The sequence below is a fragment of the Phragmitibacter flavus genome, assembly GCF_005780165.1.
GTDB lineage: Bacteria > Verrucomicrobiota > Verrucomicrobiia > Verrucomicrobiales > Verrucomicrobiaceae > Phragmitibacter > Phragmitibacter flavus.
In genome coordinates, this window is the sequence record NZ_VAUV01000011.1 from 57672 (window position 1) to 173014 (window position 115343).

The 115343-nt window shown below is 57.2% G+C and carries 96 protein-coding genes, 1 tRNA gene and 1 pseudogene (2 of these 98 cut by a window edge); 51 read left to right on the forward strand and 47 right to left on the reverse strand.

The window, feature by feature from the left end; all coding sequences use genetic code 11:
* The 3 genes in view from FEM03_RS15525 to FEM03_RS15535 are tightly spaced (at most 11 nt apart) and all read right to left on the reverse strand, a layout consistent with a single transcriptional unit that may run on beyond the window.
* Positions 1-632 carry the 5' portion of a ribonuclease HII gene (locus FEM03_RS15525; RefSeq protein ID WP_240772801.1) on the reverse strand. The gene continues 19 nt to the left of window position 1, outside the view, so only the first 632 of its 651 coding nucleotides appear in the window; its start codon is at positions 630-632; the stop codon falls past the left edge of the window.
* Positions 633-643: 11 nt separating this feature from the next.
* Positions 644-1486 carry an MBL fold metallo-hydrolase gene (locus tag FEM03_RS15530; RefSeq protein ID WP_138087199.1) on the reverse strand — a complete coding sequence of 281 codons (843 nt, stop codon included), beginning with the start codon at positions 1484-1486 and terminating at the stop codon, positions 644-646.
* Positions 1483-1875 (reverse strand): PAS domain-containing protein, encoded by a 393-nt coding sequence (locus tag FEM03_RS15535; RefSeq protein ID WP_138087200.1) that lies wholly within the window; start codon positions 1873-1875, stop codon positions 1483-1485. Before FEM03_RS15535 ends, FEM03_RS15530 begins: the two co-directional genes overlap by 4 nt.
* 198 nt (positions 1876-2073) lie before the next feature.
* Between FEM03_RS15535 and FEM03_RS15540 the strand changes: the two genes are divergently transcribed.
* Positions 2074-3447, forward strand: coding sequence for an alkaline phosphatase family protein (locus tag FEM03_RS15540; RefSeq protein WP_138087201.1), 1374 nt, complete (start codon positions 2074-2076; stop codon positions 3445-3447).
* A gap of 125 nt (positions 3448-3572) precedes the next feature.
* On the opposite strand, the gene FEM03_RS15545 is transcribed toward FEM03_RS15540, so the two are convergent.
* Positions 3573-3839 (reverse strand): hypothetical protein, encoded by a 267-nt coding sequence (locus FEM03_RS15545; RefSeq protein ID WP_138087202.1) that lies wholly within the window; start codon positions 3837-3839, stop codon positions 3573-3575.
* A 190-nt stretch (positions 3840-4029) separates the two neighbouring features.
* On the opposite strand from FEM03_RS15545, the gene FEM03_RS15550 reads away from it, so the two are divergent.
* Positions 4030-4971 (forward strand): HTTM domain-containing protein, encoded by a 942-nt coding sequence (locus FEM03_RS15550; RefSeq protein ID WP_138087203.1) that lies wholly within the window; start codon positions 4030-4032, stop codon positions 4969-4971.
* A gap of 136 nt (positions 4972-5107) precedes the next feature.
* On the opposite strand, the gene FEM03_RS15555 is transcribed toward FEM03_RS15550, so the two are convergent.
* The 4 genes from FEM03_RS15555 to FEM03_RS25630 all read right to left on the reverse strand — a co-directional run bounded on the left by FEM03_RS15555 (position 5108) and on the right by FEM03_RS25630 (position 13485).
* Positions 5108-6130 (reverse strand): phosphodiester glycosidase family protein, encoded by a 1023-nt coding sequence (locus FEM03_RS15555; RefSeq protein WP_138087204.1) that lies wholly within the window; start codon positions 6128-6130, stop codon positions 5108-5110.
* Positions 6127-8169: an ATP-dependent helicase gene (locus FEM03_RS15560; protein ID WP_138087205.1), complete on the reverse strand. Its 2043-nt coding sequence runs from the start codon at positions 8167-8169 to the stop codon at positions 6127-6129. The genes FEM03_RS15555 and FEM03_RS15560 overlap by 4 nt, the downstream gene beginning before the upstream one ends.
* Positions 8170-8465: 296 nt before the next feature.
* Positions 8466-10292, reverse strand: a complete 1827-nt coding sequence (locus FEM03_RS15565) for an SLC13 family permease (RefSeq protein WP_138087206.1) — start codon at positions 10290-10292, stop codon at positions 8466-8468.
* Positions 10293-10407: 115 nt separating this feature from the next.
* Entirely contained in the window at positions 10408-13485 is a 3078-nt protein-coding gene (locus FEM03_RS25630) for a DEAD/DEAH box helicase (protein WP_138087207.1), read from the reverse strand.
* A 60-nt stretch (positions 13486-13545) separates the two neighbouring features.
* Here FEM03_RS25630 and FEM03_RS15575 point away from each other — a divergent pair, with 60 nt between their 5' ends.
* The 9 genes from FEM03_RS15575 (at position 13546) to FEM03_RS15610 (ending at position 24690) form a co-directional block, all read left to right on the forward strand.
* On the forward strand, positions 13546-14319 hold the full coding sequence (locus tag FEM03_RS15575) for a ParA family protein (protein WP_138087208.1): 774 nt from the start codon (positions 13546-13548) through the stop codon (positions 14317-14319).
* A gap of 67 nt (positions 14320-14386) precedes the next feature.
* Positions 14387-15193: a ParA family protein gene (locus FEM03_RS15580; protein ID WP_138087209.1), complete on the forward strand. Its 807-nt coding sequence runs from the start codon at positions 14387-14389 to the stop codon at positions 15191-15193.
* A complete protein-coding gene (locus FEM03_RS25635; RefSeq protein ID WP_138087210.1) occupies positions 15174-15941 on the forward strand; it encodes a hypothetical protein in 768 nt (255 codons plus the stop codon). The genes FEM03_RS15580 and FEM03_RS25635 overlap by 20 nt, the downstream gene beginning before the upstream one ends.
* 524 nt (positions 15942-16465) lie before the next feature.
* Complete coding sequence (locus FEM03_RS15590; RefSeq protein ID WP_166442896.1) at positions 16466-18247, forward strand: glycosyltransferase family 4 protein; 1782 nt, start codon at positions 16466-16468, stop codon at positions 18245-18247.
* A 14-nt stretch (positions 18248-18261) separates the two neighbouring features.
* Positions 18262-19449: a class I SAM-dependent methyltransferase gene (locus FEM03_RS15595; RefSeq protein WP_138087212.1), complete on the forward strand. Its 1188-nt coding sequence runs from the start codon at positions 18262-18264 to the stop codon at positions 19447-19449.
* Between the two features lie 177 nt (positions 19450-19626).
* Positions 19627-19848 carry a hypothetical protein gene (locus FEM03_RS15600; protein ID WP_138087213.1) on the forward strand — a complete coding sequence of 74 codons (222 nt, stop codon included), beginning with the start codon at positions 19627-19629 and terminating at the stop codon, positions 19846-19848.
* Positions 19849-20528: 680 nt separating this feature from the next.
* Positions 20529-20660 (forward strand): hypothetical protein, encoded by a 132-nt coding sequence (locus FEM03_RS25640; protein WP_276609658.1) that lies wholly within the window; start codon positions 20529-20531, stop codon positions 20658-20660.
* Positions 20661-20759: 99 nt separating this feature from the next.
* Positions 20760-23372, forward strand: a complete 2613-nt coding sequence (locus tag FEM03_RS15605) for a DUF3857 domain-containing protein (protein ID WP_138087214.1) — start codon at positions 20760-20762, stop codon at positions 23370-23372.
* A 163-nt stretch (positions 23373-23535) separates the two neighbouring features.
* The gene (locus FEM03_RS15610) at positions 23536-24690 is read left to right on the forward strand and encodes a diflavin oxidoreductase (RefSeq protein WP_138087215.1); all 1155 of its coding nucleotides are present in this window, start codon (positions 23536-23538) and stop codon (positions 24688-24690) included.
* Positions 24691-24919: 229 nt separating this feature from the next.
* Here the strand turns inward: FEM03_RS15610 and FEM03_RS15615 are convergent, their stop codons facing one another.
* The 13 genes from FEM03_RS15615 to FEM03_RS15675 all read right to left on the reverse strand — a co-directional run bounded on the left by FEM03_RS15615 (position 24920) and on the right by FEM03_RS15675 (position 38838).
* Positions 24920-26413 carry an NADH-quinone oxidoreductase subunit N gene (locus tag FEM03_RS15615; protein ID WP_138087216.1) on the reverse strand — a complete coding sequence of 498 codons (1494 nt, stop codon included), beginning with the start codon at positions 26411-26413 and terminating at the stop codon, positions 24920-24922.
* A 28-nt stretch (positions 26414-26441) separates the two neighbouring features.
* Entirely contained in the window at positions 26442-27920 is a 1479-nt protein-coding gene (locus FEM03_RS15620; protein WP_138087217.1) for a complex I subunit 4 family protein, read from the reverse strand.
* 12 nt (positions 27921-27932) lie between these two features.
* Positions 27933-29792 carry an NADH-quinone oxidoreductase subunit L gene (nuoL, locus tag FEM03_RS15625; protein ID WP_138087218.1) on the reverse strand — a complete coding sequence of 620 codons (1860 nt, stop codon included), beginning with the start codon at positions 29790-29792 and terminating at the stop codon, positions 27933-27935.
* A gap of 13 nt (positions 29793-29805) precedes the next feature.
* Positions 29806-30123 carry an NADH-quinone oxidoreductase subunit NuoK gene (gene nuoK / locus FEM03_RS15630; RefSeq protein WP_138087219.1) on the reverse strand — a complete coding sequence of 106 codons (318 nt, stop codon included), beginning with the start codon at positions 30121-30123 and terminating at the stop codon, positions 29806-29808.
* A 25-nt stretch (positions 30124-30148) separates the two neighbouring features.
* Complete coding sequence (locus tag FEM03_RS15635; protein ID WP_138087220.1) at positions 30149-30712, reverse strand: NADH-quinone oxidoreductase subunit J family protein; 564 nt, start codon at positions 30710-30712, stop codon at positions 30149-30151.
* A gap of 126 nt (positions 30713-30838) precedes the next feature.
* Entirely contained in the window at positions 30839-31384 is a 546-nt protein-coding gene (locus FEM03_RS15640) for a NuoI/complex I 23 kDa subunit family protein (protein WP_138087221.1), read from the reverse strand.
* A gap of 9 nt (positions 31385-31393) precedes the next feature.
* The gene (locus FEM03_RS15645; protein ID WP_138087339.1) at positions 31394-32596 is read right to left on the reverse strand and encodes a complex I subunit 1/NuoH family protein; all 1203 of its coding nucleotides are present in this window, start codon (positions 32594-32596) and stop codon (positions 31394-31396) included.
* A 231-nt stretch (positions 32597-32827) separates the two neighbouring features.
* Positions 32828-33493 carry a hypothetical protein gene (locus tag FEM03_RS15650; RefSeq protein ID WP_138087222.1) on the reverse strand — a complete coding sequence of 222 codons (666 nt, stop codon included), beginning with the start codon at positions 33491-33493 and terminating at the stop codon, positions 32828-32830.
* A gap of 125 nt (positions 33494-33618) precedes the next feature.
* A complete protein-coding gene (locus tag FEM03_RS15655) occupies positions 33619-35358 on the reverse strand; it encodes an NADH-quinone oxidoreductase subunit G (RefSeq protein WP_166442897.1) in 1740 nt (579 codons plus the stop codon).
* 186 nt (positions 35359-35544) lie between these two features.
* A complete protein-coding gene (locus FEM03_RS15660) occupies positions 35545-35844 on the reverse strand; it encodes a type II toxin-antitoxin system RelE/ParE family toxin (protein ID WP_138087223.1) in 300 nt (99 codons plus the stop codon).
* Positions 35841-36050 (reverse strand): addiction module protein, encoded by a 210-nt coding sequence (locus tag FEM03_RS15665; protein ID WP_166442898.1) that lies wholly within the window; start codon positions 36048-36050, stop codon positions 35841-35843. The genes FEM03_RS15660 and FEM03_RS15665 overlap by 4 nt, the downstream gene beginning before the upstream one ends.
* A gap of 55 nt (positions 36051-36105) precedes the next feature.
* Complete coding sequence (locus FEM03_RS15670) at positions 36106-38286, reverse strand: excinuclease ABC subunit UvrB (protein WP_343162113.1); 2181 nt, start codon at positions 38284-38286, stop codon at positions 36106-36108.
* A 96-nt stretch (positions 38287-38382) separates the two neighbouring features.
* Positions 38383-38838, reverse strand: a complete 456-nt coding sequence (locus FEM03_RS15675) for a tRNA (cytidine(34)-2'-O)-methyltransferase (RefSeq protein ID WP_138087226.1) — start codon at positions 38836-38838, stop codon at positions 38383-38385.
* Positions 38839-39027: 189 nt separating this feature from the next.
* Here FEM03_RS15675 and FEM03_RS15680 point away from each other — a divergent pair, with 189 nt between their 5' ends.
* The 8 genes from FEM03_RS15680 (at position 39028) to FEM03_RS15715 (ending at position 52159) form a co-directional block, all read left to right on the forward strand.
* Positions 39028-40914: a DEAD/DEAH box helicase gene (locus tag FEM03_RS15680; protein ID WP_138087227.1), complete on the forward strand. Its 1887-nt coding sequence runs from the start codon at positions 39028-39030 to the stop codon at positions 40912-40914.
* 174 nt (positions 40915-41088) lie between these two features.
* Positions 41089-41994, forward strand: coding sequence for a PEP-CTERM sorting domain-containing protein (locus FEM03_RS15685; RefSeq protein WP_166442899.1), 906 nt, complete (start codon positions 41089-41091; stop codon positions 41992-41994).
* 42 nt (positions 41995-42036) lie between these two features.
* Positions 42037-45546 (forward strand): PSD1 and planctomycete cytochrome C domain-containing protein, encoded by a 3510-nt coding sequence (locus FEM03_RS15690; protein WP_138087229.1) that lies wholly within the window; start codon positions 42037-42039, stop codon positions 45544-45546.
* A gap of 164 nt (positions 45547-45710) precedes the next feature.
* Complete coding sequence (locus FEM03_RS15695; protein ID WP_138087230.1) at positions 45711-47135, forward strand: DUF1501 domain-containing protein; 1425 nt, start codon at positions 45711-45713, stop codon at positions 47133-47135.
* Between the two features lie 76 nt (positions 47136-47211).
* The gene (locus tag FEM03_RS15700) at positions 47212-47538 is read left to right on the forward strand and encodes a hypothetical protein (RefSeq protein ID WP_138087231.1); all 327 of its coding nucleotides are present in this window, start codon (positions 47212-47214) and stop codon (positions 47536-47538) included.
* A 37-nt stretch (positions 47539-47575) separates the two neighbouring features.
* A complete protein-coding gene (locus FEM03_RS15705; protein ID WP_138087232.1) occupies positions 47576-49822 on the forward strand; it encodes a glycoside hydrolase family 88 protein in 2247 nt (748 codons plus the stop codon).
* A gap of 90 nt (positions 49823-49912) precedes the next feature.
* The gene (locus tag FEM03_RS15710) at positions 49913-51361 is read left to right on the forward strand and encodes an AsmA family protein (protein ID WP_138087233.1); all 1449 of its coding nucleotides are present in this window, start codon (positions 49913-49915) and stop codon (positions 51359-51361) included.
* Positions 51362-51433: 72 nt separating this feature from the next.
* Positions 51434-52159 carry a tetratricopeptide repeat protein gene (locus FEM03_RS15715; protein ID WP_138087234.1) on the forward strand — a complete coding sequence of 242 codons (726 nt, stop codon included), beginning with the start codon at positions 51434-51436 and terminating at the stop codon, positions 52157-52159.
* A gap of 39 nt (positions 52160-52198) precedes the next feature.
* Here FEM03_RS15715 and FEM03_RS15720 read toward each other — a convergent pair whose 3' ends face one another.
* The 6 genes from FEM03_RS15720 to FEM03_RS15745 all read right to left on the reverse strand — a co-directional run bounded on the left by FEM03_RS15720 (position 52199) and on the right by FEM03_RS15745 (position 56198).
* Positions 52199-52978, reverse strand: a complete 780-nt coding sequence (locus FEM03_RS15720; protein WP_138087235.1) for a DUF3379 domain-containing protein — start codon at positions 52976-52978, stop codon at positions 52199-52201.
* Between the two features lie 14 nt (positions 52979-52992).
* Complete coding sequence (locus tag FEM03_RS15725; RefSeq protein WP_240772805.1) at positions 52993-53568, reverse strand: RNA polymerase sigma factor; 576 nt, start codon at positions 53566-53568, stop codon at positions 52993-52995.
* A gap of 40 nt (positions 53569-53608) precedes the next feature.
* A complete protein-coding gene (locus FEM03_RS15730; RefSeq protein ID WP_138087236.1) occupies positions 53609-54088 on the reverse strand; it encodes a DoxX family protein in 480 nt (159 codons plus the stop codon).
* A 38-nt stretch (positions 54089-54126) separates the two neighbouring features.
* A complete protein-coding gene (locus FEM03_RS15735) occupies positions 54127-55041 on the reverse strand; it encodes an HvfC/BufC N-terminal domain-containing protein (RefSeq protein ID WP_138087237.1) in 915 nt (304 codons plus the stop codon).
* On the reverse strand, positions 55016-55864 hold the full coding sequence (bufB, locus tag FEM03_RS15740) for an MNIO family bufferin maturase (RefSeq protein ID WP_138087238.1): 849 nt from the start codon (positions 55862-55864) through the stop codon (positions 55016-55018). Before bufB ends, FEM03_RS15735 begins: the two co-directional genes overlap by 26 nt.
* 79 nt (positions 55865-55943) lie before the next feature.
* The gene (locus FEM03_RS15745) at positions 55944-56198 is read right to left on the reverse strand and encodes a hypothetical protein (protein WP_138087239.1); all 255 of its coding nucleotides are present in this window, start codon (positions 56196-56198) and stop codon (positions 55944-55946) included.
* 133 nt (positions 56199-56331) lie between these two features.
* Between FEM03_RS15745 and FEM03_RS15750 the strand changes: the two genes are divergently transcribed.
* The 4 genes and pseudogenes from FEM03_RS15750 to FEM03_RS15765 form a co-directional block, all read left to right on the forward strand.
* Entirely contained in the window at positions 56332-60003 is a 3672-nt protein-coding gene (locus FEM03_RS15750; RefSeq protein ID WP_138087240.1) for a hydantoinase B/oxoprolinase family protein, read from the forward strand.
* 149 nt (positions 60004-60152) lie between these two features.
* On the forward strand, positions 60153-61370 hold the full coding sequence (locus tag FEM03_RS15755; protein WP_138087241.1) for an ABC transporter permease: 1218 nt from the start codon (positions 60153-60155) through the stop codon (positions 61368-61370).
* A 48-nt stretch (positions 61371-61418) separates the two neighbouring features.
* Entirely contained in the window at positions 61419-61646 is a 228-nt protein-coding gene (locus FEM03_RS15760; protein WP_138087242.1) for a DUF433 domain-containing protein, read from the forward strand.
* Positions 61647-61680: 34 nt separating this feature from the next.
* A pseudogene (locus FEM03_RS15765) lies at positions 61681-61971 on the forward strand (DUF5615 family PIN-like protein); the annotation flags it as partial.
* On the opposite strand, the gene polA reads toward FEM03_RS15765, so the two are convergent.
* Both polA and hisD read right to left on the reverse strand, forming a co-directional pair.
* Positions 61968-64808, reverse strand: coding sequence for a DNA polymerase I (gene polA / locus FEM03_RS15770; RefSeq protein ID WP_138087244.1), 2841 nt, complete (start codon positions 64806-64808; stop codon positions 61968-61970). The pseudogene FEM03_RS15765 and the gene polA sit on opposite strands and share 4 nt — an antisense overlap.
* A 313-nt stretch (positions 64809-65121) precedes the next feature.
* Positions 65122-66414, reverse strand: a complete 1293-nt coding sequence (hisD, locus tag FEM03_RS15775; protein WP_138087245.1) for a histidinol dehydrogenase — start codon at positions 66412-66414, stop codon at positions 65122-65124.
* A gap of 121 nt (positions 66415-66535) precedes the next feature.
* Here hisD and FEM03_RS15780 point away from each other — a divergent pair, with 121 nt between their 5' ends.
* A complete protein-coding gene (locus tag FEM03_RS15780; protein ID WP_138087246.1) occupies positions 66536-67120 on the forward strand; it encodes a hypothetical protein in 585 nt (194 codons plus the stop codon).
* Positions 67121-67194: 74 nt separating this feature from the next.
* On the forward strand, positions 67195-69747 hold the full coding sequence (locus FEM03_RS15785; protein WP_138087247.1) for a DNA topoisomerase 3: 2553 nt from the start codon (positions 67195-67197) through the stop codon (positions 69745-69747).
* A gap of 2 nt (positions 69748-69749) precedes the next feature.
* Here FEM03_RS15785 and FEM03_RS15790 read toward each other — a convergent pair whose 3' ends face one another.
* Positions 69750-70310, reverse strand: coding sequence for a P-loop NTPase family protein (locus FEM03_RS15790; protein ID WP_206171037.1), 561 nt, complete (start codon positions 70308-70310; stop codon positions 69750-69752).
* Positions 70307-71230: a PEP-CTERM sorting domain-containing protein gene (locus FEM03_RS15795; protein WP_166442900.1), complete on the reverse strand. Its 924-nt coding sequence runs from the start codon at positions 71228-71230 to the stop codon at positions 70307-70309. Before FEM03_RS15795 ends, FEM03_RS15790 begins: the two co-directional genes overlap by 4 nt.
* A gap of 110 nt (positions 71231-71340) precedes the next feature.
* Between FEM03_RS15795 and FEM03_RS15800 the strand changes: the two genes are divergently transcribed.
* From FEM03_RS15800 to FEM03_RS15815, 4 genes are all read left to right on the forward strand, one after another.
* Entirely contained in the window at positions 71341-72615 is a 1275-nt protein-coding gene (locus FEM03_RS15800) for a dihydroorotase (protein WP_138087249.1), read from the forward strand.
* A gap of 39 nt (positions 72616-72654) precedes the next feature.
* Positions 72655-73410, forward strand: a complete 756-nt coding sequence (gene pyrF, locus FEM03_RS15805; RefSeq protein ID WP_138087250.1) for an orotidine-5'-phosphate decarboxylase — start codon at positions 72655-72657, stop codon at positions 73408-73410.
* Between the two features lie 74 nt (positions 73411-73484).
* The gene (locus tag FEM03_RS15810) at positions 73485-75077 is read left to right on the forward strand and encodes a hypothetical protein (protein ID WP_138087251.1); all 1593 of its coding nucleotides are present in this window, start codon (positions 73485-73487) and stop codon (positions 75075-75077) included.
* A 66-nt stretch (positions 75078-75143) separates the two neighbouring features.
* Positions 75144-76133, forward strand: coding sequence for a malate dehydrogenase (locus FEM03_RS15815; protein WP_138087252.1), 990 nt, complete (start codon positions 75144-75146; stop codon positions 76131-76133).
* 68 nt (positions 76134-76201) lie between these two features.
* On the opposite strand, the gene FEM03_RS15820 is transcribed toward FEM03_RS15815, so the two are convergent.
* The gene (locus FEM03_RS15820) at positions 76202-76654 is read right to left on the reverse strand and encodes a cupin domain-containing protein (protein ID WP_138087253.1); all 453 of its coding nucleotides are present in this window, start codon (positions 76652-76654) and stop codon (positions 76202-76204) included.
* 71 nt (positions 76655-76725) lie between these two features.
* On the reverse strand, positions 76726-77337 hold the full coding sequence (locus FEM03_RS15825; RefSeq protein ID WP_138087254.1) for a methyltransferase domain-containing protein: 612 nt from the start codon (positions 77335-77337) through the stop codon (positions 76726-76728).
* A 312-nt stretch (positions 77338-77649) separates the two neighbouring features.
* Here FEM03_RS15825 and FEM03_RS15830 point away from each other — a divergent pair, with 312 nt between their 5' ends.
* From FEM03_RS15830 to FEM03_RS15840, 3 genes are all read left to right on the forward strand, one after another.
* Positions 77650-78381, forward strand: coding sequence for a hypothetical protein (locus tag FEM03_RS15830; protein ID WP_138087255.1), 732 nt, complete (start codon positions 77650-77652; stop codon positions 78379-78381).
* Positions 78382-78509: 128 nt separating this feature from the next.
* Complete coding sequence (locus FEM03_RS15835; protein ID WP_206171038.1) at positions 78510-79067, forward strand: dTDP-4-dehydrorhamnose 3,5-epimerase family protein; 558 nt, start codon at positions 78510-78512, stop codon at positions 79065-79067.
* A 60-nt stretch (positions 79068-79127) separates the two neighbouring features.
* On the forward strand, positions 79128-80318 hold the full coding sequence (locus FEM03_RS15840) for a glycosyltransferase (protein ID WP_138087256.1): 1191 nt from the start codon (positions 79128-79130) through the stop codon (positions 80316-80318).
* Between the two features lie 90 nt (positions 80319-80408).
* On the opposite strand, the gene FEM03_RS15845 is transcribed toward FEM03_RS15840, so the two are convergent.
* The gene (locus FEM03_RS15845) at positions 80409-81431 is read right to left on the reverse strand and encodes a Gfo/Idh/MocA family protein (protein ID WP_138087257.1); all 1023 of its coding nucleotides are present in this window, start codon (positions 81429-81431) and stop codon (positions 80409-80411) included.
* Positions 81432-81535: 104 nt separating this feature from the next.
* Between FEM03_RS15845 and rpmB the strand changes: the two genes are divergently transcribed.
* The 9 genes from rpmB to ychF all read left to right on the forward strand — a co-directional run bounded on the left by rpmB (position 81536) and on the right by ychF (position 88169).
* Positions 81536-81799 carry a 50S ribosomal protein L28 gene (gene rpmB / locus FEM03_RS15850; RefSeq protein WP_138087258.1) on the forward strand — a complete coding sequence of 88 codons (264 nt, stop codon included), beginning with the start codon at positions 81536-81538 and terminating at the stop codon, positions 81797-81799.
* Between the two features lie 9 nt (positions 81800-81808).
* Positions 81809-82087: a hypothetical protein gene (locus FEM03_RS15855; protein WP_138087259.1), complete on the forward strand. Its 279-nt coding sequence runs from the start codon at positions 81809-81811 to the stop codon at positions 82085-82087.
* A gap of 65 nt (positions 82088-82152) precedes the next feature.
* On the forward strand, positions 82153-83448 hold the full coding sequence (gene lysA, locus FEM03_RS15860; RefSeq protein WP_138087260.1) for a diaminopimelate decarboxylase: 1296 nt from the start codon (positions 82153-82155) through the stop codon (positions 83446-83448).
* An 82-nt stretch (positions 83449-83530) separates the two neighbouring features.
* A complete protein-coding gene (locus FEM03_RS15865; protein ID WP_138087261.1) occupies positions 83531-84253 on the forward strand; it encodes a hypothetical protein in 723 nt (240 codons plus the stop codon).
* A 65-nt stretch (positions 84254-84318) separates the two neighbouring features.
* Positions 84319-85416, forward strand: coding sequence for a biotin synthase BioB (bioB, locus tag FEM03_RS15870; RefSeq protein ID WP_138087262.1), 1098 nt, complete (start codon positions 84319-84321; stop codon positions 85414-85416).
* A 26-nt stretch (positions 85417-85442) separates the two neighbouring features.
* On the forward strand, positions 85443-86327 hold the full coding sequence (locus tag FEM03_RS15875) for a phosphotransferase family protein (RefSeq protein WP_138087263.1): 885 nt from the start codon (positions 85443-85445) through the stop codon (positions 86325-86327).
* A 39-nt stretch (positions 86328-86366) separates the two neighbouring features.
* Positions 86367-86609, forward strand: a complete 243-nt coding sequence (locus FEM03_RS15880; RefSeq protein ID WP_138087264.1) for a type II toxin-antitoxin system Phd/YefM family antitoxin — start codon at positions 86367-86369, stop codon at positions 86607-86609.
* Complete coding sequence (locus FEM03_RS15885) at positions 86597-86992, forward strand: type II toxin-antitoxin system VapC family toxin (protein ID WP_138087265.1); 396 nt, start codon at positions 86597-86599, stop codon at positions 86990-86992. Before FEM03_RS15880 ends, FEM03_RS15885 begins: the two co-directional genes overlap by 13 nt.
* 61 nt (positions 86993-87053) lie before the next feature.
* Positions 87054-88169 (forward strand): redox-regulated ATPase YchF, encoded by a 1116-nt coding sequence (gene ychF, locus FEM03_RS15890; protein WP_138087266.1) that lies wholly within the window; start codon positions 87054-87056, stop codon positions 88167-88169.
* A 39-nt stretch (positions 88170-88208) separates the two neighbouring features.
* Here the strand turns inward: ychF and FEM03_RS15895 are convergent, their stop codons facing one another.
* The 6 genes from FEM03_RS15895 to FEM03_RS15920 all read right to left on the reverse strand — a co-directional run bounded on the left by FEM03_RS15895 (position 88209) and on the right by FEM03_RS15920 (position 99165).
* Positions 88209-90761, reverse strand: coding sequence for a beta strand repeat-containing protein (locus FEM03_RS15895; protein ID WP_166442902.1), 2553 nt, complete (start codon positions 90759-90761; stop codon positions 88209-88211).
* Positions 90762-90878: 117 nt separating this feature from the next.
* Complete coding sequence (locus FEM03_RS15900; protein ID WP_138087268.1) at positions 90879-92180, reverse strand: type II toxin-antitoxin system HipA family toxin; 1302 nt, start codon at positions 92178-92180, stop codon at positions 90879-90881.
* Positions 92177-92551, reverse strand: a complete 375-nt coding sequence (locus FEM03_RS15905) for a helix-turn-helix domain-containing protein (protein WP_138087344.1) — start codon at positions 92549-92551, stop codon at positions 92177-92179. The genes FEM03_RS15900 and FEM03_RS15905 overlap by 4 nt, the downstream gene beginning before the upstream one ends.
* A 149-nt stretch (positions 92552-92700) precedes the next feature.
* Positions 92701-97815 (reverse strand): PVC-type heme-binding CxxCH protein, encoded by a 5115-nt coding sequence (locus FEM03_RS15910; protein ID WP_138087269.1) that lies wholly within the window; start codon positions 97813-97815, stop codon positions 92701-92703.
* Positions 97816-97847: 32 nt separating this feature from the next.
* A complete protein-coding gene (locus tag FEM03_RS15915) occupies positions 97848-98297 on the reverse strand; it encodes a cupin domain-containing protein (protein ID WP_138087270.1) in 450 nt (149 codons plus the stop codon).
* A gap of 10 nt (positions 98298-98307) precedes the next feature.
* Positions 98308-99165, reverse strand: a complete 858-nt coding sequence (locus FEM03_RS15920) for a phosphoenolpyruvate hydrolase family protein (RefSeq protein WP_138087271.1) — start codon at positions 99163-99165, stop codon at positions 98308-98310.
* Positions 99166-99247: 82 nt separating this feature from the next.
* Between FEM03_RS15920 and FEM03_RS15925 the strand changes: the two genes are divergently transcribed.
* Entirely contained in the window at positions 99248-100114 is an 867-nt protein-coding gene (locus tag FEM03_RS15925; protein ID WP_240772807.1) for an AraC family transcriptional regulator, read from the forward strand.
* 37 nt (positions 100115-100151) lie between these two features.
* Here the strand turns inward: FEM03_RS15925 and FEM03_RS15930 are convergent, their stop codons facing one another.
* Positions 100152-101327 (reverse strand): alpha/beta hydrolase family protein, encoded by a 1176-nt coding sequence (locus FEM03_RS15930; protein WP_138087273.1) that lies wholly within the window; start codon positions 101325-101327, stop codon positions 100152-100154.
* Between the two features lie 189 nt (positions 101328-101516).
* Here FEM03_RS15930 and FEM03_RS15935 point away from each other — a divergent pair, with 189 nt between their 5' ends.
* Together FEM03_RS15935 and FEM03_RS15940 are read left to right on the forward strand one after the other, a co-directional pair.
* Positions 101517-102512, forward strand: coding sequence for a BPSS1187 family protein (locus FEM03_RS15935; RefSeq protein WP_138087274.1), 996 nt, complete (start codon positions 101517-101519; stop codon positions 102510-102512).
* A 72-nt stretch (positions 102513-102584) separates the two neighbouring features.
* Positions 102585-103550, forward strand: a complete 966-nt coding sequence (locus FEM03_RS15940) for a sll0787 family AIR synthase-like protein (RefSeq protein WP_240772808.1) — start codon at positions 102585-102587, stop codon at positions 103548-103550.
* Here FEM03_RS15940 and FEM03_RS15945 read toward each other — a convergent pair.
* Positions 103483-104565 (reverse strand): LacI family DNA-binding transcriptional regulator, encoded by a 1083-nt coding sequence (locus FEM03_RS15945; protein ID WP_138087275.1) that lies wholly within the window; start codon positions 104563-104565, stop codon positions 103483-103485. The genes FEM03_RS15940 and FEM03_RS15945 overlap by 68 nt on opposite strands.
* 254 nt (positions 104566-104819) lie before the next feature.
* Here FEM03_RS15945 and FEM03_RS15950 point away from each other — a divergent pair, with 254 nt between their 5' ends.
* The 3 genes from FEM03_RS15950 (at position 104820) to FEM03_RS15960 (ending at position 108164) form a co-directional block, all read left to right on the forward strand.
* Positions 104820-105398, forward strand: a complete 579-nt coding sequence (locus tag FEM03_RS15950; RefSeq protein ID WP_138087276.1) for a hypothetical protein — start codon at positions 104820-104822, stop codon at positions 105396-105398.
* 192 nt (positions 105399-105590) lie between these two features.
* Entirely contained in the window at positions 105591-106013 is a 423-nt protein-coding gene (locus FEM03_RS15955; RefSeq protein WP_138087277.1) for a hypothetical protein, read from the forward strand.
* A 138-nt stretch (positions 106014-106151) separates the two neighbouring features.
* The gene (locus FEM03_RS15960; RefSeq protein ID WP_138087278.1) at positions 106152-108164 is read left to right on the forward strand and encodes a DNA gyrase/topoisomerase IV subunit A; all 2013 of its coding nucleotides are present in this window, start codon (positions 106152-106154) and stop codon (positions 108162-108164) included.
* Here the strand turns inward: FEM03_RS15960 and FEM03_RS15965 are convergent.
* The 3 genes from FEM03_RS15965 to FEM03_RS15975 form a co-directional block, all read right to left on the reverse strand.
* A complete protein-coding gene (locus tag FEM03_RS15965) occupies positions 108161-108817 on the reverse strand; it encodes a sigma-70 family RNA polymerase sigma factor (protein WP_166442903.1) in 657 nt (218 codons plus the stop codon). The two genes, FEM03_RS15960 and FEM03_RS15965, sit on opposite strands and share 4 nt — an antisense overlap.
* A 608-nt stretch (positions 108818-109425) precedes the next feature.
* Positions 109426-110559: a beta/alpha barrel domain-containing protein gene (locus FEM03_RS15970; RefSeq protein WP_138087280.1), complete on the reverse strand. Its 1134-nt coding sequence runs from the start codon at positions 110557-110559 to the stop codon at positions 109426-109428.
* A 124-nt stretch (positions 110560-110683) separates the two neighbouring features.
* A complete protein-coding gene (locus FEM03_RS15975; RefSeq protein WP_138087281.1) occupies positions 110684-111865 on the reverse strand; it encodes a XylR family transcriptional regulator in 1182 nt (393 codons plus the stop codon).
* 332 nt (positions 111866-112197) lie between these two features.
* Here FEM03_RS15975 and FEM03_RS15980 point away from each other — a divergent pair, with 332 nt between their 5' ends.
* From FEM03_RS15980 to FEM03_RS25645, 4 genes are all read left to right on the forward strand, one after another.
* Positions 112198-113190: an AraC family transcriptional regulator gene (locus FEM03_RS15980; protein ID WP_166442904.1), complete on the forward strand. Its 993-nt coding sequence runs from the start codon at positions 112198-112200 to the stop codon at positions 113188-113190.
* 98 nt (positions 113191-113288) lie between these two features.
* Positions 113289-113361 (forward strand) — tRNA-Ile (locus FEM03_RS15985).
* A gap of 258 nt (positions 113362-113619) precedes the next feature.
* Positions 113620-114021, forward strand: coding sequence for a hypothetical protein (locus FEM03_RS15990; RefSeq protein ID WP_138087283.1), 402 nt, complete (start codon positions 113620-113622; stop codon positions 114019-114021).
* A 165-nt stretch (positions 114022-114186) separates the two neighbouring features.
* A complete protein-coding gene (locus tag FEM03_RS25645) occupies positions 114187-114318 on the forward strand; it encodes a hypothetical protein (protein ID WP_276609659.1) in 132 nt (43 codons plus the stop codon).
* A 30-nt stretch (positions 114319-114348) separates the two neighbouring features.
* Here FEM03_RS25645 and FEM03_RS15995 read toward each other — a convergent pair whose 3' ends face one another.
* Positions 114349-114993, reverse strand: a complete 645-nt coding sequence (locus FEM03_RS15995) for an SOS response-associated peptidase (RefSeq protein ID WP_138087284.1) — start codon at positions 114991-114993, stop codon at positions 114349-114351.
* 150 nt (positions 114994-115143) lie between these two features.
* Positions 115144-115343 carry the 3' portion of a hypothetical protein gene (locus FEM03_RS16000; RefSeq protein ID WP_138087285.1) on the reverse strand. Its footprint extends 127 nt past the window's final position, so 200 of the gene's 327 nt are visible here — the last part of the coding sequence; its start codon lies beyond the right edge, outside the window; its stop codon occupies positions 115144-115146.

A 115343-nucleotide genomic window follows, 5' to 3' on the forward strand; every position in this document is an offset into this window, starting at 1 on the left:
AAAGTGAGTTGAGCGACGGGCGAAAACGAAATCCGGTGATGAACGCACGGACCATGCTCCTGCAACGCCGCCAGATGCGCCGCAGTGCCGTATCCTTTGTGCCGTTCGAAGCCATATTCAGGAAACTCCTTCGCCAACTCCCGCATATACCGGTCGCGCGAAACTTTTGCAATCACACTCGCCGCCGCAATCGACAAACTACGCGCATCCCCCTTCACCAAAGCCTCCTGTCGAAACGGAAAATCCGGCACCTCCAGCCCATCCACCAACACCACCTCCGGCACCGGCTGCAACGCCAGCACTGCCCTTCGCATCCCCACCCGCGCCGCCTGCAAAACATTGATCCGATCCACCTCCAACACCTCCACCACCACCAGCGACCACGCCACATCCGCCCGACCCGTCAACTCCTCAAAAATTCGCTCTCGTGCCGCTTCGCTCAGCTGCTTCGAATCATGCAAATCCGCATGCTCAAACCCATCCGGCAACACCACCGCCGCCACATGCACCGGACCCGCCAACGGCCCACGGCCCGCTTCATCCACCCCTGCCACACGAGCAAAACCCCGTTCCCGCCAGCTTCGTTCATGCGCCATGTCAGGCCGCTCCGGCAGCTCGAAAATTTGCTTCACCCGACCCCGGCTCACCCCCGCACCTCCATCGTTTCCCCTTCACGCGCTGGCGTCACCGGATACGCCGGATTCACCGCCGCAATGTTCTCCTTCAGCATCGTCTCCAACACCTCATCCCCATGCGTCGGATCATAATGAAAGGGCACCAAATGCCGCACCTCCGTCATCCGCGCGAACTCCATCGCCTGCTTCATCGACGAATGCCCCCAGCCCACCCGCGCCGCATACTCCTCATCGGTATACTGCGCATCATGAATCAATAAATCCACCTCCTTCGCCACCGCCGCCCCCGACACCCAGTCCCGATCCGGCAACAACCTCGTCGCCCCAATCGCCGGCTCATGATCCGGCATATACGCCAGCGAACCCTTCGGACCCACCAGCCGGTAACCCACCGTCGGACCCGGATGACAAATCATCCGCGACGACACCCTAAACTCCCCGATCTGCACATCCGCATCCGACGCATCATGCACAAAAAGCCGGCACTCCAAATCGCGCAAATGCACCGGAAACAATGGCGGCGAAAGATACCGCATCAATCTCCCTCGCAGATCCTGAGTCGTGCTCCTTGGACCCCACAAATGCACCTCCATGTCCCGATTGTAAAACGGCGAAAAGAATCCCAACCCCTGGATATGATCCATGTGCAAATGCGTCAGCAACACATCCACCCGCTTCAATCCCGGCGGAAAATTCAGCGACATCTCACGCATCCCTGTCCCTGCATCCAACACCACCATTGTCCCCTGATCTCCAATCACCTGCACACAAGACGTGTTCCCCCCATACTTCAGCGTCGCCTTCCCCGGCGTCGCCAGCGAACCACGCGTCCCCCAAAAACGCACCTTCATCCCTTCACCTCCTGGATCATCGTCACCGCCCCCACCAGCCGCCCCGTCTGCCCCATCAATGGAAACGCCGTCGCCTCCACCTGCTTCTTCGAGCCATCCAGACTCTTGATCCAGAACCGCTTCTGCGCCGGCACCTTTTTGCGCAGCGCAATCACCAGCGGCAACGCCTCCGGCAGAATCTCCCGACCTCGACCATCGCGCGGTGAAAAAATCGTCGACCACAACCCCACCGGCATCGACCCCGTCTCCTCAAACCGCCGACCCAAAATCGCCTCCGCATGCTCGTTGTAAAACACCAGATTCCCTTGTGGATCGACCAAAAAAACCGGCGTCGCCAGACAACTCGCCAGCTGGCGCATCAGAATCAGTTCGATGTCTTTTTGAGGCATTCAGAAAAGGAAATTTGATTAATCAACAAGCCTCCGACTGCCCGGAAAACATCGGCAACCCATGTTCCTCCCATTAAGCAGCCTCCCCCCTGTTAAGAAAGCAGAAAATGCATCTGTCCCACACTTTTCGCACCTTTTGATAAGCCCTTGTTGCTACTGGAAAAAAATTCCTATTGCCGCCGTAAGGATCATCTCCCTATGCACCCTCTCCTTCTCGCCTTCTTCATCATCACCTCCTCTCTCGTCTGTTCTGCGCAGACTCAAATTACCAACCCTGCCAAGCGTCCTCGCGTCATCCTCATCAGCATCGATGGATTTCCCGCCTGGATCTGGAAAGACCCCAGCCTCCCGGCCCCCAACCTTCGCCAACTCGCCGCCAACGGAGCCTCCACCGAGGCCATGACCGTCTCCAATCCTTCCATCACCTGGATCAACCACACCACCCTCATCACGGGAGTCAGCCCGCGCAAACACGGTGTCCTCTTCAACGGTCTCCTCGTCCGCCAAGGTCCCGGCAAACATCCGAAAGTCGAACAATGGGTCGACAAAGACCAAATGGTTTTCGCCCCCACCCTCTACGATCTCGCCCACGCCAAAGGCCTCACCACCGGCGAAGTCAACTGGGTCGCCGTCACCAATGCCAAAACCATCGCCCACTCCTTTCCCGAACGCCCCCGTCTCGAAGGCCCCATCGAAAAAGCCATGATCGACAAAGGCATCCTCACCACCGACGACATTCTCGGCTACCAATCCGGCCCCACCTCCCGCAACATCGCCTGGCGCGACGAAACCTGGACCAAAGCCGCCATCCACATCCTTCGCGAACACCAGCCCGACCTGCTCCTCTACCATACCCTCAATACCGACGCCATCCATCACCGCCACGGTCCCGCCACCTGGGCCAGCTACACCGCGCTCGCTTATGCTGACCGACTCGTCGGCGACCTCGTCGATGCCGTCGATGAGGCAGGCCTCGCCGATCAAACCACCTTCATCATCACCACCGATCACGGCTTCAAAAAAGTCACCCACTACGTCTATCCGAACATCGCCCTCAAACAAGCCAGATACCTCAAAGCCCTCGGACCCACGATCACCAGCGCCGACGTCTCCGCCGTCACCCAAGGCGGCATGGCTTTCGTCTACATCAACCGTCCCGAACGCCGGACCGAACTCCTCCCTCAGATCAAAGCACTTCTCCAACAAACCGAAGGCATCGACCAAGTCATTGAAGGCAAGGACGCCAACTCGCTTGGCATGCCTACTCCCGAAGAGAACCAGGGCACCGGCGACCTCATCCTCTACGCCAAACCCGGCTACGCCTTCAATGCCAACGCCGCCGGCGACGCCATCACCGGCCCCGCCGAGAACTACGGCGGCACCCATGGCTACCCCGCCAGCGATCCCGAACTCGACGGCATCTTCATCGCCTCCGGCCCCGCCATCAAAAAAGGCATCCTCCTCCCCCGCATGGCCAACCTGGATGTCGCCCCCACCATCGCCAAAATCCTCAACCTCGAAATCCCCAATCCCGAAGGAAAAGTCCTCACCGAGGTCCTCACCGGCCAATAACCTGGAGCAACAGCGCTTGATCGGAAAAAAATCAAGCCTATAACCCAAGACCAAATTGTAGCTGGGAAACTTCCTCGGCCCTCTTTTCTGCCATGCATGCGCCCAAGCCATCATTCACGCTCTTGCTACTGGCACTCTTGATTGTTCCATTCCTTTGCCGAATCTTCCTGGCTGAGCCCTAACCTGCCATCATCCTTCCAGACGGCGCAACGACGATCAAACGAACTGAACAGCAGGTCTCGTTCGAAATTCGCCAGATCCTCGCAACCAATTTTCAAGGGGCCGAGGTAACCCTCAAACCCAGCGAACTCCTCTCTCCGGCGCCCCCGGTCTATTTCCACGCCATCATGAACAATGATTTCGGCCTTAATCCCATCAACCGACAACGGCACGGTTTCGCAAACCTTCTATTTCGGTAAACCCGCACGCCCGAAGAGATTTTGTTTGCCAAACAGTGGTATGCCCGTCGGCTCCAAACCCTGCGCCTCCAGAATCAATCATTTTCTACTAGGGTGAAATACGTCACGTTCGATCCATCAACCCGTCAACCCATTGCGGAACAATTGGTGCGAACCAAAGCCTATGAGCTTCGCTAAACGCTGGCACGATGGGGTCTGGAACCGGCTCATCGCTTCCACCATCACCGATGATCTCACCCTATCCAAGGTGCGCATCGCAACTGCCATTTTGACGCTGTTGTTCTTCGATCTTCACTTCGCTTGGATCACCGATCTGCCACCATCCCTCTTTGCCCCGCATAAGCTCTCTTTAGCCATTCTCTTCAAAGACATGCCCGGAAAATTGTGCTTCCAGATCGGCGAAATTTTGTTGGTTTTTTCAGTGTTCTGCGTCGCGATCGGCCTCAAGTCCCGCATCAATTGCCTGCTCTTTGCCTTCACATACATTTGTCTGTGCTCGTTCAAATACAGTTTCGGAAAAATTGATCATACCATCATGCTTCCGGCTGCTTTCTTCTGTCTTGCATTGACTAATGCCGGCTGTCGATGGGCGATCATTCCCGACCGCGAAAAGTCATTCGTCCCCCGAGGTGAAACCTTGCTCTCCATCACGCTTGCTTTTGGGATGTTCACAGCGGGATTACCGAAAGCCATCCACTGGCTTGACTTCGATTTAACTCACAATGGTTTCCTCTCATGGTTCTATCGGGGTTACTTCTCGATGGAGCGGCAGCCTTTCGGTGCTTCATTGGTGTTTCAAATGCCAGCATGGCTCACCGAGGTCTTTGACTACTGCGCGGTGGCCTTCGAGCTCTCCCCGTTCTTCTGCCTTCTGCTTGGTCGCACCTACTGGCGCACTTGGATCGTGGTAGCCTGCCTGTTTCATACATTCAACACCATCTTGTTGGGCATTCCATTTTTCATCAACATCGTTGCTTATCTTCCGTTCATCTTGTTGGATCGTCAGGCTATCGCTGCCCCACGCAAAAACCCTTTTGTAAGTCTTGTCGTCGTTTCTTTTGCACTCGCGGCTCTAACCATGCATTTCGCGCAAACCTTCAAATGAATGGAGTTTCATTCGATTGCTCAATACTGCGTCAACCCCGACTACATCGCGCCACTCCTCGCGACGCTCTGGGCTTTGTGCGGACTTTTTGCCGCCAGAAACCTATGGCTCTCACATATGAACCCGTCCCCAGAGGCTAATTTTCCCCCCTCTCCTTCCGCTTCACCGCGATGAACACCGGCGACCTCTCCGGCTGCAACGGCTCTTTCTCGATGTCCAGCCAAGTATTAAACGCATGAAAATGATGCGGCAAACCCGTGAACCGCATCGAATACTGCAACGCCTTTCCCCCATCCAGCAGCGTCGCATGCTGCACGTTTAACTTCCGCGCCAGTTCCGCCGCCTCGCCAATGTTCATCAATCCCCCATTGCCCGACAATACCATTACCACCCGTCCATCCTGCCTCACCCCCGCCAGCGCACGATACGTCAGCCGGTCGCCATTAAAATACTTGTTTGGCGCCAGATCCACGTAGGAAAACACCGTGTGATTTTTTAACACCGACGGATACCCCTGCGAAGCCTCCGTCAATACCCCCGGCGTCTCTTCAAACAACGACTTCGGCCCAAACCATGGTCGCCCGTCCTTCACAAAAAAATAACCGGTCCATGCCGTGAAAGGACGGCTCACCTGCTGACCCTTGCTCACCACCAGCCCCAATGGTTTGCCTTCAGGATCGCGAAAATTCGCCGTGATCGCAAACACCGCCTCTTCGGCCCCCAATCTTTCCCGCGCCGTCGTCAACTCAAACTTCTCCCGGAAACTCGTCACGAACTCATACTGCGCCGGATCAAACTCCACCACGTGGACCTCCGCCCCGATCACCGCCTGCGTCACATGCTGCCACAATCTCTGCGCCGGCCTGCGCACCTCCAGCGTTTTCCAAGTCGCCCCCGGCGTCCGTGCCTGATCATGCAACGCGCCGAAAAGCTCACTCATCCCCACCGACGCCACGTCCTTCCACTCGCCCGAATCCAATCTCACCTGCAACGCCTTCTTCGAATCCCGAAACGCCACAAACGTCAGGTTCCCCCGCAAGTTGAACACATAATCCACCGCCACCAGCGCCAGCACCCCGGCCAGCACCGCCAGCAATACCAGTTTGGTCAAACAGCCGAAACGAAACCGTCTGCGTTTGGATTTCCGGGGTTTTGTCACGACGAGAAACTACGCACGTTCCACACCTCCATCAACTCCTCAGGCAACTCTTCCACAAATCGCGACAACCGCACCATGATGTTCCCATCCCGCGCCTGAAAATTCACCATCGGACACAGCAAATACAACTCATCCTTCGCCCTGGTCAAGGTCACAAAAAACACCCGCCGCTCCTCCTCAATCGCCTCCAGACCGCCACTGTCCACCACCCGCGAATTCGGAAACATCCCATCCGCCAGCCAGATCGCAAACACCGCATGCCACTCCAATCCCTTGGCCTGATGCACCGTTGTCAAAGTCACCGCATCTTCCACCTCCTTCACCTCCGCCTGCTTCGGCGACTCATCCGTGTCCAGTCCGCTCAACAACGCCAGCTGACTCAAAAACTCCTCGGTGCTCTCAAAGCGCCCGCTGTATTCCTCCAGCTGCTCAATGTCCTGACCACGTTGATCCGCATTCTTGAACTTCGCCTTCATGTAATCCTCATAAACCCCCTCCACCACACTGCGAATCATCCGACCCGGCAACACCGGCACCCCATCTTTCCCCAACAACTCATCCAGCGTCCACGCCGTCTGCTCCCAAACCTTTTGCGCCTTCTTCGGCACCTTCAATTTCAACAACAATTCCGCAAAACCTTCCCCATCCATCACGATCCCCTTCGACGTCGACGTCACGTCCCCCATCCCCACCCACGCCGACCACATCTTCATTGCCGACGTCCCCCCAATCCCCGGCACCAACCTCACCATCCGCATGAACGAAACCTCATCGCGCGGATTGATCGCAAACTTCATAAAAGCTGAAACATCCTTTACATGCGCCTGCTCAAAAAACCTGAGCCCACTCGTAATCACAAACGGAATCCCCCGGTTCGTCAGCTCCAGCTGAATGTTCAACGAATGGAAATGCGCCCGGTAAATCACCGCCATCTCCGCCAGCGGCACCCCCTCCTCATGCAACTCCAATATCCGCTGCGCCACGAACGACGCCTGTGCATCCGGATTGTCCACCTTCACCAACCCCGGCAACATCCCCCGCCCCTCACGCGCCGAAACCAACGCCTTGCGAAACTGACCCGCATTGTGATTGATCGACTCGTTCGCCAGTTCCAGCACCTCCGGCACACTCCGATAGTTCGTCTCAATCTTGTAAATCCGCGCCCCCGCATGCCGCTCCCCGAACCTCAAAATGTTGTTCACGTCCGCCCCCCGCCACGAATAAATGCTCTGCGCATCATCTCCCACCACCATCAAATTTCCCTTCTCACCCGTCAATAAATCAATCATCCGACACTGCAACGCATTCGTGTCCTGATACTCATCCACCAGCACAAACTGAAACACCCGCCGATACCGCTCCAGCAAATCCTCATTCTCCTCCAGCAACTTCACTGTCAAGGCCAGCAGATCATCAAAATCCACATTGTTCGTCTCCAGCTTCTTCGCCACATAGGCGTCGCGAACCTTGTTGATCCCCTCCATCACCGGCTCAAACCAGTCATACTTCTCCTTCACCACCTCCTCCACCGACACCAGCATGTTGTCTGCGAGCGAACAAATGTCCCCGATCACCTCCGACTTCGGAAACCGATACGACGTCACGTCCACCCCGCTCGACCCCACCACCGTCTCCATCAGATCCTTCTGGTCTTCCCGATCCATGATCGAAAACCCCTGCCGCAACCCCAACCTCTCGCCATGCAGCCTTAGCAGCCGATTCCCAATCGAGTGAAACGTCCCGCCCCACAGGCGCCTTGTCTCCACCGGCAAAAGCGACTGCACCCTCTCCAGCATCTCCCTCGCCGCCTTGTTCGTGAACGTTAGCAATAGAATATTTTCCGGCGCGATTCCATTCTGCAAAAGGTAAGCCACCCGAAAAGTCAGCGTCCGCGTCTTGCCACTTCCCGCCCCCGCAATCACCAGCGACTTCCCCGGCGGCGAAGTCACCGCCAAAAACTGCTGCTCATTCAGCTCCGCCTTAAAATCAATCCCCGTCCCCTGCGGCGAAGCCGAATGCAAAGTATAATCACGCGCCATGTGTCCGCAAAGGATTGCAATGGTTTGCCACCCTTTGCAATCCCGAACGTGACACAGGCTTGCAGCCTGTGGGTGTGACAGGCATTTTGCCTGTCCCGAACGTCTCCTCGCACCTCCTCCATCCCACCTCCCCAAACCACCCCAAAAATTTGGACTGCGGTGGCAAGCCCTAAAGCGCGACACCGCTTTCGCCGAAGCCCAAATCGCCCTCACCTCCTCACCCCTCCCCAACCGCACTTCATCTCACCCTTCATTCCTCATTCCTCATCCCTCATCCTTCCAACATCCCCTCCCCCTCACAGCGGAAACAACCACGGCACCACCAACACCGTCACCACCAGCACCAACAAGGTAAACGGCACCCCCACCTTCACAAAATCCATGAACCGGTAATTCCCCGGCCCCATCACCAGCGTATTCACCGGCGAAGAAACCGGCGTCATGAACGCCGCCGATGCCGCAATCGCCACCACCATCGCAAAAGGCACCGGCGAAACCTCCAGATGCTTCGCCACGCTCAAAGCAATCGGTGCCATCAATACCGCCGTCGCCGTGTTCGAAATGAACAAACTCGTCAGCGCCGTCATAACAAAAACCCCGCCCAGCAACCACCTCACCCCCGCCCCTTCCATCAAACCCAAAAACCCCTCCACCGCCAAACCCACCCCGCCCGTGCTCTCCAACGCCTGCGCAAACGGAATCATACCCGCAATCAAAATCAAACTCTGCCAGTGAATCGACTTGTAAGCACCCGCCAGATCCACACACCGAAACAGCCCCATCAACAAACACGCCATCAACCCGGCAATCACATTCGGCACCCAGCCCCCCACCATCAGCACCACCATCAAAGCCAAAACCCCCAGCGCATGCGGCAGCCGGTCTCTCGCCGGAGCCACGTCCTCCACCTCAGGCGGCAACCCCAACACAATAAAATCTCCCGCCATCCCCTGCAACTGGCGGATCGACTTCCACGGCCCCGCCACCAGCAAAACATCCCCCATCTTCAACTTCTCCTCCAACAACTGACCCTCAAACACCTTACCCTGCCTGCGCAATCCCACCACACTTAATCCATATCGCGACCGAAACCCCTGCTCCTGCACACTCTTCCCAATCGGCGGCGACTCTGGAGCAATCATCACCTCCACCATCCCCGCCTCATTCCAACTCTCCCGGAAATACCCGCCCTTCATCGGCAACAACTCCCACCCCATCTCCTCACAAAAACCCCCGATCTTCACCTCCTGCGAAAAATCCACCAGCAACACATCCCCCACCCGCAATTCCATCCCCGCCCGCGGATTCAACAACACATGCCCAAACCTCCCCGCCCGCTCCACCGCCACCACATTCGCTCCATGCTCGCGCCGCAAATTCAGCGCATCCAAGCGCTTCCCATCCAGCCCGCATCCGGCCCCAATTCTCAAACGAAACCCCCGATTCTCCAACCGGTATTCCTTGATGAAATGCGATAATCCACGACGCACCGGCACCACCGCCCCCCCATCCGCCGCCCCCTTCAACCAACGCTGTGCCACCACCATATACCCAATCCCGAACGCCAAAATCAACAACCCCAGCGGCGTAAAACTAAAAAACGCAAAACCCTCAAACCCCTCCTGCCTCAACGCCCCATCCAATACCATGTTTGGCGGCGTCGCCACCAGCGTCAGCATGCCACCAATCAAACCCGCAAAGCTCAACGGCATCATCAACCTCCCCGGACTCACCTTCAAGCGCCGCGCCACTCCCAACGCCACCGGAATAAAAATCCCCACCACCCCGGTCGAACTCATCACCGACCCCAACCCCGCCACCACCAGCATTAACAAAACCACCAGTTTCATTTCGCTCTTCCCCGCCCGGCGAACCAGCCAGTCCCCCACTTCAAACGTCACCCCCGTTCGCACCAGCGCCTCCCCAATCACGAACAACAGCGCAATCAAAATCACATTCGGATCACTAAACCCCACCAACGCCTCTTGCACCGAAATCACCCCGCTCAAAGGCAGCAACACAATCACCATCAGCGCCACCACATCCATCCGCGGTTTGTTCACCACAAACAACACCATGCAAACCCCCAGCAACATCAGCACCATCAGCAAATCCCAACTCATCAACCACCCCTCGCCACAATAATAACAACCGCAACCACGAACTAAGCACCAAGAACCAAGAACCAAGAACCAAGAACCAAGAACCAAGAACCAAGAACTAAGAATCAGGAACCCTTCACCCCATCAACATCGCCTCCAACTCCTCATCACTCACCCCCGCCATCACCGTCGCGTCCTCCTCCATCGCCATGTCCATCACCGCCCGCTTCTTGGCCTGAAGCGCCAAGATCTTCTCCTCCACCGTCCCCCGCATCACAAACCGCTCCGCCGTCACCGGCCGACCCTGCCCAATCCGGTGCGCCCGGTCAATCGCCTGCGCCTCCACCGCCGGATTCCACCACGGATCCATCAACAACACATGATCCGCCGCCGTCAGGTTCAATCCATAGCCACCCGCCTTCAAACTGATCAGGAAAAACCTCTTCCTGCTTCCCTCCGACTGAAACTCCGCCACCTGCCCCGCCCGATCCCGCGTCGACCCATCCAGATAACAGTATTCAATCCCCCCCTTGTCCAACCGCTCCCTCACCAGCTTCAGCATCCCCACAAACTGACTGAACACCAGCGCCCGATGGTCCCCCTCGATCAACTCCTGCAGCATCTCATCAAACCGATCCCACTTGCCACCCGTCGCCCCGTCCTCCGATTTCAATCCCACCAACCTCACATCATTACAAATCTGCCGCAGCCGCAACAACACCGTAAACATCGTCATCCGCGCCGACCCCTTGCCCGCCTTCTTCCGTGCCTGGCGAATCTCCTCACGACCTTCTTCCAAAATTCGCGTGTAAACCTCCCTCTGCATCGGAGTCAAATCACACCAAACCACCTGCTCCATCTTCTCAGGCAAGTCCTTCACCACCTCACGCTTGGTCCTCCTCAACAAATAGGGCTTCACCAATCGCCGCAGCCTCTCCATCGCCGCGCGAGCCTGACGCGAATCCGCCTGCGCCATGTTTTTCACGTATCGCTCATGAAAAGCCTCCTTGCCCGGCAAATGCCCCGGCATCACAAACTCAAAAATCGACCACAGATCCTTCACCGAGTTTTCCACCGGTGTCCCTGTTAGCGCGAAACAAGCCCTCGACCGCAACTGCCTCACCGCCTTGGAAGTCACCGTTTCCGCGTTCCTGATGTAACTCGCCTCATCCAGCACCACGACCTCAAACATCACCTTGGAAAGAAACTCCAAATCCCTCGCCACCAACTGATACGAAGTGAATATCACATCGTAATCCTTCAAACGATCCCAATGTTCATGACGTCCGCCTTCGTGCGACACATGAATCCGTAGATCCGGCACAAACTTGCGCGCCTCGTCCGCCCAGTTGCCCAACAACGATGTTGGACAAACCACCAGAGCCGGACCCACCTTTTCACTTCCAGAAAGCAATAAACGAAGCAGCCCCAAAGTCTGCACCGTCTTGCCCAATCCCATCTCATCCGCCAGCAATCCCCCCAAGCCAGCGCGACCCAAGCGTTCCATCCAGCGAACGCCTTCGCGCTGATAATCCCGCAATCGATCCCCCAAGTTCCCCATTCTTTCCGCAAACACTCCACCACTCAAAACGCTCCCGACCTCACCAAAGCCAGCTCCTTTTTCCGTGAAATCCGTCAAAACGCCCACCTGGCGACGACGGATTGCCAATTGCTCGCCACCGCGCTCCAGCTTGGCCGACAAATCATGCAAGGTTTCCTCAAGATCTTCACAGCCCTCCACATCCAGCACAAAACGTTTGCCACTTGCCGTCCGCCCCTGCCTCTGCCCGCTTCGAATCAATCTCAGCACCTCATTCCGCGACACCTGCACCCCATCCACCGACTCATAAGCCACTTCAAGATTCAGCCAATCCATCCCCGATCCCTCCTGCGACTCCGCCCCTTTTACCTCTCGAACATTCGGACGAATCACCGCCAAACTTCTCGACAACGATTTCCACTGATCTCCCTCCTGAATTTCGAAATCACGTCGTAAACGTGGTAATTCGGTCGACATGAAGCGTAACACTTCCGCCTCTCCAGAGATCTCCAACACTCCCACAGCAGCTTCCTTCAATCCCGACGCTTTGAGCCGATTCCAAGCCGACAGCTCTGCTGCTTCATTCCTTACATAATAAACCAATTCATTAGTCTCGTCTTCAACAGGATAAATATGGTTGTCAATATTTTCTCCATACCAATAAGATGCGTTAGAGAGCTTCATCTCCAATCGAGCCAGCAACCGCTTCAAATTGCCATCCAAGTGCAACGTGAAAACAGGCACAACTGGCATCAATCTCAAGTCCGGCAACCAATCATCCAACAATCCAAACATTTTTACATATTCGGGCAATTTTGTGATCACCTCCCTCAACGGTAGCTGCAAACGTCCAGTCTCAAAAAAACGTGAAAACTCCACAGCTTGATCCTTGTCCGCCCGCACCAACACTGCCTGATCCCCCAGTTCAACCACCCCGATATTCGCCACGTTACTTTTGTATAATACCCTTTTTAAAAGACTAACAATGAGTGTTTTGTCAGATTTAATATGCGATATTTCTGTTAATCCGATCAACTCATTCTTAATCAACAATTTTTGAGCGCTTTTTATGTCGTTGCCACCATTAAAGACATGATTGGCACCCTCCAACACCCCCAGCAACTCACCAAGTTCTCTTGCACCAAGCCGCAATGCCTGAGTCCCCAAGCCCAATCCCACTCCACGCATCCAATTCCACAACTCCGGCGACACCTCCTCCTCACCATGTTCGTGACGAAAAAATACCGGAACTGTCCCTTTAGATTCTAGTCGATCCAACTGCGATAACATGATCGAAACATAAAAACGTCCACTTGGTGGTTTCTCCACTTTCACCATTCCTGAATCCACCTTGGCCGCAGGCGTCGCCGCCACCTTCACCGGAGCCGGTGCCGGAGCCATCGGCCCCTTGATCACCTGCAGAGCCACCGCCAGCACATGGGAACAAATCACCCCACGACGTCCTTCAACACATCCACACCTCCCCTCCACTTGGCCACGACCGTCCACCAACAAACTCGCTCTATACGCCCCCTTCCCAAGTCCAACAACTCCGTGGAAACCCTTCTCATCCTGCTTGGCATCAGCGACTTGCCCAAGCTTTACATGTTCTTTTGCCGCTTTGATTGCCTGCCAGCCACCAAAGTCGCTTAATCGTTGTTCCGTGATCTCCATGGGATTTTCTTGTTGCTGCGCCCCCGGTTTGTGATGGAATGGCAGCGCCAGTTACCCAATATGAGGATCGTCGCAATTGCCAACCAAAAAGGAGGTGTGGGGAAAACCACCACCGCCTTGAACCTATCCGCCTGCCTTGCCGCTGAAGGCGCCCGGATTCTCTTGATCGATCTCGATCCCCAAGCCAACGCCACCAGCGGTCTCGGCATCGCGCAGGAGGATGGCGGCAGCCTCTACCCCTGCCTCATTGGACAATATTCCGTTACTGACGTCATCCGCAGCACCCGCATCCCCAATCTCTCCATCATTCGTTCCCACCAAGAACTGGCAGGCTGCGAAATCGAACTCGCCCAGGCCGGTGATCACCTCACCCGCATCCGCGATGTCCTCGCCCCGCTTAAAACCAGCGGCCATTTCGACTACGCCATTCTCGACTGCCCCCCTTCTCTCGGAGTGCTCATGACCGGAGCCCTCGCCGCGTCTGACGAACTGCTCATCCCCATCCAGTGCGAATATTTCGGACTCGAAGGCCTCTCCAAAATCGTTCAGATCGTCCCCCAAATCTGCGAAAGCGGTGCCAACCCCAACCTCACCATTGAGGGCATCGTCATGACCATGTTCGACTCCCGCATGAACCTCACCCAGCAGGTGGTCAATGACGTGCGAACCGTCTTCACCGATGTGGTTTATCAAACCGTCATCCCGCGCAGCATCCGGCTTGGCGAAGCCCCCAGCTTTGGCAAAACCATCGTCGAATACGATCCCGGCGGCCGCGGCTCACTTGCTTACCAGGCCCTCGCCACCGAATTCCTCACCCGACATCGAAACAGCTAATTGCCTCTGCCCATTAGTCTCGGCCCTTTTCCCTTTTCTCTTATCTAAACTGGTATAACCTCCGCCCGTGATCGTATTCGCCACCGCCAGTCAAAAGGGAGGAGTCGGTAAAACCACCGTCTGCATCAATCTCGGCCACGCCCTCGCGCGCCGCGGCTGGAACACTCTTCTGGTCGACACCGACCCTCAAGGCGGCATCGGACTCTCCCTCTCCAAAAACACCCGCAAAAAACGCGGCTTCTACGACTTCATGGCCAAGGGCGGCGAAGCCCGACGCCTCATCATCCCCACCCGCCTGCCCGAGTTCAGCATCCTCCCGAGCGGCAGTGCCGATGAGTTCATGCGCGGCACCGATTTCGAAAACGCCCCCGAAAAATTGCGCGACTTCCTCCGCCAGATTGACCTCCTCGGTTATGACTGCGTCATCCTCGACACCGCCGCCGGCATGACCAGCATGACCGAAACCGTCGTGCGCGGTGCCGACTGGATCGTCGTCCCCCAACAGGCCGAACCCCTCGCCGTGCGCAGCATCCCCCTCCTCATGGAAACGCTCTCGCGATTCCGCAAGGAAGGCTCCCCCGTCCGCATCGCCGGCATCCTCCTGACGATGGTGCTCAACACCCACGAGGCCAGCCTCAAAGTCGTGCGCGAACTCCGCCAGATGCTTCCGCCGCAGCTCCTGTTCCAACAGGACATTCCTCGCGACAACCTCTTTTTGGAAGCCAGTGCCATGGGATTACCGATCGCCCTCATGCGCAAAAACCCACCCGCCACCGCCCTCATCTTCGATCAGCTTGCTGCCGAGCTCGAAGAACGCACCGGACTCGGCGACCGCAAAGAACAAGACCACAGCCATGCAAGTCTCCTGGATTGACCCCGAAGAAATCAGCGCCCTCGCCAAGGAGTTGCTAGATCCCCTCCCCAATGACCGCCACCGCGAACCGACGGTGGAACGCTTACCGGACGCCGCGACCCTCGCCTCCGCGCAACTGATCGACGACTCAACCGAAGAAGGAGCCTTCAGCCGCGCTCCCGATCACTCCCCTGAACTGGAGCAGATCCGCGCCAAACTCCGCCACATTCGCGACCGCGCCAAAGATGCCGGCCTGCTTCCCAATCCCTCCATACCGACTCCCGCTCCAACGCCCACACCAGCACCTACCCCCGTCGCTGCCAGCAATCCAACACCGGAATTTCAAGCCGCCCCAGAACCTGAATCCGCGACCACTCCCGTTGAACCAAGCCCCAACTTCCAACCTCAGCCAGGTTCCATCTCCGATCGTCTCGACAGCTTCGCCAAATGGGCCATCACCCAATCCAAAAGCGACAACCTTCTCATCCTCGACCATCACGGTGACATCCTCTGGGGCGTCCCCACCCGCGAAGATCTCGTTGTCCAAACGATGCTGCTCATCAACACCGCCACCATCAACGGCACCCCCGTCGAGCACGCCCTGAGCACCACCACCAGTTCGGAAAAACAGCTCACCGTCTTGCGCAGCCCTACCCGTTACGGCAGCGTCACCATCAGCATCCTAGCCCCTTATTCCCCCAACGAGGACACCCTCACCAGCCTCCGCGAGTCCCTCACCCTCGCCATCGACGAAGCAATCGTTGGCTGATTTAAAGGGTCAAGTAAGTAGAGTAGCTCCATCATGGAAGCACTCTCCATAACTCGGTAAGGCCGTGGAAACCTTCGCTTCGGGCTCAGTAGGCACGGGCACTCTGGGCATACATACGGGAGAGCTGGAAATAGACGTCAGCCGACATAGTTACCGGCGGGATATTGGGAAGAGATGGTGAATGTATGAACAACCCGATCTTCACACGGAAAAATGACCGGGCAAAAGAAGGGCTCGCTCTCAAAGATTGCACCTGATGAACGGTCACGAATACGTCAGCAGGAAAGCCTGGATGACCACTAGAGGTGAATTTTCTTCCTACTCATCGTCACCGACATTTTTTCGACAAGTGGACGATTAACAGTAAATTTCCCGAACGACTCTCAGCGGCTACTCCGATGAATTCTTCCAACACCAATCCCCTTTCTCCGAGAAATATCCCGAATGTTGCACCCGTTCATTTCTTCGGCTTTTTGGGTGCCTCCACAGGCCTCGGCGAGACCGGAAGATTAATCATCAAGTCCATGCAAACTGCAGGCATTGACGTGCAGATTCACACCGTCCCGCTGCCGGGTCGTGATCATATAGCGCCACCCGCCAATGCCCACACCATATCCAAACTCACCCTCCCTCCAGAAGGAAGTCTCATCATCCTGTGTTTGGATCCTCAGAATGTCGCCAACCTCACTGATCGAGTGCATCCAGACTTTTTCACCGGCAGACGCTACCATGTCGCCGTGTGGTTTTGGGAACTGAATGCCATTCCACTCTCGACCATCCGTGCCAGCCAGAATGTGGATGAAGTCTGGGTGGTCACCCCGTTCATTCGGGATGCGTTTGCACGCGAACTCACGATCCCCGTGCGCACGTTCCCGCATCCCATTGATCCTGCCATCCTGGATTCCATCAACCCGATCAAGGCCCCGGCGGTGGACGGTCGGTTTGTATTCCTTTTTTCTTTTGCTTACGACAGCTACGGCCCCAGAAAAAATCCAGAGGCCATTTGTCGTGCATTTGCATCGGCATTTCCAGAACCTACGGAAGACGGTCCGGTGCTGATCATCAAATCCTCCAAGTCGAATGAAACCTGGGTGATGAACCATACCCGCATGGTCACTGAATGGAGCCATCGCCCGGACATCTATTTTATCGATGGGGTCATGACCGACCAGGCCCGCCTGGAGCTGGTCAAACGCTGCGATTGTTATGTTTCCCTGCATCGATCTGAGGGGCTTGGGCTAACCATCATGGAGGCCATGGCACTCGGCAAACCCTGCATCGCCACCGGCTTCTCGGGAAACCTGTCTTTCATGAACGACGAAAACAGTGCCCTTGTCCCATGGGTTCCCACGCGCGACGGCCTGCACGCTCCCCCCTACAACGAACTTCCAGAAGCCGAATGGGCGGAACCCGACATCACGGCCGCCGCAGCGGCCATGCATCGCATCTTTCGTGATCCAGCCTATGCTCAAGCCATCGGACGACAAGCCGCCAGCGACATCCGCTCCATCTACAGCCTTCAAGCCGTGGGCGAGAAACTGCGGTCTCTTATCGACAGCTCTCCCGTTCCAGCGGCTCCTGGGGATGAACCGCACCCTGGTCATCGATTCTCTTCGCCAATCTCCGACGCCGTTTCAATCCCCACGCTAACTGGCAATTCCATCGAGTCCTGTTACGCTCAAGCCACCAGAGCTTTGAAAGCCATCAAACTCGAAATCCAGAATCGCCCCCCTGCATCTCCCCTGTCATCCCCCAGCGGCAGCAACCACCAGGAGCTTGCAACGTTCCTCACCCAACTCGTCGACGTTTGCCAGCTTTCCCTCACCGCTCTCAAGGAGAAGGAGAAAAGTTTGGTGACCATTGTTCGCGATCTTAACAGTCTGTTTGGCTCCATCCAGATCCCCGCCCTCTCGGACCTTGATGCGGAAACGACCGAGATGCTTCTCACCACCTCCTCATCACGCCCGTCCACTGAAACGTTTCACACCAAAGCCGTCCGGTCTTTGAATGCATTCAAGAGTGATCTCAAGCAGCGCAAAAACGGTCAAAGCTCCAACAGCAAGATCTCAACCGAGGAAGCTGCCGCCTTTCTCTCACAGCTAACCGACTCCTGTCATCTCGCCTTGAAGGCCGTCAAGGAAAAGGAGGAGAGCATCATGTCTGCGGTGCGTGGGATTGATGCACGCCTGATTCTGATGGAGGATCAAGTCTCCAAACTCTTCCCTCTCGTCGCCGCCCTTTCGAAAGCGCAGCACTCCAAAAGCTCAGACTGGGAACGTCTCGGCATTGAGGCTCCCAGTTATTAACCTTTTTTCCCAGCATGCCTTTCCCCCACCAAGATCGTTGCTGGCATGAGGTGGCCACGTTTGTCCAAAGACACGCTACCCCCAATGCCGCTCTGCTCGCTCCAGACGAGTTTGTCGAAATTTTCGACAACGTCTATTCCTACGAAGCGCCAGGACTCGATCCCACCATCAAATACGACTGGATCATTATCCACAAAGGCCTTTGCGACAGACTCGATCAGGTCTTCATCAATTCCGTGGTCGCCGCTGTTCCCCCACTGCTCGCCAACGATGTCTTTGTGGTTTTCTCCAAAACGGCCGGCCTGAACCCCCTGCCCCCAAACTCCGTCCATATCAACGCCCTGCGCCATGCTTTGCGCAGTCTCCCCAAACAAGCGCACGCTCCCGTCCACCCTTCGGCACGCATCCGACCCGTCAACTTTACCAAGCTCGACGTCGAAGGCGTTCGCGAAGCCATGAACTCGCGTTACCGCCAGGACGAACACGATGAATTCGGCGGATACGAGCATCCTCATCTGTGGGATCAGGTTCGATATCACGAGGTCGACCGGCTGTTCCACCAACTCATCGGCGATGTTCGTGAACTCGATGTGTTGGAGATCGGCTGCGGCATTGGACGCAACACCAAATTTTTTGAACATGCGGCCAGCTATCTCGGAACCGATCTCTCCGACGTCGCCATTGCCAAAGCGCAGCAGCGGGGGTTCGATCCCACCCATTTCAAATTTCAGCCCATGGACGCCATGGACCTCCAACTTCCCGACGCACAATTCGATCTGGTGTTAGGGGCTGAAATCATCGAACACGTTCAGGACTCCGACCAGATGCTCCGCGAAGTTCACCGTGTCCTCAAACCCGGGGGGCGCTTCCTCTTCAACTCGGCCAATCGCGACAGTCTTCATTTGCGCATCATCCGTGGCATGGGTCATCCCGAAGTCCGCAGCACCTATGAACATTTTCGGGAATACGGTTACATTGAGATCCAGGGGATACTCGATCAAATTGGCTTTGCGGTCACCGCCAGCGAAGGCGTTTTCATCCACCCCTATCTCAGCATTCCCGGAATCGATGAAAGCGTAAAAAACATCATCCTCGACGATCCCCACATCGTGGAAAGCCTGCGTGAAATCGGCAACCGTGCCGGCCCCGAGTTTTGTTTTGAATTCATGATCGCAGCGACCAAAATTCCGAACCCTGCCTGAAGCGCCCCTCGGTTTGCCGACAATGCCCGGATGATCGGGATCATCGATGGGGAATTCGAGCACTCGCAATCGCCCGTCTCAAAGCCGGGATGAGTGTCCCCGTTTTGTGCCACACCATCCGTCCCGGAATCGCATCCATCCATCCATCCATACGACTCAACCAGCGCGCCAAGCACCTTGGGAACCCCCTCCGCGCAACTCACATTGGCGATTCCACCGAGGAAGGCGTCCCCGCCCGCGAAGATCTCGCTGTCCAAACAGCTCACCGTGTTGCGCAGCCCCACCCGCTACGGCAGCGTCACCATCAGCATCCTAGCCCCTTATTCCCCCAGCGAGGACACCCTCACCAGCCGCCGCGAGTCCCTCACCCTCGCCATCGACGAAGCCCTTATCAGTTAACGAAGCGCGACATCTTCGGCCAATTCTCACGAGCACCAAACGTGCGCCCCAGGAAGCTTGTAATGAACGACAAGGCTAACCACTGAGCACAACCAGCAGAAGCGTCGCAGTATCCACATCCATAAATTCACTTTTTAGCTTGATTGCACGTAGAGAAAACAATCCTTATGATGCAATTCATCGGTTGTTTGCGGGCATTCAACACAAATCACCCACCCCAAAGCCCCATCCCTTTTTTAGCGACTTAGTTGTGCTTATTTGCGGACACGGTTATGCAGCGAATTTTGCCTTGTTCAAAATCATCGATCGCGACATCAAAAGCAGCAGCAACGGCTACAACGTTCCGGAGAATAGGATATCTTCAACGCCACAACCGGCCTCGCCTGAGTTCGCTAGGGCTTCACCCCTGACGGTCAAAACGACATCGAAGTCAAAGTCACCTCATTCGGCACCGGCCCCGTAAGCGGCGTCCCCTACAAAGTAAGCGTCGACGACTCCACCGCCACAGGTCTGGTCAGCAGCTTGTCAAACAAGACCAGCCCATCCACCAACAACAATGGCCACAGTTGGGGCAACAGCATCGACATCCTTTTTCTCTCAAACACCACCATTACCCCAAATCAGATCAGCGACTACCCCTTCTCCAGAGGAATACCGCAGCCACAACGTGGGAGGATTGCTTGACTGCCGCCACCATTACCGATATGGCCCTCAATAACTTCACCCTCATCACCGTCACGGAACCCTCTCGTTTCTCCCTGCTCCTCGGTGCATTGACACCGCCCCTTCTTCATCGCGCCCTTCTGATCTAGAAGCTTTATCTCCACCCGCCCTATTTTGTCGAAACGAACCCAAGACAAATCGATGGACTTCAGATAAAAAGGATTCCCTCCTTTCACAAGTCCTCATCAATGTCTTCGTTTAACGCTACTACCACCCACCCCTTCCGCCTTCACAGCTTTAGCACCCCCCTCCTCAGCCTACTGCTCACCACATTCTTCCTCGTTTACCCGGCCCAAGCCAACGAGCCTGTCAGCTTTGAAATAGCCGCCGCCCCGTCCTGGGTCCTCCCTATCACCCCTCCAACAGGCAACCAAAACAGCCCCGACACCATTGAGGGCGGCATCGACTTCCTGCTTCTCGACAACCAGGAAAACTTCGCCACCAAATCCGTCTACTACCATCAGGCACGCCAGATCCTCACCGATCAAGGCGTGCAAGACGGTTCCGACATCTCCGTGTCATTCGACCCCACCTACCAAAAACTTACCTTCCACTACATTCGCGTCAGTCGCGCAGGCACCCCCGCCCCCACCGACCACCTTGATCGCAAACACTTCCAAATCCTGCGCCGCGAAACCGAAATGGAATACTTCCTCCTTGATGGCCGCTACACCGCCCAGTGTGTCCTCGAAGACGTTCGCGTCGGCGACATTATCGAATACGCCTACACCATCGACGGCGCCAATCCCGTCATGGCAGGCAAAAACTCCGCCATCTACTACACCACATGGCGCGTGCCAGTCGGCCACATCGTTGTCCGTTTCCTCTACCCGCAAAATCATCCCATCCACTTCCAGGCCACCAATAAGAACATCACCCCAAAAATCACCTCGACCAACGGCCTCACCGAATGGTTTTGGGAAGAGCACAACGTCGCCCCCAGACAACAGGACCCCTCAACTCCCGCCGATTACGATCCCTACAGTAGAATCGAAGCCAGCGATTTTCTCAGTTGGAATGAAGTCGTTGAATGGGCCCTGCCGTTCTACACCCCCATAAAAACACTCTCCCCAAACCTCAACGCCGAAGTCCAAAAACTCCGCGACATTATCGATGCCGACAGGCGCATCCTCGCCGCCATGGCTTTTGTCCAAGACGAGATCCGCTACCTGTCAGTCTCCTCAAGCATCCACTCCCACCAGCCCAGCGCACCCGAAGAAGTGCTGCGCCGTCGATTTGGCGACTGCAAAGACAAAACCCTGCTATGCGCCACCCTGCTGGAACACTGCGGCATCTCCGTCTCCCCCGTCCTCGTCAGCAGCAGCAACCGCAGCACCGTCATCGACATGTTGCCCTCCCCTTACGCCTTCGACCACGTCATCCTTCAAGTCGAGACCCCACGCAACACCTACTGGCTTGACGTCACTGGCTCCAACCAACGCGGCCCGCTCGACCAAGTTTACATCTCCAACTTCGGCCAGGGACTGGTCATTACCCCAGGAAAAAGCCTCCTCACCGCCTTTAAAGCCCCCGCCACATCCATCCCAAAAACCACCATCCAGGAAAACTACATCATCCGCGAACCCGGCCAAAACAGCCTCCTCGACGTCACCACCATCTATCACGGTGCCGCCGCCGACAGCACACGTTCCAACTTCAAAAACGAAAGCCGCGCCACCCTCCAAAAAAACTACCTCAAATACTACTTCCCCAAATTCCCCGAAATCACCGCGCGCCAGCCTCTCAAAATCACCGAACTACCCGACCAAAACGCCTGCAAAGTCGAAGAGCAATACACCCTCACCAACATCTGGAAACTCAACGAAAAAGAAAACACCTACACCCTCTCCATCAGCTCCTCTGAACTGCTCTCCCAACTTGGCGACCCCATCGCCCTCCCACGCGAAGATCCCGTCGCCTGGCATCACCCCGCCAAACTCAGCCACGAAATCAACCTCCAATTCTTCCAACCTTGGGAAATTGAAGGAGAATCCACGCACGCCACCAGCGACGCTTTTCAATTCGATCACTCCACCAAAGTCAAGGCCTCCACCATCACCCTCAACTACCAATACCAAACCCTGGCAGATCGAGTTCTCGCCAACAAAATTCCCGCCCATAACCAAGCCGTGGAAAAAGCCACCGGTGCCCTCGGCTACACCTTCACCTACCGGACTCCCGAACAGCAAACCCTCACCCTGGCCAATCAACCAAACAACCCCAATTGGCTCATCCTGCTCTGCTCAGCCCTCATCTTCGTCGCTTCAATCATCGGCTGCATTGTCATCTACAAGTGCACCGCCAAAGTTCCACCACTGCTCCCCTCAATCGAAAACGCCGCTTACGAAGGCCTCAGTGGCTGGCTCGTCATCGTCGGATTACAAACCATCGCCCGCCCCATTTCATTGATCGCCTACATGGTCCCCCTCTTCGCCATCTTCGATCAAACCCGCTGGAACGCTCTCACCCATCCATCCTCCACTCAATACCACCCCATGTGGATGCCCGTCCTGCTCTTCGAATGGACTTTCAACCTTCTCGCACTGGTCTTCAGCACCATGCTCATCATCATGTATTTCAAAAAACGTGCCTTCTTTCGCACCGGCACCATCATCATTCTAGCGGCCTCCGTATTGGGGCTCAGCATCGATTACCTCATCTCCGAAGACCTGCTCTCCGTCGTCTCTCCAGAGACCCCCGACGATGTCATGTCAGACATCATGCGAACCATCGTTGCCTCCTCCATCTGGATCCCCTACATGCTCATCTCCAAACGAGCCAAAGCAACTTTTCGCCATTAATCACCCCACCTCCTCTCGCGACCTCAAATAAACTTCTTCACTTGACCCAATACCCACGCCAGCCTGACTCTTTCCCTTGACTGGCCTTTAACCTGCTCACCCATCGGTTGACACCCAGCCATCCCCTTTTAAGCTGCACCCCCTTTTTCAACATCGACCATCCATGAGCACTGAGGCCACCAACAAGCCGGTTTACAATCTTAAGAATCCGTTTTTCGCCAACCTGATTCGCGCCCATGACCTGACCGGCCCCGGTGCTGCCAAAAACACCCGTCATTACGAAATCGACCTCAGCGGCTCCGGCATGGAGTTCATCCCCGGCGACTCCCTCGCCATCCTGCCCACCAACGATCCGAATCTCATCGACAGCCTTCTCACCGCCCTCAATTTCAGCGGTGATGAAATGGTTGAAAACCCCAAAGGCGAGCAAGTCTCCATTCGTCAGGCGCTGTTCGAAAGCTACTCCATCACCGAAGTCGACACCAAACTGCTGCGTGCCCTCGCCGAAAAGACCGGCCACAGCTCCCTCGCCACCCTGGTTCTGCCTGATCAAAAAATTCGTCTCAAAGAATACCTCTGGGGCAAAGACGTGTTCGACATCATCCAGGAAAATCCCGGCACCCACTTCGAAGCCGCCGAATTCGTCACGCTGTTGCGCCGACTCAACATTCGTCTCTATTCGATCTCCTCCAGCCTCGCGGCCTACCCGGAGCAGGTGCATCTGACCGTCGCCACCGTCCGCTACGAAAGCCAGGGCCGCGCCCGTGGCGGGGTCTGCTCCACCTTCCTGTCCGATCGCATTGACGAAACCACCAAGTTCCCCACCTTCATCAAAGCCGGTGCAGGATTCCGCCTCCCGGCTCCAGAAGACGAAACCCCCGTCATTTTCTGCGGACCCGGCACCGGCATCGCCCCGTTCCGCGCTTTTCTTCAGGAACGCAAAGCCACCGCCGCCAAAGGCAAAGCCTGGCTTTTCTTCGGCGAAATCAACCGCTCGACCTGCTTCTTCTACGAAGACGAATTCAACGGTTATCTCGCCGATGGCACCCTGGCCAAACTCGACGTCGCCTTCTCCCGCGATCAGGAGCAAAAACTCTACGTTCAACACAAGATGCTGGAGAACAGCAAAGAGCTGTTCGAATGGCTCGAAGCCGGCGCCATCTTCTACATCTGCGGCGATGCCTCACGCATGGCCGTCGATGTCGACAACGCCCTTCGCGACATCGTTGCCAAAGAAGGCGGCAAATCCCCCGAAGAAGTCGACGCCTACATGGAAAATCTCAAGAAGTCCAAGCGCTACCGCAAAGACGTCTATTGATTTGATCCAAATGGGAGAAGGGACATTCCTGTCCCTTTCCTCTCGTTGATCCAAACAAGGCTCGAGACGAGCCTTCTACTTTCGGGGCCTTGCGCGACGCGGCGAACCAGGGCAACATCCATTTGCCAGCCATGCCAAATGGGCAGTTCTCTCCCATTACGCAAATCTGTCTGCGGCGTGGTCTAATTCGACTCTTACCATCCCACCGTCAAGACGTCTGCTCGGGCTCTCACTTCACCACCGCCACCGCCTCAACCTTCTTCGTCCCTTTCAGCATGCCCTGAACTGATTTCGGATAAACCCCGATCACCACAATCGCCGCCGTCAACACCGCCAACGTCACCCGTGACAAACGGCTCAACTTGATCGTCGGCGTCGCTCCATCCGGCTTCGCATACAACACCAGGATCACCTTGAAATAATAATAGAATCCCGTGATCGCGCCGATCACCGCCAAAGCCAATACCAAATAACTGCCATCATACGCCGCTGAAAAAATCACCAGCATCTTGCCCATGAACCCCGCCGTCAACGGCAACCCCGCCAGCGACGCCAGCGCCAGCATCAAAGCCCCCGCCAACACCGGACACTTCTTCGCCAATCCCGTCAAGCTCACGATCTCATCACTCAATCCCTGCGCACGAGCGGCACTCAACACCAGGAAGCACACAAAGGTCATCGGCACATAAGTCGCCAGATAGAACGCCGCAATCTCTGCCGGGCTGAACCCACTCACCGAATGCCGGCTTCCCAGCGCCAGCAACAAAAAGCCCGCATGTGCGATGCTCGAATACGCCAGCAACCGTTTGAAATTGGTCTGCCTGATCGCCGCAAAGTTCCCCACCAAAATCGTCACCCCCGCGAGGATCAACACAAACTGGGTCAGAGGTTGCCCGACCACCGATCCACCCACCACCAGGCTCTCAAACACCCGCGTTAAAACAATCACCCCGCTCGCCTTCGAGCCCACCGAAAGAAAGGCCGTCACCGGCGTTGGTGCGCCCTGATAAACATCCGGAACCCAAATTTGAAACGGCACGGCCGCCACCTTGAACCCGAGCCCCGCCAGCACCAGAACCGACGCAAACAAAGGGGCCGTCACGCCACCTTCCCAATTCACCAGTTTTTCACTGATCCCCGCCAGCGTCGTTTGTCCCGTCAACCCATACAACCAGGCCATTCCGTAAACCAGCAATCCCGTGCTCAGCGCCCCTAGAATGAGATATTTCACGCCCGCCTCGAGCGACAACGCATTGCGCCGCATGAACGACACCAGCACATAAAAGCTGATCGTCACCAGCTCCAGCGCCACAAAAATCGTGATCATGTCCACCGCTGACGCCATCACCATCATGCCCACACAAACAAACAACGGCAGACAGAAGAACTCCCCCAATCCCGCCTCCTTCGTCTGCTCCGGCTTGGCCGAAACGAACTGGTTGATCACCGATGCATATTCCAGCGACAACACGATCACCACCAACGTGCTCACCAACGCCAAACCCTTGTAAAACAACGCCAGCCGGTCCACCACATAAAACTCCTGCATCCCCGCAGGCACCGCACCTCCCGCCAGACCCGTCACCAACAAAACCAAAGCCGCCGCGACGCCAGCGATCGCGATGTAGGCGATGCTTTTACGCGGGATAAACGAAAACGACTCCGCCACCAGCAGCAGCAGGCCGAGAACGCCAAGTCCTAGTTCTAAAGAAAGTGTATTCATCAAAGAAAAGACAACGACAGCCAAAGGTTCACTTAAAGCCCAACGCACCGAGCGAGAACTGCATCAAATTCAACAACAAGCCAGGCTGACATCCCACCACCAACAGCACCCCAGCCAGCACCACCAATGGAATCCGCTGCGAGATCCCTGGATCACTCACAAAAATCCCGCTCACTGCCTTGCCAAAGAAAATCTTGCGATACGCCCGCAACATATACACCGCACTGATCACCACACCCCAAAGAGACAAGATGGTCGCCACCTGCAAAAAGGTAAATCCTTCAGCCGCATCGAAATCCTTGAACGCCCCCAGAAACACCAGCACCTCGCCCGCGAAGTTCGCCAGTCCCGGCAACCCGATGGAAGCAAACGCTGCAATCCCAAAGACCAAGCTCAAGAACGGCGCATTGCCTGCCAACCCGCCCAACTTCTCAAACTCCAAAGTCCCGGCCTGACTGCGCAACTTCCCACAAAGCAGGAACAGCAAGGCAATCGAGATCCCGTGTGCAAACATCAGCAACAACGCCCCATTCACGCCCAGCGCATTTCCCGCCGCAAGGCCGAGGAAAATGTAGCCCATGTGCATGACGCTCGAATTGGCCAGCAATCCGTCCAACCGGCGCTGATGAATGGTCACCAATCCCATCACCAAAATGTTGCCCAGCAACATGTAAAGCAGCGCATGCTGAATCCAGGTCGCCTGCGCCGCTTCCGGCAGCAAGGGCATCGCGATCCGGATCAATCCATACAAACCAAACTTCTTCAACACCCCAGCATGCAACATCGCCACCGGCGTCGGAGCCGCCGCATAAGCCGGAGCTGCCCAACTATGAAACGGGAACAAACTCACCAACGTTCCAAAGCCTATCAACAAGGTGAAATAGGTCGCCTCCACCCACCACTTCGCATAACCCGAATCCGCCGTCACCGGCTCAAGCGCCAGCAAATCAAACGTGATCTTGTTGTCTGGACTGCACAACCACACCAACCCCGCCAATCCCGCCAGCAGAATCAGACTTCCCGCCCCCAGATACAAAGTGATCTTCCACGCCACCGCCTTACGATCCCCGTAGCCATACAGTGCGATCATCAAGAACGTCGGAATCAACGCCAGCTCATGAAACGCGTAGATGAAAAACAGATCCGTGCAAAGAAACGCTCCGAAAGCCCCGCCCGCAATCAGCAGCGAAGCGATGTAATAAATCGCATCCTTGCCCACCGTGCTCCACACCGCCGCCATCGTCACCAGCGCGGTCAAAAGCGCCAACGTCAAACTGATCCCGTCCGCTCCCACCGCAAACTGAATGTGCGGCTGATCCAAAACGGTAAACGCACTCTTGAATGCCATCCCTCCTTCAAGACCCATCCCTTGATACTGCCAGATCAAACCCAGCACCAGCAGCAGGTTCACCCCCGACGCCAGAATGGAGGTGATACGTCCGGGCGCACCCAGCCACACCGCAAGGGCGGCCAGCAGAGGAAGCAGAATGATGATTTGCAGAATCACAAGGAAACAACGCTATGACTTCGCCGCGAAAAACACGGCCAGATAAACCGCCACGACAATGCCGAGGCCCAACAAAAAGGTGTAAGTCTGCAAACTGCCCGACTGCATCCTACGAAATCCTCCGCCCAACACATTCACCAATGCCGTTGGCAGTCGAACCGTCACTCCATCCACAAAAATATGCTCAAACGCATTCACCAGCCAGGCCAGCCGATCCTGCCCATACTTAACGATCCCGGCATACAGTTCATCAAAGTAAAACTTGTTCGCCAGCAACGGCAGATTCACCGGGTCTTTGTCCTTCCCGACATAAGTGCGCATCCCCAACAAAAACCCAATGATCAACACCACAATCGAGGCCACCATCACCACATAATACCCTTCACCATGCCCATGCGGAGCCAAAGCCTGCAAAGGCCCGGTGAACAAATGCGAAGCAGATGCCAGCGATGGAATTGCCAGTAACACCAGCGGAATGATCATCAACACGGGAGCCTCATGCGCATGATCCGCATCCTTACTCCGAGCCTTGCCACAAAATGCCACCACCACCAGACGCGTCATGTAAAACGCCGTGAGCAACGCCGTAAACAGCCCAATCAAAAACAACACCTTGTTCTGACCATAGGCCGCCACCAAGATCGCCTCCTTGCTGTAAAATCCACTGGTGATGAACGGCACGCCCATCAACGCCGCCGTCCCAATCACAAACGTGATGAACGTCACCGGCATCTTCTTGCGCAATCCCCCCATCTTCCACATGTCCTGCTCATGATGGCAGGCATGAATCACCGCTCCAGCCCCGAGGAACAACAGCGCCTTGAAAAACGCATGGGTATACAGATGGAACATGCTCTCCTCCGGCGACCTCAAGCCCACCGCCATCACCATGTAACCCAGCTGCGACAAGGTCGAATACGCCAGCACCTTCTTGATGTCGTTCTGCTGCAACGCGATCAATGCCGCCATCAACGCCGTGATGCCACCAATCCACGCAATCGTGATCGTTGCCACCCCGCCCGGCAGGAAAAGAAAATCGACCCGCACCAGCATGTAAACCCCGGCCGCCACCATCGTCGCCGCGTGAATCAAAGCCGAAACCGGCGTCGGACCTTCCATCGCATCCGGCAACCACACATGCAGCGGAGCCTGCGCACTCTTGCCCACTGCCCCGAGGAAAATTCCCAATGCTGCCAGCGTAAAAATCGCCGAAGAGTTTTCCGAAGCATGCTTCAACGGACTGGACGCCACCTCCATGGAATCCTTCAACCCTTCAAAGGACAAATCCCCACTGCCCAACGCAAACAAAATCAAAATGCCCGTCATGAACCCAAAGTCACCAATGCGGTTCGTCAAGAACGCCTTCTTCGCCGCATCGCTCGCCTCAGGTTTTTTGAACCAATGTCCAATCAACAAATAACTGCTCACCCCAACCAGTTCCCAGAACAGGAACATCATCAAAAGGTTGTCAGCAAACACGATCCCGATCATCGAGAACATGAACAACGACAACGCCCCGAAAAACCGCGCCTTTGCATCGTCGTCCTTCATGTAGGCCATCGAATACAAATGCACCAGGAAACCGACGAAGGTGACGATGAACAACATCCCGCGGCTCTGACGATCCACCGTAATCCCAATGTGCGCCTGAAAATCCCCCACGTTTAAAAAGGGCAGCAAGGGAAACGTTGCATCATCCGCACCCAGCAACATGCACGAGGCCACCAAGATGATCAGCGCCACCCCGGTGCTGATCACGTGCGCCACATTTTTCAGCAAGCCGTGGGCCAGCATGATCGTCAGCGCCGACATCAACGGCAGCAGCAGGATGGTGCCTGTTAACGATTGAAGTTTTGATAAATCCGGGTCCATGCAATCAACAACCTTAGCCTTTCATCTTCTCCACCGCGCCGATATCGACACTCTGTTTCGCACGATACAGCGCCACGATGATCGCAAGTCCAACGGCGACTTCTGCGGCTGCCACCGTGATGGTGAAAAACACCAGCGCCTGCGCACTGTAGTCGGGCAATCCATCCACCAGATTGAATCGGGAAAATGCCACCAAGGTCAGATTCGCCGCGCTCAACATCATCTCCAGACACATGAAGATGGTCAAGATGTTGCGCCGCGCCACCACCCCTGTTAGCCCGATGGCAAACAGAAGACCGCTGACAAACAAGTAGTGGTTAAGGGTGATCATGTCTTCAATGTTCGCTCATCTCGATTCAGCTAACTTCCTTCTTGCTCATGATCACCACCCCGACGGTGCTGACCAGCAACAGAACTCCAACCAACTGAATCTGAAAGTAATAGCGGTGGAACAACTCCTCACCCACCAGCTTCGCATCCGGCAATGTCCGCTCCTGCAAATCCGTCTTGATCGTCTCAATCTTCGCCTTCTCAGCCGCCACCACGTAGTCAATCGGCACATCCGCCAGAGTCTTCTCACCCGCCTTGTGCTCATTCAAGATCACCGCCAGTTGCACTCCAAAAACCAACGCCAGTCCAATCCCGCCCACCACCGCTGCCACATTCGGCTTGCGACCTTCTTCAGCCTTGATGTCCAGCAACATGATGATGAACAAAAACAGCACCATCACCGCCCCGGCATAAACCAGGATCTGAATGATCCCAATGAAGTAGGCGTCCAGACTGATGAACAACGCCGCCAATCCCACAAAGCTCATCACCAGCGACAGCGCACTCGCCACCGGGTTCCTGCAAATCACCACCATCGCCCCAAAGCCGAGCGTGACGATTGCAAAAAGATAAAACAGGGCAGCAGGCATAGGTTAAAAGTCGGAAGTCGGAAGTCGGAAGTCGGAAGTGCCAGAAAGCCAGATGACGTCATCATGCCGTCCAGTGATCAACACCAAACAACTTCCGACTTCCGCTTTCCGACTTCCGACTTTCATCTATTTCAGTTCGTTCCACTTGTTGACCAATCCGGTGCGCACGCCGCCGATTTGGTAAAGTTTCGTTTTGTCGTGCACCATCTCCGCACGGGTCTCACCGGTAATCGCATAATCCTTGCGCAGGAAAATGGCCTGCTCTGGACAAACTTCTTCACACATGCCGCAGTAAATGCAGCGGATCATATCAATCGTAAACTGACGCGGCCTCTTCTCCACCTTCGCCCATGGATCATTGGAGGGAATCTCCTCTGGCACGATGGTGATTGCCCGTGGCGGACAAATGAACTCGCACAACTGACATGACACACAGCGCTCCCGGCCATGCTCGTCCGTCACCAATGCAGGAGCCCCGCGATAATGTTCTGGAAGCTGGGAATCCCACTTCTCCTCCGGGTATTGCATTGTCACTTCCGTCCTGCCGCCCACGATGGAGCGAAAGGTGCGCACCGCGTGACCAAAAGTAATCGCCATGCCTCTGGCGAACGTGGAGATAAACCAGCGTTCATGCCATTTCAGCTTGGGGCGTTGAACAACAACAGTAGCCATGACAACAAGTTAGATTTTGAAAAACAACATCAGCACCGCCGTGAGAATCACATTGGCCAGCGCCAGTTCGAAAAACACCAACCAGCCCAGTTTCATCAACTGGTCATATCGGAAACGCGGCAAGGTCCAGCGCACCCAGATGAAAACAATGATGCAAACCACCACCTTGGTCAGGAAGCTCGCAATGTGCAGCAGGCCCAGCCAGAACGGCGTCACCCCGGCCTCATGACTCAATCCCAAATAAGGTGCAAAAGGAATGCTCCAACCGCCGAAAAACAAGGTCACTGCCAATCCCGAACCAATGATCATGGCTGCATACTCACCCATGAAGAACAGCGCAAACTTCATCGAACTGTATTCCGTGTGATAACCCGCCACCAACTCCGTCTCGCACTCCGGCAAGTCAAATGGTGCCCGGTTGGTCTCCGCAAACATCGAGATCATGAAAATCACGAACGAAATCGCAATCGGCACCAGCAGCACCCAGCGTCCTACCGACAAACCATCCCCCCACAATGGCAACAGCAACCAGCCATGCGCATCTTGATACTCCGTCATCTTCGACAGGTTCAGCTCTCCGAAAATCATCAACAATGGCACAATCGAAAGCCCCAGCGAGATCTCATACGAAATCATCTGCGACGAACTGCGCACGCCACCAAGAAACGGATACTTTGAATTGGACGACCACCCCGCCAGCACAATCCCGTAAACCCCCAAGGACGAGATCGCAAAAATAAACAGCGGCCCCACATTCAGATCCGCAATCACCAACGGCACCGGCTCGTAAATCCATGAACTCGTCACCCCGAAATTTGCCAGCCAGCTAAAGTTCAACTCACTGCCGAAAGGAACCACCGCCGCCGTCACCATGGCCGGCACCATCACCAGAGCCGGAGCCAGCCAGAAATAAAACTTGTTCACGTGCGCCGGAGTGAAATCCTCCTTCAGGAAAAACTTCAATCCATCCGCCAACGGTTGAATCAATCCACCGATCCCAAAAATTCCCACGTCCTTCTTGAATCCAAACAGCGTCAACGGAATCCCCGTGCGGTTCGGCCCCACCCGATCCTGAATGATCGCGCTCACCCGACGTTCGGCATACACCGAATAGGCCACCATGGGCAAAATGACCATGAACGCAAAAAACACGATCTTCAACACCGAGGCGATGAGGAAAACGAAGTCGATGGTGGCGAGGGTGAGAGTCATGCCAAACGGACGGCCAAAAAATTGGATACCCCCCATCATGCGATTGAAGCGCCAACCAGCAACCCGAATTTGTGAAAAATTTCACAAGCGCCCGTTTTCAGCCGCTATTCCTGCTGAAAACTTGAGGTTCGACACCGGAATTCCATGATCATCAGGACACATCGCCACTCCGGCAATGAGCGCGACAAACCCACCCCGACCGTTGGTTGACTCCTCCACCCCTGTTCGAGCTTAAAATCGGCCCTTGCGACGCCCACCAAACAAAACCGCACACCCCACCATCGCTAGCAACGCCCGGGATGGTTCTGGGACCGCCACCAACGAAAGATAATCCACATTGATCCATCCCGCATTGCCTCCAGTGCGCACCCACGACAACACGTGCTCCCCCTCACTCAAGGTGCTCACATCAATGCCATTGACCACCATGAGCTGGCCCGCAGCCGTCATTCCTGTCACCGTATGAAACTTCACATCGTTCAAGTAAAAATCGATATCGTGCGTCGTTCCAGGCAACCCCGCACCCTGTCCACCCCCATAAAAATCGACGGTAAATGTCAAACTCTTATCGGTCCCCACCTCATCCGCCCCAAGCTGGAAATAGATATGGTGGGTCGTTGCACCGGAAGTGATCGCACGGGCAAACCCCAAAATGGATGAAGCATCCAGCCACGGCTCCATCCCCGAGGTCCAAAGCTCACCCACCGAGCCACTGATGCCATCCACCGTGGTGTAATCACCGTTCTCCCAATAATACTTGTTATCGACTCGACCTCCCCCCTCCTGCTCAAACTCTCCAGTCCCAGTGTTATCGATCCCGATATAAAAAACCGTCGATGCAGGACTCACCACCACCAACAACGCAAGCGCGATAAAAACGGTCAGTAAACTCTTCATAACAACAACCCCGGCAACGCCAACCTTACAAAAGTCGGCCAAAACGAGTCAACAGTATTCTGCACAGCCCAGCCTCACGCCGAATTCACACCCGTGGGGAAAATGGCCAAAACCACCGCTCATCCTCACCCAACAATCAAACCCTTGGCGATGCGATCCTTCTCGCGTTCCAAGAGCGGAATCGTCTCGCCGGTTTCCATTACCTGAACCCCAAGCTCACCAATTCGCGTCAGCGTCAAACCGGCAAAGATATCCACCTCCGCCGCCAGCCGCTTGAACACATCATCCACCGAATGCAGCCCATTCGACCCACTCACTGCCAGCACCAGATCCCGCAGAATCTCCCAGTCCTCACGCGCATCGCCCGGCGACTCAATCGCCTTGGCAAGCCGCTGCAAACGACCGGTCACGTTGATCATGCTGCCACGCTTCTCCGCATAGGTCGCTCCCGCCAGCACCACATCCGACAACTCCGCCACGGCATTGGCCAGCACATGACTCGAAGCCAGAAACTCCAGCTTCTCCAAATGCGCTTTCTCCAAGCCGATCTTCAGCAGGTTCTCACCCAGGCTCAACACCACACGGATCTTCCCACCAATGATGTCGGCAACGATCCCCTCCAGCCTCGCCCCTGGCTCAATGCCGAGCACCTTGCGAACGCCGTTGCTGTTCGGATTCATGTCCGCTGCGCGCAGGTAGTTGTCCGGCTCCCGCATCCGCGGCACCACATCCACATGCGGCGTTTTCACCGATGCCACCAGCGACTTGAGCAAATACAACTCCTCATTGGTCATGCGGGCGGAGGCAATGATCGCCACCTGATCCGCTGGAACGCTCTTCAGCCCCTCCGCAATCCGCTCAACTGCCTGCTTCCAAGTCGCCGCCTGGTGACGGCCATCCACCTTGATCATCGGCTGCGTCAGACGGAACTCGCTGTTCACATAGTGAAAATCCAAACGCCCGCGATCGCACATCCAGGTGCTGTTCACCTCATTGTTTTCACGCGGCGTCTGACGGTAAATCGTTTCCTGACGTGAACTCACCGTCATGTTGCAACCCCGACCACACTGCGTGCAGATCGTGTTGGTCTCCTTCAAGAACCACACGCGCTGTTGAAAGCGGAAATCGTTCGAAGTCAGCGCCCCCACCGGACAAATGTCCACCGTGTTGAGCGAATAGTTGTTCTCCAAGCGCTTGCCCGGATGCACCGTCAGCGTCGTAAAGCTGCCCCGCTCAGTAAATCCGAGCACCGGATCATCCACAATCTCCGAACAGAACCGGATACAACGCGAACACATGATGCAGCGCTCATCATCCAGTCGGATGCGCGGCCCAATGTCCACATTCTTCGGTTTTTTGACCTTCTCCTCACGGAAATCACTGCCGCCCTTGCCGTGCTCCACACTGTATTCCTGAAGACGACACTCCCCCGCCTGATCACAAATCGGACAATCCAAAGGGTGATTAATCAACAAAAACTCCATCACTCCACGGCGGCATTCCTCGCTCAACTTGCCTTCCGTGCGAATCCCCATGCCGTCCGCCACCGTGTTCGCACAAGCGATCACTGGTCTCGGCATCCAGCCAATCTTGGCAAATCCAGATTCATCCTTTTCCACCTCCTGACCCGGCGTCGGACGCGGCGGCATGCCCATCTCCACCAAACACATCCGGCAATTGCCCGGAGAGGTCAGCTTCGGATGGTAGCAGTAATGCGGCACCAGCGCCTCAACCTGGCGACACGCTTCAATCATGCGTGTGCCCTTGGGGAACTTGTGCCAGCTACCGTTGATTTGCACATTTACCATGTCCACCGGAGGTGGAGTGGCCGGTGCAGCTGGTGCAGGCGTCGCAGTAGTGCTCATAAATAGGAAACAAAGAGGGCAACCCCACTATTTCGCCAGCCACCCAACCATCAAGCTCAATTTGTGAAAAATTTCACAAGCAAAACGTTGAAGGCTCGTCCCGAGCCTTTCATTCCCATTCCCCACCCAAAGCCCGGGACGGACCTTCTACTCTCCACTTTCCACTTTCCACTACCCCGATCCTTTTTACTCGCCCAAATGTCGACGAATCCACTCTGGATCGCGCCGACCATCGATCACAGCCCAAACAACCACCTCATCATCTTCGAACGTGTAAAAAATCGAGAAGGGGAATACCCGCGCGAGAAGTCGATGATAGTCCAGATAAACTCGACGGTGAATTCCCGCTGAAATCCTCAAGCCCTCAATTTCTGCCCTCAAACTGACGGCGAAATAATCTCCAAGCCCGACCTCCTGAGCCTCATAAAACCAAAACCCTTCATCCAAATCGGCGAACGCTTCCTCAGAAATGCGGAGCTTGATCATTTTTTGCCAATCATGAGTTTCGCCTCATCCCAATCAAGTAGGCGCGAATTTCCAGCCGTCACACGCTCACGCCTCGCATCAAGCAACCTTCTCTGCTCCAAAGGAACATCCACTTCATCCGCACGTTCCCTTAAATCCTGCCAGATCGCCTCCATGATCTGAAGCTTCTCACGAAGAGGGAGTTTTGAAACTTCGGCCACACTCATTGTCTTCCATCTTAATTCAGTCGATCGGCCGTGCCAATTCATTCTTGTTGCGTTATCACCCTTTGCCCTTTTTCCCCTTCTTAAATCCATATTTCACCGGCTTCCGATTCATCATCGTCGCATCTTCCGGCAGCCCGGCCTGCTTCTTCAACTCTCGAATCTGATCCCGCAGCAACGCCGCCTTCTCATACTCGAGTTTGCCCGCCGCCTCCGCCATCTCCTGCTCCAGCTCGCGCAACACCTCCGTCACCTCAAATCCACCCGCCTCTTCCTTCACCACCGACTCCTCCACCTGCCGACCCGCCTCCCAACCGTGCAAACTCTCCTGCACCGCCCGCTTCACCGTCTGCGGCGTGATCCCATGTTTTGTATTGTGCCGCTCCTGCCGATCCCGACGATAGGCACTGATGTTCAACAACGCCTGAATGCTGTCCGTCACCTGATCCGCAAACAACACCACTTCGCCATTGATGTGCCGTGCCGCCCGACCCGCCGTCTGCAGCAACGAGGTCTCGCTCCGCAAAAACCCTTCCTTATCCGCATCAAGAATACAAACCAGACTCACCTCCGGCAAATCCAGCCCCTCCCTCAGCAAGTTGATCCCCACCAACACATCAAAACTTCCCGCCCTCAGCGCCCGCAAAATCTCCACCCGCTCGATCGCATCAATATCGCTGTGCAAATAGCGCACCTTGAAATCCAGATTGCGCAAATAATCCGTCAAATCCTCCGCCGTCCGCTTCGTCAATGTCGTCACCAACACCCGTTCGCCCTTCTCAATCCGTGCCCGGCAAAGCTCCATCGTTTCATCGATCTGCCCCTTCAACGGCTTCATCGTCACGACCGGATCCAGCAACCCTGTCGGACGGATGATCTGCTCCACAATCAGCGCCCGGCCCTTCGTCGCTACATCAAACTTCTCCAACGGCTCCGCGCTCCCCGACACCCGCACCGTCGGCTTCGGCAACGCCGCTGAAATCCCACTGTCCTTGTGCTCCTTTTTCGTGTCCCGAAACCCCACGTTCCCCACCACGCTGTTCTCGATCTCAAACCTCCCCGGCGTCGCGCTCACATACAACACCTGCTCCACCTTGTCCATGAACTCAGGAAACCTCAACGGCCGGTTGTCCAACGCACTCGGCAACCGAAACCCATGCTCCACCAGCACCGTTTTCCGCGACCGATCCCCCTCATACATCCCCCCGATCTGTGGCACCGTCGCATGACTCTCATCCAAAAACACCTGCAGCTTCCCTGGAAAAAAATCCAGCAACGTCCCCGGCGTGCCGCCTGTTGGCCGCCCCGTCAAATGCCGCGAGTAGTTCTCGATCCCCTGACAAAACCCCATCTCCTGCATCATCTCGATGTCATACTCCGTGCGCATCCGAATTCGCTGCGCCTCCAGCAACCGCCCTTCCCGTTCAAACAACGCCACCCGCTCATCCAGTTCCGCCCGGATGCTCACAATCGCCCGCTTCAGCTTCTCCATCGGCGTCACAAACTGCTTCGCCGGATTCAAAGTGTAGTTTTGCAACTGATGCATCGCTGCCCCCGTCAGCGGATCGAAAACCGAAATCCGATCGATCTCATCACCAAAAAACTCCACCCGGATCGCCTCATTGTCCAGATACGCCGGAAAAACCTCCACCACGTCCCCCCTTGCCCGGAACTTCCCGCGTGTAAACGCGATGTCATTGCGCTCATACAGCATGTCCACCAGCTTCGTCAAAAACACCTCCCGCTGCATCTGCATCCCCACATGCACCGGCACCATCATCCCTTCATAATCTTCCGGCGACCCCAAACCATAAATGCACGACACACTCGCCACCACAATCACGTCTTGTCTCGATAAAAGCGCCCCCATCGACGACAACCGCAGACGCTCAATCTCATCATTCACATTCGAATCCTTCTCAATGTAAGTATCCGTCCGCGGAATGTAGGCCTCCGGTTGGTAATAATCGAAATAGCTCACAAAATACTCCACCGCATTGTTCGGAAAGAAATTCTTGAACTCCGAATACAACTGCGCCGCCAGTGTCTTGTTGTGCGACATGATCAGCGTCGGTTTCCCCACATTGGCGATAATGTTCGCCATCGTAAATGTCTTCCCCGACCCCGTCACCCCCAGCAACGTCTGATGCATGTTCCCCGCCAGCATCGACTTCGTCAATTTCGCAATCGCCTGCGCCTGATCGCCCTGCGGCGAATACTCCGAATTCAGTTCAAACACCTTGCTCACAAAAGCAGATAACGTTTCGCAGCCCATTCGCAACCGCACAAAGCTCCGATGAAGCTTTCAGGATCTTTATCCCTTATCCTTTATCCTTTATCCTTTCCTGATCTGCCTCTGCCCCTCATAAAGCACAATCCCCACCGACGTCGCCAGATTCAAACTCCGTGTCCCTTCCATCGGAATCCGCAAACAACCCTCCTCAAACTCCTTCAACATCCCCTCCGGCAACCCGCGCGACTCCGGACCAAACACCAGATAACTCCCGTCCGCGAACTCCGCGTCCCAAAACCCCCGCGTCGTTTTTGTCGTCAAAAAAAACATCTTCGCCCCCTCCCTCTCCGCCACCGCCCGCAATTCTTCAAACGACTCCCAAACCACAACCTTCACCTCCTTCCAATAATCCAACCCCGCCCGCTTCAACTGCTTGTCATCAATGCTGAACCCCAACGGCTTCACCAGATGCAACACCGCCCCCGTCGCCAGACACAAACGTCCCACCGCCCCCGTATTGTGCGGAATTTCCGGTTGATAAAGCACCACGTTAAACATCGGTAAATAACCCGCTCCACCCCTTGCACGCCCGGGCGTCCAGCGCCATTAAAATGAAACATCACTTGCCATTCTGCCAGGTTGTGGAACTCTGCTTGCCGCCAATTCCAAACCTTAGTATCCCTGCAATCAAGCAGGCCCAAGTGAAATCATCGAATCCAATCTTGGAATAGCGCGGGAACTAAAGTTATGGAAAAGAAACTCTTCACTGAACTCGGCCTGTCTACCGAAGTTCTCCAGGCCGTCGCCGCGCTCGGCTTCGAACAACCCTCCCCAGTTCAGGCCCAATGCATCCCGCCCGCCCTTGAAGGCCGCGACGTCGTCGGCCAGTCCCAAACCGGCTCGGGCAAGACCATGGCCTTCGCCATCCCCATCATCCAGCGCCTCGACGCACGCGAACGTGGCGTTCGCGCCCTCATCATGTGCCCCACCCGCGAACTTGCCATGCAGGTCTGCGAAGAGGTCGCCAAACTCACCATCCACAAACCCGGCCTCAAAGCTCTCCCCATTTACGGCGGTGCCACCTACACCCGTCAGATTCGCGGCCTACAGGACGGCGCTCAAATCGTCGTCGGCACCCCAGGTCGTATCCTCGACTTCATCAACAAAGGCTTGCTCAAGCTCGACAAACTGCAGATGCTCGTCTTCGATGAAGCCGACGAAATGCTCGACATGGGCTTCCGTGAAGACATCGAATCCCTCATCGAGATCGTCCCGCCCACGCGCCAGACCCTGTTCTTTTCTGCCACCCTCGACGGCCCCATTCGTCACCTGGTCGAAAGCTTCACCAAAGATCCCGTCCTCGTCTCCATCGAGCACAAGGCCCTCACGGTTCCGACCATCGAACAACGCTACTACGAGGTCAACAGCCGCTCCAAAATCGAGGTCCTCTGCCGCCTTCTCGACCTCGAGAACCCACGTCTTGCCATCGTTTTCGCCAACACCAAACGCGCTGTCGATGACATCACCGATGCCCTCAACGCCCGCGGTTACGCGATCGACCGACTCCATGGCGACCTTAACCAGACCATGCGCGACCGCGTCATGAAAAACTTCCGTGCCGGCACCGTCGAAATCCTCGCCGCCACCGATGTCGCCGCCCGTGGACTCGACGTTGATGACGTCGATCTCGTCTTCAACTACGACCTCCCCTACGACGAAGAAGACTATGTCCACCGCATCGGCCGCACCGGTCGTGCCGGACGCTCCGGAAAAGCCTTCGCCCTCGCCAGCGGACGCGACATCTTCCTCCTCCAGCGCATCCAACGCTACGCCAAAGTCAAAATCGAACGCCACAAAGTCCCCACCCGCGAAGAAGTCGAAGGCAAACGCGTCGACAGCCACTTCGCCAAAGTGCAGGCCCTCCTCGAAGGCGGCAGCTTCACCAACCACGAAAGCACCATTCAACGCCTCCTCGACGCCGGCCACTCCAGCACCGACATCGCCAGCGCCTTGATCCACATCATCCTCGCCGACGACGGACGCGAATCCCAGGAAATCCTCGAAGACCGCCCACGTCCCGAGCGTCCCGAACGCCGCGACCCACGTGACCGCGAACGCGGCCCCCGTCCTGACTACCAGGACAACCGCGACAACTCCAACTCCGCGCCGCGCGAAGCCCGTCCCCCACGCGTTGATCCTCCTGGCGGTTACACCCGCATGTTCATCAACGTGGGTTCCATCGACGAAGTCACCCCACGCGAAATCTCCGGTGCCATCTACAGCACCGCCAGCCTCCCCCCCGGCAGCCTCGGCAAAATCGAAATTTTCGCCAAGTGCAGCTACGTCGGCATCAAACCCGAACACGTCCAGCAAGTCCTCAGCGGCATCGAAGGCGCCAGCCTCCGCAATCGCGCCCTCCGCATGGACGTCGCCGAAGAACAACAATTTCAAGCCCGCCCTCCTCGCCCCAACTATGGTGGTGGCGGCGATGACCGTGGCAACGACCGACGCCCCCCCTTCCGCCCCCACGGCGGTGGTGGCGGCACCAGTCGCCCCCCCGGCGGCCCCGGCGGCTTCAAAAAGTTCGGTGGCTTCAAAAAGAACCGCCCGCCTACCGAGAGCTGGGACGAATAGCCGTTCGTTCCTTTTCCGGCGACCGCCGCCCAGACCAAAGTCCACGACCGACGACAAGTCGGTCAAGCCATCGCGCCTGCCCCTTTGTAGTCCGCTCTCCTTTCTCTATTGACGATTTCCAACTCTCTGGTCATCATGGAGTTAGCCATCGGAAGAACCCCGAGATCCAGCTGCATGCACCGAATTCTTCCCATCGTTAAAGCATCAATCATGGTGTGGTTGATTGTTTTCACCGGCGTCGTCCCCCTACATGCCCTTACCGTATTCGACGGCTACGATCCCGACCTGCACAACCGCTTCGCCGACTGGGAAAATTCCAATTACGCCGTCAACAACAACGTCTCAGTTGCCTCCATGACCGGCCTCGGCTGGAGCTCCGGCTTCGGTTCATCCAACGACCTCACCTACGCCGCCATCACCAATCAACACATCGTCGGTGGACACGTTGATCTCGCCGTCGGCACGGTCGTTTATTTTCACGGCGACAACGGCAGCATCATCAGCCGCACCGTTGCCTCTTCCACTTTCATTGGCGGCACCATGCGCATTTACACCTTGAACCAGCCCATCACCGACGCCTCATTCGCTCCAATCCCCATCATCATCGGAGGCAACGCCGCCGACTACGCCAACATGACCGTCGCCATGTTCGGACAAGACGGACGGGTGGTCACCGACCAGCTCGCCCCCCTCAATCAAATTGGACAAAATGTCCTCAACTCGCCGCTCGGTTCGTTTAACGGCACCAACATCACTCCCACCACTTCATTCGTTCCCCCGGACGGAAGCACCATGGTCGGCAAAATCCTCGGGAACGAAGGAAAATATGTGAGCGGCGACTCCAATGATTCCGTTCTCGGCTACTACAACGGCCAGTGGGGCCTTCTCGGCACCGCCTATCTCACTGATTCCGGTGCTGTTGGGTCAAGCTACTTCGACCTCCTCGCTTCTTACTATCAGAACATCCCCGGTGCCATCTCCGCGACGTTCATCGTCATTCCCGAACCTTCCCGCGTCCTTCTTCTCCTGTCTTCGCTCGCACTCCTTGTCCTGCATCGACGCCGCCCTTGCGCTCATTGATATTGATACAATGACCCCGGTCTCGCCGTATTCATCTGCGGCATGAACCGCCTTCACCGCACCGCTCTCATCCTCCTTGCCTGCCAAGTCTTTGGCACCTCCAGCATCTTTGCGGCCGCACCCGCCGTCGACTTCGCTCGCGACGTCCGCCCCATCCTCTCCAACCGTTGCTTCAAATGCCATGGCCCGGATGAAGGCACTCGTGAGGGCGGACTTCGTCTCGACCTGCGCGAATCGGCGCTCGCCGAAGCCAAATCCGGCGAAATCGCCATCGTCCCCGGCAAACCCCTCGACAGCGAAATGATCCGACGCCTGCATGCTGAAGATCCCGACGAACGCATGCCGCCCGCCTCCGCCAAAATGGAGCTGACCGACGCCGAAAAAAACATCCTCAATCAATGGATCGCCCAAGGCGCCGAATACCGACCTCACTGGGCCTTCATCGCTCCGCAAAAACCTGCCGCCAATTCCATCGACGAGTTCATCGTCCAAAAACTCACCACAGAAAATCTCCAACCCTCCCCTCAAGCTGACAAATACCAGCTCATCCGCCGCGTCACCCTCGACCTCACCGGCCTGCCCCCGACACCCGAAGAGACCAAAACCTTCATAGAAGACCGCTCTCCCAATGCCTACGAAAAACTCGTCGACCGCCTCCTCGCCTCTCCTCACTACGGCGAACGCTGGGCGCGCCGCTGGCTCGACCTTGCCCGTTATGCCGACACCAACGGTTACGAAAAAGACCGCGAACGGCAAATCTGGCCCTGGCGCGACTGGGTCATCCGCGCCCTCAACGCCGACATGCCGTTCGACCAGTTTACCATCAAACAACTCGCCGGCGACATGCTCCCCGAGGCCACCCCCGACGACATCACCGCGACCGGATTCCATCGCAACAGCATGCTCAACGAAGAAGGCGGCAACGACCCTCTTGAGTTTCGCTATCATGCCATGGCCGATCGTGTCGCCACCACCGGCACCACCTGGCTTGGACTCACCCTCGGCTGCGCCCAATGCCACACCCACAAATACGACCCCATCCTGCACACCGAATATTTCGGTCTGATGGCGTTTCTCAACAATGCCGACGACATTCATCAGGACCTCCCCGATTCAAACACGGCCAAAACACAAGCCGACCGCACCCGACGAGCCGAGGCCCTGATCGCCGATCTGCCAAAAAAATGGCCGCTGGAAAAACGCCCCGATGCGCAATGGACCACGCCACCCCTCGCCGCCGTCACCACCGCCTCCGACGAACTCCCAAGAATCACCGACAACCACACCGTCGTCTTTGCCGCCAAAGGTTCTGAAAAAGACACCTACGAAATCCGCTTCACCGCCGACACCAACACCCCAGGCGTCGACCGACTGCGCCTCGAAACCCTTGCCGACCCGGTCGTCCCTTCAGGTGGCCCCGGCAGAACGGGCCACGGCAACTTCGTCCTCAGCGAAATCGAAATTTTCACCCGCCCGAAGACTTCCGCCGATTCCCCATGGCAGAAACTCACCCTCGTCAAAGCCACCGCCGATGCCGAGCAACCCGGTTTCCCCGTCGCCTCCGCCATTGACGGCAAACCTGACACCGGCTGGGCCGTTCAAGTCGAAGGCGGCTCCCACAAAAAGAACCGCACCGCCGTTTTCCATTTCGACAAACCCCTCCCATTCCCGTCCTCCGATCTTGAATTCAAAGTCACCCTCGCTCAGAACTTCGGCACCCATCACACCATCGGTGCCTTCCGCCTGTCCCTCGGCAAACCCCTCGAACTGCCCGTCCCGCAACTCACCGACGAGCAACGCCGCCAGCAGGCCCTCGATCTCGCTTTCAATCAATGGCTCGAAAAAGTTCAGACCGACACCGTCCCCTGGACCCCTCTAAAACCCGACACCCTCGACTCCAACGAACCGATCCTCAACCTTGAAGCTGACAACATCATCTTCGTCTCCGGCGACACCACCAAAGACGACCGCTTCACCCTGACCTTCAAAAACGTCCCCGCCGGAACCACCGCCCTGCGACTCGAAACCCTCACCGACGAACGCCTCCCCGGCTTCGGCCCCGGCAAAGTTTATTACGAAGGCAGCGCCGGCGACTTTTTCCTCTACAATCTCACCGTCAAGACTGGCGACCAACCCATCGCCCTTAACGACGCCACCTCCACCATCGGCGACGCCAAACTCGCCATCGACAGCGACAATCTCACCGGCTGGACCATCAAACCGCAATCCGGCGAAAACCAAACCGCCGTCTTCCAACTCGCCCAGCCCCTTCCAGCCAGCACTGACCTCACCATTGAAATGCAGATGGGCCGTTATTTCGCCTCCACCCTCGGTAAGTTTCGCTTTTCCGTCACCGATGCCGCCCACAAAACCACCGCCCGAGTCCTTCCCGACAACGCCGACCGTGCCACCCTCTTCCGCCATTTCCTGCTCAGCGCCCCGCCCTTGGCCGAACATGCCAAAACCATCCGCGACCTCCTGAAACCCCTCACCCCCCAGCGCACCTTGGTCCTTCGCGAACGCGATCAGCATTCACGCAAAACCCGCCTCCACAACCGGGGCGAATTCACCCAGCCCGCCCAGGAAATCCAGCCCCACACCCCAGCCTTCCTGCCACCGCTCTCCCCCAACCTCCCCGCCAACCGTCTCGGCTTTGCGCACTGGCTCGTCTCCAAAGAAAACCCCCTCACCGCCCGCGTCACCGTCAACCGCCACTGGCAGGCCTTCTTCGGCACCGGCCTCGTCAAAACCCTCGATGACTTCGGCTTCCAAGGCGAAATCCCCAGCCATCCCGAACTCCTCGACTGGCTCGCCCTCACCTTCATGGACAACGGCTGGTCCGTGAAAAATCTCCACCGTCTCATCGTCACCAGCAACACCTACAAACAGGACTCCCGCATCACACCCGAGCTCCTCGAAAAAGATCCACAAAACCAACTTCTCGCTCGCGGACCTCGCCTCCGCATCGAAGCCGAAATGATCCGCGACCTCACCCTCAGTGCCTCCGGCCTGCTCACTGCCAAATCCTATGGACCCTCCGTGCGCCCGCCCCAACCCGCCAGCGTCAACGAAGGCGCTTATGGCGGCATGACCTGGAAGGTCAGCGAAGGCGAAGACCGCTATCGACGTGGACTCTACACTTTCGCCAAACGCTCCACACCCTTCGCCTCCTTCCAGACCTTCGACGCCCCCACCGGAGAAGCCTGCGTTGCCCGTCGCGAAGTCTCCAACACCCCCCTCCAGTCCCTCGTCCTTCTCAACGACGAAGCCTTCTTCGAAACTGCCCAGGCCCTCGGCAAAAAAACCGCCGCCCACCCCGGGACCCCATCCGAAAAAGCCGCCTACGCCTTCCAGCGCTGCCTCACCCGGCCGCCCTCCGAGTCCGAAACCCAAAAGCTCGCCTACTTTTATCAGGATCAGCTCACCCGCATTCGTGCTGGCGAACTCAACCCCACCGACCTCATGCCCCCTGACTCCACCCCCGAAGAGACAGCCTGGATGACCGTCGCCCGCATCCTCCTCAACCTCGACGAAACCATCACCAAAAACTAAATTTCCAAACTCACCGATCACCTCCCCCTCATCCATTCGTGTCAATTCGTGTCAATTCGTGTCCATTCGTGTCCATTCGTGGTTCCTCCCCATCATCATCAGTTCCCCATCTGTGTTAATCTGTGTCCATCTGTGGTTTCCCTTCCCCTAGTCCAAATCACCCCATGAACTGCCAACACCGCTCCTTCGCTCCCGACGGCTCCCAAAGCCGCCGCTGGTTCCTCCGCGAATGCGGACTCGGCCTCGGCAAAATCGGTCTCGCCTCCCTCATCGGCAACAACTTCGCCCAGGCCGCCGCACCATCGCTTTCTCACCTCCCCGGCAAAGCCAAGGCCGTCATCCACCTCTTCATGGCCGGAGCCCCTTCGCAGCTCGACCTTTTTGATCCCAAACCCGCCCTCGAAAAACTGGACGGCAAACCTCTCCCTCCTTCCGTCATCGGCAACCAGCGCCTCGCCTTCATCCGGCCGGACGCTGGCGTCATGGCCTCCCGATTCAAATTCGCCCAACACGGCCAGTCCGGTGCCTGGATCAGCGAACTGCTCCCTCACACTGCTCAGATCGCCGACGACCTTTGTTTCATCCGTTCCGTCAAAACCGACCAGTTCAACCACGCCCCCGCACAAATCTTCTTCAACACCGGCTTCCTCCAGCCTGGCCGACCCAGCATCGGCTCATGGGTGACCTATGGGCTTGGTTCCATGAACAACGACCTCCCGTCTTTCGTCGTCCTCAGCACCGGTGCCGGCATCAGCGGAGGTGCCGCCAACTGGTCCAGCGGCTTCATCCCCACCGTCCATGCCGGCGTGCGCTTCCGCAATTCCGGCGATCCGATCCTCAACACCGCCTCCCCCAAAGGCGTCGATCAAAAACTTCAGCGCGAAACCATCAACCTCATTGGCGATCTCAACTGCCTCCAGCTCGACACCGTCGGCGATCCCGAAATCGCCACCCGCATCGCCTCCCACGAGATGGCCTTCCGACTCCAACAAAGCGCCCCCGAACTTACCGACCTTTCCGGCGAACCCGAATCCATCCTCAAACTCTACGGCATCACCGACATCAACCAACCAAGCTATGCCCGCGCCTGCCTCCTCGCCCGTCGCATGATCGAACGCGGCGTCCGCTACATCAACATCTACAACGAGGGCTGGGACGCCCACTCCGACCTCGCCGGCAACCACGGCAAACTCTGCAAAGCCACTGACCAGGCCAGCGCCGCGCTCGTCACCGACCTCAAACAACGCGGACTCCTCGACGAAACCCTCGTTGTCTGGGGCGGCGAATTTGGCCGCACTCCGATGGTTGAAACCAACCCCTCGCTCGGTCGTGCCCTCGGTCGCGACCATCATCCCTCCGCCTTCACCATCTGGATGGCCGGCGGCGGCATCCAGGGCGGCCAAAGCTACGGAGAAACCGATGAACTCGGCTACCACATCGTCGATAAACCCGTCCACGTCCACGACGTCCAGGCCACCATCCTTCATTGCCTCGGCCTCGACCACGAACGCCTCACCTATCTCCACGCCGGGCGTCACTTCCGCCTCACCGACGTCCACGGTCACGTCGTGAAAGCACTCCTGGCTTAACCACTCAGTTCATCCATCGCAATCTCGATACAAATCCCATCTCGACAGAACTGACCTCCGCCCTCATCATCGCTCCATGAACCCGCACAGTCAGGAGCTTTCGATTCTCAAAGAAATCATCAAGGTCTACACGGAAACCACATCAACCACTCAACGTTGCCGCCGCCTGTCCATCATCATCGGCTGCATTGCCCCAGCGTTGATCATACTCGCCATCGCTGGCAACGTTTCAGCCATTCTGCAGACGAGAGACAATCTAGTTTTGGCAGTCTTCGGGGGCATTGCTTGCGGATTAAGTTTTCTCTACCGCTGCGCTGCCATGCAGGCTCCTTACTTTGCGAAGTATACCACGCTGGATGCCGAATCCATTCGCCAACGCATCAGGGAAATCGAATCCATCTAAGTCATTTCCACCTCATCTACCCTTCTGTATCACTTCAATGATCACGTTCATTCGCATTCTAGTTTTACTGACATTCGTTACTTCTCCCCTCCAAGCCGAACAGCCATTTCTCGAAAAACAAGAACTCTTCGCCGCCGGCCAGTCCGGCTTTTCCCTCTACCGCATCCCCGGCATCGTCGTCACCAATCAAGGCACCATCCTCGCCTACTGCGAAGCCCGTAAACACGGTGGCAAAGACTGGGGCGAAATCGAAATCCATCTCTGTCGCAGCACCGACAATGGTCTAACCTTCAGCCCCCCTCAACACATCGCCCATCACGGCGAACGCATCCCTCTCACCGTCAAAACCACGGAAGGGCGCATCGAACAAACCGTCAACAATCCCGTCGCCATCAACGACACCAAAACCGGCGTCATTCATTTCCTCTACTGCGTCAACTACGCCCGCGCCTTCCACATCCAGAGCTCCGACGATGGTCTCACCTGGACGTCCCCCATCGAAATCACCGCCACCTTCGAAACCTTCCGCCAAAAACACCACTACTCCTGGACCGTCCTCGCCACTGGCCCCGGCCACGGCATCCAGCTCAAAAACGACCGCCTCATCGTGCCCGTCTGGCTCGCCAGCGGCAAAGACGGTGCCCACCATCCCTCCGTCGCCGCCACCATTTACAGCGACGACCAAGGCAAAACCTGGCACGCCGGTGACATCGCCCTCCCCAACGACCCCGACCACACCAACCCCAACGAAACCGTCATCGCCCAACTCTCCGACGGCAGAGTCATGCTCAACGCCCGCAGCACTTCCAAAGCCAGCCGCCGTCTCATCACCACCAGCCCCGACGGCTCCGCCAACTGGAACACCCCCGCTTTTGATCCCGCACTCCCCGACCCTCAGTGCATGGGCAGCCTCATCACCCATCCCAACCCACCCAACGGCAAACCCCTCCTCATCTTTGCCAATCCCCACAGCCTCAAACGCGACGCCGAACACCACGAAATCCCCGGCGCATCCGGCCCGCGCGAAAACCTCACCATCAAACTCAGCGAAGACGACGGCAAAACCTGGCCCATCCAGAAAACCCTCGAGCCCGGCGGCTCAGGCTACTCCGACCTCGCCGTTCTTCCCGATGGCACCATTCTCTGCTTTTATGAGCGCAGCCCCGATGGACTAAATTCGGTCGGCCTTCTCACCCTCGCCCGCCTCAACCTCGCCTGGCTAAAACAAAAGGAAGACATCCGCCCTACCCAAACCATGCAGGAAGCCGGAACCGCCGTCGCCAACCGTGTCATCGCCACCAGCAGCAAACAAACCGGCTACATGTTCGACCTCACCCTCGAAGCCCTTCTCGAACTGTCCCGCATCACCAACAATTCCACCTATCGCGACCATGTCCTGCGCATCGCCACCAACCAGCGCAAACTCACCCCCACCACCCCGGCCCCCTGGCGTCAACAACCCTTCAACTGCCTCACCTTCGCCCTCTTCGAAGCCACCCAGGACAAATCCTGGCTCCCCATCTTTCTCAGCGAATCCGAACGCTGCCGCAACGAAATCTGGCGCGACCCAGACGGCATCATCCTCCACCCCCGCGGCACAAAACGCGGCGGCGGCGAAGCCATGCTCATTGATGCCCTCCAGGAATACACCAGTCGCATGGCCCGCACCGGATTCATCACCAAAGACCCCGCATGGTTCGCCGAATGCGCCCGCCAGTTCCGCCTCTACCGCCCCATCGTCCGCTACCCCGACAGCGGCCTCTGGTCCCAAGGCCGAGGCTGGATCAGCGGTCAACCCAGCACCCTTTCCCCCGGTGCCTGGTCGCGCGGTCATGGCTGGCTCATCCGCGGCATGGAACAGTCTCTTCGCTACATCCCCCGCGACGCCGCTGAATACCAAGAGATTCAAACCCACCTCTCCGAACTTGCCGATGCCCTCCTCGCCGTCCAACTCCCCTCCGGCATGTGGTCCTGTCTGCTCACCCGAAGCCCCGACCAATCCCCAGCCGAAACCAGCGGCACTGCCATGATCGCCTGGCACCTCGCCCGCGCCATCCACGACGGACACCTCACCGATCCCAAATACCTCGCATCCGTCAAAAAAGCCCTCGCCGCCCTTCCTCAATACGTCCTCACCGACGGCACCGTGTTCAACACCAGTCCCGGCCCCGGCCCCCTCGAAACCGAAGAGCCCTGGCTCAAATCCGAATACCCACCCGGCGACCCCCACGGCACCTTCTCCATCCTTTTCGCCGCCGCCGCCGCCTACCTGCTCGACAACTAATCGATCTCAACGTTCGCCACGCTCGGATGTCCAAAGGAAACCTCTCCTTTCCAATCTTCTCTTCTGCCCTATCGTCCTCAGCATTGCCCCATGAAGAAAAAGCTCCTCATCTTCACCGCCTCCCTCTTCGCCCTACTCGGCATCGGAACCTTCGCCGGCTATTCCTGGCTCACCGCCCGCTTTGAGAAAGACGCGGTCATCGCCCAGGTCGAACAATGGTGGGACTGCCGCGCCACCCTCGAATCCAGCACCGTCAACCTCCTCTCCACCCCAGCTACCGTCGAACTGCGCGGCCTCAAACTCGCCATTAGCGATGACGAAGTCACCAAACCCTACGCCCAGCGCAGCGCTTTCCCGGAAGACCAGGCTCTGCTCGTCGCCGAACACGCCACCCTGTCCGTCACCCTCAAAGACCTGCTCAGTCGCCGCTACAACATCGAGAAACTGCACATCTCCAACCTTCGACTGCGCACCGAGATCGACACCGAAGGCGACAGCACCCTCGACATGATGTTCGACTCCCCCGAAGATGAAAGCGAACCCCTCCCTGCCGAACAAGTCCAGACCAAGCGCCCCTTAAACGCCCTCGCCGCCAACATCAGCAGCGAACCACCGCAAACCGGCGACCCTGCCAAACCCAAAAAGAAGAGAACCAAAAAACGCAAAAAAGACAAGGAACCCTTCAAGGCCAGCGACCTCGGTCTCGCCCTCCAGGTTCAGGAAGCCAGCGTCAACAACGGCAGCTTTGAGATCGTCGATTTCAAAAATCAAACCCACATGACCCTGAGCAACATCGCGCTCACTCTTTCCGATATCGACGTCGATCCCAACAACCTCGCCGCGCACAATCGCAGCAACCTCAAATTCGCCGGCGACATCAAAACCGCCAAAACCGACTCCACCGAAGTCACCGCCAATTTTAACGTCCAGGGCGACGGCGTGTTCCACCCTTTTGCCCCCGACACCGGCCTGTGGTTCCCCGATCTCGGACTCAACATCCTCATCAAAAAAGGCAGCAGCTTTGGCGGCGCGCCGCTTGAAACTCAAATGCGCGAGAAGGACATGAAAAAGATGCGCGAATACGGACTAGACCTCACCGGCCTCGCCATGGGCGGCGTCCTTCAGGACGACCTCGTCACCCAGATCCACGCCATCGGCAGCAAAATGATCATTGGTCGCGACACCCATCTCATCTGCCCCGACTACGGCATCACCCTCCTGCAAAAGAGTTGGATCAACGCCGCCGAAGACGACCATCGCCTCAACGGCCGGTTCACCGCCAACCCCGAACTCAGCCAGCGTGTCCTCTCCGGAGCCCAGGCCAAACTCGGCGAAAAATACGGTGATACCGTTGCCGCCCTCGCCCAGGCCACCATCAACGCCACCTTCATGGACGAGCAAAAACGTCTCATCATTCCCATCAAATCCCGCGGCCCCTTGTCCAAACCCGATGTCAGTCTCGACGGCACCATCGGCGACATCACCGACAGCCTCAAAAGCGCTGGCAAGAGCCTCCTTGAAGGCCTCCTCAACAACTGAAAAAGTCACCCTTCTTCGCGACATCACTTCCTGTTTGTCACCCCATCTCCAACCGCTAGTATCCATCCCATCATGACGCTCCGACACTTTTCCGCGATCCTTGCCGCCTGCCTCCTTGTCACGCCATTCCTTCAAATCCAGGCCCAGGAAGGTCAGCCACCAAGCCCAGAAGCCATTGCTGAAAACGAAAAATTCGGCAAACTCGTCAGCGAAGCCCAGCAATTCCAGGCGCAGAGCCAGCTGCTCGATGCCATGGAAAAAATCAACGAAGCCGAAGCCATCAAACCCGGCACCGCCATCCTTCATAACATGCGCGGCAGCGTCTACACCGCCATGCGCGACTTCGACAAAGCCCAGGAGCAGTTCGAAAAAGCCCAGGTCCTCCACCCCGGTGCCTTCGAGCCCCGCTTCAATCTCCTCGAGCTCAACTATGTCCGCGGTCAATACACCGAGGCCGAAAAAGGCTTCACCGAACTCCTCAACACCTACCCCAAACTGCGCGTCGAAATCCGCCACATCACCCTATTCAAAATTCTCGTCTCCCAACTCAAACAGGACAAGCTGACCGCCGCTGAAGAAACCATGAAAAACTTCACCTTCATGGACGACACCCCCGCCTATTATTATGCCCGCGCCGCCATGTCATTTCACAAAAAAGACAAAGTCGACGGCCACACCTGGCTCAACAAAGGTTCCCAAATTTTCAAACAACCCGAGCAAACCGTTCCTTACGTCGACTCCCTCATCGAAGCCCGCTGGATCGACAGCCTCGGCATTCCCGACGAGCTCCAAAAATAATCTGCGCCGAGGGCAAGAGACCGCGAATTTGCACTTCGCTCAAACAATCAAAAAGCTCCGACTCCCTTTGTCCATCAAAGTCGCAAACACCCCCTTCAAAACCTCCTCAGAAGCCTTTGTTGCCAGCATGTAACGCTGACCTCCCTTGTTCCATGTCGCCACCTGCCATTCACCGCGACTTTCGAACTTCGTTGCTGCTTCCGGCACCCCCGGCTCAACGCCCACCATCACCAAATGGGCTTCCTGACCCGGCGCAATTTCAAAACAAATCACTGAGGCTGGACGCCCCTCCACCTCAAACACCTTGCAGCCAAGACTGCGCATCGCCGCAAACCCATCAGGCAACTCCTCCGGCATCGGCGATCCCACTTCCTTAAGCGACGCCTTCAACAAGGCCAGGTCGCCAGAAAAACGGTCCAATCTCACCTCGTGCGAATCAATCGATTTCACCATCGACAGCGCCTGCCTCTCCCAATCCTTCCCCGTTCCTCCCGCATCGTTCCACCACCAGACACCCGCCAGCGCGATCACCACCGCCATCGTCAACAACAAGGGCAACATCCCCACCCTCCGTTTGGACACTGACGGCTCCAAATCGCGCTCCATTTCCATCGCTTTCAAGATGTCATCGTTCAATCCCGCAGGCACCGGAATCTCACCCAACGCCCCGGCCACCTGTTCATCAAACTGGCTCCGTTTTTCCAACCACTGCTGAAGTTCTGCATCCCCCGCCGCCAAGGCACGGCTTGCCTCCGAAGCATCCCCTGGGCGCAACGTGCTGGCATCCAATTCGTTTCTGGCATCTTCCGGTCTCATCATCTTCGCATCAAAAACTATTCCACCGCCCCCCTGCTGGTAGTTACGTTCTGGGTCCTGTTTAAGATATCACGCAACAACCCCTTGCCCCTCGACAATCTCGACATCACCGTCCCCACGGGAATGTCCAAAGCCTCCGCAATCTCTTTATAAGACAACTCCTTCAAATAAAACAGCACCAACGGCGCTCGGTAACCCACCGCCAGCTCGTCGAGGGCACGTTGCAACATCGCCCCATCGACCTCCACCGGTTCAGCTGCAGGCTCATCCACCGCCTCGTGTCTCTCCGGTTCAAACTCCACCGACTCGAACCTTTTTTCCCGACGCGCCACCGCCAGCCATTCCCGATACAGCGTCGTAAACAACCAGGTCTTCACCTTCGTCGCATCCTTCAACGCATGCCCCTTCCTCGCCCACAATAGAAACGTCTGCTGCACCAGATCCTTCGCCTGCGCTTCAGCCCGGCACATGCTGAAGGCAAAGCGATACAATGCCGCATAATGCCCATCCACCAGTTGCTGAAAATCCACCTTGGAATCCATTGATGGCACAGCCAACCGAACATCCTCCCCTTGGTCAACGGAAAACTCCATGAATAACAGCAGGTTCAACCAACTCAGGCCCGTCTGCACCTCATGCCCGGCGAGATTTAAGCAACAAAACATCCGCCGAATACCTCCCTGGGCCAAAGACAAACACCAGCACGGAAGCCAGCAAAAACAAGAAAGGTGCCGCCGTCACAAACGCATCAGAGTCCGAAAACATCCCCTTCAACTCCTCCACATGCGCCGTTGCATAGGCCACCATCATCACCACGATCAACGGCAGCGCCGCAAGTCGGGAACACAATCCCGCCAGCAACAACAATCCTCCAACACACTCCACTCCCCCGGCCATCATTGCCTGAAACTTCGGCAACGGCAGCCCAAGCTCACCGAAAAACTCCGCCGTTCCATCCAGATTCATCAGCTTGCCTTTCCCCGTCAGAAAGAACTGCCAACCCCAATAAAACCGGATCAATAGCAACACTGGATCAACCAACGATGATCCTATCCTGGCGAGCCCCTCGTTCAACCCGAGCCAACCGCGTTTCAGTTTCGAATCTTCACTCATAAAGTCACCTTTTCACATTTCGTTCGCTTCACCTCACTTCACTTACAAAACCAACCGAGTGCTGCCCATTGCTCAAACCACCCGCGCACCTTCACCATCCAGTCCATCGCTCCATCCGCATCGGCCAAAGCCAGATCCAACGCCCTCGCCAAACCATCCCCGCGACCCAACGCCTCCAGCAACAGAAACGCCTCCTTCTCCAACCTCAAAAAATACAGATCATTGTCGCACCGATGCACCACCAGATGAACTCGCTCCCTCACAGGCAACTTCACCTTCCTGCGCACCTTCTTCCTCGACTCACCCGTCATCGCATGACTCGCCTCTTTGCGCATGCCTGACTCAAACTTTCGCACCGCCATGAAATACACATCCACCGCATGATCCAGTTCGAGCAGCACCACATAAGGCTGCAACCTCAAACACAACTCATCCAAATTCTTCCCCAACAGCTCATCCACCTTCAAGGCCGGTCGCTTTGCCTCATCAAACGCCACCGTCTGAGCCCATTCAAATCGCGCCACATCCACCGCCATCGACTGAAGTTCTCCCGTCCACACCGGTTCCGCACGAAGAAACTCCTCCAAGCGCGATCCCAAATTGCGCAACGTAAACGACTGACTCGGACACTTGCTCAAATAAGCCACACACATCCTCTGAAATCGCCGTTGCCCCAGCAAAACGCGCAATCCGGGGTAATCCTCATACAAACAGTCCAGCAACCGAAACCAATACTGCCGGTTGTATATCTCTAACCGATCAAACCCATTCATCTGTTCATTCCCCTTCATGAATGAAGCAACCACCGACCTCGTCCTTTTCCCATCCTCCCAGGTTCGACGCATCCCCTCGTCGGCAGCGAGTGGACGCATGACCGCGTGAGCCATCAAACGCTGCACCTCAGCAAGACCCTGCAACGAGTCGATATCAGACGGGCAATACGGCGTTTTCATGAAGATAAAGATTCGCTTTTAATGCTTCGTCATGCACCTCGTCAAAACTCGGAATGCGATCGTCCCATTCCAGCAACGTCGCCGTATGCCCGCAGCATCTAATCGTCTCCGCATACAAGGCCCAAACCGGATCAGGCACCGGCTGATCATGAGTGTCCAGAATCACCTTCTCCAACCTCGAATGCCCGGCGAGATGAATCTGCCCCACGCGGTGGGCCGGCACATTCCTCACATAATCCAAAGGATCAAACCCGTGATTCTCCGACGAAACATAGATGTTGTTCACATCCAACAAAATCCCGCAATCCGCCGCCTCCGCCACCTCCGTCAAAAAATCCCATTCTGTCATGTTACTCTGATGAAACTCCGCATAACTGCTCACATTCTCCACACAGATCGGAACCTCCAAAAAATCCTGGGCCTCGCGGATTTTTGAAGCCGTATGTTTCGCCACCGCCATCGTGTAAGGCATCGGCAGCAAATCATGCGTATACCTGCCATCCACACTGCCCCAGCATAAATGGTCCGACAGCCATGGCGTATTCGTCCGCTTCACCAGACGTTTCAACTTCTTCAAATGCTCCCGATTCAGCGGCTCCGCACTCCCGAAATACATCGACACCCCATGCTGCACCACCCGGTATTGTTCCAGGATCTGATCCAAAATCTCCAACGGCCTTCCCCCATCCACCATAAAATTTTCAGAAATGATCTCAAACCAATCCACCACCGGCTTCTTTTCCAGAATGTGGCGGTAATGCGGAACCCGAAGTCCCACGCCCACACCATAGTCGGTATGATTGTTGAAAAAATTGGCAGGCATAACAGCTTCTCAATGTGAGTTTCCATTCATCAAACCGCCATCAGGGCACGCGACCCTGATGGCGCTGATCGACCCGCGACTACTTGTCTTTCTTGGTGGCGCAGCCGCCTTTGCCTTTGCAGGAGTTCTTGCCCTTGCAACCATTGTCGCCGGACTTGCAACCACCCTGGCCCTTGCATTCGTTGTGTCCTTTGCAGGCATGCTCGCCTTTGCTGGCCATTTTTTCAATCAACACGCCCGGAGCATCCGTGACGGGATTTTGATGGGAGGAAGCGTAGGCTCCTGAGAGAAGACCTGCAAATGCGGCGCTGGCAATAAGATGTTTGGTGCTCATGATATTCGTGGTTAGTGGTAACTGATGGTTTCAATTTTGCTAAGTTGACCAGACCGCTTTTGCGGACAGTCGAACGTAGGAGCAACAAGGCCGGCACTTATTCCCAGATTGATAAAAAAATAAAAATACTTTCATGACTTCGACACCCACCTGGCGCATCGCAGCAGACACCGGCGGAACCTTTACCGACTGCCACGCCCTCGCCCCCGACGGCACCGAGCACCGCGCCAAAGTCCTCTCCAGCGGCTGCCTGCGCGCCGTCGCTGAAAAATGGATCAATGCCAACACCGTTCAGCTATCCGATCTTTGGGACCAACAAGACGACTTCTTCAACGGCTACACCCTGCGCTTCCTAACCTCCAGCGGCACCTCGCACCCCATCCTCAGCTCCCGGGTTGTAAACCATCGCACGCTCGTCGAACTCGACGCCCCGCCTTTTCCAACAACCGAAGGCCTGCTCGTCGAACTCACAGCCCACGAAGCCGCCCCCGTTCTCGCCGCCCGCCTGATCACCCACACCCCCCTTCACCACCCTTTCCCCAAAGTCGACTTCCGCCTCGCCACCACCCGCGCCACCAACGCCCTGCTCGAACGCAAAGGCACCGACATCGCCCTGTTCATCACCGCCGGATTTGCCGACCTGCTTGTCATCGGCGACCAACGCCGCGCCGACCTCTTCGCCCTTCATCACCCACCCCGCGAACTCCACTACCATCAAGTCTGCGAAGTCCACGAACGACTCACCGCCAAAGGAGAAATCCTCACCCCGCTCGACGAACCCGCCCTCCTCCAAGCCGCTCAATCGATCATCCAAAAAGGCATCCACACCGCCGCCGTCGCCCTCCTCCACAGCGACCTCAATCCCCGCCACGAACAACGCGTCCGCGAACTTCTTCTTCAATCCGGCTTCACCCACGTCTCCCTCAGCAGCGAACTCGCCCCCTTCATCAAAATCCTCCCACGCGCCCAAAGCGCGGTCGCCAATGCCTACCTCACCGGCCCCGTGGAAAAGTTCATCCGTGACGTCAAATCGCCCCTCTCTTCCGACTCCACCCTGCACCTCATGACCAGCGCCGCGTCCCTCGAACCGGCCGACACCATTCAACCCAAAGACCTCCTCCTCTCCGGCCCCGCCGCTGGCGTCCTCGGTGCCCTCAACTCCGCCCGCGACCTCGGCTTCAAAAACATCATCACCTTCGACATGGGCGGCACAAGCACCGATGTCGCCCGGCTCGACGGCACCGTCAGTTACCGCTTTCAACAAAACGTCGGAGGCCTCACCCTGTTGAGTCCCTGCATCGCCATCGAAACCGTCGCCGCCGGCGGCGGCAGCATTTGCTGTTGGACTCCCAGCGGCCTCGCCGTCGGCCCTCACAGCGCCGGATCCGACCCCGGACCCGCCTGTTACGGCAAAGGCGGCCCCCTCACCGTCACCGACATCAATCTCCTCCTCAACCGCTTCGACCCCGACCGCGCTCCCATCCCCCTGCAACGCGCCGCCGCCCAGTTTCGCCTCACCGAACTGCTCGACCAAATCAACCAACAAAGCGGTCGCCACATGACCGCATCCGAACTTCTTGACTCCCTCCTCGCCCTTGCGAACCAGCACATGGCCGACGCCATCCGCAAGATCTCGGTCCTCGAAGGATACGACCCCGCCAACTATGCCCTCCTCGCTTTCGGCGGAGCCGGCCCCCAGCACGCCTGCGACCTGGCAAACGCCCTCGGCATGCACACCATCCTCATCCCCCATCACGCCGGCATCCTCAGCGCCGTCGGCCTCCAACAAGCCCAACCCGAACGCTTCGCCCAACGCCAGATTCTCAAGCCCCTCGACCACGTCCAACCCGACCTCCCTCTCATCCTCAGCGACCTCAGTCACGAAGCCGCCAAACAACTTCTCACCATCACCCGGAACGATGAAACCCCTCTCCTTCGAAGCATCGCCGAACTCCGACTCACCGGCCAGGACACGCCACTTCAAATCGAGTTCCACGACCCCGCCTCACTTCATCAAGACTTCCGTCAGCGATACCTGAACCTCTTCGGTTATCCCGCCCCCACCACCAAAAAGATCGAACTCGTCAGCCTTCGCGTGATTGCCACCGCCGTCGGAAGTTACGGAGTCGCCACGCCCTCCCCACCCACCCAAACCATCTCCGGTCCCGACCTCATTCAGGACGCCTTCAGCACCCTCGTCATCGCCAAAGGCTGGATGGCCAACAATCACCCTCCCCACGGCTGGATCCTCCGCTCAGACTCACAACCCTCAACCACCAACCATCAACTCCCCCTCGATCTCCTCCGCCACCGCCTCCATGGCATCGTCGAAGACATGGGTGCCCTGCTGCGTCGCACCGCCCTTTCCACCAACATCCGCGAACGACTCGACTTCTCCTGCGCCCTTCTCACTTCCGAAGGCACCCTTCTCACCAGCGCCCCCCACATCCCTGTTCACCTCGGTGCCCTAGGCGTCTGCGTCCGCGAAGTGCTCAAACAACATCCCCCCGAACCCGGCACCACCCTCATCACCAATCACCCCGCCTTCGGTGGCTCCCATCTTCCTGACGTCACCCTGATCACCCCCGTCTTCGACGACCAAAACCAGCTCCTCGGCATCATCGCCAACCGTGCCCATCACGCCGAAATCGGAGGCATCTCCCCCGGCTCCATGCCCGCCAACGCCACCACCCTCGAACAAGAAGGCGTCATCATCCCCCCCATGCCCCTCGTCTTTCAAGGCGAACCCCAATTCGACACCATCCGCGACCTCCTTCTCAACGCCAAACATCCCACCCGATCCATCGACGACAACCTCGCCGACCTCCACGCCCAACTCGCCGCCAACCGACTCGGCACCCAACGTCTCCTCGAACTCCATCGCGAATCCCCCCATCTCACCGAAAGCATGCAAACCATCCTCGCCGAATCCCGGCAGGTCATGCAGCACTTCATCCCCAACCTCACCACCGGCACCGCCCAGGAATCCCTCGACGACGGCAACCTCATCAACGTCACCATCTCCACCACCCCCAATACCATCCACATCGACTTCACCGGCACCAGTCCCCAACATCCCGGCAACCTCAACGCCACCCCCGCCATCGTCCACAGCGCCATCCTCTACGTCCTCCGTCTCGCCCTCCAACAAAACCTCCCCCTCAACGAAGGGCTCCTCACCGACGTCCACATCACCATCCCCCCCGGCACCCTCCTCAACCCCAATTTCAACACTTCTCCGCTTCCCGCCGTCGTCGGAGGCAATGTCGAAATCAGCCAGCGCGTCGTCGACACCCTCATCAAAGCTCTTGACCTCCAAGCCTGCAGCCAGGGCACCATGAACAACTTCCTGTTTGGCAATGACCAGTTCGGTTACTACGAAACCATCTGCGGCGGCACTGGCGCAGGCCCCGGCTATCACGGAGCCGACGCCCGTCACAGTCACATGACCAACACCGCCATCACCGACCCTGAAGTCCTCGAACGCAGGTATCCCGTCCGACTTCATCAATTCTCCATCCGCCCCGACTCGGGCGGCCAGGGTCAATGGAACGGCGGCAACGGCGTCATTCGCGAAATCGAATGGCTCGCCCCACTGACCGTCTCACTACTTACCCAACACCGCACCACCACCCCCTTTGGAAAACACGGTGGTCAAAATGCCCAACCCGGTCAACAATCCCTCATCCGTCCTAATCAGCCACCTCAACCCTTGCCCAGCAGCATCACCTTCAATGTAGAAACAAACGACCGTCTCATCATCGAAACCCCCGGCGGCGGAGCCTGGGGCAGCCCATCATCTTAATCCGAATCCATGGGCATCAATCCGTGCCCATCTGTGCTTAAAAGAAAATTCCAAATCACAGATATTTACCAGTCCCTGATCCATTCCCCACTCCTCCTGCGGCTGTATTCCGTGTTTTTATCCTTCATCCTTTCGCCTTTATCCTTTCAATGAAAATCGGCCCCACCTTCCGCATCGCCGCCCGCGCCCTCCGCCGCAATAAAATGCGCTCCATCCTCACCATGCTCGGCATCATCATCGGCGTCGGCGCCGTCATCGCCATGGTCGGCATCGGCAACGGCGCCCGCGCCCAAGTCGAAAACCAGATCGCCGCCCTCGGCGAAAACATGATCCTAATCTTCAGCGGCAGCAGCAGCACCTCCGGCGTTCGCAGCGGTTGGGGCGGAGCCGGCACCCTCACCATCGAAGACGCCCTCGCCATCGGACGCGAACTCCCCAGTGTCCGCGCCGTCAGCCCCGAAGTTCGCGACGGCACCCAAGTCGCTGCCGGCAACCAAAATTGGTTCACCAACCTCCTCGGCCAGTCCTCCGACTACTTTGAAATGCGTCAATGGGCCTTCGAATCGGGCACCGGCTTCACCGAACAAGACGTCCGCACCGCCGCCAAAGTCGCCGTGATCGGGAAAACCACCGCTAGCCAACTCTTCGGCAACATCGATCCCGTCGGCCAGACCTTCCGCACCCAGGGCGTCCCCTTCACCATCGTCGGCCTGCTCGCCAGCAAAGGCACCTCACTCATGGGCAGCGACCAGGACGACACCGTCGTCGTCCCCTACACCACCGCCATGAAACGCCTCACTGGTGCCAATCGCGTCCGCCTCATCAATGTCCAGGCCCGCAGCGCCGAAGAAGTCGCATCCGCTCAGGAACAAATCACCTCCCTGCTCCGCCAACGCCACAACATCGGGCCTGGACGCGACGACGACTTCACCGTCCGCACCCAGGACGAAATCTCCGAAATGGCCACCTCCACCTCCCGTGTCATGACCATGCTCCTCGGTGCCATCGCCTCCGTCTCCCTCCTCGTCGGCGGCATCGGCATCATGAACATCATGCTCGTCAGCGTCACCGAACGCACCCGCGAAATCGGCATCCGCATGGCCGTCGGTGCCCACGGCAGCGACATCATGCTGCAATTCCTCATCGAAGCCATCACCCTCAGCTGCCTCGGCGGAGTCATCGGCATCATCCTCGGCTACGGCACCGCCGAAGCCCTCAGTCACTTCGCCGGCTGGCCCACCTTCGTCTCCACCACCGCCGTCCTCACCGCCTTCGGCTTCAGCGCCGCCGTCGGAGTCTTCTTCGGACTCTACCCCGCCAAGAAAGCCGCCGCCCTCGACCCCATCGATGCCCTCCGCTACGAGTAAAACCATCCCCATCTTGCCAATCACCCTTCAAGTGCGTGTCCTCCAGCCATGAACCTGCTGAACCGAATCACCCTCGAATCAGGCAAATGCGGCGGGCAACCCTGCATTCGTGGATACCGTTTCCGGGTTACCGACCTCCTCGACCTGCTCGCCCACGGCGCCACCCACGAAGAAATCCTCGAAGACTATCCCTTCCTCGAAAAAGATGACATCTTCGCAGCACTGCAATACGCCGCCCATCAGACCGATCATGCCGTCCTCACCGCGAGTGCGTGAAATTTCTCGTTGATAACCAACTCCCCACACAGTTGCCCGATGGATAACCTCCCTCGGTCACAACGCCATCCATGTCTTGGACATCGGCCTCGCAAAGACAGACGATCGCACCTTGTGGAATATTACCAAAGAACAACCGCGGTTGATGGTCAGCAAGGACGAAGATTTCCTGTTCCTTGCCACCCGCCCCAACGATCAAGGTCGTCTCCTTTGGTTGCGCCTGGGAAACTGTCGAAAACAAACACTGCTGCTAGTTCTGGAGAACAACTGGCCTCATATCGAAGCCGCATTCACCAACCACCAGCGGATCGTTGAAGTGCGTTAATGCGCCTCCAGCCACGTCCCCCCCGTGCCCGTCTCCACCACCACCGGCACCTCTAGCTTCAAGGCCCCCTCCATCGCATCCTTGATTAGAGGCTTCACCCGCTCCACCTCTTCCAGCGGCACTTCAAACAGCAATTCATCGTGCACCTGCAACAACATGCGCGACCTCATCCTATTCACCCGCAACGCCTCATCCACGCGCACCATCGCCAGCTTGATCATGTCCGCCGCCGTCCCCTGAATCGGCGCATTCATCGCCATCCGCTCCACCCCGCTCCGCGTTGCCGCATTGCTTGTGTTGATGTCCCGCAGATACCGCCGTCTTCCCGACAACGTCTCCACATAACCATCCCGACGCGCATCTTCCACCACCTTCTCCATATAAAACTTCACCCCAGGATACTGCTTGAAGTAACTCTCGATAATCACCCCCGCTTCCGTCCGTGACACATTCCCCAGACGCTGCGCCAATCCAAACGCGCTGATCCCATAAATAATCCCAAAGTTCACCATCTTCGCCGTCCGCCTCATCTCCGGCAACACCCCCTCCAACTCCACCCCAAACACCCGCGCCGCCGTCGCCAGGTGAATGTCCAATCCCTCCTTAAACGCCTCCATCATCGCCACATCCCCACTTAGCGACGCCATGATGCGCAACTCAATCTGCGAGTAATCCGCACTCAACAAAACCCATCCATTTTTCTCCGGCACAAACGCCTTCCGAATCTCCCTTCCTAACCCCGTGCGAATCGGAATGTTCTGCAAATTCGGATCACTCGAAGCCATCCTCCCCGTCGCCGCCATCAACTGATGAAACGTCGTGTGCACCCGACCTGACGCCTCACTCACCGCCTGCGGCAACGCATCCACATAAGTATTCTTCAACTTCGTCATCTCCCGATACGACAAGATATACTCAATAATCGGATGTTTCCCATTCAACGACTGCAACGTCTGTTCATTCGTCTGATACTGTCCCGTCGCCGTCTTCTTCGGTTTTTCCGCCAGCTTCAAATGCTCAAACAACACTTCTCCCAACTGCTTGGGTGAATTCAAGTTAAACGGCACCCCCGCCAGCTCATTGATCTTCGACTTAAACTCCCCCGCCTGCTTCTCCAGCTCCAATCCAAACTCTTCCAACGTCGGCACATCCACCTTCACCCCCGCCTGCTCCATCGCCGCCAGCACCGGCAACAACGGACCTTCAATTTCCTCATACACCTTCGCCTGATTCAGTTTCTCCAGCTCCGGCTTCAACCGCTGCGCCAACTGCCACGTCACATCCGCATCCTCCGCGGCATACTCTGCCAACTTGTCCAACGGCACATCCGCCATGCTCGTCTGAATCCCCTTCTTGTCACCAATCAAAGTCGTGATCGACACCGGCGAGTAACTCAAATAACGCTCGCTCAAATAATCCATCCCATGCCGCTGATCCGGCTCCACCAATGCATGCACCAGCATCGTGTCAAAAAACGGTCCGCTAACTTCAATGTGATGCGCCTTTAACACCCGCAAATCAAACTTCAAGTTATGCCCGATCTTAACCGCCTTCGATAACTCCAACACCGGCTTCAACTCTTTCAACACCGCCAGATGCTCCGCCGGTTCCGCCGGAATATGCCAGTAACAACCCTCATGCGCCCCCACCGAAAACGCCACCCCCAACATCCGCGCCGTCAACGCATCCAATCCATCCGTCTCCGTATCAAAACAAAACTCGTCCACCGCACTCAACTTATCCACCCAACGCTTCCGATCCTCCGCCGTCACCACCAATTCATACCGATGCTCCACCTCCGCCATCGTCTTCAACGCCGGATCTTTAAACACCTCCACCGCGACCTTCTCCACCTTGGTCACTCCCGCCGCCGAAACCTTGTCCGCCACCCCAAACAAATCCACATCTCCACCAACACCCACCGCCGCCGCCACCGATTGCCGACCCCGCCCCGCCTTAAAATCCTCCCCAAACAACCGCCGACCCAGCGCATTAAACTCGAACTCCACCAGCATCGCCTTCAACGTCTCGTCATCAAACCCCTTCAACTCCAACTCATCCAATCCCACCGGCAAAGGCGCATCTTCCATGATCGTCGCCAGCACCTTCGATAATTTCGCCATCTCCGCCCCTTCCGCGATCTTGTCCTTCAACTTCCCTTGCACCTTGTCCACATTCGCCAACAACCCTTCCACCGAGCCAAACTCCGCAATCAGCTTCGCCGCCGTTTTCTCGCCAACGCCCTTTACCCCTGGAATGTTGTCACTCGCATCCCCCATCAGGCCCAGCAAATCAATCACCTGCAGCGGACTCGACACCCCCCAGCGTTCGCACACTTCCTTCACACCCAGAATCTCCGTATCGCTTCCCTGCCTGCCCGGCTTGTAAATAAAAGTCCGCGCATCCACCAACTGCCCAAAATCTTTGTCCGGCGTCACCATGTAAGTCTCAAAATCCCCCCGCAACTCCGCCACCCGCGCCAGCGTTCCGATCAAATCATCCGCCTCATACCCATCCACCTCCAACACCGGAATCCGCATCGCATTCAGCAATCGTTTTGCCGCCGGAATCGCCAAAGCCAGATCCTCCGGCATCGCCTCCCGTTGCGCCTTGTAATCCGGAAACAACGTGTGCCTCGGCGTCGGCACCGCATTGTCAAATGCCGCCCCCAAATGCGTCGGCTTCTGCGACTGCATGATCTCCAGCACCGTGTTCGCAAACCCAAACAGCGCCGACGTATTCACCCCATCGCTCGTAAAGATCGGCTTTTTGATCAACGCAAAATGCGCCCGATAAAGCAAAGCCATGCAGTCGAGGAGGAAGAGACGATTCGCCATCCCCCACCATAAACAGGAACCCCAACCGCGAAATCAGAAATCTCTCCTCACAACAAATCCTTCAACATCTTTCAACCACAGATGGACACAGATTAACACAGATGTCCTGACTTCCGGTTCGCATATTGGAAACCATATCTGTGTTTATCTGTGTCCATCTGTGGTTAAAAAAAGCCCTCCATGGACCGCGAAGTTTCACTTCGCATCAGATCCCGTAGCAGCCGACGTGAGGAGGCTCCATATCAATCTCCGCACGCCCCCAACCACCCTCCTAGTTCAGAGCCTCCTCACGTCGGCTACTACTTCCATCCCCCTACAAAACCCTCCCCCGAATCGCCACCGACTCCCCGTGCGCATCCAACCCCTCAATCTCACTAAACACCCGAACGATCGGTTCGCTCTTCGCACAAGCCTCCTTGCTCAACCTTACCACACTCGTCCTCCTCGAAAACATCTCGGTCGTCAACCCCGGAAACGACTTCCCGGCCCCGCCCGTCGGCAAGGTGTGACTCGGCCCTGCAAGAAAATCCCCCACCGCCACCGGCGACGCATTCCCCAGGAAGATCGCCCCTGCCGTGCGCACCATCTGCATGATCTCCTCCTCACGCTCCGCAATCAAACTCAAGTGCTCCGGCGCATACGCATTCACCAGCTCCACCCCATCCTCCAGGGTCGGCACCAAAATCAACACACACTCCTTCTCCAGCACCGACTTGATCATCTGCTGCCTGCTCAACTTCTCTCCCTGCACCTCCATCTCCCTCACCACATCCCCTAGTAACCCCTCATCATCCGTAATGAACGCCACGCCGCTATCTTTCCCGTGCTCCGCCTGCGCCAGCAAATCCGCCGCAATGCACGCCGCGTTCCCCGTCTTGTCCGCCAGCACCATCACCTCACTCGGTCCCGGCAAAAGATCCACCGACACCACCCCAAACACCTGCCGTTTCGCCTCCACCACATACGCATTTCCCGGCCCAAAAATCTTCACCACGGGCTTGATCGTCCCCGTCCCATAAGCCATCGCCGCAATCGCCTGCGAACCGCCCACCCGATAAACCTCCGTCGCCCCCGCCAGCTTCAGAGCCGCCAGCAAACCCGGATTCACCGTCCCATCCTTGCCACAAGGCGTGCAAACCACGATCTCCGGCACTCCTGCAGCTGCCGCAATCGCCACCGTCATCAACGAAGTGCTCACCAACGGCGCCGTCCCGCCAGGCACATACAAGCCCACCCGCTGATACGGATGAAACACCTCGCCCACCTCCGCCCCCTGCTCATTCACCATGCTCCAGTTCTTGCGCATACTCTGCCGCGCAAACTCCGACACATTCCGATGCGAAGCCTCCAACGCCTCACGCACCCTAGGCTCCACCCCATCCCAAGCCGCCTGCAACTCGTCCTGCGAAACCCGCAAATCCCGCACCCGCAACTCCGCCGCATCAAACTTCTTCGTCAGCTCAATCAACGCCTCATCCCCTCGCTCCCGCACCGCCTTCACCACGTCTCCCACCACTTCACGCACCGCCTCCGACGCCTCGGCACGACGGTCAAATCGACGCAGTTCATCAACAAAAAAGGCGTCCGTGTAACGAATGATTTTCATGCAGGAAATAGATAAAACGAATGAACCCGCACCATAGAATCCCTTCCCCACCTTCGCAACCTCCCAATCAACCTTCCCAATTTCAGGTTGCCCCCCGAAACCCCAGCAGCTAACAAAACCCATGGAACCCATCAGCGAACCAGCCGCCTCGACCCTCGTCGACCAAATCAAAACCTTCGCCACCGACAATCCCATCGTGGCCCTCATCGCCGGTCTGATCCTCCTTCTCATCATCGGCTCCTATATTCTAAAGATCCTCAAAGCCGCCAAACACAACGCTGCCATCAGTGCCGCCGCCGCCCAGGTCCGCAAAGGCGTCGCCCATCCCAAAGTCGGTCAGGCCGACATCATCCCCGGCTCCCGCAGCACCTGCGTCGAAATCATCAACGAGTCCAAAGCCACCTTCATCATCTCCAGCGTCATCCTCATCCGCAACAAAACCGAATTCCCTCTCAAACTTGCCTACTCCGGCCGCATCTCCCCACCCCGCACCCTCCCTCCCATCACCAATATCCACAACGGCCCCGCTGAACTCAAACCCCAGGACATCTTCGTCTTCACCCACCCCACCAACGCCATCTTCATCCTCCAGGAAAAAGAATCCTTCCAGGTGGCCTTCGACGTCAAATTCACCGCCGACGGCACCACCCAAAAACTCCGCATCCCCTCCGCCACCTTCAAAAAGAAACACCTCGAAAACTGGTGATCGGCCCCCATTCGCCCACGACAATCAAACTCCCCATTTGACATTTCCCTAGGCAACGTGCCTTTGTGAGAAACATGTCGAAGTCCCTCATCATCGCCGAAAAGCCCAGTGTTGCCGCCGATCTCGCCCGCGCCCTGGCCAAAGCCCCCGGCATGACCGCCTTCTCCAAAGACAAGGACTTCTACGAAAACGACACCCACGTCATCACCTCCGCCGTCGGCCACCTCCTCGAACAGGAAATGCCCATGAAAGACGGCAAAAAAATCGGCTGGGGATTCACCACCCTCCCCATCCTCCCCGAAAAATTCGACCTCAAACCCATCGCCACCAGCGCCGACCGCTACCGCATCGTCGCCCGCCTCATCAAACGCAAGGACGTCACCGAAATCATCAACGCCTGTGATGCCGGCCGCGAAGGAGAACTCATCTTCCGCAACATCATCGAAGCCACCGGCGCCAAAAAACCCATCCGCCGCATGTGGATGCAGTCGATGACCAACAACTCCATCCTCGAAGCGTTTAAAAAACTGCGCTCCGACGACGAACTCCAGCCCCTCGCCGATGCCGCCAAATGCCGCAGCGAATCCGACTGGATCATCGGGATCAACAGCACCCGCGCCCTCACCGCCCTCAACTCCCGCCACGGCGGATTCCGCCTCACCCCCGTCGGCCGCGTCCAGACTCCGACCCTCACCATCCTCGCCAAACGCGAACGCGAAATCGCCGACTTCATTCCCCGCACTTATTACGAAGTCCACGCCGATTTCGAAGTCAAAGCCGGCCAATACCCTGGTCGCTGGCTCGACACCACCTTCAAAAAAGACGAAACCGACGAACACAAAAAAGCCGAACGCCTCTGGGACATCGCCCAGGCCGAAGCCATCGTCGCTCGCTGCACCGGCAAAGACGCCATCGTCGAAGAGCAGACCAAACCCACCAAACAGATCGCCCCCCTACTCTACGATCTCACCTCCCTCCAGCGCGAAGCCAGCAACCGCTTCGGCTTCAGCGCCCGCCGCACCCTGCAAATCGCCCAGGCGCTCTACGAAAAATTCAAAGTCCTCACCTACCCAAGGACCGACTCTCGCTACCTCCCCAACGACTACATCGGCACCGCCACCGATGTCATCCGCGACTTCGCCAAACTCACCCCAGCCAAAGCCGGCAACTTCCCCACCGAGCTCATCCCCCACTGCGAAAAAATCCTCAAGGAAAACTGGGTCAAACCCAACCGACGCATCTTCGACAGCAGCAAAGTCAGTGATCACTTTGCCATCATCCCCACCGGCCAGGCCCCGCCCGCCGGCATGGGCGATCCAGAAAGAAAGCTCTTCCCCCTCGTCACCCAGCGTTTCCTCGCCGTCTTCTCCCCCGCCGCTGAATTCGACGTCACCACGCGCTTCACCAAGATCGACAACGACACCTTCAAATCCGACGGCAAAATCCTCCGCCACGCCGGCTGGCTCGCCATCTACGGCAAACAAGCCGCCAACGAACAAACCGGCGAAGAAGGCGGCAAAGTCCTCGTCCCCGTCACCCCCGGCGAACCTGCCAAAACCCTCGACCTCGACCTCCGCGAAGAATCCACCAAACCTCCCGCCCGCTTCAACGAAGCCACCCTCCTCTCCACCATGGAAGGTGCCGGCAAACTCGTCGAAGACGAAGAACTCGCCGAAGCCATGAGCGAACGCGGACTCGGCACCCCGGCCACACGCGCCGCCATCATCGAAGGCCTCATCATGGACAAATACATCGAGCGCGAAGGTCGTGACTTCATTGTCACCACCAAAGGCCTCGATCTCGTCGCCCAACTCACCGAACTCGGCGCCGAAACCCTCAGCTCCCCCGAACTCACCGGCCAGTGGGAATACAAACTCCGCCAGATGGAGTCCCGTCAGCTCGACCGACCCAGCTTCATGCGCGACATCCGGCAGCTCGCCGCCGACATCGTCGACAAATCCAAAGCCTTCGCCAAAGCGGCCAAGGAAAAACAATTCCCCGACTTCATCGCCTCCGATCCCGAATCCGGTGCCACCCGCTTCAAACAAACCCTCGACTTCTACGAAGCCCAGACCGATCAAAAACCCAAACTCCGCGTCTACAAAAGCGTCGCTGGCAAAACCCTCACCGACGAAGAAGTCCGCACCCTCATCGAGAAACGCCTTCTTCCTCCCCAAGACGGTTTCCGCAGCCGCATCGGCAAAGAATTCCGTGCCGGACTTGAGATCAAACCCGGCAGCGGCAAAGTCACCTTCGTCTTTGAAAAAGGCAGCGGCGATGTGGACGAAATCAACTGGGATGAAGTCCCCGTCCTCTGCCAGTGCCCCATCTGCAAAGACAACATTTACATATTGCCCGACGCCTACGCCTGCCGCACCAACGTTGAAAACAAACCCAAGTGCGCCGCCCGCCTTCCCCGCGAACTCTGCAAAAAACCCATCACCGAAGAGAACGCCCGCAAATTTTTCCTCGAGGGCAAAACCGGCCTCATTGAAGGCATGATCTCCAAAAAGAACCGTCCCTTCAGCGCCTTTTTGAACTTCAAGCCCAAAGACAAACGCATCCTCGGTTGGGAATTCCCCCCCCGCGAAGCCAAAAAGAAAGTCGCCAAAAAAGCCGCAGGTTAGATTCAATCGACGACTTCATTTTGCTTCAGTGATTTCAACCATTTCTCGGCCTGCCTGGGATGGGTGAACTCCAGCCACTTCACGTTATCAAACTGCCCGGATGATCTCAGCACGGCCAGTTCCCGTCGGCGCTTGCTGAACGTGGTGACCATCCACACCAAAATGGAATCCTTGGACATGAACGATCCTCTGAATGACTCGCGGTTTCCATTCCAGAGTTCCTTCCTCAAAAAGACTCTGGCCACCGTGCGCCGCAATCCCTGACTGAACACTCGGGGGAAGCGGTAATTCAGCCACACAATCATCGTCGCTCGTTGCCATAAAACCTCGCGAACCAGCTTGTAATTCCCATCCGCCACCCAACGCTCCCCGCTTGCGCCTTTCCGCATCGTATCTTGAAAAATTTCCGGAAGCCTTGGCGTCCAATCAGGCCCCCAATACAACGCATCCAGTTCCATCCTCGGACACTTCAAAATATCTGCCAAACGATCCCCAAACGTGCTCTTGCCCGCACAACTGCATCCCACCACCACCACCCGCAAGACATCATCCACTTCTCTCATCGACGGCGGCGCAAGAACACTCCACTCAATCCGATCATCATCAACAATCCACGACCCGGCTCCGGGATCGGCAATACACTGACAAGTGAATCGCCATACCGGAACTCATCAAACACCCCGTTCGCCACCGCGAGGAAATGCAGATACAGATCGTCATTGAATCCGTTGAACGCCGTTGTGGTCGCTGCGGTATTTGCCCGACCATAAATTTGCCCTGCTCCCGTGCCAACCGTGGTCGATGGATTATCCAAATAGAGTTCCCAATTTGGCTGCAACAACATGTTGGCAAACTGAGCCTCGGTCAGCACAAACAGTGACCCCACGCCCGTCACTCCACCACCCAAGGTCGTCCCCACATTCGTGAAACGGCTGATCATCAGGTAAGTGGTGCTGGCGACCAGCGGCGAATTCGTCGTGGTGACCGTCCCCCCATATCCCACCGCAGGGTTCAGCGACGTCGCATTGCGCGTGTCAGCATCCGAAAAGAAATGCGAATTTAAACTGCTGTTGAAAGCCTCGGAGACCCTCGTCTGCACTCCATTGCCGCCCAAGTCCGATCCCACGGAAGTAATGTTTACAAGATAACTGCCATACAGAGTCCCGGTGAAAGACGAGGTCGTCCCCGGGTTTCCATTCAGATCCAACTTCGTAGAAAGATAAGTCGCATTGGCCGCATCATATGCCACCGCCCCACCACTCGTTTGCAAAGCCCCGAAAGTCAGCCCCGCCGCATTTCTCCAGTTTGTCGCCCGATAGGCAATCGTCTTGTCCAATCCCAGCGTGTTCGCATTTGGAACCGGTGTTCCAATCACCGCTCCTGCCGCTCCATATCCATCGAACCCTTCATAAACCAAAAGCGCTGCTTCAGCCTGGCCCAAGACCAGCACTGTCGCCAGACATGTCAAAAATTTTGGATGCATCCCCCTGATCATAAAAGTCCCACGTAAGGAAATCCACCATTCTTTCAACCTCCACTCGCTGCAAACTCACCCTTGCACACCCGCCACCTATTCCCGAAAGTGAGACCAGCATGACCCACCTCTATCGCAACGCGCAAATCGCCTCCGAAGATAACCGCGAACTCCTCATTGCCGACCTCCTCGTCGAAAACGGAAAAATCACCCGCCTCGCCCCCAACCTCTCCACTCCTGAAGGAATCAGTTCCACCGACTGCACCGGTAAAATCCTCCTCCCCGCCCTCTACGACATCCACGTTCACGCCCGCGAACCCGGTCAGGAACAAAAAGAAAACATCCTCACCTGCAGCGAAGCCGCCATCAACGGAGGCATCACCGGCTTCTGCATGATGCCCAACACCTCCCCCGCCATCGACAATGCGGGCGTCGTCAAAACCGTCCTCGAATCCGCCCGCGCCACCCGACTCAAACTGCACACCAGCGGCGCCATCACCAAAGGCCGTGAAGGCAAGGAACTCGCCGCCATCGGCGCCATGAAAAATGCCGGCATCGTCATGATCACTGACGACGGCTACCCGGTCGCCAACCCCGTCGTGCTGCGTCGCGCCATGGAATATGCCCGCGACTTCGGCCTCATCATCGCCAGCCATTGCGAAACCATGGAACTCTCCGGCAAAGGCTCCATGCATGAAGGCGAAGTCAGCTACTCGCTCGGCCTCGAAGGCATCCCCGCCATCAGCGAGGAAATCAGCATCGCCCGCGACATCCAAATTGCCCAATACACCGGAGCCCACCTCCACATCCAGCACGTCACCACCGCCCGGGGAATGGAAATCATCCGCCGCGCCAAAAACGACGGTGTCAAAGTGACCTGCGAAGTCGCCCCCCATCACCTCATTTTCAATCATCACCACATCGGCGACTACGACACCCATTACAAAATGAATCCCCCCCTCCGCACCCCGGAGGACAACGCCCTGCTTCTGCAAGGCCTCATCGACGGTATCTTCGACGTCATCGCCACCGACCACGCCCCCCACACGCCTTTCGAGAAAAACAACGACTTCGCCACCGCCCCCTTCGGCATCACCGGACTCGAAACCGCCCTCCCCTCCCTCTACCACCACTTCATCTCCCAAGGCACCCTGAGCTGGGACCTCATCGTCAAACGCTACTCCGCCGAACCCCGCCGCCTCATCGGTCTCGCCCCCGTTCCCATTGTCGAAAAGGCCCTCGCCAACTTCATCATCTTCGATCCCAACGCCACCACCACCTTCTCCACCGACTTCATGAAGTCCCGCAGTCAGAACACCCCCTTCCTCAATCAAACCCTCAACGGCCGCATCACCACCGTCCTCTCCGAAGGCGAACTCCTCCTCAGTCGCTAAATTCATAAATCATAAATCATAAATCATCATTCCCTTTAGATGACCTACCTCGACAAACTCAACACCCGCATCGCTGCCACCAACTCCCACCTCTGCGTCGGTCTCGACGTCCGGGCCAACACCGTCAGCGAGGCCCGCGACCTCATCCTGAAAGTCATCGAAGAAACCGCTCCCTACACTGCCGCCTACAAACCCAACGCCGCCTACTTCGAAGCTCTCGGCTGGCAGGGCATGCAACTTCTCGAAGAACTGCGCGACCTCATCCCGACCGAGATCCCCATCGTCCTCGACGTCAAACGCGGGGACATCGGCGAAACCCAGCGTTACTACGCCAAAGCCTGCTACGACATCATCCGCGCCGACGCCGTGACATTGAACCCCTTCATGGGCCGCGACACCCTTGAGCCCTTCCTCGAATACACCGACAAAGGTTTCTACCTGCTCTGCGTCACCTCCAACCCCGGTGCCGCCGATATCGAGCTCCAAAAAACCACCATCGGAAACCGCCACATCTTTGAACTCGTCTGCGACATGCTCCAAGGTCAGTCGCAAGGCGGACTCGTCCTCGGCCTCACCAACGCGGCCGCCGACACTTTATCCCTCATCCCAGACGTCCCCCTGCTCATCCCCGGTCTCGGAGCCCAAGGCGGCGACCTCAATGCCCTTCAGGCAACCCCCCGCCATGCCCCGCCTCTGATCAACGTTTCCCGCGGCATCCTCTACGCCGAACCCGAGAAAAGCTTTACCGACAAAGCCCAACATTGGTCTCAACTTATCCAAAAGGCATCGGCCTGACACGTTCTAAAGTCACCCGCAGGGCTGCAAAAGCTTGACCCGACACTACGCTTGGTAAAAACTTGCCCTCCACCATGAAACCATCCTCCAAAACCTTCATGGCAGCGGCCTTCCTCTGCACCTTGTTTCCCTCGTCATCAGTCACTGCTGCCACCTTCGTTTGGGATGGTGGCGGAGGTGCCGACACCAACTGGTCAAACAATCTCAACTGGGTGGACGATCTTCTTCCCACAAGCGCCGCAGACACCCTCATCCGATTCGGTGGAACCGCAGGAAACAGGGTCCAAAACATCAGCACCCCCTTCGTCCTCAACCGACTTGAATTTCTCACCGCAGGCTCCCCCGAATCGGCCATCACCACCTCGGGCAATCAGTTGCAATTCTCCGGTGCGGATGCCCTCGTCTTCAGCACCCGCAACGCCACCGGGGCGATTGGCAACGCCATCCACCTGGGCACCGGCACCAACCTGAGTTTTCACGTCACCACGTTCGGAGTCAATCTCAACGGGATCATCACTGGCGAAGGTGGCATCACCAAACTCGCCCATGCAGGCGGCGTCACCCTCACCAACTCTGGAAACACCTTCAGCGGCGGCATCGTTTATAATGGATTCAGCGGAGCCACGAGTTGGAACCATTTCGTGGTCTCTGCCAGCGGAGCGATGGGCACGGGTTTACTCCAAATCAACGGCGGTGCCACCGGAGTCTGGAACGGAACGGCAGGACACCAACCCGGCGGCGTCATCTTTCGCGGGACCACCAGTCACAACAACAACATTCGCCTGCTGACCAATTCCCCCATCTACGCTGAGCTTCCCAATTCCAGCAGCACCACCACCAACGTCACCCTCAACGGCAATATCGACGGTCAGACTCACACCTTGTTTCTGCGTGGTCGTGGTCAAGGCAACATCGTTGGCAACTACACCTCCACGGGGGGCTTAAACAAGATGGACGCCAACATGTGGACCCTTTCCGGCACCAATGTCTACAGCGGAGCTACTGACGTTTCCCGCACTGCCGTCAATGAGGCCACCGTTGCAGGCCCCGTTCACAGCACCCTCAACGTCAACGGCTCCATCAGCGGCACCTCCTCCATCACCGTCAACACCGCCGCCGTGCTCGCCGGCATCGGCAGTATCACCACCCAAGGCTCTGGAGCCGGTCAAACCCTGATCAAAACCGGGGGTTTCCTTGCCCCTGGCAACGCCCTCACCAACAAAACCGGCACCCTGACCCTCACCGCCCAGCTTGCTTTTGAAACGGGTTCATTTTGGGAGCTCAATCTCTCTGGCACCAGCCACAGCACCCTCTCGCTTGATGGCTCGCTCAATCTGACTGGTGCCACCCTCGTGGCCGGCAGCACGTTTGCCCCCATCAACGACACGCAATATTGGCTGCTTGACCACGACGATGCTTCCACGCGAACCGGTATGTTCTCCAACTTTGTCGCCACGGCTCCTGTCGGCAGCTATGTGGATGCCAACGGTCATTTCGTATTGAACGGAATCACCTTCGCCGCCTATCTCAACGCCAATTTCGGCACCGGTGCCACTTCAGGAGGCAATGATATCCTTCTCTACGCCGTCCCGGAACCCTCCCGCAACCTGCTTGGTTTGATCGCGCTTGCCGCCTGTGTTCTCAAACGCAAAAGAGCCAGGGCCTGACCTTTTCCTCAATCGTCCATTCCATCAAAAAATTTTCAAATTGCACATCACTCTCATCCATCCTCTATGAAATCACCCATCACCGTCGCCGTCACCGGAGCCGCAGGTCAAATCGGCTACTCCCTCCTTTTCCGCATCGCATCCGGCTCGATGTTCGGACCCGACCAGCCCGTCGCCCTGCGCCTCATTGAAATCGAGCCCGCCCTTCCCACTTTGAATGGCGTCGTCATGGAACTCGACGACTGCGCCTTCCCCCTCCTCCACAGCATCACCCCCACCGCCGATCTCAACGAAGGGTTCAGCGGCGTCAACTGGGCCCTGCTCGTCGGCAGCGTCCCGCGCAAAGCCGGGATGGAACGTAAGGACCTGCTCAGCATCAACGGCAAAATCTTCACCGGTCAAGGTCAGGCCATCGAGAAAAATGCCGCCAGTGACGTGCGCGTCGTCGTCGTCGGCAACCCCTGCAACACCAATTGCCTCATCGCCAAATCCAACGCCCCCGGCATCCCTTCCGAACGCTGGTTCGCCATGACCCGACTCGACGAAAACCGCGCCAAATCGCAACTCGCCGCCAAAGCCGGGGTCCACAACACCGCCGTCACCAATCTCACCATCTGGGGCAACCATTCCGCCACCCAATACCCCGACTTCACCAACGCCAAAATCAACGGCAAATCCGTCACGGATGTCATCAGCGACCAGGCCTGGCTCGAAGGCGAATTCATCAGCACCGTGCAACAACGTGGTGCCGCCATCATCAAAGCCCGCGGTTCCTCCTCTGCCGCCAGCGCCGCCAACGCCGTGGTCGACACCGTCAAATCACTGACCACTCCCACTCCCGCAGGTGACTGGACCAGCGTCGCCGTGTGGTCCGACGGCAGCTATGGCGTGGAAAAAGATCTCATCACCAGCTTCCCCATCCGCACCACCGACGGCACATCCTGGGAGATCGTTCAGGACCTCCCCGTGAATGAATTCAGCCAGTCGAGAATCGACGCGACCATCAACGAACTCAAAGAAGAACGCGATGCCGTCAAAGAGCTTGGCTTGATCTAAAAAAGAGACCATCCGCATCAGCCCAGGTCCGCCTGCAGACGAACGATCAATCCCGGTCGTTCGTTTTTTTAGTCCTGCACAAAGTGGATGCCATGCTCACCCGCGATCTCGATGATGCGGCCCATGTCAGGACCTGAAGGAGCCGCAAATTCCACCGCACAGCGTCCCATAAAATTTTCAAACCCAGAGGGTGCCGTGGTAATCAACATGTGCAGCGGTTCATCACCCGTATTTTTAAATGCGTGCACCACGCCACGAGGAATATAAACCCTGCTCCCCGCTCCCACTTCCGTCCACTTGCCTTCCCGGTAGAAACTCACCGTGCCCATCTGCACATAAAACCACTCCTCTTCGTTGGTGTGATAGTGCAGGGGTGGACCAACACCCGGCGGGGTGATCTCCAGCCACTGCGTAAACCGACCATCCGTTTCCTCTCCGGTGAGATAGAAGTGAAGTTCCTCACCAAAAGCACGCACTACGTTTGGGGCAGAGGTCAGGTTTAGATTAATGGCAGCGTCCATGATCGTCTTTTGTGTCGCCACCCGCCTTATCTCATGGGGTCGTCATTGCAAGCATCAGTCGCCCTAAATTATCAAGCCAACTGGCTCGCAGTCGTTCCCGTTTTTTCCAATATCATCGCCAGTTCCCGCCCCACCCGTCCTTCATAACCCGTCACCGGCACCCAATGGTCGACCACCTCAAATCCCGCGTCCTCCAACATCTTGCGTAGCGTCTCCACCTCCACACCAAACGGTGGACCTGTTTCCCCATCATCCATTTCAGGATTGATAAAAAACACCCCTGCCAGTTTTCCACCCGGCATCAAAACCGCGTGAAGCGACTTCAAATAAGCAACACGCAGAGCCGGGTCCAGCGCACAAAAGCACGTGTGTTCCCAGACCATGTCAAACGCCTCCACGAACTCCTCCTTCAGCGAAAACACATCCGCCACCTGAAAATCCACCGGACTGGTCTCATCCCAATTTTTCGCCGCTTCGATGGCCAACGGTGCCACATCCACCGCCGTCACCATCAGCCCAAAATCCGCCAATCGCCTCGCATCATGGCCCACCCCACAACCCGGCACCCAAGCCCGACCGCTGAAAACTGCCGGGTGCCTTGAGGAAATTTCATCCAACACCGGCGTCGCCCGCCCCTTTTCCCAAGGCGTTTCGCGATTCTCGTAAGCAGCATTCCAGTCCATATGAGAGGGTCAAGGTTCAAGGGTTCAGGGTCAAGCCGAAACCGCTTCGCTCTTCCTCCTACTCTTACTCCTACTCTTACTCTTACTCTTCCTCCTACTCCTCACACAAAACTTCCACCACACCCATCGCCATCCATCACTCAAACGCACCCTATCCGCCATCGTCCTCGTCCTCCTACTCGAACTCGTCCTCGACCACAGCGCGAATATCCCCGCCAAACCTCCAAATCGAGGACGAGTAGGAGGACGAGTAGGAGGACGATCCTGAGGCCTTGACCCCAAACCCATGACCCCTTAACCTCCCCTATTCCCATGCAACCACGCGCAGCCATCAGCAACGGCATCATCACCATCGTGGTGCTGTTCTTCATGCTCATGGTCGGCATGCTGCTCAAAGCCCGATACCGACTCGCGGCAAACGAAACCAGTCTCACCACCGTCGAAACCACCGTTCCCAAAGCCATCCCCGTCGCCATGGCGGTCGAACCGGAAATCCACCAACCTCGCGCTTATCAGGATGGCGACTGGTGGGTGCTTCCCAACCCCGAACTCGTCGTGAGCCGCGCCAACGAAGCCGATACCATGCGCATCCGCAGCGGCGTCAAAGAAGACGTTTTTGTCCTCTATTTCGTCGACGCCACCGAAACCAGCCCCACCCGCCTCCAGCGCCTGCGCGAACAATCGACCTATTATCACCAAGCCCACCCCGACCAACTTCTCGCCACCGGACAGGACGCGCTCAAGTTCGTCACCCAACTTCTCAGCGACTACCCCTTCACTGTCTATACCAAATGGGGCCGAGTCCCCGACAGCGAACGCTTCTACGCCATCGTTCGCATCGAGATGATTCCCGGTAAAACCTATGACCTCGGCGAACTCCTCATCAGTCATGGCTACGCCAGCCCCACCGGCCAGCAAACCGGCACCCTGCCCAGCAACATGCCCGCCCTCAATCAATACTTGAAGAACCTCTCCCGTGCCCTCAGCAGCGCCAAAGCAGATCAAAGCGGCGCCTGGGCGCTTTCGTCTTCACCCAGTCTTTAGAAGAGACACTCCCGCACGCGCAGATGCCATTGAAGAAGTCCTGGTGAATGACTTCGCCACCCATCGCACAATTCAGAAATGACAGACCGGCATTTCGCATTAACTCTTCCATTTTTTATTAGCTGACCATGTCCGACACCACCCATTCATTAGCTGAAACACTATACAACGCCAGCATTCAAGACGCCATGACGGTGCGGTCTGACGGCGTGCGATGTGCCGCGATGATCGAGGGGGTAAGAATCCGTGACCTCGTGGTTCACACGGATGATCGCGGCACCGTCTCAGAAATTTTTGATCCTCGCTGGAACTGGCATCCAGAGCCGATGGTCTTCTGTTACTACTACACCATCCGTCCCGGCTGGACGAAGGGTTGGGGGATGCACAAAATCCACGAGGATCGCTACTGCCTAATGCAGGGCGAGATGAAAATCGTCCTTTACGACCCACGCCCTGAGTCGTCCACTTTCGGCCAATTCTCCGAAATCTACCTCTCTCACCAACGACGCCAGTTGTTCAGCATCCCGGCTGGCGTCTGGCATGCCGACGAAAACATCGGTCCAAACGATGTCCTGGTGGTCAATTTCCCCACCATTCAATACGATCACAGCAGCCCCGACAAATATCGCCTACCCCTCGACACCGATCTCATTCCCTACAAGTTTCACAACACCCGGGGTTATTGACCCATCGCTGCCGGAACTTTTTGCACTCTCTCCCACCTCCCGGACCAGTCCGAATCGAGCATGGACGCGTCACCTTTGCCAATCATCACTTTCCCCCCGTCAGCATCGCCTCGCGTCTCCATTCTCATCCCCACCACCAGCCGTGCCGACCGGCTCCAGCGTTGTCTTGAGGCCCTGCGGGAAAACATCTCCACCGACATCAGTTATGAGGTCGTGCTGATGCTCAACGCAGCCCAACAAGACGTGGTCGATTTCGCCCAGAACTGCGTCCGCGGTGTCGTGATCGCCCGTTCCAGCGTCAACCTCGGAGTCGCTGGCGGCAACAACCGGGCACGCAAACACGCGTCCGGCGAATTTCTCGTCCTGCTGCACGACGACACCGAAGTCAGATCCGGCTGGCTCGAGTCATTGGTGGAAGTGGCAGACCGCCACCCTGAAGCCGGCATCGTGGGCAGCCGCATCTTCAACCCGGACGGCACTCTCCAGGCCGAAGGCTGGGTGCTGTGGCAAAATGCCCAAACCACTCCACCTTGGGGCGATGGTCCGCCGGAAGCGAGCCGATCCGATGACTTGCGCGCCGTCGACTACACCCCCACCTGCTCGCTGCTTGCACGGGCATCCACTTGGGATGCAGTGGGTGGCCTCGACGAAAACATCTACCCCGCCTACTTCGTCGATGTCGACTTCTGCCTCACCGTGCGAAGCCATGGTTGGACCGTCCTATGTCAGCCCCGATCCCAATTGATGCATCATCGCGGATCAAGCTCGAAACGGGAGTTCCGTGAGTTCATGGCCTTGCGCAATCGCGAGTATTTTGTGAAAAAATGGTCCCATGTCCTCGCTTCCCAACTCCCCTTTCCAGAGTCCCAAAACTCCTCCACAGGGCTCATCGAAGCCCAGAATCTGACCGACAGCATCGCCCGCGACATCGCGTCCACATGGAAAAAAACCTTACCGGCACCTCCCTCATCATCGGCCACCATTTCCGATGCCGAACACGATCTCGCCCACCTCCAGCGGCAGTTTGAACTCACTTCCAGCTTTTCCACCTTGCTCCAAAAACGAATGGAGCAAACCCTCCAAAAGACTCAATCCAGGATCAAGGCGAAAACGGCGGAAGCCCGTCGCTGGCGACGCCTTGCCAGCAACTTGAAAACTCAACTCAGGGACATCAAAAAAACGCGTTCGTGGCGCTGGCGAAATCGCCTGATCAAATTCGGCCGACGAATTCGCCATCTGCTCGGACAATAGCCTTAGCCACCGATCCTTGACTAACCGGCACCCATTCACTCGCCCCATCAAACTGCCGCCCAAAAAAATCGCTTCAGCGTCGCCTCCACCTCACCCCACCCGCACCGCCACCCCCGAGTCCATCGACTCCGCCGCTGCTTGAACCACACGCATATACTTGATGCCCTCAAGAAAATCCGGCTTTGGTCGCGGCGCTGACGGATCCAGCACCGCCTCAACGAAGTCACGCTCCACCCGCCATTCCCGCGCTTCCCCCTCAGGAATCGGCACGACCTCCATCGCCCCGTCGCGACGTCCCAGCCGGATCTCGTCCACCACAAAATCATACACCAACGTCCCCTCACTCCCGTAAATCTCCACACTCTCGCCCGGTGCATGAGCCGCCACCCCGCTAAACAACAGGCTCCCTCTCACACCGCTGCGAAACCCACACAGCACATGCAGAAAATCCGGCACCTCCACCGCCTGCCCCTGCCGATCCCCAATCACCACCACCCCATCCGCGAACACCGACACCACATCGCCCAACCAGCGCTGCAACACCTCCACGTAAATCCCGAACGTCAGCACCTGCAGTCCACTTTTCTCCACCGACTGCCGCCAATGCATCGGCGCGTGCGCATCCAGCCACTGACCACCCATGCTGCGCAACACCACCTCATGCGCTTTTCCAATTGCCCCCTCACCCAACAACCGCTTCACCGTCAAATCCCCCTTCATCCCAAACGGCGGCGGACACAACATCGCGACCAATTCCGGATTGCTTAATCCCGCCTCCCACATTGCCTCCGATTCCGTCATGCTCCTCGCCATTCGCGCCTGACAAAACACATGCTTCCCAGCCCGCAACGCATAACACGAAATCTCGCTGTGCAAATCCGGCGTCGCCCCGATCCACACCGCATCCACATCCGTCCGGCTCACCAGTTCCCACCACTTCTCCATCGGCTCCGCGCCCGGCAAAAACTCCGCGCAGAACCGCTGCGCACTCTCCAGCGTCGAATTGCAAACCGCCACCAACTCCACTTCCGGCATCGCCAGCAAGGCGGGCAAATGTCGCGATTTCACAATCCCACCTGCCCCAACAATTCCAATGCGCACATGTCCACTCATGCCAACACCATCAATCGCGCGCAAAAAAACTCAAAATATTTGACGTATCCTAAAAGTTCGCTAACCTACCCACCCACGAATTTTCACCATCAGCCTGCCAGACCATGCCTAAAGCCTGCCAAATCACCGGAGCCAAAGTTACCACCGGCCACAAAATCCACCGTAGCGGTAAAGCCAAAAAAGAAGGCGGTATTGGTAAGCACATCACCAAGCGCGTGAAACGCAAAATCTACCCGAACCTGCGCGACAAACGCATCTTCGTTCCAGAACTTAATGAATGGGTCACCGTCCGCCTTACCGCACGTGCACTCAAAACCGTTCACAAAAACGGTGCTTTCAAAGTTCTCTCCGAAGCCGGCGTGATCTAAACTAGCGCGGTGAACTTCGCCGCCTACTTCAATTTTTCCGAAGCCGCGCTGTGGATTGCCATCAGCGCGGTTTTGTTTTGGCGCTGGTTCCGATCTCCCAAAAATCAACGTCCCTTTTCCCTCAGCCTTCCCCTGGCATTCTTCGCTTTTGGCATCAGCGATCTCATCGAAATCCGCTCCGGTGCTTGGTGGACCCCTTGGTGGCTGTTGCTCCTCAAAACCCTCTGCGTCATCGTCTTCCTCCACCAAGCCCTTCAACATCAACGTCGGCAGAAACGCAAACCCTGACTCCCCCTTGCGTCCCCCAAAATCCCCACTAATACTCTCCACCCTTTTCCCTTCCCACTCAATCCATGCACTCCTTCCGCTACCTCCAAGGGCAACTCCACTGCGAAAACGTCAACCTTAACACCCTCGCGGAACAGCACGGCACCCCTCTCTACGTCTACAGCAAGGAGACCATCACCGACCATTACACGCGTCTCGACAGCGCCCTCAACGAACTCGATCACCTCGTCTGCTACGCCGTTAAAGCGAACTCCAACATTGCGATTTTGCACACCATTGCCGCCCTCGGTGGTGGATTCGACATCGTTTCCGGCGGCGAACTCCATCGCGTCATCCGCGCTGGTGGCAACCCAGGCAAAACCACTTTCGCCGGCGTCGGCAAAACCCGCGCCGAAATCGAATTCGCCCTCTCGCAAGGCATCTACTGCTTCAACGCCGAGTCCGAAGCCGAACTCCGCCACATCAATCAGATCGCTGGAGAAATGGGCAAAACCGCCCCGGTCTCCCTACGCGTCAACCCCAACGTCGACGCCAAAACCCACAAATACATCTCCACCGGCAAAAGCGAGAACAAGTTCGGTATCGACTTCGACCGTATCCTCGACGCCTACGCCGCCGCTGCGGAAGACTGTCCCAACCTCGAAATTCGCGGGCTGCAGATGCACATCGGCTCCCAGCTCACCAGCGTCGATCCCTTCGTTGAAGCCGCCAACAAAGTCGTCCCCCTCGTCCAGCAACTGCAAGAGCGCCACCACATTAAGTTCTTCAGCATCGGCGGCGGCATGGGCATCGTTTATCAGGACAGCCTCGACAGCGGCGACAAAACCTGGTGGGGCAACCAGTCCGAAACCGAGCGCCCTCTCACCATCCAGACCTACGCCAACGCCCTCACCCCCATCCTCGCCCCCCTCAAGCTGCGCATCCTCCTTGAGCCCGGTCGCTTCATGGTCGGCAACGCCGGAGCCCTCGTTACCAAGGTCCTCCACAACAAAAAAGGCAACGCCAAAAAATTCGTCGTCATTGATGCCGGCATGAACGACCTCATCCGCCCCGCCCTCTATGAAGGCTGGCACCAGATTGTTCCCGTCAACAAGGACACCACCAATCCCGAAGAAATCGTCGACATCGTCGGCCCCATCTGCGAGACCGGCGACTTCCTCGCCCAAGACCGCCCGCTCGCCCCGGTGGCGGAGGGCGACCACCTCGCCGTCCTCAGTGCCGGAGCCTACGGTTTCACCATGGCCTCCAACTACAATACCCGTCCTTTGCCCGCTGAAATCCTTGTCGACGGCACCCAGGCCCACGTCATCCGCGAGCGCCAGACCATCGACGATCTCCTTAAAGGTGAACGAATTGCTTGAGAAAAGTTGAGAGTTGAGAGTTCTTAGTTGAGAGTGTCCACCAGCGCTCTCAACGAACGAACTCTTCGCTCTCTTTCCACTCATGCCCCGTCTGCCTCTCCTTGCCTTCGCTGCCCTTCTCCTCGCAGCCATCTTCTCCCCGGCCAGCGCGCAAGCTCAAGCCCAATTCCCAAGCAACGGCGAACACCTCATCATCAGCGGAGGCGTTGCCCTCCGTAAATGGGAAAACCTCCGCGCACCAGGCACCCAACACGACCGCTGGTGGGGCAATTTCATCCGTCCCGCCCGCGTCCGCATCCAGCAAATTCAAAAGCAAAATCCCAATGCATTGATCACCTGGATGGTCTACCGCAACGCCTACACCATGCGCAGTGCCGAGGACCAACGCGATCTCATTGCCCTCGTCGAATCCGTGCGCGATGCCTACCGCGTCCGCCTCGTCTGGTTTAACAGCGGTGACCAGGTCATCAGCCACATCAACAACGGCCAAAACCGTTCCCGCACCAAAATCGTCAGCTTCGAGTATTACGGACACAGCAACAAATACTGCTTCATGTTCGACTACAGCAGCGCCATCTACGGAGCCTCCAAAGGTTACCTCCACCAACGCGACCTCTCCAAAATCAGCAGCCGCGCCTTCGCCAAAGGAGCCTTCGTCAAAAGCTGGGGCTGCCACACCGGAGAAAGCATGTCCGGCGAATGGCGACGCGTCACCGGCCTTCCTATGATTGGAGCCATCGGCAAAACCGATTACACCGACCCCGTCAACGTCTCACTCTCCCCCGGTTCTCGCTGGACCAATTAATCCATCCACTGTAAAAAAGTGCACCGCCCAGCCACTCTCCCACTTTCACGTTTCACTCTCCTCCCATGAAGTTCGACCAACTCCGCAGCCTTTACGACCAGCCCTTCTTCGATCTCCTCAAACAGGCCCGCGCCGTTCATGAAGAAAACTGGCCCCAGCGCGAAGTCCAGCTCTGCACCCTGCTCTCCATCAAAACCGGCGGCTGTTCCGAAGACTGCGGTTACTGCGCCCAATCCGCCCGCTACACCACCGGTCTTCAAAAAGAAACCCTCATGGACACCGCCACCGTCATGGAGCGCGCCCGCGCCGCCAAGGCCAACGGCTCCACCCGCTTCTGCATGGGTGCCGCCTGGAAAGGCGTCCGCATGGGCACCCAGAAATTTGATCAAGTCATCGACATCGTCGAAAATGTCGCCACCCTCGGCATGGAAGTCTGCGTCACCCTCGGCGAACTTGGCCCCGAAGAAGCCACCGCCCTCAAAGACGCCGGTGTTACCGCCTACAACCACAACATCGACACCTCACGCGAGCACTACAAAACCATCGTCACCACCCACACCTTTGACGACCGGCTCCGCACCATCCGCAATGCCCAGGAAGCCGGCATGAGCGTCTGCACCGGCGGCATCCTCGGCCTCGGCGAAACCGTCGACGACCGCCTGCAAATGCTCGAAACGCTTTCCGAGTTCAACCCCCATCCCGAAAGTGTCCCCATCAACTCTCTCATGCCGATCAAAGGCACCCCCATGCAAGACAACGATCCCGTCGATGTCTTCTCCCTCGTGCGCATGATCGCCTGCACCCGCATCGCCATCCCCAAGGCAAAAGTCCGTCTCAGCGCCGGTCGTTATTCCCTCTCCAAAGAAGCCCAGGCTATGTGTTACTTCGCCGGAGCCAACTCCATCTTCTACGGCGACAAACTCCTCACCACCGTCAACCCCAGAGCCAACGAGGACATGCAACTCCTCCAAGAACTCGGCCTCGTCCCCCAGTCCCCCAACCCGGCCATGAGCGCCCCCGAGACCAACCTCGACCGCCCCCTCTCCCCCTGCTGCGAAAGTGACACAGGCTTGCAGCCTGTGGGTGAGGCAGGCATTTTGCCTGCCGGGCTCGGAACTTCCGCGCGGAGCCGTGACACGAGCTTGCAGCCTGCCGGTCTTTAACCCCGGATCAACACCCAGGGGAACTCATGGACCGACGTTTCCCTGTCGTCCCCTTCGATCCCCAGCTTTTCGCGCCATTCTTCGGCGCAGAAGCACGTCAACTTGACCCCACGCTCCTTACCCAAGGGGCCTGCAACAGCAACTACCTGGTCGATTCCCCCGACCACGGCAGAGTCGTCTGCAGAATCCACCAACGTGGCAACCCCCTGCTTGAAAGACACCTCACCAATCTGGTGAGCAACACCGTCCCAGTCCCCAAATACCTCTGGGTCGGCGAAGGCGTTTCCGTCCAGAGCTACATCGAAGGCCAACCTTTTCAGCCGACCCCAACCCTCCTCCAAGAAGCTGGCAAAATCATCGGTCGCCTGGCGAAAATATCATTACCCGGTTCCGGTGCAATATTTCCCGACGGCATCGTCAAGAAATTCGAAGCCTGGCCCTCTTTCGGCACCGGAATTTCATCTTTACTGGAGACGCCTTCCGTTCTCAACTTTTTGGATCGGCCAACGATCATTCAACTTCACGATATTCTGGCCACCCACTTCGAAATCCTCTCCGGCTTCGACCGTTGCCACAACCTTGTCCACGGAGACTTCGGACCCAACAACATCTTGATCTCCGGCGACAACATCGTCGGTATTTTGGACTGGGAATTTGCCCACTCTGGATGCTCTTACATGGACATCGGCAACCTGCTTCGACATCTCCCAGAAAACTCATCAGCACATTTAGCAAAAGGCCTCAAAGCGGAGGGATATGATTTGCCCCCCGATTGGCGATATCGCTCCCAACTGATGGACCTGGCCAGCCATCTGGAATTTCTCACGTCCACGCTATCCCATTCATTCAAAATGGCCTGTGTGAATCGAATCCAAAATTTCATCAATCTCAGTCAATCACTCCAACATTAGTCCACTTGACTAACTCTAAGCTTCCGGCGACTTTCCCGCATGCCTACCATCACCACCCACGAGGCAAAAACCCACCTTTCCCGTTACCTCGCCGCCGTCGAAAAAGGCGAGGAGTTTGTCATCTCCCGTGGTAAAAAACCCATCGCCAAACTCGTCCCGATCGATCCCCCGACCAAGCCACCTCGTCCCAAGGTGGGAGACATTCTCGGTCCACCCTTCATTTTCCCCGACTCCGCTTTCGCGCCTCTCACCGAAGAAGAACTCAAGGAATGGGGCCTGTGAATTACCTCCTCGACACCTGCAGTTTCCTTTGGCTCGCCCAGCAACCCACAATGCTCTCGCCCACTGCGAAAGCGATTTTGGACAATCCCGAGACCCAAATTTTCCTTAGCGACGTCAGCATCTGGGAAGTGACACTCAAACACTCCACTGGCAGACTGCCGCTACCGGGAATACCCCGTGCATGGATTCCAGAAAAAATCCAGCACCACCAACTCCAACAGATCTCCATCACCCACGACGCCCTCTACACCAGCGGCGAACTCCCCCGTCTCCACCCTGATCCTTTTGACCGCCTGCTCGCTGCCCAAGCACTGACCCTCGGCCTCATCCTGCTCTCGCCAGACACGCCGCTCTCCATCTTGGGTGCTGCCCGTATTTGGTAGTCATACCCAAAACCGTTTTTTCCCTCGCGCACCCCGCAAAACCCGCTAAGCTCCCCACCCCATGTTACAAGCAGGCATCGTAGGACTTCCCAACGTCGGCAAATCGACTCTTTTCAACGCCGTCACCCGCACCCGCAAGGCGGAGGCTGCCAACTACCCCTTTTGCACCATCGAGCCCAATCAAGGCGTCGTCACCGTGCCGGATGAACGTTTGGAAGTGCTCAGCGGCATCTCGAAATCGGTCAAACTGATCCACGCCGCCATCGAATTCGTCGACATCGCCGGCCTCGTCAAAGGCGCCAGCCAGGGCGAAGGCCTCGGCAACCAGTTCCTCAGCCACATCCGCGAAGTCGACGCCATCGTCCACGTCGTGCGCTGCTTTGAAAGCGAAGACATTCACCACGTTGACGGCTCCGTCGACCCGGTTCGTGACATCGAAGTCATCAACACCGAGCTGATCCTCGCTGACATGGACAGCGTCTCCAAACGCAAAAACCGCAACGAAAAAGAAGCCAAACGCGGGAACAAGGAAGCCCAGGCCGAATTCGCCCTCTGCGAAAAACTCGGACCCCATCTCGACGCCGGTAAACCCGCCGTCACCCTCGAACTCAACGACGAGGAAGCCAAACTCCTCAAATCTTTCTTCCTCCTCAGCGGCAAACCCTGCATTTACGCCTGCAACGTTTCTGAAGACGAACTCGCCGCCGCCACCAACGATCCGGACAAACACCCTCTTGTCAGCAAAGTGCGCGAATATGCCCAGCACGCCCACTCCGCCAGCGCGGTGGTCATCAGCGCCAACATCGAAAGCGAACTCACCGATCTCTCCCCGGAAGAAGCCACGGAATACCTCAAGGACCTCGGGGTCAAAGACAGCGGCGTTACCCGACTCATCAAAAGCGTCTACAGCCTCCTCGGCCTGCAAACTTATCTCACCACCGGCGAGAAAGAAACCCGCGCTTGGACCATCATCAAAGGCATGAAAGCTCCCCAAGCCGCAGGTGTCATCCATAGCGACTTCGAACGCGGCTTCATCGCTGCCGAAATCGTCGCCTTTGATGACCTCTCCGAACTCGGCTCCTACGCCAAATGCCGCGAAAAAGGCAAACTGCGCATCGAAGGCAAAGAATATATCATGAAAGACGGCGACGTCGTCGAATGGCGCTTCAATGTCTGATAAGCACTAGTCCCTGGGACCGCGAAGTATCCCTTCGCATCAGGCGGCCGAGTGAAACTGAAGCGGCGCGACTTGTCGGCGACGACGGGTGATCAGGGCGGCGAGTCCGGCGATCAAGAGCATCGCACGGCCGGGTTCAGGGACCACGGTGGTGATGGCAATCACGCCGTCGCTGACGAATCTTGAATCGTCCCATACCCAAGTGGGATCATAACCAGTGAGGCTTTGCAGATTGAGCAGGCGGGTGTCGATGCCGAGGGCGTTGTCCCAATCGAGGAGATCAAAGGCGTCGCCCAGCATGGGGGTGTAGCCGGAGGCGAAGACGACATTGAAGCTGCCGTCAGAAGCACCGGTGAGGTCGAGCAGACCCGTGCCGGTGGCGTCGAAGATGAGACGGTCGGCACCAGTCCCGTTGTAAGTGCCGCCGAGGGTGGCAATGTTGCCAAGGCTGTCGAGAGTGATGTCGAGTCCGTTGGTGCCGTTGGATTTGAGTTGGAAGATGACGGCACCGGTGGCGGCGAAGGTGGCGTTGCCGGTGGCGGGGGCAAGCGTAAAGGTGCCAATGCCGTCAAGCACGCCCGGAGTGCCGGGGGAGATGGTGCCCTGAATGGAAATGCCGTTGGTGCCTGTGGGGGCGACTCTGCCGCTGCCGCCTAGGATGGCACCCGAGGCGAGCGTGATGGCTCCGGTGCCGGTGGCGGAAGTGGAGCCGGTGTTATTGGCAAGCAGCGTCCCGGCGGTGATGCTGGTGCCGCCGCTGAAGGTGTTGTTACCGTTCAACGACCAAGTGCTGTTGTCGGTTTTGTGGATGGTCACGACGCCAGTTCCACCGCCGTTGGCCATGTTGCCCTGGATGATGTTGCCAGTGCTGGTGCCGCCAAGTTGCAGGGTGCGGGCGACAGATCCGTTGGTGTAATTGCCGACGATGATGTTCGCCGTGGTGGGGTTCAGCACGGCGGTGCCTGCGCTGCCGCCGCCGGTGAGCAGCGCGTTGATGCGCAGTTGGTAGTCGTTGGCACCGGTGACATTGAGGGTGCTGTTGCCAAGATTGAAGCTGGTGTTGCCGATGACGATGGTGTTGCCGGTGTTGGCTCCGTTATTGCCGACGTGGATGGTGGAGTTGTTGCCGCTGTTGATGATGACGTTGTTGGTGTGGGTGATGGTGCCATTGTTGCCTGCGCCGTTGTTGAGAAGTTCGAGGATGCCGCCATTGACGGTGACGGCTCCGGTGCCGAGACCAGCGGTGTTGGTGACGCGCAGGATGCCGTTGGTGCCGGGGCCGATGATGGTGCCGCCGGAGTGACTGTTGGTGCCGGAGAGGACGAGGGTGCCTGCCTCAGTTTTAGTAATCGCACCGGCTCCGCTGACGGGGCCGGAGAGGGTTTGAACGATGCCGGTGGCCACGGCGACCGTGTTGGTGCCGGTGAGGGCGATGGGGCCGCTGAGAACGGTATTGCTTCCGATGGTGCGCATGGTGCCGCCAGACAGGGCGACGTTCATGGAATAGGTGCCGGTGGAGTTGTTTTCGAACAAAGCGATGCCAGTGCTGTTGACGGTGAGCAGGCCGCTGGTCCACGTGGAGCGGGTGAGGCTGAGCGTGCCGGCGGTAATGGTGATGTTGCCTGCGGAAATGGCACTGTCGACGATGGCAACGGTGTTGATGCCGGTTTTTTCGGCAGTGAATCCGGCGAGGTTTAGCGTGCCGCCGCCACCACGAATGTCCCAGCGACTGGTGCCGGTGAGGGTGGCGTTGCCGGACAGGGTAACATTGCGCAAGGCGTTGCTTTGGGTGGCCCCGGTGTTGGTGATGGTGCCCGCCACAGTGATGGCTTCCCCCTGAAGATTTTGGCCGTTGATGTCGAGGGTGCCGTTGGCTTCGATAATGGTGCCCGCTGCGGTGGAGCCGAGGGCGCTGGAGCTTCCGGCTTTCAGGGTGCCGCCGGTAATGGTGGTGAGGCCGCTGTAGTTGTTGGTGCCGTTGAGTTCAAGGGTGCCGGTGCCGCTTTTGGTGATGGCGATGTTGTTGGTCACGGGGCCGGCAATGGTCCAGTTGCCAGTGCCGGCGAACGCAGCGGTTTGGGTGGTGGTGCCTCCGCTGACCAGGGTCACGTTGGAGTTGAAAAGGGCAGTGTTGACGGAGTTGTTAAGAAAGTCGGCACTGTGGATGCCGGTGCCGCTGCCGAGGACGAGGAGAAAAGCGTTTCCGCCTCCGCCGAAGCTGGTCGCACCGGCTCCGGATTCAATGGCGATTCCAGCACCATTGGCGAGACGAAAGATCAAGTTTGCGGCCCCGGTGTTGGTGATGTTGAGGGGATCAGTCTGCCCGGAGGTGACAGTGATGTTGCCCATGCCGATGCCGGTGGAACCTTGAAAACTGCTGTCGAAGGTGGGAGAGTCGTTGGCGCCGCCGCCATCGAAGCGGATGGGATCGCCATCAGCCACAAGGCCGGATGGGGTCCAGTTGGCGGCAGTGTTGAGATCGGCGGTGGCACCGTTCCAAGTGCGGGTGGTTTGTCCAAGTGCCAGATCGGCACCTGAGATGAGGAAGAGCATGGTGACCGCGAGGAGGAAATGGTGTGTGGAGCGGACCATGAGGGGCATAGGTGTTTTGTGAGCGCCCCGGAGGCGACGGGCATGACAAGACCGAATAATTTTCATTTTGACGCAATGAGGTTGGAGGGGCAAGGATTTTCCGCCTCATGCGCGGAGTCAAAACTCCATCCTCAACGCCTTCCCAATTCCCTCCATCCCCCGCTCCGAGACCCCCGCCTTCGCCGCAAACTCCGGCCACCTCATCACCGCCTCGCGCACCTCTTCCAAAATCCTTTCTGCACGCCCCCGCTTTAACATCGCCGCTTTCCCACACGCGCGAAAATCCTCCAGCACAAACTCGTCACGCTTACCATTCAAAGTCATCTGATGCCGCGCCGTCCACGCCCCATCCGGATTGTAACTGTAACTCACATCAAACGCCGGCGACAACGACCACCGCCCCGCCTTGTTCATCAAAAACGCGATGTTCTTCACATGATCATCCTGGTTCCGCGCCACCACATTAAACACCATGCGCCGGAACTGCTGCTCCACCGCCTCCATTCCCATCCCCAATTGCCGGATCAATCCCAACACCTGCTCATACCCATATACGCCCGGCTCATTAAAATCATAATGCGCCAGCCCGCACAACGACTGCATGTGCAACTTCTCCCCGCCATCCAGCCGGTCAAACCGACGCGTCATAAAATGCCTCCGGCCCCCCTCCTCCAACAACCGGCACTCACTCATCACCACCCCCGCCTCCTGCGCCATCAACGCATACGCATACTCGATCGCCCCAAACCCCTGCGGATCATCCAACTCCTTGTCCCGATTCCCCGACACCCCGTCAAACTTCAACAACCAATACCCAAACCCCTCACCCGCCACCACCTGACCCGACCTCACCTCATTTGTGCGCGGATTCCACGCAATCACCGCCTTCGCCCGCGCCCCACCCGCCGAAGTTCCAACCCGCAAAATATCATTCAGCGCCTCCTTCCTACCCTTCCCCGCAAACGTCCCTTTCAGCCCACCCCGCTCCCTCAGCACCTCCGAAGCCAGCCGCACCAGCGCATCAATCTCAATCTTCCTCGCCTGTTTTAATCTCGGCCCCACCGTCGGCGCAAACTCCAACGCCCCCATCCCCCGCACCCCCGTGTAACACAACCGCTCCACCGCATTAAAACTCCCCGACGTCCGACCCTGCGTCGCCAGCCATGCATCAATCAACGCATTGCCAAACTTGTCCGGCAACGCATCCGCCAGCAAACCTGGCAACCCATTAAACGTTCCCCGCGCCAACCCCGGAAACGTAAACACCCGCTCACTCAACGGCATCATCACCGGCGACACCTCCATCCCACTCCTCAAAAAATCCCGATCATACTGAAACGCCGCCACCCCGCCATCATCCCCCAACGACACCGCTCCCACCGTCGTATCCCAAAGCCGCACCTCGGCAATCGTGCTCATCGCTCATCCCCCCACTTCCACACCCGGTATTCCGCCGCCTCCTCCGCCAACCCACCCCCAACACCACCCCGCGTCCCCGTCGCCCGCTTCCGTCGCCGACCACGCAACTTCAACTCCTCCATTGGACTCGCCACCGGCTCCGGCACCAACTGATTCAACCCCTCCAACAAATCCAACACCCGCAACACCCGGATCAACCCCGTCAACTGCACCGCCACCTCCCCCGCCTCCAACCTCTCCAACGTCCGCTTCGACACCCCCGCCTCCCTCGCCAACTGCGCCTGAGTCAAATTCCTCCCCAACCTCACCGCCATCAACCTCGCCCCCAGTTCCTGTAACAAGGGCTCATCCGCCATCTGATTTACAATCATCACAACCCGTCTAATATGACGATTAAATTGCCATTTGTCAATTATTTCGCCATATTTGCCTACTAATATCCAAGTTTTAATTCGTCACTAAAGACGGATATGTGCGATTTCGCTGATTTATTCGCCATCTATGACGATGTTTCACATCTCTATTTTCCTCCTGCATGCCCCACCGCATTCTTCAAAAGCACCTTAAACGCTTCCAAATCATGCACCCGCCCATCATGCCCCAGCGCAATGTTCACCACCCTTGCCTTCGGATGTTTTGCCAACCACACACTCGGATGCGGTTTGCCATATTTCTCACTGGGACTCGTCTCCGCCAGCACCTCAATCCCCACCGTTCCCTCTGGCACCCCTTCCGCATTCACATAATACAACTCGTCCACCACCTTGAACGACTCCGGCATGCCCCTCATTACCGCATGATCCTTGTTCACCACCTTCACCGTAAACTCGCCCAGCTTGTCATGCCCGCGTGACCCTCCGCCCACAATCTGCGCATTCAATTCCGGCCATTCCGGATACGCATACCACGTCCCCGGATGCAACATCACGATCCCCTTGCCCGCCTCGGCAAAATCCATCAACGCCTTCCGATAAGCAGGCGTGTCAAAAAAGCGACGGTTCACACTGATCACCGCCACATCCGCATTCGCCAGCTCGGCCACCGCCTGATCCCGGTCTTCCGTATACACCACCGAAAAACCACCCGCTTTCAAGGTCTCCACATCCGTTGTCCCGAAATACTTCGCAAAATCATGCGAACTCCCCCCGCCAATCACCAGCACCTTCGACTTGCCCTGCTCCCAAGCCGCCTCACCCGCCGACACCAACGGTCCATCCCCCTTGCCCCCCTCCTTCGGCCCCTCCTCGACCTTTACCGCAGGAACCACCGCCGCCGGCTTGCCCTGATCTACCACAAACCCCGCGCTCCCCTCCAAATCCGCCGTCACCGCGAGCACCACCGGCGTCACCCCGTTGTCATAACTTTCCAAAACCACCTTCGTGATCGGACCGGGCTTTTTCACCTCCAGCGAAATTAGCCGCAACTGACCCCGCTTCACCACGCCCTCCACCAACTTCGAACCCGGCACTTCAATCTCCCTGTTGTAATCCGCAAACGCCACGCCGTTCAGCAACTCCGTCACCTCCACCTGACCATCCGCATGGATCACTGACACCTTCATCGCGCCACGTTGATCCTTTGTGGCTGGCCAGCCCCAACCCGCAATGCCACTCAACAAATGCAACCGCTTCGCCGCCACGTTCAAGCCCAGCTCCACCCGCTGCGGATACCCCTGCGCCACCGCCTTCTCCCAACCACCTTTTAACACCACCAAATTTAACCCATTCCCACTCTTCGCCGGATCCATTAAGAAAAACGGAATCCCCTCAACCTCGATATTCCCATACTTCACCGGAAACACGGAGTCATTCGTCGCCTCCTCCTTCGCAAACAAACCCCGCCGCGCATCCGCCGTATAAGCCTCCCTCAAATCCACCACCCGGAACTTCGCATCCCCCGCCGTCATGAACGCCAGGATATCACGCAACACCTCCGCCCCCAACGCATCTAATCCTTCCGGCATCAATGACCGGTGCGTGTTCTCACGAGATGCAATGTCCACCTTCCGAATCTCCACATCACCACCCTGATGCCGCAACGTCACGCTCGCCGCATTCTCACTCACAATAATTCCCGCATAACTCTCCCCCTTCTTCGTGCTGATGTTCCACTGCCAGAAACTCGGATCCACTTCACGATTCGGATCCACCACATGCGTCAGCAACTCCGCCGCTCCATGTGCCCCCATCCCCGTCAACGGCGGCCCCACATCACGCAATCCTACGTCGCCGAACTTGTGACAAACCGCACAAGCCGCCGCAAACATCACCTTGCCATTCTCCACATTTCCCGGCTTCACCACCTCCGGCAACAACCTCGCCACGATCTCCCCCTTCGCCTTCGCCCCCGGATTCAACTTGTCCATCAGCTTGCTCGCCCGCAACGCCACTTCACGATTCGGATGCGTCCGCAACCTCGCCACATTCCCCGGTCCGATTTCCAACGCCTTCACCTTTTCCTCTTCGACCGCATTCAACCATGCCATGGTCGCTTCAGGACGCTTCAAAATCTCATCAAACGCCACTGCCTTCAAAGCCGGACTCAAGGCACCATACCCTTCTGCCAATTCCATCATTCCACCACCTTCACTTAGCGCACTCACCATGCCTCTCTGCAAATCTTCCGGGCTGTCTGGATTCAACAACACTTCCATCACCACTTTCAACAAAGACTTGTCACCCAATCCAATCATCGCCTGCGCTGCAAACAAACGATCCCCGACTCCCACCGACTCATCCTGAAGCCTGCCCGAAAGCACCACCGTCTGACCATCAATGGCCTCTTTCAGCCGGCCATCCACATCCAACCGCGCAATCAACGGCAGCGCCACCGATGCCAGCCTGGGTCGCGACAACATCGTCTCAAACGATTTCACCAGCGCCTCATCCATTTTCAGCTTCATCAAGTTCCCCTTGGCCAGATGGCGCATCACCACCATTTGCAGTCCTTCCGCATCCACCGGTCCCTGCGCCACCGCCGCGAGCAACTCCCGAACCCGGCTTTCGTCCGCCTCTTCCAGCAACAACGGCGTCAACAAATCCACCAAATGATCCATCGCCGCCGAAGGCTCACGCTTCATCGCATCCTCAATAAACAATGGCCCGTCCGCCCTCGCCGCGATCAACACGGCCGAACGCGTCCAATCTTCCGTCGCCTCTTCATAAACCTTCAGCAACGCCGACCTCACCTCGGCAGCGCTGGTATAACTCCCAAGAAAAACCGCATCCATTGGCGACGCGTTGCCAATGTCTGCCCTGAGAAGGGCCTGCACGATTTCCCCCTGCTGCTTTTCGTCTAACTTCAAAAACTCCTGCCGGTTGAACTCATACCCATCTACCTGAGACGCTTTCCCATCGAAACTTGCATTCATCATGAACAGCGACGCCCTCTTCCTGTCATCCTCCACAGAAGACTTCGCCATCGTCACCAGAAAATCAGGCGACTCCGCCAATAACCGCATCGCGTTCATCTTCTGATGCGCATTGGGCGACTCCAAAAGCACTTTCATCAACCCATCCATGCCCCCCTTCTCGAGCACCGGCACCTCCACCTTCTTCGCCTCCTTGTGCTGCACTTTCCAAATCCGGCCAAAATAATGATCCCGATCCGGCCGCACCGCCGCATTCGCCGGACCATGCAACGGCCCCCGCGTATCATTGTGAATGACCGCCTGATTGTAAAAGTCAATCACATATAGCGCCCCGTCCGGACCAATGCGCGTCTCAATCGGTCTGAACCACAAGTCACCGGAGCGCATAAACTCCGTTTCCTCACGCCCTGCCTCTTTCTCAGTGCGATAACTCACCCCATCCTTTTTCACAAACTGATGATGCACCAAGTTAATCGTCGGTTCCCCGGTAAAATAACTGTAATTCCACTTGTCTGGCCACGCCCCACCTTCATAAATCGCACAACCCGCCGCCGCCGTAAACGCTCCTACCTGGTCAATCTGCACATAAGCCTGCTGCTCCCATTGCAACAGCGGATAACTCTTTTGCGCGGTGATCATCCCCTTCCAACCATTCGCTCCCGGCACCTTGCCCTTGGCCAGCAAATACTCTGGTAGCACCGTATGAAAAAACACCGTGCCACTCGTCGGCTGGGTCCAGAAACACTCCCCATCCCACGTCATGCACAATCCCCAAGTATTGCCTCCCTTGCTGGAAAACGCCTCTATCGCCGTTCCATCAGGCCGAAACCTCACCACCCCTGAACTGATCCTCACCGGCTCAGTATTTGCCCCCGCTCCGAGCGCGATCACATCCCCTGCGCTGTAACCATGCGTTGCATAAATCCAGCCATCCTGCCCCCAACGCAGATTGTTCATCACCGCATGCGTATCTGCCGTCCCAAGCCCCGTGTAGAGTTTCGTGCGCTTGTCCGCCACCTCATCCCCATCCGTATCTTCCAGAAACCAGATGTCCGGTGCCGCACACGCAATGACCCCGTTCTTATACAAAACAAAACTCGTCACCAACTCCAACTTGTCTGCAAACACTTTCTTCTTGTCCATCACCCCATCCCCGTTCGTGTCCGTCAGGATGCTGATACAATCAATCGGATCACGCTCATATTCCCCCGGCTTCACCGAACCCGATTCCTTCCACTCCTCGGTATTCGCCTTCCTTAATCCATTCGGATACTCCGGCGTCTCCGCCACCCACATCCGCCCCTTTTCATCCCAATCAATATTCATCGCCTTGTTGATCAAAGGCTCCGCCGCCACCAGCGACAGGTCAAACTCTGGATGCACCTCAATCTTCATCGCCGCCAGCTCAGGCCGAGTCGGACCACCTTCTGGATATCTCAACGCATCGGCCAGTTCCTCCGCTTTGCACAACTCATCCACATTCTCCCGTTTCCCCGCCCAGGCAATGCCGCGCAACAACATCGTGCGAATTGAATTGTGTGAAAAATTTTCATACAAGTGGCCGGGAATGGAAACAAATGCCCGGTAGTTGTCTTTTTCATAAGTCCACATCTGCGGCTGAATATCATAAATGCTCACCCGCTTGCCACCTTCCGTTGATTTCTCCGCTTTCTTCAGCGCATCCGCATTCCGCGCTCCCGAAGCTTTGGGAGTGTAAGCCGCCGCAAGAATGTTCACCTCCGGTAGAAGGTCCATGTCATAATAAATTTCATCATCCAAATCGAAGTTGGAACATTCTTTGGTGATGGGGTTCTCCCTATCAGTAAAGTAAAGCGACATCGGACCTTCCAGCCACTTCGTCTGCCCATGTTTCCACGAACCTCCAACGATTCCCTTGAACCACTCGTGATCCCTCGCCACAATTCCCGCATGGATCACCACGATCCCACCACCGCGATTGACAAACTCTAGCAAATTTTTGCGCTCTTCGCCCAAGTTAATATTCCCCGCCTCTTGAGCATGCAGAATCAACACATCCGTCTTCTCCAATTGTTCACGAGTTGGAAACTCATTCGCTCCGCTCGCCTGCGCCCCGCGTTCATTCAACAAAGGCACCCAGTCTTTTAGAAACTGCGGATAATCATGCTGACCCGGACCGTGTGACTTCGGACCGGAGCGAATATAAACCCGCAACGGATCAGCCGCATAACTCGACGAAGCCAGCAACCACGACAGACCAACAACCAAAGCAAAAAGGAATTTCATGATAAGTGAGGAATAAGCTGAAAATAAAGTAACTAGGCCAGGGTTTTGCAGGGAGGCCGTCCATCTCGCAATGACGACCAAGTTTCTTCAGAAGACACATCAAGAGGATCAACCTCCTTCGCCAAATCGTCCGGCAACTTCGCGGGCGACAGGATGGCAAGAAACACCAGTGGTTCCTGATGCGGATTGTAAGTCGCATGCACCGTCCCGGGAGGAACATGCGCCATCTCCCCCGCACTTAAAATCCGAACTTCGTCCCCCACCCACTGCTCCGCGCGACCATACAAGACATAAATGATTTCCTCCCGATGCGGATGCAGATGAAAAGGATGACAATGCATCGGAGCCAAATTGGCGCGCACCAACAGCAACTTCTCCGCATCCACCAGGTCAGGACTACACAACCACTCGTTGTGTGTCCATGGATTGATCTCCCGTGATGCATCTCCGACCTGAACGAAAAATCGATTCTCAGTGCTCATGGCGATGAACTTAGAGTTTCAGAGCTTTGAACTCTTTGGTCAAGTTGGTGAGCGAATCCTCAACCCCCATCCGCTCCAGCGAACTCGCTCCTACAAAACCGACCGCATCCGTGTTTTTGATCACCCGCTCCGCATCCGACGGCGTGTTGATGGGCCCCCCATGACAAAGGAAAAAGATATCCTTCCGCACCTGGCTCGCCGCATCAATGATCTCCTGCGTGCGCTTCAACGTATGCTCCCAACTCACCACCGCACTCTTCACCCCCACACTGCCACCTACCGTCGTGCCGACATGCGCAATGATCGCATCCGCCCCAGCCTTCGCCATCTCCACCGCCTCCTCCGGCGTCGCCACATACACCACGCTAAAAAGATCCATCTTCCGCGCGATGGCGACCATCTCATACTCCTTCTTCACACTCATTCCCGTCTCCTCCAACACCCCGCGAAAATGCCCGTCGACAATCGTGTGTGTCGGGAAATTGTTCACCCCTGAAAACCCCATTTCCTTCACTTTGCCAAGCCAATGCCACATGCGCCGGCGCGGGTCCGTCGCATGCACCCCGCAAATCACCGGCACCTCTTCCACCACCGGAAGCACCTCATACTCTCCAATCTCCATTGCGATCGCGTTCGCATCCCCATACGCCATCAATCCACAGGTCGAGCCATGCCCCATCATGCGAAACCGACCACTGTTATAAATGATAATCAAATCCGCCCCGCCCTTCTCAATGAATTTCGCGCTGATCCCCGTCCCCGCCCCTGCCGCAATGATCGCATTGCCCTTGTTGATCGTCGCTTGCAACCGCTCACGCACTTCCTCACGAGTGTAAGGGTTTCCTTTTCCAGTCCAGGGATTCGGCATAATTTCAATGGGTTAAATGAATAATCGAATGACATACTAACGACTCCTCCGCGAAAATGCTGTCTCAAACCGCATCACCACAATGCACGACGACCTATCTGAAACCCACATCCTCGGTCCCGACACCTTTCAGATCGTGGTGCGCCAGAACGACACCGACCAACGACCCTGGCTGCGCCATGCCCCCACCTGTCCCGCCCTCAAACACCATCGAATCGCTCACGCCGGTGCCTGCATCGCCAAAGACCCTTATCGCATTGTCCGCATGCAACAAAGCGGTGCGTATTTCATAGCCTGCATCGGCGGCGAGGGACGCATCCTCGTCGATGGCAAATGGAGGGTCTGCAAAGCCGGCATGGCCTGCCTTCTCCCTCCTCACATGCTCAACGCCTTCCACGCCATCCCCGGCAAATACTGGAGCTTCGCCTGGGTCCGCTACGAGGCCGCGCCCAATACCCATCCCATACTGAGCGCCAGTTCCCCGATGCTCGCCCCCTTCCATGGCCTCGCCATCCACAACGCCATCTCCGGACTCCACTCCGAGGCAAAAGGAGCCGCCACACCCTCCGTCATTCACCAATGGCTGGAACTCGTGCAAACCTACGTCCAACAATTCACCCAACCCCTGCGGATGGACAACCGCCTCTACCATCTCTGGAACCACGTCGAACCCCGACTCGAAAAAGACTGGACCGTCGACACCCTCGCCGCCCGCGCCCATCTCAGTGGCGAACACCTGCGCCGCCTCTGCCTCCACCAACTCGGCCGCCCCCCGCTGCGACACCTTACCTGGCTACGCATGCGACGCGCCGCCGAACTGCTCTCCACCACCGACGAAAAAATCGAAACCATCGCCCACCTCGTCGGCTACCAAAACCCCTTCGTCTTCTCCAACACCTTCAAAAAATGGATTGGCTGGCGTCCCAGCGAACACCGCAACCGAACTTGACCCGGCCACCCAAAACCAGCGAGTTTTACAAGCGAAACTACGGCTCTGTCGCCGACTGCACCGCTGCCTGCATCCACCTGTCCAGTCGAGACCAGTGATCTGGCAAACGGAAAACCGTAATTACATGCCCTCCCAAGCTGTGCCAGCGTTCGGGATAACCCAAGGCGACGTCGAGTTCGCGCTGAAGACGTGCAGGCACAATCAAATCCTGTCCCGCAGTCAGCAGCAGAACAGGCTTGCTTCTCAGATAGGGGGCCAGCTTGTCGGGATCCAAACGCGAGGTTTGACGGGTTAGCAATGCAAGCTGCTGAAGTTCCCGGGGATCGCTTTCACGGCCATTGGCAAGCTTGATGCCAGTCCGGGCTCCAGGCATTTGGGTGGTGAAAATCAACTCGCTCACACTGGCACCGCCGCAGACAAGAACGGCCGCATCCGGGGGACCATGCCGCACCGCAAGGGCCGGGACCACCAAAGCTCCTGCGCTGATTCCAAAATAAATGACCGGCCGTTTGGGGGAGATCGCACCCTTCACCTGCTCCTTTTCCAAAAGGGACAATACGGTTGCAACGGCGTCCGCCTCCCATGCAATGGTGGCATCTATGCGCCGGGCCAATTCTTCCGCTGCCTCGTGGGTGGTCGTCTCCTTGGTTTCCGCACGGTAGGTAAACTGATGAGGATCAATCGATGTCGAGACCACATCCCACCCATCCGCCACCATCTTGCCAGAACTCATGTCCATCGCCTGCTGCAAACCACGAGTGCCACCGTAGAGCGTGTTGAGCATCACCACGGTGCCCTTTTTTGCTTCCGCCGTGGTGGACTGGACAATAACAAGCTTCAGGTTGCCGGAGATTTCCGTCTTCATTTCCGATCCGTCGACCTTCATCGTCGTCGTCAAAGTCATCCGCTTCGACTGATCCCAGAACGGCAACGGTTTCTTCGCCAGCGTGATCAACTCCATCATTCCAGGCTTCCCCTCACGCAACACATGCCAGCCATTGACGACGCCCATGTCTTTTGGCGCTTTTCCTTTGATGACTTTGATCTTGGGTTTTTCAGCCTCCGGCATGTCAGGCCAGCGGACCGTCGGGAGTTCGAAAACTTCTCCGACAATCGACGACAACCTTGCGGATCGAATAAAAGTGCAGTCCGCCAGAAGGATGACAAAAAACAAGATCAGAAGCAGGCGCAAAGCGATCGTGTGCATCATCATCAACAACAACGCTCATTCTATTCAAAGCCTGGACAAACTGACTAGACAAAAAACACCGTCGTCTTTGCCCATCGGTTGGGTCAAACGAATCAACCTGTGGCAGCGACTGCGTTCCGCAGACAATCACCAATTTTTCGAGACAGCATTCGCCGCCCACCTCCGTTATCTTTGTTGACTCCCATCACCATCATGGCAAACACACCCCGCTTCCTCGCCCTCAGCTTCATCTCCCTGCTCACCGCCGCCAGCTTGCACGCGGCTCCGCCTCAGCGCTATACCCTCCAGGCCCGCGCCAGCGAGATCGATCCCAAAGCCAAGGAACACCCTGAACTCAGCTTCACCTTCACCAACAAAGAAGGCAAACCCGCCGACCTGCAAAACGCCTCCGTCGACACCAGCGTCAAACCCCAGGGCAAACTCGTCATCTGGCTCATGGGCCACAACGGAGCCCTGTTCGAACGCCTCAACAGCTACGGCGTCCACGCCATCCAGGTCCACTACGCCAATGGCTGGTTCGGAAAATTCGGCAACCTTTCCGACAAAGCCGACGGACAACTCCTCGGCCGCATCCGCCTCGAAGCCGCCACCGGCGAAGACCACAGCCCCGACGTCACCATCCCCAAACCCGACGGCATGATGGAACGCGCCTTCCAATTCGTAAAATGGCTCGACAAAGAAAATCCCGAAGGCAAATGGGACCACTTCATCAACGACACCAAGGACGGTTTGCGCTGGGACAAAGTCATCATCTCTGGAGCCTCCCACGGTGCCACCACCGCCGCCCGTTTTGCCAAACATCAGGCCGTTGACCGCGTCGTGATGTTCTGCGGCCCGCGCGATCAAAACGAAACCTGGCAGTCGCTTCCTTCCGCCACCGAACCCAACCGTTACTTCGGGTTCAGCCACACCCTCGACGGCGGATGGCCCGGCGATCATTATCCCCGCTCCTGGAAAATGCTCGGACTCGACCCGTTCGGACCCGACATCGACGTCGACCAAACGCCACCTCCCTACAAAAACAGCCGCCGCCTGATCACCAGCGCGGACGTCAACAACGACGAAAAACGCGCCCATAGTTGCGTCACCCCAGGCAAAGCCGCCGTCAAAGATGCAGACGGAAAATTCATCCACGAAGCCGTGTGGAAATACCTCTTCACCCATCCGGTGGCCGCAGTCGGCAAGTAGCCAGTTCATTTCCTTCAAAAGCCGCAAAAGCCGGATGACAGCGCGCCATCCGAGGCTTTGTTGTTTCCCATCATGCCATCATCTCTGGAAGCCCTCGTCGACTCCCTGCGCGCTCATCCCAACGTCCTCGAAAAACTTCACATCGCCACGGCTTACACTCCATCAGTCGAAGTCAGCCAGCATATTCCCATCGGCGACGACACCGCCGTCATCCCCAACGGCGACCACTACCTGCTCTTTGCCGCCGAGGGCATGATGGAATCCTTCATCAACCTCGATCCCTGGTTCGCCGGTTATTGCGCCGTGATGGTCAACCTCAGCGACATCGCCGCCATGGGCGGACGTCCCACCGCCATTGTCGATGTGCTCTGGTCGCATCCCGACTCCCCCATCATCAAAGAAATTTGGGCCGGCATGCGCGCCGCCTCCACCGCCTACAACGTCCCCATCGTCGGCGGTCACACCACCCGCTTTCCCATTGAACGCACCCCTCTTCTTGCCACCGCCGTCCTCGGTCGCGCCAACGCCATCATCTCCAGCTTCACCGCCGCGCCCGGTCAGGTCCTGCTCATGGCCATCGACCTCCGCGCCGCCTATCGCGGTGAAGGCACGCTATTCTGGAACGGCAGCGTCGGCGCTCCTCCCGAACAACTGCAAGGCGATCTCGACCTTCTTCCCCTTCTCGCCGAACAAGGCCTGGTCATCGCTGGAAAAGACATCAGCAATGGCGGCCTCCCCGGCACCCTCGCCATGCTCTGCGCCACCTCGCGCGTCGGAGCCACCGTCAACCTCGACGAACTCCCCATCCCTCCCGGCATCGACCTTCAACGCTGGCTGCTCTCTTTTCCCAGCTACGGTTACCTCCTCACCGCTCCGCCCGAAAACGTCGCGACCGTGCAGTCCATTTTCGAGACTCGCGGCCTCAACTGTGCCGCCATCGGCACCATCGACCCCGGCAACACCATCCACTTTACCCAGCAGCAAGATCAGCTGCGCGTGCCTTTTTGCCAGGTCGACTTTCCACCATCGCAGCTTTGAGCGTCGGTCCATCCCGCCACGTTCCAGCGATCATCACATCGCGCGGATGTTCCGCAAACCCGCGCTCATTCGCCATCATTTTCTGCAGCAGCAAATCCACCGTCGCCCCGCCGACATGGAACAAATTCCCATCAATCCCCGCCATCGTCCGGCGCTCCTCTTCCGTGCCAAACAGATGTGCCACCCCCACATCCTCCGGGACCTTCAGCCTCAGCCGTTCCAATAACTCAATCACCCGCACCTTGTAAGCAATCATCGCGTCCGGCCGATGTTCCTCAAACCAATCACGGAACGCCGTCATGTTCACGACCTTCCCCTCCGCCATGAAGGGAGGACAGCGCAAATGCTCCGGCATCTGCCATTGCTCATCCAAAGCCGCCGCCGACCACTGACCGCCCACCACCGCATTGTTGTGAACCGGTGCCACCAGCGCCGGTTTTTTATACCCCAACGCCCGCAACTGCCGGATCGCCAGCTTCACATTATGGAAGCCATTCAGATGCACCCGATCCACCTGCAACCCCGAAAAATACGTCCCCAATCCCACCACACAAAACTCCCGCACATCGATCCATCCCGGGTGCTCCCCATCTCTTGAAAACCCCAAAATCACCCCCCGGATTCCCCTCGCCCGCAGCACCTTGCAAAGCCGTGCCGGATCGTGCCCATACTCCTCCAGCGAAAATGCCTCCACCTGACAACCCAATTGCTCCGCCCGTGTTTTGATCCCATCCATATACCACTGGCAAACATCCTTCCCCCGCCACGCGTCGTGAACATCATTCGTCACCAACGCCAGCTTCTCCCCCAACGCCCCTTCCCGCCTGCGACGCTGCGCCATCAACGCCTGCACCATCGGATTCGGCACATACCCCATCGACACCGCCATCTCCTTGATCCGTTCCCGCAATCCCTCGCTGATCCGCAAATCCCCCTTGAGCGCCCGCGAAACCGTCGCCGCCGAAACCCCGACCGCCCCCGCCACATCCTGCATGCGAACTCCGCCTTCAATCATGATGGTGCTGCCCCACGAATCCTTTCATACCGTCCCTATCAGCACCAAACATGCCGGGGCAAGAATCAACACTGCCCACTGCCCACTGCCCACTGCCCACTGCCCACTGCCCACTGCCCACTGCCCACTGCCCACTGCCCACTGCCCACTGCCCACTGCCCACTGCCCACTTCCGACTTCCGACTTCCGACTTCCAACTTTCCCATCACTTTTCACTTTTCACTCTTCACTTTCCCCCTACCCTATTTCTCCACATGATCACCTGCGGCTGGTGCAGCACCCATTACCAACACTGGCAAAATCGTTGCGACTCCTGCGGCGGCCCCATGCCTCCAATGCCCGGCATGGCAATCGGTGCCCCACCGCCACCTGCCCCGCGCTCGGTCCCCAGCGGATTCCCCCTTCGCGTCCTTCTCACGAACAACATCGCCAGCATCATCGGAGCCATTATCTTCGGCGCCGGTGCCTTCATGACCCTGATGTTCCTGGTTGCCGGAAACTGGGGCGCTCTTTTTCCCGGACTCTTCGCCCTCGGCGGTTTTCTCGTCCTTCGCTTCGGGATCAAACAGGGCAGGTCCACCCTCCATGCCTTCCGCGATGGCATCGCCGTCGAAGGCAAGGTCCATCAGGTCAGCAAAGACACCACCACCACCGTCAACGGCGAGCACCCATGGAAACTCGTCTACCATTTCCGCGTCGCCGACCATCTCCACCAAGGCGTCCTGATCTCATTCGACAGCACCCTTTCCAAACGCGTTTCCGGCCAGCCCCTCTGGGTGCTCTACGTCCCCGAGAACCCCGAAAAAAACACCCTGTATCCTCCCGTCAAATAAGCCCTTCACAACTCAACCTCCTATTCTTCTCACAACATGATCACCTGCGGCTGGTGCAACACCCACTATCAAAAATGGCAAAGCCAATGTATCCCCTGCGGCGGCCCGATCCCCCCTCCACCCGGCATGGAGATCGGTCCCCCACCCCCCCCCCCCCCACGTGAAACCCCCAACCGTTCCGCCCGCCGCACCATGCTCACAAGCAACATCCTGGTGCTCGTCGGCCTCGGCTTCACCTTGCTCCCCCTTCTCCTCATCGTCCCCCTCTTCCTTGCCAACCCTTGGGCCGTGTTATTCCCGCTCTTCTTCCTCGTCGGCGGTCTCTCCATGATCAATCTCGGCTGGAAATCCGGACGCAAGACCCTTCACGCCTTCCGCGACGGCATCGCCGTGCAAGGCAACGTCCACTCCATCAATCGCGACCACACCACGACCGTCAACGGCCAGCATCCCTGGAAACTCACCTATCATTTCCCCGTCGACAACCGCATCCAGTCCGGCACCATCACCACTTTCAACAGCATCGTCGGCACTTTTAAATACGGCCAGCCCCTCTGGGTCCTCTACCTCCCCGAAGACCACGAAGCCAGCACTGTCTACCCCCCGATCAAATAGTCGCCTCTGGAACCCTACTGCCTACTGCCCACTTCCCACTTCCCACTTCCCACTTCCCACTTCCCACTTCCCATTACCACTTGAACTCCCCCCCATTCTCCCCATACAGTCCCGCCCGCTCCATTTTCCCGACTCCCCGTGCCCACCGATCCCACTCCTGCCACCCCAGATTCCCCCGAGCACTCCTCGCTCACTGAGACCAAACACGTCGACGCCCTCTACGGCGACTGGTTTCTCGACTACGCCAGCTACGTCATCCTCGAACGCGCCGTCCCCCACCTCTACGACGGACTCAAACCCGTTCAGCGCCGCATCATGCACTCCTTGCGGGAACTCGAAGACGGACGCTACAACAAGGTCGCCAACGTCGTCGGCAATACCATGAAATACCACCCCCACGGCGACGCCTCCATCGGCGACGCCATGGTTCAAATTGGCCAAAAAGAACTGCTCATCGACACCCAGGGCAACTGGGGTAACATCCTCACCGGCGACAACGCCGCCGCCGCCCGTTACATCGAAGCGCGCCTTTCCAAATTCGCCCTCGACGTCGTCTTCTCCCCCAAAGTCACTCACTGGGCCTCCAGCTACGACGGACGCAACAAAGAACCCGTCACCCTCCCCGTCAAATTCCCCCTTCTCCTCGCCCAGGGCGTCGAAGGCATCGCCGTCGGCCTCTCCTGCCGCATCCTTCCCCACAACTTCATCGAACTCATCGACGCCTCCATCGCCGCCCTGCGCGGTGAAACCATCCCCCTCTTTCCCGACTTCATCCAGGGCGGCATCATGGACGCCGCCGATTACAACGACGGCAAACGCGGCGGCAAAATCCGCGTCCGCGCCCGCATCGAACCCGGCGCCAAAAAGAACATCCTGCGCATCACCGAAATCCCCTTCAGCACCACCGCCGGCTCCATCCAGGACTCCATCGTCGCCGCCAACGACAAAGGCAAAATCAAGATCGCCAAAGTCGAGGACAACACCGCCGAATTCATCGAAATCCTCGTCCACCTCGTCCCCGGCGCCGACCCCGACCAGACCATCCAGGCCCTCTACGCCTTCACCGACTGCGAAATCTCCATCAGCGTCAACGCCGTCGTTATCCACGACAACAAACCCCGCTTCATCAGCGTCACCGAACTCGTCCAGTCCTCCGCCGAGCACAGCAAGGACCTCCTCAAACGCGAACTCGAAATCCAGCTCCAGGAACTCGAAGAAAAGTGGCACTTCAGCTCCCTCGAAAAAATCTTCATCGAAAAACGCATCTACCGCGATATCGAAGAAGCCACCACCTGGGACGCCGTCATCGGTGCCATCTGGCGCGGCCTCACCCCCTACCTCCCCCTCCTCAAACGCGAAGTCACCGAAGACGACATCGTCCGCCTCACCGAGATCCGCATCAAACGCATCTCCAAATTCAACACCTTCGAAGCCAACGAATACATCCGCGGCCTCGAAGACGAAATCGATCAAACCAACCGCCACCTCAAGCAGCTCACCCGCTACGCCATCGCCCACTTCGAGCGCCTCAAAAAACAATATTCCAAAGGCCGCGAACGCCGCACCGAAATCGCCGGTTTCGACCGCGTCGCCGCCTCCCAGGTCGCCATGGCCAACGAGATCCTCTATCTCGACGCCAAAGAAGGCTTTGCCGGTTACGGACTCAAAAAAGAAGGCGAGCCCCTAGGCAAATGTTCCACCATGGATGAAATCCTTTTCATCACCAAAGACGGCACCCTCTCCGTCACCAAAGTCGCCCCCAAATTCCACGTCGGCAAAAACCCCACCTACATCGACATCTTCAAACGCGACGAACAAGCCGTCTATTCCCTCATCTATCGCGACGGCAAACAAGGCCGCACCTACGCCAAACGTTTCCGCATCGGCGGCATCACCCGCGACAAGGAATACCCCCTCACCCAAAGCACCCCCGGCACCAAAATTCTCTACTTCCAGCGCCACGAAACCGAGGAGGAAAGCAACGCCCAGACCGCCATCCTCCACCTCCAGCCCAAGCTCTACCTGCGCAACCTCGTCATCGACTACAATTTTAGCGAACTCGCCATCAAAGGTCGAGAATCCAAAGGCAACCTCGTCACCGCCAACCCCGTCGACCGCGTCGTCACCCGCCGCGTCATAACGGAGGATTAAATCCTACTCGTCCTCCTACTCCTACTCCTACTCGTCCTCGAGCGAATTCCGCCCACAAAAAAGACGAGGCATTCCTGCCTCGTCCTCAAAAAATCAATCCTCGTCTGCCCATCAGATCCGATCCGACGTTTCACCGTCTGCTCCAAGCGCTGCACCCCGCGACGAATTCTCGCCTTCACCGTTCCAAGCGGCTCATTCAGCCTCGTCGCAATCTCGCTCTGCGTCAGCCCATTGAAATAAGCCAACTGGATCGCCTCACGCTGTTCAGGAGTCAGATCCATCACTGCGCTCTGCACCGCCTGATCGCTTTCGCGGGAAATCAGCAGATCGCTGGTATCCTCGTCAAACTCCGGCTGCACACTGCGGCTTTCCTGCTCGAAGTCATCGTTCAATCTTGCACGACGCTGTTTCGAACGGATCCGGTCAATCGCGCGGTTTCTCGCCAAGGTCGTCACCCAGGTAAGCGGCTTGCCTTTGGAGGGTTCATAAAGATGAGCTTTCTGCCAAATCTGCACCAAAACCTCCTGCATCACGTCTTCGGTGTCTTGGTGGTCATTCAGCACCCGATGAATCGTGGTGTAGAGAAGCCCGCTGAACTTTTTGTAAAATTGTTGGAAAGCCACCACATCGCGGTGCCCGATGGCTTGAAGCATGGTGCTGTCAATTTGAACCTCCTCAAGGCTCGCGGGATCTAATTCGCGACCCTTGCGGCGTTGCCGGCTAGGGGAAATAAGCGTATTCACAGGGTTAATGTCTATATTTCTGGGGTTTTGTCTATTAAAAACTTCACCGTTTTCACTTTTGTCTAACTTTTGACCATTAGCATGCAAGTAGTTACTTTCATTCATAATTCAAAAAAAAGTGAGGTGTTAACGATGTGGTTTTTGTTTCGATCCATTTATTGACTCTAGTGTTTCGCACCAGCGAGATAAATGGATTTGCCTATAAGACGCCCCAGCCAACAAATATTGGACAAAGAAAACCGACATTTGTCGAAGAATTATTTTCCCCCCAGTCAAACACCTTATCCCAATAGGTCTAAAAAATCACAGATGGACACAGATACACACAGATCAGAGCCATCAAAATTCGGATCCGAGGCACTACATCTGTGTGTATCTGTGTCCATCTGTGGTTAGAAAACTCATTCCTCCCTGCCTCACCTCTCCACAAAGTCTCCCATCACTATAAACCCCACCCCAAAAAACCCTCTGCGGACCTCCGCGCCTCTCTACGGTTGAAAAAAACCGTTCAAAAAACTTCACACCGGCCACCCCGCGATCCCCAATCGCTTTGCCACGCGCGTCGGCCTCTGCATCGCCTCCCGCATCCGCCCCTCTTCCCCCTCCGGTCGACGATCCACACAATTCGGATGCGTCTCGGCTGACTCAATCAACCCCAGCAACTTCAAGACATGCGCCGTGCTGTGTTTATACGCCGACGCACTACCCTTCTCGTCCAACCTGAATACCTGATCCTCAAATGACTGGATCGCCTCAAACAATTTGTAAACGTTCGTATCCAAACCCTTCCCACCCGTTTCCCGCCACATCGCCTTCGCCGCGCAAATCAACGGACACGCACTCACCCCCGCCCCAATCAACAACGGCAGTCCCAATCGGATCGCCGTGCAAATCCCAAAATCGTCCCCACTGTGCGGCGCAAAATCCAGACCCAACCCTTTGCACATGGATGCCCAATACAGAAAATGCGGTTCGTCCAATGTCGAAATCTTCCCGCCAACAAATTTCGGATGCCCCGCCAGTTGATGCAGCAACCACGGCTCATAAGGCGTCGCCCAAGGCACAAACGCCGGCTCCAGCGCATGCACAATCCCCGGCCTCGTCAGATGTTCCGCAATCTCAAAATAAGCGTCCCGCCTCCGCTGCGGGTCCAGCTGATTTAACGTCCGCGACGTCATGATCATCACCTCGCAATTCTCGTATTCCTGCACTGCCTCAATCAGCGGCAAATAGCGCCCCACCTTGAACTCCGATTCCCCCGCATCCCGCGCCGTCACCCCCGCCAAAAATTTCTGATCAGGAAACGCCATCCGGAACTGCCGCAACACCTCCCGATACTCCTCCATCGTCAGATCAAAAATATACCCGGTGTCCGCATTCAACACGAACGCCATCTCCACCCCGTAATGCTCCCCTGCCTTGCGCATCCAATCAATGCTCTTCACAAACCCCTCCCAATCCGCCTTCCCATCTGTGAATGGCAAAAGCGCCGCCACACACAGCCTCGCCTTCGCCTCATGATCCACCAATGCCTCCTCCGGCTCATGTGCCCACACCGTTTCACTCCACGGCGTCTCCGGTTTCAACAACGCCGGATCACTGATCAAATCAAAATCTTTCAAGGCAACAGCAGCAGCAACAACAGCGGACATGCCTCATGCTGCGAAGAACTGCATTTCCTGTCAATCTTCCAAAACCACACCCGCCTGTTTTGTCCTAATCCACCCTTTCAATGCTGGTCTCCATCCAAAACGCGCCCACTTGGAAGTCGACCTCTCAACGACTCGCTCCCTGCGTCTGCTGCGGCATTTGTTGTTTGCGATACTTCAACGGCGTCACCCCCGCCTCCCGAGCAAACACCTCGATAAAATACTTTGACTCCGCATATCCCGTCCGTTCCGCGATCTGCGCAATCGACAACTTCGAATGCTCCAGCAGTTCCTTCGCCTTCTCCATCCGCACCCGGGTAAATTCCTGCTTGGGTGACCTGCCCAACTGCTCCTTGAACCGCCGATACAATGCCGTTCTCGACGTTGAAACCTTCTCCAGCAGCTCCTCCACATTGATCCCCTTGCACGCGTGCTCGCGAATCAACCGAGCCGCCTTCGCCACATGCCGGTCGCTCACCGAGGCAATGTCCGTCGACTGCCGCGTCATCACCTTCTTCGGCGGCGAAAGACTCCACAATTTTGCCGCACGTTCCCCCGCCATCATGCGGTCCAACAATGCCGCTGCCTCATACCCAATGTTCTCCGCCCCCATGTCCACACTCGACAGCGGCGGAATGGACAGGTTGCACAAAAACTCATCATTGTTCACCCCCAGCACCGCCACCTCGTCCGGCACGCTCAGCTTCGCGTCGTGACAAGCCTCCAGCAGCATCAGACCCGCATCATCGTGACAGGTCATGATCGCCACCGGCTTCGGCAACTGCAGCACCCACTTCGCCAGATGCCTCCGCGACTGCTCCCACGTCGGTGGTCTCGCCCGTGATGGATGCTCATACACCGCACAATCATCGAACCCCCGCTTGCGCAACGCCCGCAAATACTCCTCGCACCGCATGTCATAATAATAATGCTCTCCCTGCGGCGTCCCGTAATAGGCAAAGTGGTGAAAGCCCCGCTCTTGAAAATGCGTCGCCGCCATCTCCGCGAGCGCCTCATTGTCGACCCCCACCGCCGGCAGTTGCAAGCCCTTGATGCCCGTCCACAAATCGATCGCCGCCACCTTTGACCGGCTGATCGCTCGCGCCATCGCACTCGTCGTCACCCTCGCAATGATCCCGTCACCACTCCACGAAGCCAGCCATTCAGGCGCCGGATCACTCAATCCCCCCGGCTTAAAATAAATTGACCACGGCCCATGCTCGCGCTCATACCGAATGATGCCGCGCAACAAACCCCGCCCATACTCTCGAGAGGTTTCAATGAAAAGGGCAACACGACGCGTGGACATAAGTGGTAAATCCTCACAAGAGGCAGAAAGCGTGCCGCCGCAACCCCATTCTTGTCCACCGTTTTCCCCTCATTTCACAGGGCAACCCAATCGGAAAACCCCTCCACTCACGACAATTCGCCGCGAATAAAAAGTGGTATTTTATTGAACAAAGTTGGATTGGAAACGGAATGCCAAAAGCTACCTTGGGTGGAGTTGAATGAACCTCATGAACTGCGTCTGCATCATCCACCATCAACTGACCACCCTGGCTCAAGCGATGGATTTTAAAAATGGACTGCTGCATTCACAGCCCTCGCCCCGACCTCCAACCGTTGCCATACCCTAATCCCATGAAAGCATTGTATCAAGGACTCGACCCACGCACTTCCACCGAAGTGGTGATGTGCGAACACATTCACGGAAATGATTTTGACTGCCCATGGCATTTCCATGAAGAGATGGAAATCATGCTCGTCATCTCCGGTGGCACCCAGCGCTGTATCGGCGACAACTTCTCACCGCTCACTCCCGGCGACCTCGTGGTGGTCGGTCCCAACCTCCTGCACGGCTACAGCAACGAATACCCCGAGGGCCAGCCCCGCAAACCCGTCGAAGCCATCTCCGTCAAGTTCAACCCCAGCCTCCTTGGCAGCTGGCTGCAAATGTCCGACGTCATGCAGTTGCAAAACTTCTTCCGTCAGGCTGCCAACGGCATCCAGGTGCGCGGCTCCACCCGCAAACGCGTGGCCGAGCGTATGCCTCTTCTTCTCAAAACCCAGGGCCTGCAACGTCTCATCCTGCTGCTGGAAATCCTCAACGAACTGAGCACCAGCAACGATCTCAGCCAGATCGCCTCCGCCGGTTTTTCCCTGGAATCCCCACCGGTCGATCACGGTCGCCTCAGCCGCATCACCCGCTTCATCAAAAAGCGCATCGGCGAACCCCTGTATCTCAAAGACGTCGCCAAACACGTCGGCATGAGCCCCGTCACCCTCAGCCGCTACCTGCGATCCCACCTGCGCAAGACATTCCCCACCTATCTCAATGAACTGCGCATCGCCCGCGTTTGCCGACTCCTCAAAGAAACCGACGCCACCGTCAGCGAAATCGCCGTCCATTGCGGCTTTGACTCCATGGCCAACTTCGAGCGTCAATTCCGCAAACTGCAAGGCTGCTCTCCCAAGGTTTACCGTCAGCGCTCCCATCGCGTCAGTTCCCCTGTCCTCCCCTCTTCGTCCAGCAATCATCGTCAGACCGCCACCACCAGCACCAGCCCCAACAGCAATCACCTCTGGCAAGCACAGCCCAACAAAACCGTCCAAACCGCCTTCATGGCAATGTGAGGAGTCGGCCTTGCGAGTGGCAGAAGGATCTCGATCACCGGGAGAAAAACCCAGTTGCAGCCCCCCCACACCCGCCGTAATTTCCCGGCTACACATATGCGCTTGTAGCTCAGCGGTTAGAGCAGGGGACTCATAATCCCTTGGTCGTGGGTTCAAATCCCCCCGGGCGCACTTCTTCAGTCGAGTCAAAAATTTTAAATGACGTAGAGCTGAGGAAAATAAATCGTTGAAGCATCGGTTCCAAATGGCGCATATTGATCACAATTCGACCACGTCATCACGGCGTTCGGCGAGCGCGCAAACCTGGGACTTGAGAGCGGCGATTTTCACGGCCATGTCGTTTTTATCCATGCAGTATTTACTCCCGAGACTGGAAGTTTACGAATCTTCAAGATTTGAACTCGCTCAGCTCGGCATCTAAACTCGCAGATGAACTCGAACTTTCGAAGTTACGATGGTTTCTTTGAGCAAAGTCTAGCTGAGATAAATCCGGCGCTAGCTGACAATCTGGCTGTCATTGCTGAATTACTTCCACTGGAGGCAGACCTGGCGCTAGGTGTTATTCTTGGTTTTGCTTGCGATTCCACCCACGATAGGTTGCTTGTCTTGGTGCGAAACGTAATAAAAGCAATCCCCAAGGACTGGCTGATTAATCGGATTGAGGCCGTGGCAGAAAACACCGTTAACTTCGAAGATGAATGGGAGTATCGCCGATTACTCTATTTTTACGACCTGATCGATCCAGCTTTGGTTGAACGTCTCGCGCTTCGTGGGCTCAAAAGTTCAAACTTTGAAGTCATTGAAATAGCAAATGACCACTTGGCGCCCTGAAAGTTTCTAGCCAAGTTATGCTGTCGCCTCGCACAAACATCCGCCCATTCTTTCTGTCGGTGACGCTGGGGGGATGATCTGCAGCCAAGGACATCGAAATGAAACTCTACCCTAATTGCGCGATATCGATGCCCTCGTTTTCAGAAATATCCTCGATTCAGAAGCATGACACTCTCCATCTTCACCGTCCTCGTCGGACTTGCCTTCATCCTCTCGATCATCTCCCTGGTCAACGGCAAGGTGCCATTGGCAGTCGCGGTGATCTTGATTTGTGTCGCGCTGCTCTTTCCCCGCTAAGCTGAGCGGAATCTAAAACCATCGTCGACTTCAAAACAGTTCGAACTCTCCCTGATCGGGGATCACTGGTTCAATCGCATCGGGAGATTCATATCCCGGTCGGTTCACTTGCCGGGTGACGGGATAGGCTTCCATCTCGCCGTCATCGCAGGGACGCAACATCGCTTTGAGATCGGACTCGGTTGCGTCGGGCTCAAGCCATGCCCGCCATTCGTCCGGCTTCAAGATCGCTGGCATCCGGTCGATTACCCGCGCCACCACCCGATTCGCCGGGGTGCTTACAATCGTAAAGGCATCTCCTTCCCAAAGGGCTGCGAAGCACATCAATCCATCGCCCCTCAGGTGAATATGCCAGGGCTGACGAAAGGCTCCCATGTCGAGGCTGTCGTAGAAACCATGAACCGCCACCAGACAACGACGCGACTGGAAAGACGAACGGAAGGTTGGCAACTTCTCCACCGTTTCTCCTCGTGCCATCATTTGCCGACCACGAGGCGTCACAAACCCAAACTCTTTCATGGTGATCTTCGCGAGTCCATTCTCCATCGTCACCACCGGCGCAGGTTGCGATGGCCGCACCACAAAACGTTTGGGTGGATCAATCCGCACTTCGCTGAATTCCCATTTCGCGAAATCCTTCTGCACCCGGTCTTTGTAGCGCAGAAGATTGCACATTCACAGACCCTACGGCACGCTCCGACGATTTCAATCAATCACAGCTTGGACACCATCGGTGCCGCCGGTGATGGGTTTAAATCTCTAGAATAACGTCGCTGAATGATGCGGATTCCTCAGTCAGCAAGCCGAGGATGCGGCCAGTCGTTGCTATCTGAGCTGCTTGGCAAGCTCCAGCTTCTCACCTTCCAAACGCGAGATCCGGCGACGGAGGAATTCGGGGTCTGTTCTCAGCGTTTGTATTTGACCCATCGCCCGTGAATTCATGATGCCCCTCAGTTCAGCTCGCAAAGCATCAATCTGCGAGTCAATGCTCGTCATGCGTTTTTCCACATCGGCTATTATCGAAG

Excerpts from the sequence above, each read along its gene's own strand:
- FEM03_RS15735 (WP_138087237.1), bottom strand. The coding sequence starts at position 55,041 with ATGAAAACGCCGTATTGCCCGTCTGATATCGACTCGTTGCAGGGTCTT.
- FEM03_RS25630 (WP_138087207.1), bottom strand. The coding sequence starts at position 13,485 with ATGGAGATCACGGAACAACGATTAAGCGACTTTGGTGGCTGGCAGGCA.
- FEM03_RS15940 (WP_240772808.1), top strand. The coding sequence starts at position 102,585 with ATGCCATCATCTCTGGAAGCCCTCGTCGACTCCCTGCGCGCTCATCCC.
- FEM03_RS15550 (WP_138087203.1), top strand. The coding sequence starts at position 4,030 with ATGAGCTTCGCTAAACGCTGGCACGATGGGGTCTGGAACCGGCTCATC.
- FEM03_RS15925 (WP_240772807.1), top strand. The coding sequence starts at position 99,248 with ATGCACGACGACCTATCTGAAACCCACATCCTCGGTCCCGACACCTTT.
- FEM03_RS15990 (WP_138087283.1), top strand. The coding sequence starts at position 113,620 with ATGAACTCGAACTTTCGAAGTTACGATGGTTTCTTTGAGCAAAGTCTA.
- ychF (WP_138087266.1), top strand. The coding sequence starts at position 87,054 with ATGTTACAAGCAGGCATCGTAGGACTTCCCAACGTCGGCAAATCGACT.
- FEM03_RS15835 (WP_206171038.1), top strand. The coding sequence starts at position 78,510 with ATGTCCGACACCACCCATTCATTAGCTGAAACACTATACAACGCCAGC.
- FEM03_RS15640 (WP_138087221.1), bottom strand. The coding sequence starts at position 31,384 with ATGGCTACTGTTGTTGTTCAACGCCCCAAGCTGAAATGGCATGAACGC.
- FEM03_RS25635 (WP_138087210.1), top strand. The coding sequence starts at position 15,174 with ATGCAAGTCTCCTGGATTGACCCCGAAGAAATCAGCGCCCTCGCCAAG.
- FEM03_RS15920 (WP_138087271.1), bottom strand. The coding sequence starts at position 99,165 with ATGCCGAATCCCTGGACTGGAAAAGGAAACCCTTACACTCGTGAGGAA.
- FEM03_RS15815 (WP_138087252.1), top strand. The coding sequence starts at position 75,144 with ATGAAATCACCCATCACCGTCGCCGTCACCGGAGCCGCAGGTCAAATC.
- FEM03_RS15605 (WP_138087214.1), top strand. The coding sequence starts at position 20,760 with ATGTCTTCGTTTAACGCTACTACCACCCACCCCTTCCGCCTTCACAGC.
- FEM03_RS15915 (WP_138087270.1), bottom strand. The coding sequence starts at position 98,297 with ATGAGCACTGAGAATCGATTTTTCGTTCAGGTCGGAGATGCATCACGG.
- FEM03_RS15800 (WP_138087249.1), top strand. The coding sequence starts at position 71,341 with ATGACCCACCTCTATCGCAACGCGCAAATCGCCTCCGAAGATAACCGC.
- FEM03_RS15935 (WP_138087274.1), top strand. The coding sequence starts at position 101,517 with ATGGCAAACACACCCCGCTTCCTCGCCCTCAGCTTCATCTCCCTGCTC.
- FEM03_RS15660 (WP_138087223.1), bottom strand. The coding sequence starts at position 35,844 with ATGATCAAGCTCCGCATTTCTGAGGAAGCGTTCGCCGATTTGGATGAA.
- FEM03_RS15900 (WP_138087268.1), bottom strand. The coding sequence starts at position 92,180 with ATGAGCACGATTGCCGAGGTGCGGCTTTGGGATACGACGGTGGGAGCG.
- rpmB (WP_138087258.1), top strand. The coding sequence starts at position 81,536 with ATGCCTAAAGCCTGCCAAATCACCGGAGCCAAAGTTACCACCGGCCAC.
- FEM03_RS15930 (WP_138087273.1), bottom strand. The coding sequence starts at position 101,327 with ATGATGATGCACACGATCGCTTTGCGCCTGCTTCTGATCTTGTTTTTT.
- FEM03_RS15675 (WP_138087226.1), bottom strand. The coding sequence starts at position 38,838 with ATGTTTAACGTGGTGCTTTATCAACCGGAAATTCCGCACAATACGGGG.
- FEM03_RS15680 (WP_138087227.1), top strand. The coding sequence starts at position 39,028 with ATGGAAAAGAAACTCTTCACTGAACTCGGCCTGTCTACCGAAGTTCTC.
- FEM03_RS15655 (WP_166442897.1), bottom strand. The coding sequence starts at position 35,358 with ATGAGCACTACTGCGACGCCTGCACCAGCTGCACCGGCCACTCCACCT.
- FEM03_RS15845 (WP_138087257.1), bottom strand. The coding sequence starts at position 81,431 with ATGAGTGGACATGTGCGCATTGGAATTGTTGGGGCAGGTGGGATTGTG.
- FEM03_RS15780 (WP_138087246.1), top strand. The coding sequence starts at position 66,536 with ATGGAACCCATCAGCGAACCAGCCGCCTCGACCCTCGTCGACCAAATC.
- nuoK (WP_138087219.1), bottom strand. The coding sequence starts at position 30,123 with ATGATCACCCTTAACCACTACTTGTTTGTCAGCGGTCTTCTGTTTGCC.
- FEM03_RS15970 (WP_138087280.1), bottom strand. The coding sequence starts at position 110,559 with ATGTCCGCTGTTGTTGCTGCTGCTGTTGCCTTGAAAGATTTTGATTTG.
- FEM03_RS15710 (WP_138087233.1), top strand. The coding sequence starts at position 49,913 with ATGAAGAAAAAGCTCCTCATCTTCACCGCCTCCCTCTTCGCCCTACTC.
- nuoL (WP_138087218.1), bottom strand. The coding sequence starts at position 29,792 with ATGGACCCGGATTTATCAAAACTTCAATCGTTAACAGGCACCATCCTG.
- FEM03_RS15745 (WP_138087239.1), bottom strand. The coding sequence starts at position 56,198 with ATGAGCACCAAACATCTTATTGCCAGCGCCGCATTTGCAGGTCTTCTC.
- FEM03_RS15830 (WP_138087255.1), top strand. The coding sequence starts at position 77,650 with ATGCAACCACGCGCAGCCATCAGCAACGGCATCATCACCATCGTGGTG.
- bioB (WP_138087262.1), top strand. The coding sequence starts at position 84,319 with ATGAAGTTCGACCAACTCCGCAGCCTTTACGACCAGCCCTTCTTCGAT.
- FEM03_RS15905 (WP_138087344.1), bottom strand. The coding sequence starts at position 92,551 with ATGATTGTAAATCAGATGGCGGATGAGCCCTTGTTACAGGAACTGGGG.
- FEM03_RS15955 (WP_138087277.1), top strand. The coding sequence starts at position 105,591 with ATGCTCACAAGCAACATCCTGGTGCTCGTCGGCCTCGGCTTCACCTTG.
- FEM03_RS15795 (WP_166442900.1), bottom strand. The coding sequence starts at position 71,230 with ATGCATCCAAAATTTTTGACATGTCTGGCGACAGTGCTGGTCTTGGGC.
- lysA (WP_138087260.1), top strand. The coding sequence starts at position 82,153 with ATGCACTCCTTCCGCTACCTCCAAGGGCAACTCCACTGCGAAAACGTC.
- FEM03_RS15530 (WP_138087199.1), bottom strand. The coding sequence starts at position 1,486 with ATGAAGGTGCGTTTTTGGGGGACGCGTGGTTCGCTGGCGACGCCGGGG.
- FEM03_RS15825 (WP_138087254.1), bottom strand. The coding sequence starts at position 77,337 with ATGGACTGGAATGCTGCTTACGAGAATCGCGAAACGCCTTGGGAAAAG.
- FEM03_RS15895 (WP_166442902.1), bottom strand. The coding sequence starts at position 90,761 with ATGGTCCGCTCCACACACCATTTCCTCCTCGCGGTCACCATGCTCTTC.
- FEM03_RS15695 (WP_138087230.1), top strand. The coding sequence starts at position 45,711 with ATGAACTGCCAACACCGCTCCTTCGCTCCCGACGGCTCCCAAAGCCGC.
- FEM03_RS15535 (WP_138087200.1), bottom strand. The coding sequence starts at position 1,875 with ATGCCTCAAAAAGACATCGAACTGATTCTGATGCGCCAGCTGGCGAGT.
- FEM03_RS15760 (WP_138087242.1), top strand. The coding sequence starts at position 61,419 with ATGAACCTGCTGAACCGAATCACCCTCGAATCAGGCAAATGCGGCGGG.
- FEM03_RS15540 (WP_138087201.1), top strand. The coding sequence starts at position 2,074 with ATGCACCCTCTCCTTCTCGCCTTCTTCATCATCACCTCCTCTCTCGTC.
- bufB (WP_138087238.1), bottom strand. The coding sequence starts at position 55,864 with ATGCCTGCCAATTTTTTCAACAATCATACCGACTATGGTGTGGGCGTG.
- FEM03_RS15610 (WP_138087215.1), top strand. The coding sequence starts at position 23,536 with ATGAGCACTGAGGCCACCAACAAGCCGGTTTACAATCTTAAGAATCCG.
- FEM03_RS15635 (WP_138087220.1), bottom strand. The coding sequence starts at position 30,712 with ATGCCTGCTGCCCTGTTTTATCTTTTTGCAATCGTCACGCTCGGCTTT.
- FEM03_RS15945 (WP_138087275.1), bottom strand. The coding sequence starts at position 104,565 with ATGATTGAAGGCGGAGTTCGCATGCAGGATGTGGCGGGGGCGGTCGGG.
- polA (WP_138087244.1), bottom strand. The coding sequence starts at position 64,808 with ATGGCGAATCGTCTCTTCCTCCTCGACTGCATGGCTTTGCTTTATCGG.
- FEM03_RS15790 (WP_206171037.1), bottom strand. The coding sequence starts at position 70,310 with ATGAGAGAAGTGGATGATGTCTTGCGGGTGGTGGTGGTGGGATGCAGT.
- FEM03_RS15715 (WP_138087234.1), top strand. The coding sequence starts at position 51,434 with ATGACGCTCCGACACTTTTCCGCGATCCTTGCCGCCTGCCTCCTTGTC.
- hisD (WP_138087245.1), bottom strand. The coding sequence starts at position 66,414 with ATGAAAATCATTCGTTACACGGACGCCTTTTTTGTTGATGAACTGCGT.
- FEM03_RS15700 (WP_138087231.1), top strand. The coding sequence starts at position 47,212 with ATGAACCCGCACAGTCAGGAGCTTTCGATTCTCAAAGAAATCATCAAG.
- FEM03_RS15755 (WP_138087241.1), top strand. The coding sequence starts at position 60,153 with ATGAAAATCGGCCCCACCTTCCGCATCGCCGCCCGCGCCCTCCGCCGC.
- FEM03_RS15650 (WP_138087222.1), bottom strand. The coding sequence starts at position 33,493 with ATGAAGAGTTTACTGACCGTTTTTATCGCGCTTGCGTTGTTGGTGGTG.
- FEM03_RS15705 (WP_138087232.1), top strand. The coding sequence starts at position 47,576 with ATGATCACGTTCATTCGCATTCTAGTTTTACTGACATTCGTTACTTCT.
- FEM03_RS15975 (WP_138087281.1), bottom strand. The coding sequence starts at position 111,865 with ATGTCCACGCGTCGTGTTGCCCTTTTCATTGAAACCTCTCGAGAGTAT.
- FEM03_RS15645 (WP_138087339.1), bottom strand. The coding sequence starts at position 32,596 with ATGACTCTCACCCTCGCCACCATCGACTTCGTTTTCCTCATCGCCTCG.
- FEM03_RS25645 (WP_276609659.1), top strand. The coding sequence starts at position 114,187 with ATGACACTCTCCATCTTCACCGTCCTCGTCGGACTTGCCTTCATCCTC.
- FEM03_RS15820 (WP_138087253.1), bottom strand. The coding sequence starts at position 76,654 with ATGGACGCTGCCATTAATCTAAACCTGACCTCTGCCCCAAACGTAGTG.
- FEM03_RS15560 (WP_138087205.1), bottom strand. The coding sequence starts at position 8,169 with ATGGCGCGTGATTATACTTTGCATTCGGCTTCGCCGCAGGGGACGGGG.
- FEM03_RS15685 (WP_166442899.1), top strand. The coding sequence starts at position 41,089 with ATGCACCGAATTCTTCCCATCGTTAAAGCATCAATCATGGTGTGGTTG.
- FEM03_RS15575 (WP_138087208.1), top strand. The coding sequence starts at position 13,546 with ATGAGGATCGTCGCAATTGCCAACCAAAAAGGAGGTGTGGGGAAAACC.
- FEM03_RS15785 (WP_138087247.1), top strand. The coding sequence starts at position 67,195 with ATGTCGAAGTCCCTCATCATCGCCGAAAAGCCCAGTGTTGCCGCCGAT.
- FEM03_RS15725 (WP_240772805.1), bottom strand. The coding sequence starts at position 53,568 with ATGGAGTTTTCCGTTGACCAAGGGGAGGATGTTCGGTTGGCTGTGCCA.
- FEM03_RS15590 (WP_166442896.1), top strand. The coding sequence starts at position 16,466 with ATGCAAACTGCAGGCATTGACGTGCAGATTCACACCGTCCCGCTGCCG.
- FEM03_RS15565 (WP_138087206.1), bottom strand. The coding sequence starts at position 10,292 with ATGAGTTGGGATTTGCTGATGGTGCTGATGTTGCTGGGGGTTTGCATG.
- FEM03_RS15885 (WP_138087265.1), top strand. The coding sequence starts at position 86,597 with ATGGGGCCTGTGAATTACCTCCTCGACACCTGCAGTTTCCTTTGGCTC.
- FEM03_RS15875 (WP_138087263.1), top strand. The coding sequence starts at position 85,443 with ATGGACCGACGTTTCCCTGTCGTCCCCTTCGATCCCCAGCTTTTCGCG.
- pyrF (WP_138087250.1), top strand. The coding sequence starts at position 72,655 with ATGACCTACCTCGACAAACTCAACACCCGCATCGCTGCCACCAACTCC.
- FEM03_RS15880 (WP_138087264.1), top strand. The coding sequence starts at position 86,367 with ATGCCTACCATCACCACCCACGAGGCAAAAACCCACCTTTCCCGTTAC.
- FEM03_RS15665 (WP_166442898.1), bottom strand. The coding sequence starts at position 36,050 with ATGAGTGTGGCCGAAGTTTCAAAACTCCCTCTTCGTGAGAAGCTTCAG.
- FEM03_RS15965 (WP_166442903.1), bottom strand. The coding sequence starts at position 108,817 with ATGCTTCAAGCCATCGGGCACCGCGATGTGGTGGCTTTCCAACAATTT.
- FEM03_RS15995 (WP_138087284.1), bottom strand. The coding sequence starts at position 114,993 with ATGTGCAATCTTCTGCGCTACAAAGACCGGGTGCAGAAGGATTTCGCG.
- FEM03_RS15840 (WP_138087256.1), top strand. The coding sequence starts at position 79,128 with ATGGACGCGTCACCTTTGCCAATCATCACTTTCCCCCCGTCAGCATCG.
- FEM03_RS15720 (WP_138087235.1), bottom strand. The coding sequence starts at position 52,978 with ATGATGAGACCGGAAGATGCCAGAAACGAATTGGATGCCAGCACGTTG.
- FEM03_RS15595 (WP_138087212.1), top strand. The coding sequence starts at position 18,262 with ATGCCTTTCCCCCACCAAGATCGTTGCTGGCATGAGGTGGCCACGTTT.
- FEM03_RS15730 (WP_138087236.1), bottom strand. The coding sequence starts at position 54,088 with ATGAGTGAAGATTCGAAACTGAAACGCGGTTGGCTCGGGTTGAACGAG.
- FEM03_RS15865 (WP_138087261.1), top strand. The coding sequence starts at position 83,531 with ATGCCCCGTCTGCCTCTCCTTGCCTTCGCTGCCCTTCTCCTCGCAGCC.
- FEM03_RS15950 (WP_138087276.1), top strand. The coding sequence starts at position 104,820 with ATGATCACCTGCGGCTGGTGCAGCACCCATTACCAACACTGGCAAAAT.
- FEM03_RS15910 (WP_138087269.1), bottom strand. The coding sequence starts at position 97,815 with ATGAAATTCCTTTTTGCTTTGGTTGTTGGTCTGTCGTGGTTGCTGGCT.
- FEM03_RS15615 (WP_138087216.1), bottom strand. The coding sequence starts at position 26,413 with ATGAATACACTTTCTTTAGAACTAGGACTTGGCGTTCTCGGCCTGCTG.
- FEM03_RS15980 (WP_166442904.1), top strand. The coding sequence starts at position 112,198 with ATGAAAGCATTGTATCAAGGACTCGACCCACGCACTTCCACCGAAGTG.
- FEM03_RS15750 (WP_138087240.1), top strand. The coding sequence starts at position 56,332 with ATGACTTCGACACCCACCTGGCGCATCGCAGCAGACACCGGCGGAACC.
- FEM03_RS15810 (WP_138087251.1), top strand. The coding sequence starts at position 73,485 with ATGAAACCATCCTCCAAAACCTTCATGGCAGCGGCCTTCCTCTGCACC.
- FEM03_RS15690 (WP_138087229.1), top strand. The coding sequence starts at position 42,037 with ATGAACCGCCTTCACCGCACCGCTCTCATCCTCCTTGCCTGCCAAGTC.